This window comes from Azoarcus sp. PA01, assembly GCA_001274695.2.
GTDB lineage: Bacteria > Pseudomonadota > Gammaproteobacteria > Burkholderiales > Rhodocyclaceae > Aromatoleum.
In genome coordinates this window covers 1,022,436-1,136,877 of record LARU01000004.1, presented here as the reverse complement: position 1 = coordinate 1,136,877, position 114,442 = coordinate 1,022,436, and the positions used below count along the sequence as shown (strand labels likewise).

At 64.8% G+C, this 114,442-nt stretch carries 108 protein-coding genes, 7 tRNA genes and 2 pseudogenes (1 of these 117 running past the window's edge); 92 read left to right on the top strand and 25 right to left on the bottom strand.

What is annotated here, in order from left to right; genetic code table 11:
* Positions 1-171 carry the start of a LuxR C-terminal-related transcriptional regulator gene (locus tag PA01_19180; GenBank protein KAI5912365.1) on the bottom strand. Its footprint begins 621 nt before the window's first position, so only the first 171 of its 792 coding nucleotides appear in the window; the start codon lies at positions 169-171; its stop codon lies off the left edge, out of view.
* Positions 172-342: 171 nt separating this feature from the next.
* On the opposite strand from PA01_19180, the gene PA01_17480 reads away from it, so the two are divergent.
* From PA01_17480 to PA01_17470, 3 genes are all read left to right on the top strand, one after another.
* Positions 343-1,521 carry an ABC transporter substrate-binding protein gene (locus PA01_17480; GenBank protein KON80423.2) on the top strand — a complete coding sequence of 393 codons (1,179 nt, stop codon included), beginning with the start codon at positions 343-345 and terminating at the stop codon, positions 1,519-1,521.
* 2 nt (positions 1,522-1,523) lie between these two features.
* A complete protein-coding gene (locus tag PA01_17475; GenBank protein KON80191.1) occupies positions 1,524-3,353 on the top strand; it encodes an acyl-CoA synthetase in 1,830 nt (609 codons plus the stop codon).
* Between the two features lie 66 nt (positions 3,354-3,419).
* Positions 3,420-4,229, top strand: a complete 810-nt coding sequence (locus PA01_17470; protein ID KON80190.1) for an enoyl-CoA hydratase-related protein — start codon at positions 3,420-3,422, stop codon at positions 4,227-4,229.
* Positions 4,230-4,262: 33 nt separating this feature from the next.
* Here the strand turns inward: PA01_17470 and PA01_17465 are convergent, their stop codons facing one another.
* The 3 genes from PA01_17465 to PA01_17455 form a co-directional block, all read right to left on the bottom strand.
* The gene (locus tag PA01_17465; GenBank protein ID KON80189.1) at positions 4,263-4,814 is read right to left on the bottom strand and encodes a chromate transporter; all 552 of its coding nucleotides are present in this window, start codon (positions 4,812-4,814) and stop codon (positions 4,263-4,265) included.
* Positions 4,811-5,416, bottom strand: coding sequence for a chromate transporter (locus PA01_17460; GenBank protein ID KON80188.1), 606 nt, complete (start codon positions 5,414-5,416; stop codon positions 4,811-4,813). The genes PA01_17465 and PA01_17460 overlap by 4 nt, the downstream gene beginning before the upstream one ends.
* 105 nt (positions 5,417-5,521) lie before the next feature.
* A complete protein-coding gene (locus PA01_17455; GenBank protein KON80187.1) occupies positions 5,522-6,169 on the bottom strand; it encodes a phosphoribosyltransferase family protein in 648 nt (215 codons plus the stop codon).
* Between the two features lie 224 nt (positions 6,170-6,393).
* On the opposite strand from PA01_17455, the gene PA01_17450 reads away from it, so the two are divergent.
* The 3 genes from PA01_17450 to PA01_17440 all read left to right on the top strand — a co-directional run bounded on the left by PA01_17450 (position 6,394) and on the right by PA01_17440 (position 8,022).
* Positions 6,394-6,705 carry a hypothetical protein gene (locus PA01_17450; protein ID KON80186.1) on the top strand — a complete coding sequence of 104 codons (312 nt, stop codon included), beginning with the start codon at positions 6,394-6,396 and terminating at the stop codon, positions 6,703-6,705.
* Positions 6,706-6,812: 107 nt separating this feature from the next.
* Positions 6,813-7,505: a hypothetical protein gene (locus tag PA01_17445; GenBank protein ID KON80422.2), complete on the top strand. Its 693-nt coding sequence runs from the start codon at positions 6,813-6,815 to the stop codon at positions 7,503-7,505.
* Between the two features lie 28 nt (positions 7,506-7,533).
* The gene (locus PA01_17440; protein ID KON80185.1) at positions 7,534-8,022 is read left to right on the top strand and encodes an SRPBCC family protein; all 489 of its coding nucleotides are present in this window, start codon (positions 7,534-7,536) and stop codon (positions 8,020-8,022) included.
* Here PA01_17440 and PA01_17435 read toward each other — a convergent pair.
* On the bottom strand, positions 7,977-9,056 hold the full coding sequence (locus PA01_17435; GenBank protein ID KON80184.1) for an AraC family transcriptional regulator: 1,080 nt from the start codon (positions 9,054-9,056) through the stop codon (positions 7,977-7,979). The genes PA01_17440 and PA01_17435 overlap by 46 nt on opposite strands.
* A gap of 163 nt (positions 9,057-9,219) precedes the next feature.
* Here PA01_17435 and PA01_17430 point away from each other — a divergent pair, with 163 nt between their 5' ends.
* From PA01_17430 to PA01_17400, 8 genes are all read left to right on the top strand, one after another.
* Positions 9,220-10,392 (top strand): isovaleryl-CoA dehydrogenase, encoded by a 1,173-nt coding sequence (locus PA01_17430; protein KON80183.1) that lies wholly within the window; start codon positions 9,220-9,222, stop codon positions 10,390-10,392.
* Positions 10,392-11,999: a methylcrotonoyl-CoA carboxylase gene (locus PA01_17425; GenBank protein KON80182.1), complete on the top strand. Its 1,608-nt coding sequence runs from the start codon at positions 10,392-10,394 to the stop codon at positions 11,997-11,999. Before PA01_17430 ends, PA01_17425 begins: the two co-directional genes overlap by 1 nt.
* A gap of 16 nt (positions 12,000-12,015) precedes the next feature.
* Positions 12,016-12,141, top strand: coding sequence for a hypothetical protein (locus tag PA01_19175; protein KAI5912364.1), 126 nt, complete (start codon positions 12,016-12,018; stop codon positions 12,139-12,141).
* Entirely contained in the window at positions 12,134-14,137 is a 2,004-nt protein-coding gene (locus tag PA01_17420) for an acetyl/propionyl/methylcrotonyl-CoA carboxylase subunit alpha (GenBank protein KON80181.1), read from the top strand. The genes PA01_19175 and PA01_17420 overlap by 8 nt, the downstream gene beginning before the upstream one ends.
* A 17-nt stretch (positions 14,138-14,154) precedes the next feature.
* A complete protein-coding gene (locus PA01_17415; protein ID KON80180.1) occupies positions 14,155-15,843 on the top strand; it encodes an AMP-binding protein in 1,689 nt (562 codons plus the stop codon).
* Between the two features lie 21 nt (positions 15,844-15,864).
* The gene (locus tag PA01_17410; GenBank protein KON80179.1) at positions 15,865-16,779 is read left to right on the top strand and encodes a hydroxymethylglutaryl-CoA lyase; all 915 of its coding nucleotides are present in this window, start codon (positions 15,865-15,867) and stop codon (positions 16,777-16,779) included.
* Positions 16,780-16,936: 157 nt separating this feature from the next.
* The gene (locus PA01_17405) at positions 16,937-17,614 is read left to right on the top strand and encodes a glutathione S-transferase family protein (protein ID KON80178.1); all 678 of its coding nucleotides are present in this window, start codon (positions 16,937-16,939) and stop codon (positions 17,612-17,614) included.
* 19 nt (positions 17,615-17,633) lie between these two features.
* A complete protein-coding gene (locus PA01_17400; GenBank protein ID KON80177.1) occupies positions 17,634-19,622 on the top strand; it encodes an acetoacetate--CoA ligase in 1,989 nt (662 codons plus the stop codon).
* Between the two features lie 182 nt (positions 19,623-19,804).
* Here the strand turns inward: PA01_17400 and guaD are convergent, their stop codons facing one another.
* From guaD to PA01_17385, 3 genes are all read right to left on the bottom strand, one after another.
* Positions 19,805-21,106 carry a guanine deaminase gene (guaD, locus tag PA01_17395; GenBank protein KON80176.1) on the bottom strand — a complete coding sequence of 434 codons (1,302 nt, stop codon included), beginning with the start codon at positions 21,104-21,106 and terminating at the stop codon, positions 19,805-19,807.
* Positions 21,107-21,194: 88 nt separating this feature from the next.
* Complete coding sequence (locus PA01_17390; protein KON80421.2) at positions 21,195-21,842, bottom strand: HNH endonuclease; 648 nt, start codon at positions 21,840-21,842, stop codon at positions 21,195-21,197.
* 96 nt (positions 21,843-21,938) lie between these two features.
* Positions 21,939-22,517 (bottom strand): NUDIX hydrolase, encoded by a 579-nt coding sequence (locus tag PA01_17385; GenBank protein KON80175.1) that lies wholly within the window; start codon positions 22,515-22,517, stop codon positions 21,939-21,941.
* Between the two features lie 257 nt (positions 22,518-22,774).
* Here PA01_17385 and flhD point away from each other — a divergent pair, with 257 nt between their 5' ends.
* The 12 genes from flhD to PA01_17325 all read left to right on the top strand — a co-directional run bounded on the left by flhD (position 22,775) and on the right by PA01_17325 (position 33,135).
* Entirely contained in the window at positions 22,775-23,095 is a 321-nt protein-coding gene (gene flhD / locus PA01_17380; GenBank protein KON80174.1) for a flagellar transcriptional regulator FlhD, read from the top strand.
* Positions 23,096-23,115: 20 nt separating this feature from the next.
* Positions 23,116-23,661, top strand: coding sequence for a flagellar transcriptional regulator FlhC (gene flhC, locus PA01_17375; protein ID KON80173.1), 546 nt, complete (start codon positions 23,116-23,118; stop codon positions 23,659-23,661).
* 151 nt (positions 23,662-23,812) lie between these two features.
* Positions 23,813-24,667, top strand: a complete 855-nt coding sequence (gene motA, locus PA01_17370) for a flagellar motor stator protein MotA (GenBank protein ID KON80172.1) — start codon at positions 23,813-23,815, stop codon at positions 24,665-24,667.
* Between the two features lie 70 nt (positions 24,668-24,737).
* Entirely contained in the window at positions 24,738-25,748 is a 1,011-nt protein-coding gene (gene motB / locus PA01_17365; protein KON80171.1) for a flagellar motor protein MotB, read from the top strand.
* A gap of 16 nt (positions 25,749-25,764) precedes the next feature.
* Positions 25,765-26,592 carry a chemotaxis protein CheR gene (locus tag PA01_17360; GenBank protein ID KON80420.1) on the top strand — a complete coding sequence of 276 codons (828 nt, stop codon included), beginning with the start codon at positions 25,765-25,767 and terminating at the stop codon, positions 26,590-26,592.
* Complete coding sequence (locus PA01_17355) at positions 26,576-27,208, top strand: chemotaxis protein CheB (protein KON80170.1); 633 nt, start codon at positions 26,576-26,578, stop codon at positions 27,206-27,208. The genes PA01_17360 and PA01_17355 overlap by 17 nt, the downstream gene beginning before the upstream one ends.
* Before the next feature lie 234 nt (positions 27,209-27,442).
* Positions 27,443-28,411 carry a chemotaxis protein gene (locus tag PA01_17350; GenBank protein KON80169.1) on the top strand — a complete coding sequence of 323 codons (969 nt, stop codon included), beginning with the start codon at positions 27,443-27,445 and terminating at the stop codon, positions 28,409-28,411.
* A 14-nt stretch (positions 28,412-28,425) separates the two neighbouring features.
* Positions 28,426-29,376 carry a chemotaxis protein gene (locus tag PA01_17345; protein ID KON80168.1) on the top strand — a complete coding sequence of 317 codons (951 nt, stop codon included), beginning with the start codon at positions 28,426-28,428 and terminating at the stop codon, positions 29,374-29,376.
* A gap of 35 nt (positions 29,377-29,411) precedes the next feature.
* A complete protein-coding gene (gene cheY / locus PA01_17340; protein KON80167.1) occupies positions 29,412-29,813 on the top strand; it encodes a chemotaxis response regulator CheY in 402 nt (133 codons plus the stop codon).
* A gap of 33 nt (positions 29,814-29,846) precedes the next feature.
* Positions 29,847-30,695 carry a protein phosphatase CheZ gene (gene cheZ, locus PA01_17335; protein KON80166.1) on the top strand — a complete coding sequence of 283 codons (849 nt, stop codon included), beginning with the start codon at positions 29,847-29,849 and terminating at the stop codon, positions 30,693-30,695.
* Between the two features lie 97 nt (positions 30,696-30,792).
* A complete protein-coding gene (locus PA01_17330) occupies positions 30,793-32,676 on the top strand; it encodes a chemotaxis protein CheA (GenBank protein ID KON80165.2) in 1,884 nt (627 codons plus the stop codon).
* A 126-nt stretch (positions 32,677-32,802) separates the two neighbouring features.
* On the top strand, positions 32,803-33,135 hold the full coding sequence (locus PA01_17325; GenBank protein ID KAI5912363.1) for a DUF3135 domain-containing protein: 333 nt from the start codon (positions 32,803-32,805) through the stop codon (positions 33,133-33,135).
* Here PA01_17325 and tal read toward each other — a convergent pair.
* Both tal and cysK read right to left on the bottom strand, forming a co-directional pair.
* Positions 33,125-34,204, bottom strand: a complete 1,080-nt coding sequence (gene tal / locus PA01_17320) for a transaldolase (GenBank protein ID KON80164.1) — start codon at positions 34,202-34,204, stop codon at positions 33,125-33,127. The two genes, PA01_17325 and tal, sit on opposite strands and share 11 nt — an antisense overlap.
* A 186-nt stretch (positions 34,205-34,390) precedes the next feature.
* Positions 34,391-35,368, bottom strand: coding sequence for a cysteine synthase A (gene cysK, locus PA01_17315; GenBank protein KON80163.1), 978 nt, complete (start codon positions 35,366-35,368; stop codon positions 34,391-34,393).
* A 447-nt stretch (positions 35,369-35,815) separates the two neighbouring features.
* Between cysK and PA01_17310 the strand changes: the two genes are divergently transcribed.
* Positions 35,816-37,261, top strand: a complete 1,446-nt coding sequence (locus PA01_17310; protein KON80162.1) for a mannose-1-phosphate guanylyltransferase/mannose-6-phosphate isomerase — start codon at positions 35,816-35,818, stop codon at positions 37,259-37,261.
* Between the two features lie 67 nt (positions 37,262-37,328).
* Here PA01_17310 and PA01_17305 read toward each other — a convergent pair whose 3' ends face one another.
* Complete coding sequence (locus PA01_17305; protein ID KON80161.1) at positions 37,329-38,126, bottom strand: outer membrane protein assembly factor BamD; 798 nt, start codon at positions 38,124-38,126, stop codon at positions 37,329-37,331.
* Positions 38,127-38,139: 13 nt separating this feature from the next.
* Between PA01_17305 and rluD the strand changes: the two genes are divergently transcribed.
* Positions 38,140-39,102, top strand: coding sequence for a 23S rRNA pseudouridine(1911/1915/1917) synthase RluD (gene rluD, locus PA01_17300; GenBank protein ID KON80160.2), 963 nt, complete (start codon positions 38,140-38,142; stop codon positions 39,100-39,102).
* A complete protein-coding gene (gene pgeF / locus PA01_17295) occupies positions 39,099-39,833 on the top strand; it encodes a peptidoglycan editing factor PgeF (protein ID KON80159.1) in 735 nt (244 codons plus the stop codon). The genes rluD and pgeF overlap by 4 nt, the downstream gene beginning before the upstream one ends.
* A 19-nt stretch (positions 39,834-39,852) precedes the next feature.
* Here pgeF and PA01_17290 read toward each other — a convergent pair whose 3' ends face one another.
* Complete coding sequence (locus PA01_17290; GenBank protein KON80419.1) at positions 39,853-40,074, bottom strand: hypothetical protein; 222 nt, start codon at positions 40,072-40,074, stop codon at positions 39,853-39,855.
* Between the two features lie 128 nt (positions 40,075-40,202).
* Here PA01_17290 and phaC point away from each other — a divergent pair, with 128 nt between their 5' ends.
* The 14 genes from phaC (at position 40,203) to PA01_17220 (ending at position 50,177) form a co-directional block, all read left to right on the top strand.
* On the top strand, positions 40,203-41,945 hold the full coding sequence (gene phaC / locus PA01_17285) for a class I poly(R)-hydroxyalkanoic acid synthase (GenBank protein KON80158.1): 1,743 nt from the start codon (positions 40,203-40,205) through the stop codon (positions 41,943-41,945).
* A gap of 108 nt (positions 41,946-42,053) precedes the next feature.
* On the top strand, positions 42,054-42,794 hold the full coding sequence (phbB, locus tag PA01_17280; protein KON80157.1) for an acetoacetyl-CoA reductase: 741 nt from the start codon (positions 42,054-42,056) through the stop codon (positions 42,792-42,794).
* Between the two features lie 221 nt (positions 42,795-43,015).
* Positions 43,016-43,756: a beta-ketoacyl-ACP reductase gene (locus PA01_17275; GenBank protein ID KON80156.1), complete on the top strand. Its 741-nt coding sequence runs from the start codon at positions 43,016-43,018 to the stop codon at positions 43,754-43,756.
* Positions 43,757-43,877: 121 nt separating this feature from the next.
* Entirely contained in the window at positions 43,878-44,510 is a 633-nt protein-coding gene (gene phaR, locus PA01_17270) for a polyhydroxyalkanoate synthesis repressor PhaR (GenBank protein KON80155.1), read from the top strand.
* A gap of 52 nt (positions 44,511-44,562) precedes the next feature.
* A complete protein-coding gene (rimO, locus tag PA01_17265) occupies positions 44,563-45,894 on the top strand; it encodes a 30S ribosomal protein S12 methylthiotransferase RimO (GenBank protein ID KON80154.1) in 1,332 nt (443 codons plus the stop codon).
* A gap of 15 nt (positions 45,895-45,909) precedes the next feature.
* A complete protein-coding gene (gene rssA, locus PA01_17260; protein ID KON80153.1) occupies positions 45,910-46,854 on the top strand; it encodes a patatin-like phospholipase RssA in 945 nt (314 codons plus the stop codon).
* 16 nt (positions 46,855-46,870) lie between these two features.
* Positions 46,871-48,277, top strand: coding sequence for an FAD-binding oxidoreductase (locus tag PA01_17255; protein KON80152.1), 1,407 nt, complete (start codon positions 46,871-46,873; stop codon positions 48,275-48,277).
* A gap of 73 nt (positions 48,278-48,350) precedes the next feature.
* Positions 48,351-48,426: transfer RNA gene (locus tag PA01_17250), tRNA-Ala, on the top strand.
* 18 nt (positions 48,427-48,444) lie between these two features.
* Positions 48,445-48,520, top strand: a tRNA-Glu gene (locus PA01_17245).
* Positions 48,521-48,586: 66 nt separating this feature from the next.
* Positions 48,587-48,663 (top strand) — tRNA-Asp (locus PA01_17240).
* 112 nt (positions 48,664-48,775) lie between these two features.
* Positions 48,776-48,851, top strand: a tRNA-Ala gene (locus PA01_17235).
* Positions 48,852-48,869: 18 nt separating this feature from the next.
* Positions 48,870-48,945: transfer RNA gene (locus PA01_17230), tRNA-Glu, on the top strand.
* A gap of 66 nt (positions 48,946-49,011) precedes the next feature.
* Positions 49,012-49,088 (top strand) — tRNA-Asp (locus tag PA01_17225).
* Positions 49,089-49,325: 237 nt separating this feature from the next.
* The gene (locus PA01_17220) at positions 49,326-50,177 is read left to right on the top strand and encodes a 3-hydroxybutyryl-CoA dehydrogenase (GenBank protein KON80151.1); all 852 of its coding nucleotides are present in this window, start codon (positions 49,326-49,328) and stop codon (positions 50,175-50,177) included.
* Positions 50,178-50,285: 108 nt separating this feature from the next.
* Here PA01_17220 and rho read toward each other — a convergent pair whose 3' ends face one another.
* Positions 50,286-51,545 (bottom strand): transcription termination factor Rho, encoded by a 1,260-nt coding sequence (gene rho, locus PA01_17215; protein ID KON80150.1) that lies wholly within the window; start codon positions 51,543-51,545, stop codon positions 50,286-50,288.
* A gap of 132 nt (positions 51,546-51,677) precedes the next feature.
* Positions 51,678-52,004 (bottom strand): thioredoxin TrxA, encoded by a 327-nt coding sequence (trxA, locus tag PA01_17210; GenBank protein ID KON80149.1) that lies wholly within the window; start codon positions 52,002-52,004, stop codon positions 51,678-51,680.
* Between the two features lie 275 nt (positions 52,005-52,279).
* On the opposite strand from trxA, the gene PA01_17205 reads away from it, so the two are divergent.
* The 24 genes and pseudogenes from PA01_17205 to PA01_17090 all read left to right on the top strand — a co-directional run bounded on the left by PA01_17205 (position 52,280) and on the right by PA01_17090 (position 78,464).
* A complete protein-coding gene (locus PA01_17205; GenBank protein KON80148.1) occupies positions 52,280-52,603 on the top strand; it encodes a ferredoxin family protein in 324 nt (107 codons plus the stop codon).
* Positions 52,604-52,753: 150 nt separating this feature from the next.
* On the top strand, positions 52,754-53,212 hold the full coding sequence (locus tag PA01_17200; protein KON80147.1) for a CBS domain-containing protein: 459 nt from the start codon (positions 52,754-52,756) through the stop codon (positions 53,210-53,212).
* A 174-nt stretch (positions 53,213-53,386) separates the two neighbouring features.
* Positions 53,387-55,057 carry a long-chain-fatty-acid--CoA ligase gene (locus tag PA01_17195; GenBank protein ID KON80146.2) on the top strand — a complete coding sequence of 557 codons (1,671 nt, stop codon included), beginning with the start codon at positions 53,387-53,389 and terminating at the stop codon, positions 55,055-55,057.
* A gap of 280 nt (positions 55,058-55,337) precedes the next feature.
* On the top strand, positions 55,338-57,005 hold the full coding sequence (gene ilvB / locus PA01_17190) for an acetolactate synthase large subunit (protein KON80418.1): 1,668 nt from the start codon (positions 55,338-55,340) through the stop codon (positions 57,003-57,005).
* A gap of 1 nt (position 57,006) precedes the next feature.
* Entirely contained in the window at positions 57,007-57,321 is a 315-nt protein-coding gene (gene ilvN, locus PA01_17185; GenBank protein KON80145.1) for an acetolactate synthase small subunit, read from the top strand.
* A 122-nt stretch (positions 57,322-57,443) separates the two neighbouring features.
* The gene (gene aroC / locus PA01_17180; protein KON80144.1) at positions 57,444-58,577 is read left to right on the top strand and encodes a chorismate synthase; all 1,134 of its coding nucleotides are present in this window, start codon (positions 57,444-57,446) and stop codon (positions 58,575-58,577) included.
* Positions 58,578-58,659: 82 nt separating this feature from the next.
* Positions 58,660-59,819 (top strand): annotated as a pseudogene (locus tag PA01_17175) (MFS transporter).
* Positions 59,816-60,631: a M48 family metallopeptidase gene (locus tag PA01_17170; protein ID KON80143.1), complete on the top strand. Its 816-nt coding sequence runs from the start codon at positions 59,816-59,818 to the stop codon at positions 60,629-60,631. Before PA01_17175 ends, PA01_17170 begins: the two are co-directional and overlap by 4 nt.
* Before the next feature lie 82 nt (positions 60,632-60,713).
* Positions 60,714-62,123, top strand: a complete 1,410-nt coding sequence (gene leuC / locus PA01_17165) for a 3-isopropylmalate dehydratase large subunit (GenBank protein ID KON80142.1) — start codon at positions 60,714-60,716, stop codon at positions 62,121-62,123.
* Positions 62,124-62,192: 69 nt separating this feature from the next.
* Positions 62,193-62,834, top strand: a complete 642-nt coding sequence (gene leuD, locus PA01_17160; protein ID KON80141.1) for a 3-isopropylmalate dehydratase small subunit — start codon at positions 62,193-62,195, stop codon at positions 62,832-62,834.
* Between the two features lie 36 nt (positions 62,835-62,870).
* Complete coding sequence (leuB, locus tag PA01_17155; GenBank protein KON80140.1) at positions 62,871-63,923, top strand: 3-isopropylmalate dehydrogenase; 1,053 nt, start codon at positions 62,871-62,873, stop codon at positions 63,921-63,923.
* A 27-nt stretch (positions 63,924-63,950) separates the two neighbouring features.
* Positions 63,951-65,084: an aspartate-semialdehyde dehydrogenase gene (asd, locus tag PA01_17150; protein ID KON80139.1), complete on the top strand. Its 1,134-nt coding sequence runs from the start codon at positions 63,951-63,953 to the stop codon at positions 65,082-65,084.
* 458 nt (positions 65,085-65,542) lie between these two features.
* Positions 65,543-68,245: a hypothetical protein gene (locus tag PA01_17145; GenBank protein ID KON80138.2), complete on the top strand. Its 2,703-nt coding sequence runs from the start codon at positions 65,543-65,545 to the stop codon at positions 68,243-68,245.
* Between the two features lie 58 nt (positions 68,246-68,303).
* Positions 68,304-68,903, top strand: coding sequence for an energy-coupling factor transporter transmembrane protein EcfT (locus tag PA01_17140; protein KON80137.1), 600 nt, complete (start codon positions 68,304-68,306; stop codon positions 68,901-68,903).
* The gene (truA, locus tag PA01_17135; protein KON80136.1) at positions 68,900-69,694 is read left to right on the top strand and encodes a tRNA pseudouridine(38-40) synthase TruA; all 795 of its coding nucleotides are present in this window, start codon (positions 68,900-68,902) and stop codon (positions 69,692-69,694) included. Before PA01_17140 ends, truA begins: the two co-directional genes overlap by 4 nt.
* Positions 69,695-70,318, top strand: coding sequence for a phosphoribosylanthranilate isomerase (locus PA01_17130; protein KON80135.1), 624 nt, complete (start codon positions 69,695-69,697; stop codon positions 70,316-70,318).
* Positions 70,305-71,516 carry a tryptophan synthase subunit beta gene (gene trpB / locus PA01_17125; protein KON80134.1) on the top strand — a complete coding sequence of 404 codons (1,212 nt, stop codon included), beginning with the start codon at positions 70,305-70,307 and terminating at the stop codon, positions 71,514-71,516. The genes PA01_17130 and trpB overlap by 14 nt, the downstream gene beginning before the upstream one ends.
* 42 nt (positions 71,517-71,558) lie before the next feature.
* Complete coding sequence (gene trpA / locus PA01_17120) at positions 71,559-72,374, top strand: tryptophan synthase subunit alpha (protein KON80133.1); 816 nt, start codon at positions 71,559-71,561, stop codon at positions 72,372-72,374.
* Entirely contained in the window at positions 72,371-73,240 is an 870-nt protein-coding gene (accD, locus tag PA01_17115) for an acetyl-CoA carboxylase, carboxyltransferase subunit beta (GenBank protein KON80132.1), read from the top strand. Before trpA ends, accD begins: the two co-directional genes overlap by 4 nt.
* A gap of 20 nt (positions 73,241-73,260) precedes the next feature.
* A complete protein-coding gene (gene folC, locus PA01_17110) occupies positions 73,261-74,538 on the top strand; it encodes a bifunctional tetrahydrofolate synthase/dihydrofolate synthase (protein KON80131.1) in 1,278 nt (425 codons plus the stop codon).
* A gap of 8 nt (positions 74,539-74,546) precedes the next feature.
* Positions 74,547-75,233: an SPOR domain-containing protein gene (locus PA01_17105; protein ID KON80130.1), complete on the top strand. Its 687-nt coding sequence runs from the start codon at positions 74,547-74,549 to the stop codon at positions 75,231-75,233.
* 24 nt (positions 75,234-75,257) lie between these two features.
* Positions 75,258-75,748: pseudogene (locus PA01_17100) on the top strand (CvpA family protein).
* An 11-nt stretch (positions 75,749-75,759) separates the two neighbouring features.
* Complete coding sequence (gene purF, locus PA01_17095) at positions 75,760-77,286, top strand: amidophosphoribosyltransferase (protein ID KON80129.1); 1,527 nt, start codon at positions 75,760-75,762, stop codon at positions 77,284-77,286.
* Positions 77,287-77,294: 8 nt separating this feature from the next.
* A complete protein-coding gene (locus tag PA01_17090; protein KON80128.2) occupies positions 77,295-78,464 on the top strand; it encodes an O-succinylhomoserine sulfhydrylase in 1,170 nt (389 codons plus the stop codon).
* Between the two features lie 28 nt (positions 78,465-78,492).
* Here PA01_17090 and PA01_17085 read toward each other — a convergent pair whose 3' ends face one another.
* The 3 genes from PA01_17085 to PA01_17075 are packed head-to-tail and all read right to left on the bottom strand — an operon-like array spanning position 78,493 to position 80,360.
* A complete protein-coding gene (locus tag PA01_17085; GenBank protein ID KON80417.2) occupies positions 78,493-79,230 on the bottom strand; it encodes a UDP-2,3-diacylglucosamine diphosphatase in 738 nt (245 codons plus the stop codon).
* Positions 79,231-79,261: 31 nt separating this feature from the next.
* A complete protein-coding gene (locus tag PA01_17080; protein KON80127.1) occupies positions 79,262-79,756 on the bottom strand; it encodes a peptidylprolyl isomerase in 495 nt (164 codons plus the stop codon).
* Positions 79,757-79,778: 22 nt separating this feature from the next.
* Positions 79,779-80,360, bottom strand: coding sequence for a peptidylprolyl isomerase (locus PA01_17075; GenBank protein ID KON80126.1), 582 nt, complete (start codon positions 80,358-80,360; stop codon positions 79,779-79,781).
* Between the two features lie 380 nt (positions 80,361-80,740).
* Between PA01_17075 and cysS the strand changes: the two genes are divergently transcribed.
* A complete protein-coding gene (gene cysS, locus PA01_17070) occupies positions 80,741-82,126 on the top strand; it encodes a cysteine--tRNA ligase (GenBank protein ID KON80125.1) in 1,386 nt (461 codons plus the stop codon).
* Between the two features lie 70 nt (positions 82,127-82,196).
* On the opposite strand, the gene dnaJ is transcribed toward cysS, so the two are convergent.
* From dnaJ to grpE, 3 genes are all read right to left on the bottom strand, one after another.
* A complete protein-coding gene (gene dnaJ / locus PA01_17065) occupies positions 82,197-83,327 on the bottom strand; it encodes a molecular chaperone DnaJ (GenBank protein KON80124.1) in 1,131 nt (376 codons plus the stop codon).
* Positions 83,328-83,444: 117 nt separating this feature from the next.
* A complete protein-coding gene (dnaK, locus tag PA01_17060) occupies positions 83,445-85,385 on the bottom strand; it encodes a molecular chaperone DnaK (GenBank protein KON80123.1) in 1,941 nt (646 codons plus the stop codon).
* A 135-nt stretch (positions 85,386-85,520) separates the two neighbouring features.
* The gene (gene grpE, locus PA01_17055) at positions 85,521-86,099 is read right to left on the bottom strand and encodes a nucleotide exchange factor GrpE (GenBank protein KON80416.2); all 579 of its coding nucleotides are present in this window, start codon (positions 86,097-86,099) and stop codon (positions 85,521-85,523) included.
* Between the two features lie 180 nt (positions 86,100-86,279).
* Here grpE and PA01_17050 point away from each other — a divergent pair, with 180 nt between their 5' ends.
* A complete protein-coding gene (locus tag PA01_17050) occupies positions 86,280-87,644 on the top strand; it encodes a serine/threonine-protein kinase (GenBank protein KON80122.1) in 1,365 nt (454 codons plus the stop codon).
* Positions 87,645-87,686: 42 nt separating this feature from the next.
* Here PA01_17050 and PA01_17045 read toward each other — a convergent pair whose 3' ends face one another.
* From PA01_17045 to hrcA, 3 genes are read right to left on the bottom strand one after another with little or no spacing between them, the layout of a single operon-like run.
* Entirely contained in the window at positions 87,687-88,085 is a 399-nt protein-coding gene (locus PA01_17045) for a phage holin family protein (protein KON80121.1), read from the bottom strand.
* A complete protein-coding gene (gene hemH, locus PA01_17040; GenBank protein ID KON80120.1) occupies positions 88,086-89,183 on the bottom strand; it encodes a ferrochelatase in 1,098 nt (365 codons plus the stop codon).
* 31 nt (positions 89,184-89,214) lie between these two features.
* Positions 89,215-90,243 carry a heat-inducible transcriptional repressor HrcA gene (hrcA, locus tag PA01_17035; protein ID KON80119.1) on the bottom strand — a complete coding sequence of 343 codons (1,029 nt, stop codon included), beginning with the start codon at positions 90,241-90,243 and terminating at the stop codon, positions 89,215-89,217.
* A 91-nt stretch (positions 90,244-90,334) separates the two neighbouring features.
* On the opposite strand from hrcA, the gene PA01_17030 reads away from it, so the two are divergent.
* Both PA01_17030 and recN read left to right on the top strand, forming a co-directional pair.
* The gene (locus PA01_17030) at positions 90,335-91,219 is read left to right on the top strand and encodes an NAD kinase (GenBank protein ID KON80415.1); all 885 of its coding nucleotides are present in this window, start codon (positions 90,335-90,337) and stop codon (positions 91,217-91,219) included.
* Between the two features lie 38 nt (positions 91,220-91,257).
* On the top strand, positions 91,258-92,928 hold the full coding sequence (recN, locus tag PA01_17025) for a DNA repair protein RecN (protein ID KON80118.1): 1,671 nt from the start codon (positions 91,258-91,260) through the stop codon (positions 92,926-92,928).
* A gap of 55 nt (positions 92,929-92,983) precedes the next feature.
* Here the strand turns inward: recN and fur are convergent, their stop codons facing one another.
* Positions 92,984-93,427 carry a ferric iron uptake transcriptional regulator gene (fur, locus tag PA01_17020; protein ID KON80117.1) on the bottom strand — a complete coding sequence of 148 codons (444 nt, stop codon included), beginning with the start codon at positions 93,425-93,427 and terminating at the stop codon, positions 92,984-92,986.
* Between the two features lie 120 nt (positions 93,428-93,547).
* On the opposite strand from fur, the gene PA01_17015 reads away from it, so the two are divergent.
* The 6 genes from PA01_17015 to PA01_16990 all read left to right on the top strand — a co-directional run bounded on the left by PA01_17015 (position 93,548) and on the right by PA01_16990 (position 100,428).
* Positions 93,548-93,964: an outer membrane protein assembly factor BamE gene (locus PA01_17015; GenBank protein KON80116.1), complete on the top strand. Its 417-nt coding sequence runs from the start codon at positions 93,548-93,550 to the stop codon at positions 93,962-93,964.
* A 70-nt stretch (positions 93,965-94,034) separates the two neighbouring features.
* Positions 94,035-94,841, top strand: a complete 807-nt coding sequence (dapB, locus tag PA01_17010) for a 4-hydroxy-tetrahydrodipicolinate reductase (GenBank protein ID KON80115.1) — start codon at positions 94,035-94,037, stop codon at positions 94,839-94,841.
* Between the two features lie 166 nt (positions 94,842-95,007).
* A complete protein-coding gene (gene carA, locus PA01_17005; GenBank protein KON80114.1) occupies positions 95,008-96,153 on the top strand; it encodes a glutamine-hydrolyzing carbamoyl-phosphate synthase small subunit in 1,146 nt (381 codons plus the stop codon).
* A gap of 54 nt (positions 96,154-96,207) precedes the next feature.
* Complete coding sequence (gene carB / locus PA01_17000; GenBank protein KON80113.1) at positions 96,208-99,435, top strand: carbamoyl-phosphate synthase large subunit; 3,228 nt, start codon at positions 96,208-96,210, stop codon at positions 99,433-99,435.
* Positions 99,432-99,908: a transcription elongation factor GreA gene (gene greA / locus PA01_16995; protein KON80112.1), complete on the top strand. Its 477-nt coding sequence runs from the start codon at positions 99,432-99,434 to the stop codon at positions 99,906-99,908. Before carB ends, greA begins: the two co-directional genes overlap by 4 nt.
* Before the next feature lie 55 nt (positions 99,909-99,963).
* Entirely contained in the window at positions 99,964-100,428 is a 465-nt protein-coding gene (locus PA01_16990) for a DUF4149 domain-containing protein (GenBank protein KON80111.1), read from the top strand.
* 20 nt (positions 100,429-100,448) lie between these two features.
* Here the strand turns inward: PA01_16990 and PA01_16985 are convergent, their stop codons facing one another.
* Complete coding sequence (locus PA01_16985) at positions 100,449-100,919, bottom strand: YhbY family RNA-binding protein (protein ID KON80110.1); 471 nt, start codon at positions 100,917-100,919, stop codon at positions 100,449-100,451.
* Between the two features lie 39 nt (positions 100,920-100,958).
* Here PA01_16985 and rlmE point away from each other — a divergent pair, with 39 nt between their 5' ends.
* The 15 genes from rlmE to PA01_16910 all read left to right on the top strand — a co-directional run bounded on the left by rlmE (position 100,959) and on the right by PA01_16910 (position 114,430).
* Positions 100,959-101,582: a 23S rRNA (uridine(2552)-2'-O)-methyltransferase RlmE gene (rlmE, locus tag PA01_16980; protein ID KON80109.1), complete on the top strand. Its 624-nt coding sequence runs from the start codon at positions 100,959-100,961 to the stop codon at positions 101,580-101,582.
* 253 nt (positions 101,583-101,835) lie between these two features.
* On the top strand, positions 101,836-103,728 hold the full coding sequence (gene ftsH, locus PA01_16975) for an ATP-dependent zinc metalloprotease FtsH (protein KON80108.1): 1,893 nt from the start codon (positions 101,836-101,838) through the stop codon (positions 103,726-103,728).
* A gap of 73 nt (positions 103,729-103,801) precedes the next feature.
* Positions 103,802-104,635, top strand: a complete 834-nt coding sequence (gene folP / locus PA01_16970) for a dihydropteroate synthase (GenBank protein KON80107.1) — start codon at positions 103,802-103,804, stop codon at positions 104,633-104,635.
* A 70-nt stretch (positions 104,636-104,705) separates the two neighbouring features.
* A complete protein-coding gene (gene glmM, locus PA01_16965) occupies positions 104,706-106,058 on the top strand; it encodes a phosphoglucosamine mutase (GenBank protein ID KON80106.1) in 1,353 nt (450 codons plus the stop codon).
* Positions 106,059-106,378: 320 nt separating this feature from the next.
* Entirely contained in the window at positions 106,379-107,371 is a 993-nt protein-coding gene (locus PA01_16960; GenBank protein ID KON80105.1) for a PstS family phosphate ABC transporter substrate-binding protein, read from the top strand.
* Positions 107,372-107,426: 55 nt separating this feature from the next.
* A complete protein-coding gene (pstC, locus tag PA01_16955; protein ID KON80104.1) occupies positions 107,427-108,386 on the top strand; it encodes a phosphate ABC transporter permease subunit PstC in 960 nt (319 codons plus the stop codon).
* A 10-nt stretch (positions 108,387-108,396) separates the two neighbouring features.
* Positions 108,397-109,320 (top strand): phosphate ABC transporter permease PstA, encoded by a 924-nt coding sequence (gene pstA / locus PA01_16950; GenBank protein ID KON80103.1) that lies wholly within the window; start codon positions 108,397-108,399, stop codon positions 109,318-109,320.
* An 11-nt stretch (positions 109,321-109,331) separates the two neighbouring features.
* Positions 109,332-110,201: a phosphate ABC transporter ATP-binding protein PstB gene (gene pstB, locus PA01_16945; GenBank protein KON80102.2), complete on the top strand. Its 870-nt coding sequence runs from the start codon at positions 109,332-109,334 to the stop codon at positions 110,199-110,201.
* Positions 110,202-110,328: 127 nt separating this feature from the next.
* On the top strand, positions 110,329-111,117 hold the full coding sequence (tpiA, locus tag PA01_16940) for a triose-phosphate isomerase (GenBank protein ID KON80101.1): 789 nt from the start codon (positions 110,329-110,331) through the stop codon (positions 111,115-111,117).
* Entirely contained in the window at positions 111,114-111,473 is a 360-nt protein-coding gene (secG, locus tag PA01_16935) for a preprotein translocase subunit SecG (GenBank protein KON80100.1), read from the top strand. The genes tpiA and secG overlap by 4 nt, the downstream gene beginning before the upstream one ends.
* Before the next feature lie 61 nt (positions 111,474-111,534).
* A tRNA-Leu gene (locus tag PA01_16930) sits at positions 111,535-111,619 on the top strand.
* 90 nt (positions 111,620-111,709) lie between these two features.
* Positions 111,710-112,084 (top strand): NADH-quinone oxidoreductase subunit A, encoded by a 375-nt coding sequence (ndhC, locus tag PA01_16925; GenBank protein KON80099.1) that lies wholly within the window; start codon positions 111,710-111,712, stop codon positions 112,082-112,084.
* Positions 112,085-112,087: 3 nt separating this feature from the next.
* Positions 112,088-112,564 (top strand): NADH-quinone oxidoreductase subunit B, encoded by a 477-nt coding sequence (locus PA01_16920; protein KON80098.1) that lies wholly within the window; start codon positions 112,088-112,090, stop codon positions 112,562-112,564.
* Positions 112,565-112,578: 14 nt separating this feature from the next.
* Complete coding sequence (locus PA01_16915) at positions 112,579-113,184, top strand: NADH-quinone oxidoreductase subunit C (GenBank protein KON80097.1); 606 nt, start codon at positions 112,579-112,581, stop codon at positions 113,182-113,184.
* Positions 113,177-114,430, top strand: a complete 1,254-nt coding sequence (locus tag PA01_16910) for an NADH-quinone oxidoreductase subunit D (protein ID KON80096.1) — start codon at positions 113,177-113,179, stop codon at positions 114,428-114,430. Before PA01_16915 ends, PA01_16910 begins: the two co-directional genes overlap by 8 nt.
* Positions 114,431-114,442 lie beyond the last annotated feature (12 nt).

Genomic DNA, 114,442 nt, shown 5'->3' with positions numbered 1-114,442 from the left:
ATAAACAGACCACCAGCAAAGGGGCATCCACCGGTTGAGCTGCGCCAGTGCCTCCTTGCCGAACGTCGCGTCCCCGATCGAACCGATGACACCTATGAGCGCTTCCTGCGCCCCGCTTTCGTCGGGGCGGCAACTGGAAGTCACTGATTTCTGAAGCGAGATCAATTGCATAAGGGGAAGGACCCGCGAAACGTGTCCCCATCGCAGGGGACAGACAAACCTCTGTGCCCGGCCTAGTCTTGCCCTGTGAGACCGCTTCATGTCGCTACTGCGGCACGGTCGGCGACTGCGCCGACGAATGCGCTCTCATGACTGCCATTCCGATAATAGTGGGAGACAAGGATGAAGAAAACAGTTCCAGGCTGGGCCGTTGTTGCTACGGCCATCACCGTTCTGGGTCTATCGTTCGCCGGTTCGGCGGCGGCTCAGCTCAAAGTCGGGATCACCTTGTCGACGACGGGGCCGGCGGCGTCCCTCGGCATCCCGGAGAAAAATACGGTAACGCTGTTCCCGAAGGAAATTGCCGGGCAGAACGTCGAGTACATCGTGCTGGACGATGCGTCCGACCCGACGACGGCGAGCAAGAATGTGCGGCGCTTCGTCGATGAGGGCAAGGTCGATGTGATCATCGGTTCGACGATTTCCCCGAACTCGCTCGCGATGATCGACGTGGCCGCCGACACGGGAACGCCGATGATCAGCATCGCCGGCGCGTCGCGGATCGTCGAACCGATGGATGACAAGCGCAAGTGGGTATTCAAGACGCCGCAGCACGATTCGCTGATGGCCGAAGGGATCATCGAGCATTTCGCGGCGGCCGGGGGCAAGGCATTGGCGGTGATTGCCCAGTCGGACGCGTACGGCGATGGATGGCTCGCTGAACTGCAGAAGTTCGCCGCCGCGCGCGACGTGAAAATCGTCGCGCTCGAACGGTACAACCGTGCCGACACGAGCGTCACGGCGCAGGCGTTGAAAGTGATGGCGGCCAAGCCGGACGCCGTCGCGGTCGTCGGCGCGGGTACTCCCGCGGCGCTGCCGCAAAAGACTTTGCGTGAGCGCGGCTACGACGGACCCATCTACCAGACCCACGGCGTTGCCAACAACGACTTTCTGCGGGTCGGCGGCAAGGACGTGGAGGGGACGATTCTCCCCGCGGGACCGGTACTCGTTGCAGCGCAACTGCCGGCCTCGGAAATCAAGACCGTCGCGACGGACTATGTGCAGCGATACGAGGAGGCCTTCGGCAAGGACACCGTAACCACTTTCGGTGCCCATGCGTGGGATGCGATGTTGCTGCTGCGCAATGCAGTTCCGGGCGCGCTGGCGAAGGCGGCGCCCGGTACGCCCGAGTTTCGCGCTGCGCTGCGGGATGCCCTCGAAGGCACGAAGAACCTGACCGTTTCGCACGGCATCATGACCATGACTCCCGACGATCACAACGGGATGGACGCGCGCTCACGCGTGATGGTGACGATCGAGAACGGCCGGTGGACGCTCATTTCCGCAAGCAAGGCGCAGTAAGCATGAGGACGTCCCACATCTCAACGGCGCGCGACGTGGCGCGCATCGCGGCCGAGCCGTATGAGCATTTCATGCGTCACGGCAGCGTGTTCGAGGCGCTGGCGGACGCGGCGAAGCAGCATTCGGAGCGCAACGCGCTGACCTTCATCAGCGTCGCGGATCCCGCTGTTCCGGCCCGCAGCTGGACCTATGCGCAATTCGTGACCGAGATCACGCGGACCGCGAACCTCTTCCACAAGCTCGCCGCGGGGGAGGAGCCGCGCATCGCGATGCTGCTCCCCCCCATTCCGGAGGCGTACTTCACGCTGTGGGGAGGCGAGACGGCCGGCGTCGTCTGCCCGATCAACTACCTGCTCAATGCCGAGCACATCGGCGAACTGATCCGTGCCGCGCGGGCGAACATCCTCGTGACGCTCGGACCCGATCCCGATCTCGACATCTGGTCGCGCGTGCCGCGACTGCTGGCGGAGTGCCCGGGGTTGCGCCACGTGCTGGCGGTGGGAGGAGCCGCAGGCGCGGCCGATCTTGCCAGCGAAGTCGCGGCGATGCCGGGCGAGGCGCTCACGTTCGAACGGCAGGTCGGGCCGACGACGCTCGCGGCCCTGTTTCATACCGGTGGCACCACCGGCGCGCCGAAGCTGGCCCAGCACACGCATCGCAACCAGCTTCATGCGGCCTGGGGCGCGGCGCAGATGTATGCCACGAGCGAGCGCGACGTCATGCTCAACGGCTTCCCGCTGTTCCATGTCGCCGGAGCGTTCGTGTACGGCCTGTCCACGCTGCTGTCCGGCGGCGAAGTCGTGCTGCCGACGCTGCTCGGCATGCGCAACGCCGGCTTCGTCGAGCGCTACTGGACTTTTGTCGAGCGCCACCGCGTCAGTTTGCTCGCGGCGGTGCCGACCGTCATCGCGTCGCTGATGAACACCGATCCGGGCCCGGCTCGCCTCGACAGCGTCCGTGCGCTGCTCACCGGCGGCTCACCGCTGCCGACCGAACTCGCCACGGCTTTCGAGCGTCGCTTCGGCATACCCGTCAGAAACATTCTCGGCATGACCGAGTGCGCCGGCGTCATCAGCATCGAGCCGTTTCACGCCCCGCGTACGCCCGGATCCTGCGGGCTGCCGTTGCCTTTCACCGAAGTCAGGGCGGTCGCCGACGACGGGCGAACCTGTGCGGCAGAAGAGACGGGCATTCTTCGCGTGCGCGGGCCGAACGTCGGTCCCGGCTACACCGATATGCGGCGCAACACCGGGACGTTCACCGCGGACGGCTGGCTGATCACCGGCGATATCGGTCATGTCGATGCCGAAGGGCGCGTCTTCGTCACCGGCCGGGCCAAGGATGTGATCATCCGCAGCAGCCACAACATCGACCCGCGGGTGATCGAGGATGCGCTGCTGAAGCACCCCGACGTGCTGATGGCCGCCGCGGTCGGCGAACCCGACGAATATGCGGGAGAACTGCCGGTGGCTTTCGTGTCACTCAAGCCGGGGGCGAAAGTCGACCCAGCGGCGCTGGCCGCTTTCATCGCACCGCACATCCCCGAGCGGCCGGCTTTTCCGCGGCGGATCGACATCATTCCCTCGATCCCGGTCACCGCGATCGGCAAGGTGTACAAGCCGGCGCTGCGCGCGCTGGCGACGCAACGGGTGATCCAGGATCGGCTGGCGGAGGCAGGACTCGCCGGCAAGGTCGAGGCGACGGCCGTGGAAACCGCGTCGGGGCCCGCCTTACGATTCGTGATTGCGGACAAGGCGTTGCGACCCGAGCTCGAAGCGCGCATACGCGAGCTCATGGGGCGCTATGCAGTTTCTTTTGATTTCCAGGATTAACGATTTCCGGGATCAGCGCACAGGGCGCGAGGGATACGCCTGTGCCTCCAACGAATGGACGGCCAAATGACTCTTCCGATCACGTTTCACTGCCAAGGCGCGATTGCCACGATCACCCTGAACGCGCCGCAAACGCGTAACGCGCTCACGCCCGAGATGCTGTGTCGCTTGGGTGATGCAGTGAAGGCATTCGCCGGCGATCCCGCGTTGCGGGTCGCAATCGTCACCGGCAGCGGCGACCGCGCTTTCTGTGCCGGAGGCGACCTGGCACGGACGATTCCGCTTTTGAGCGGCGATCGCGCTCCCGAGGACGAGTGGGACCATCGGCTGCTGGCGGATCCCGAGATCCTTGCCGCGTCAGGCTTGCGCGAGTACCCGTTGCACAAACCGGTGATCGCCGCGATCAACGGCGCATGCATGGCAGCGGGATTCGAGCTGATGCTCGGCACGGATTTGCGCATCGCCGCCGAACACGCCGTGTTTGCGCTGCCCGAAGTCAAGCGGGCGGTGATTCCGTTCGCGGGATCGATGGTGCGTTTGCCGCGGCAGGTGTCGTACTGCCATGCGATGGAGATCATGCTCACCGGCGAGGCGCTCGCAGCGGACGAGGCCTGGCGCATGGGGCTGGTGAATCGAGTCGTGCCCGCCTCGCAGGTCATGCCGGAAGCGCTTGCGCTGGCCGAGCGAATCGCGAAAAACGGGCCTCTCGCGGTGCAGGCGGTCAAGCGCACGGTGGTCGCGTCGAGCGGGCTGCCGCTCAGCGAGGGGTATCGCCTCGAGGACGAGAGCAAGCGAAGCGTATTGTCGAGCGAAGATGCGCGCGAAGGCCCGCGCGCGTTCATGCAAAAGCGCGAGCCGCATTTCCACGGACGTTGAGAGGTCGAACGGAGTCGGCGGTGAACGCCGCGCCTAGGCCCAGCCGAGCGCGCCGGCGACGCCGCCGAGGGCGATCAGCCAGATCGGCGCGAGGCGCGTGCGCAGCATCGCGACCACTGTCGCCGCGATCAGCACGATGCCGCCGACGCGGTGGGCCGGTTCGCGCACGAAAGGCAGCGCGAGCACCCAGCCGGACGAGAACATCAGCCCGACGGTGACCGGCGCGAGGCCCGCGGTGAACGCGCGCACCGCCGGGGTGTCGCGGCGCCGGCTGCCCCAGCGGCTGACGCCGAGCGACAGCAGCGTCGATGGCAGCAGGATGCCGACGAACGCGGCGGCGGCCCCGAGCAGGCCGGCGACCTGGAAGCCGAGCACCGGCACGAACAGCACGTTCGGCCCGGGCGCGGCCTGCGCGAGCGCGATCGCAGTCGTGAAGTCCGCGTCGGTGAGCCAGCCGCGATCGTGCACCAGCAGGCGATGCATCTCCGGCGCCGTCGACATCGCGCCGCCGATCGACAGCAGCGACAGCGTCAGAAAGTGCAGGAAGAATTCCGGCAGGTCGGACAGCATGAAGGCGGTCGTCATGGCTGCCGCTCCTGCCGCGCGATGCACCAGCGGGCGAGCCCCCATGCGAAGACGCCGAACCCGATGACGACCCACGCCAGCGGCACGCGCAACACCGCGACGGCGACGAGCGTCGCCAGGCCGAGCAGTGCGCACAGCACGAGCCCCATCGGGTTGCGCCGTAACGTGCCGAGCATCTTGAAGCCCATCGCCAGCATCAGCCCGGCGGCGACGGCGCCCATGCCGCGCAATGCGCCGGCGACGACCGGGTAATCGGAAAGCCGGTTGTAGCTCGCCGCGAGCACCAGCACGAGCACGAGCGGCGCGAACAGCATGCCGGCGATCGCCGCGAATGCGCCGCGCCAGCCGAAGAAGCGGTCGCCGAGCATCAGCGACAGATTGACGACGTTCGGGCCCGGCAGCAGCTGCGCGAGCGAATACGCGGCGATGAATTCCTCGCGCGTCAGCCAGGCGCGGCGATCGACGAGTTCGCGCTGGGCGACTGCCAGCACGCCGCCGAAGCCCTGCAGCGCGAGCATGGTGAAAGCGATGAACAGATCGAGCGGCGAGCGCGGACCGGGACCGGCTGCGAGGGTCGCGATCGCGGGTTGCGGGGAAGTCAGTTTGGGCTCCGGCAGTTGGGGGTCGGCAAACGAAGGCGCGAGCTTATCGCAAACGATGCTCCTGGCGCGCCCCCGCCGCGCGATCCTCCCGCTGCGGCGCCTCTTTCAGTCCGCCGGCTGCGCGCCCGGTTTGGCGCGAAACCGCTCGAGGCAGGCCACGACTTCGTCATCCTCGACCTGATCGAAGTTGCGATAGAACTGGCCGACGGCCATGAAATTCGGCGGCGTATACAGGCACACGACTTCGTCCGCGTACGGCTTCACTTTTTCCACGCTTGCCGGGGCGCCGACCGGCACCGCGCAGATCAGCCGCTGCGGCCCTTTGCTGCGGACCGCGTGCAGCGCGCCGATCATCGTCGCCCCGGTCGCGAGCCCGTCATCGACGACGATGACGATGCGCCCGGCGGGATCGACCGGGGGATGGTGGGGCGAATACGAGCGGCGCCGTTCCTTCAACCGCTCGAGCTGCCGCGCGCGCTCGCCTTCCAGGTACTCCTCGCTCGCGGCATCGGGATCGGAGATGAACGACCAGCCGCTCTCGTCGATCGCCCCGACTGCGTATTCCGGCTGCCACGGCGCGCCGAGCTTGCGCACCAGCACGACGTCGAGCTCGGCCTGCAGCGCTTCGGCCAGGGCGGCGCCCATCGGCACCGCGCCGCGGGGAATTGCGAGGATCAGCGCGTGCTTCCCGCGCCACGCATCGAGTGCGGCGGCGAGCTGGGCAGCCGCGTCCATTCGGTCTGCGAACTGCATGATGTCTCCTTCGCGGCGCGCATCCAGGCTCTCGGCCCTTGCCGGCGGAGTCCGGGCGCGGCGATCTCATGCAGGCGTCGACGCGCACGCGGCGGGGAAGTTCGGCGATGAAGGAGAGGGTTTCGCTCGCCCGTGCCGGCGCGAAATTTCGCCAGGTGCCTCGCGCGAGACAGCCGCGCACGGCCTGTTGTACCTTCGGAGTTCACCGCTGTCGGAGCCCCGCGATGCATCTCGTCCAGATCCTGATCCCCGTCACCGACAACGACGGCCGGCGCTTCGAGCGGCGCACGTTCGAGGGCGTGCGGCGCGAGCTGATCGCGCGCTTCGGCGGGCTCACCGCATTCGTGCAGGCGCCCGCGCTCGGGCTATGGAAGGATGCGCAAAGCGGCACGACGGCGAAGGACGACATGATCCTCGTCGAAGTGATGGTCGAGGCGTTCGACCGCGACTGGTGGGCGGCCTACCGCGCGGAACTCGAGTGCACGTTCCGTCAGGACGAGATCGTCGTGCGCGCGATCGTCTGCGAGCGGATCTGACGCAAAGTCAAAGGAGAGAGCGATGAAAGGAAGATGCAGCGCGGTTTCCGGCCCCGGCATTGCCGCCGCGACGCTGATGATCGGCGGACGCCTATGCAGGCGTCGGCGTGCAGATCATCGCCGCGCGTGCGGGGGGCGACCTGCGGGCGTACCGGGATCTGCGCGGCCCGGCTGCGCGCCGCACGACCAGTGAAGTGATGGCCGACCTGCTCGACGAAGCCGAAGCGCGCTTTCGCGCGCTGCAAAGCTATCGCGCGACGCTGCACTCGATCGGACCCGACGGCGACCGGCAGGTGATGCAGTACTTCTATCGCAAACCGGGCTGGGTGCGGATCGACTGCATCGAGCCGCATCGGGGCGCGGTGCTGATCTACGACCCCGGCGCGCGGAAAGTGCGGGTGTGGACGTTCGGCCTCGGCTTCGTGTGGGGCTTCGGATTCGCGCCCGCGCTGAGCCTCGCACCCGACAATCCGCTGGTCCGCAGCCCACGCGGGCACACGGTCGATCGCTCCGACGTCGGCGCGCTTTTCGAGAATCTGCAGGCACTGCGCACCAACGGAAGCTTGACGCCGCTCGGCGCGGGAACGATCGCCGGCGAGTCCGCGATCGGTTTCGAGGTCGCCGGCGCCGGCGGCGTCACCGTCGGCGGCGTGCATCGCAACCGGGTATGGCTCGCACAGGACACGCTGTTTCCGCGACGAGTCGAAAGTTTCGACGAGGCGGACGATCCCGTCGAAACCGTCGATCTCGTCGACGTCGACCTCGACGTCGGTTTCCCTGAACGGTTCTTTGCGCCGTGAGAGCCGATCCGCGACGCCCGCACGCGACATGACCGTCCGATACGATGTGACCACGCTATGGCGATTCGACGCGCCGATCGATGCAGTGTGGGACGCGATCGTCGACGCCGAGAACTGGCCCGTCTGGTGGCCGGGCATCGAGGGGGTTGTCACGCTCGCGTCCGGCGACGCGAGCGGAGTCGGCGCGCGGCGCCGCTGCACCTGCCGCAGCATGCTGCCGTTTCGCCTGACGATCGTCACCCGCGTCACGCGGATCGAACCCTTTCGTCTGATCGAAGGCCGAGTCGACGGCGACCTTGAAGGCGTCGGCCGCTGCCATCTCGGTCGCGACGCGCCTTTCACCACGGTGCGTTACGAGTGGCAGGTGCACACCGTGCGCCGCTGGATGAATCGGCTCGGCCTGCTGGCGAAACCGCTCTTCCGTTGGAACCACGTCGCGATGATGCACGCCGGCGGCGTCGGCCTCGCGCGTCACCTCGGCAGCCGCGCCGTCCCGCAGGCCGGCGGCTCCGCGTGACCCCGACGACTGCGGAAGGCGGTCGGCGTGTCGCCGGTCCATTGCCGGAATGCGCGCGAAAAGCTCTTCTCGTTGCGAAAACCGGTCGCGAGCGCGATCTGCTTGATCGAGCGGTTCGTGCGGTTCAGCAGGTCGACGGCGTGCTCGCGGCGGGCTTCGTCCTTCAACTGCTGCACCGACGCGCCTTCCTCTTCCAACTGGCGGTGCAGCGTGCGCGGCGACAGGTGCAGCCGTTCGGCGAGCGTCTCCGCGGTCGCGCCTTCGTCGAGGCGTTCGCGCAGCAGATGGCGCACGCGCTGCACGAGCAGGCGGTCGCGGCGGTACTGCAGCACCGTCAGCGGCAACGCGCGGCGCAGCATCTGCTGCAGCGCCGCCTCGTCGCGCCGCAGCGGCAGGCGCAGGTACTGCGCGTCGAAGCTGATCCCGGCCTGCTCGGCGTCGAATTGGACCGGGCCCTGGAACAGCAGCGGATAGACCGAACGGTGCGGCGGCGGCGGAAACGGGAAGCGCGCGCCGAGCAGCGGGATGCGCGAGTCGACGACCCAGCACGCGTAGCCGAGCAGGTAGCGCAGGATCGTCACGAGGCAGAACTCGTGCATCTCGCCGAGGTAGCGGCGTACGTCGATCCGCACGTGCGCGACGTCGCGCTGCGCGCCGAGGTGCAGCAGGAGGTCGTCGGTGAGCAGCCGATGGTGGCGGCACCAGCGCTTGATCGCGATGCCGAGGTCGGGTGACGTGATCGACGCGCGACACAGCATCCCGTACGAGCCCCACGGCAGCCGGCGCGAAAACCACCCGAGCGCTTCGTCGTCGAGCTCCTGCATTGCGATCGCCGAGATCAGCTCCATCTGCGCGGCCGTCACCCGCGCGTCGGAGTTGTCGAGCGCCGCCGGTGCAATCTGTGCCTGCCGCAGCGCATTGGCGGGATTGATGCCGTAGCGGCGGTATGCCGCGACGATCGCGCGAATGAACGCAATCGGTGTAGCCGCCGGGCCGTGCGTGGGATCGGGAATCGGAGGAAGGGTCGCAGCCATGCGGCGATATTAGGGGGTGTGGCAGGATTTGCAACCACCTTGGCGCCTGCTGCCTCGTCGCGCGGCCTACTCTTACGGGCTACGACGTTTCGCCGCGAGCCGTCCATACTGATTCGCGCGACGTCCCGAAACAACGCCATCGACAAGGAACGAGGAGACCCCCATGAACATTCCGAGCCTCAACTTCAACCTCGGCGAAACGATCGAGATGCTGCGCGACACCGTCCAGGCTTTCGCCGCAGACCAGATCGCGCCGCGCGCGGCCGAGATCGACCGGGTGAATGAATTCCCGGCCGATCTGTGGAAGAAGCTCGGCGAGCTCGGCCTGCACGGCATGACCGTCGAGGAGGAATACGGCGGCACGAACATGGGTTACCTCGCGCACATCATCGCGCTCGAGGAAGTCTCGCGCGCGTCGGCGTCGGTCGGCCTGTCGTACGGCGCACACTCGAACCTGTGCGTGAACCAGATCCGCCGCAACGGCAACGCCGCGCAGAAGAAGAGATACCTGCCGAAGCTGATTTCCGGCGAGCACGTCGGCGCGCTGGCGATGAGCGAACCGAACGCCGGGTCGGACGTCGTGTCGATGAAGCTGCGCGCCGACAGGAAAGGCGACCGCTTTGTCCTCAACGGCGCGAAGATGTGGATCACGAACGGCGGCGACGCCGACACGCTCGTCGTCTATGCGAAGACCGACCTCGACGCGGGGCCGAAGGGAGTCACTGCGTTCATCGTCGAGAAAGGCATGAAAGGCTTCACGCACGGCACGCACCTCGACAAGCTCGGCATGCGCGGCTCGAATACTTTCCCGCTGTTCTTCGACGACGTCGAAGTGCCGGAAGAGAACGTGCTCGGCCAGGTCGGCGGCGGCGTGAAGGTGCTGATGAGCGGCCTCGACTACGAGCGCGCGGTGCTGTGCGGCGGGCCGCTCGGCATCATGGCCGCGTGCATGGACGCGGTCGTCCCGTACCTGCACGACCGCAAGCAGTTCAATCAGCCGATCGGCGAATTCCAGCTGATGCAGGGCAAGCTCGCCGACATGTACTCGACGTGGATGGCGACGCGCGCGTACGTCTATGCGGTCGGCCAGGCCTGCGACCGCACCGACCACTCGCGCACGCTCAGGAAGGATGCGGCCGGCGCGATCCTGTATTCGGCCGAGAAGGCGACGTGGATGGCCGGTGAGGCGATCCAGGCCCTCGGCGGCGTCGGCTACACGAACGAGTACCCGGTCGGCCGCCTGTGGCGCGACGCGAAGCTGTACGAAATCGGCGCCGGCACGAGCGAGATCCGCCGCATGCTGATCGGGCGCGAACTGTTCGCGGAGACGCTGTGATGAGCGTCATCAAGTCGAACATCAACCCCCGCAGCGACGAGTTCCGGGCGAACGCCGCGGCGCTCAAAAGGCTCGTCGCGGACTTGCGCGAAAAAGCCGCCGAAGTCGCGCTCGGCGGCGGCCCGGCGCCATGCGACAAGCACACTGCGCGCGGCAAGCTGCTGCCGCGCGACCGCGTCAACCATCTGCTCGACCCCGGCACGTCGTTCCTCGAGATCGGCCAGCTCGCCGCATACGGCATGTACGACGGGGACGCCCCGTCGGCCGGCGTGATCGCCGGCATCGGTCGCGTCAAAGGGCTCGAATGCATGATCGTCGCGAACGACGCGACGGTGAAAGGCGGCAGCTACTTCCCGATGACGGTGAAGAAGCACCTGCGCGCGCAGGAGATCGCGCAGATGAACAATCTGCCGTGCATCTATCTCGTCGACTCGGGTGGGGCGAACCTGCCGACGCAGGACGAAGTGTTCCCGGACCGCGAGCACTTCGGCCGCATCTTCTACAACCAGGCGAACATGTCCGCGCTCGGCATCCCGCAGATCGCAGTCGTGATGGGCTCGTGCACCGCGGGCGGCGCGTACATGCCGGCGATGAGCGACGAGACAGTCATCGTCAAGAACCAGGGCACGATCTTCCTCGGCGGGCCGCCGCTCGTGAAAGCGGCGACCGGCGAAGTCGTCAGCGCCGAGGATCTCGGCGGCGGCGACGTGCATACGCGGATTTCCGGCGTCGCGGACCACCTCGCCGAGAACGACGCGCATGCGCTCTACATCGCACGGCGCATCGTCGCGAACCTGAACCGCGTCAAAGAAGTCGGCATGAACCTCGGCGGCGGCGACGAGCCGCTGTACGACCCCGAGGAGATCTACGGCATCATCCCGAGCGACACGCGCAAACCCTACGACGTGCGCGAAGTGATCGCACGCATCGTCGACGGCTCGCGCTTCGACGAATTCAAGTCGCGCTACGGCACGACGCTCGTGACCGGCTTCGCGCAGCTCTACGGCTATCCGGTCGGCATCGTCGCGAACAACGGCATCCTGTTCGGCGAATCGGCGCAGAAAGGCGCGCATTTCGTCGAGCTGTGCGCGCAGCGCGGCATCCCGCTGATCTTCCTGCAGAACATCACCGGCTTCATGGTCGGGCGCAAGTACGAGAACGCCGGCATCGCGAAGGATGGCGCGAAGATGGTCACCGCGGTCGCGACCGCGCAGGTGCCCAAGCTGACGATGATCATCGGCGGCAGCTTCGGCGCCGGCAACTACGGCATGTGCGGCCGCGCGTACAGTCCGCGCTTCCTGTGGATGTGGCCGAACAGCCGTATCTCGGTGATGGGCGGCGAACAGGCGGCGAGCGTGCTCGCGACCGTGCGCCGCGACGGCATCGAAGCGAAAGGCGGCACGTGGAGCAAGGAAGACGAGGAAGCTTTTCGGGCGCCGATCCGCGAGCAGTACGAAGTCCAGGGCCACCCGTACTACGCGACCGCGCGCCTGTGGGACGACGGCGTCATCGACCCGGCGCAGAGCCGGCGCGTGCTCGGGCTGAGTCTTTCGGCGACGCTGAACGCGCCGATCCCGCAGACGAAGTTCGGCCTGTTCCGGATGTAAGGGGAGGAGAAAAACAATGTTCGAAAAGATCCTCATCGCAAACCGCGGCGACCAGGCGCGCAGCGCCGCAGCGGCGAAGCCACTTTGCCTCGCATGCGAAGCATGCTCAGGCGATTTCATCGCGGAGCGCACCCATGTTTGAAAAGATCCTGATCGCGAACCGCGGGGAAATCGCCTGCCGCGTAATAAAAACAGCGCGTCGCATGGGCATCCGCACCGTCGCCGTCTATTCCGAAGCCGACGCGAACGCGCGCCACGTGCGCCTCGCCGACGAGGCGGTGCTGATCGGCCCGGCGCCGGCGAAGGAAAGCTATCTCGTCATCGACCGCATCATCGCCGCCGCGCAGCAGACCGGCGCGCAGGCGATCCATCCCGGCTACGGCTTCCTGTCCGAGAACGAGGACTTCTGCGATGCGTGCGAACGGGCCGGCATCGTCTTCATCGGCCCGCCGGTGTCGGCGATCCGCGCGATGGGCTCGAAGTCCGAAGCGAAGAAGCTGATGGAAGCGGCCGGCGTGCCGTTGACGCCCGGCTACCACGGCGACAACCAGGAGCCCGGCTTCCTGCACGAGCAGGCCGATCGCATCGGCTACCCGGTGCTGATCAAGGCCGCGGCCGGTGGCGGCGGCAAAGGCATGCGCCTCGTCGAGCGCTCCGACGACTTCGAAGCGGCGCTCGCATCGTGCAAGCGCGAAGCGGCATCCAGCTTCGGCGACGAGCACGTGCTCGTCGAGAAATACGTCACGCGCCCGCGCCACATCGAGATCCAGGTGTTCGGCGACACGCACGGCAACTGCGTGTATCTGTTCGAGCGCGACTGCTCGGTGCAGCGCCGCCACCAGAAAGTGCTCGAGGAAGCGCCCGCGCCCGGCATGACGCCGGAGCGGCGCGCGGCGATGGGACGCACGGCCGTCGAAGCCGCGAAAGCGGTCCGGTATGTGGGCGCCGGCACCGTCGAGTTCATCGCCCACCAGGACGGCTCGTTCTATTTCATGGAGATGAACACGCGGCTGCAGGTCGAGCATCCGGTCACCGAGATGATCACCGGGCTCGATCTCGTCGAGTGGCAGCTGCGCGTGGCAAGCGGTGAGCCGCTGCCGCTCGCGCAGGAGCAACTCGAGATCCGCGGGCACGCCCTGGAAGCGCGGATCTACGCCGAAGACCCGGCGAAAGGTTTTCTGCCCTCGACCGGCAAGCTGCTGCACCTCGCGCCACCCGCCGAAGGGCTGCACGTGCGCGTCGATACCGGCGTCGAGGAAGGCGACGAGATCAGCCCGTTCTACGACCCGATGATCGCGAAGCTGATCGTCTGGGACGACAGCCGCGAGCAGGCGTTGGCACGCATGCTGCAGGCGCTCGCCGACTATCGCGTCGTCGGCGTCGCGAACAACATCGAGTTCCTCTCAAGGCTGACCGCGTGCCCGGCGTTCGCCGGCGCCGATCTCGACACCGGGCTCATCGAGCGCGAGAAAGCGTATCTGTTCCCCGAGAGCGAGACGACGCCGGAAGAAGTCTGGCTCGTCGCCGCGCTCGGCGAACTGTTGCGCGAGGCGACGTGGGCCGAAGAGGCTGCGCGTCGCGGCGCCGATCCCGTTTCGCCGTGGCACGCCCGCGACGGCTGGCGGCTCAACGCGACGGCGAAGCGCGCACTGATCTACCGCGTCGGCGAGACGCAGAAGACCGTGCACGTCGCATATCGCGGCGACCGCTACACGCTGACCGTCGACGGCAGGTCGGCCGACGCGCGCGGCCGCGTCAACGAGCGTGGCCGGCTGCGCGTCGAGCTCGACGGCACGCGCATGGATGCAACCGTCATCACTGCGGGGCGGATGCGCCACGTGTTCCTGCACGGGCGCAGCTGGCAGCTCGCGAACGTCGACCCGCTGCATTTCTCCGGTGAAGGCGGCGGCGCCGAAGGCGGGTTGCTCGCGCCGATGCCGGGCAAAGTCATCGCGCTATTGGCGGAGCCGGGCGCGACAGTCGCGAAAGGCGCGCCGCTCCTGATCCTCGAAGCGATGAAGATGGAGCACACGATCAACGCGCCGGCCGCCGGCACGGTCAAGGCTTACCGTTACGCCGTCGGCGACCAGGTCGGCGACGGCGCGGAGCTCGTCGAATTCGAGCCCGCGAAAGGCTGATTGGAGGGGAGAGACACATGACGCAGTTGAGCTACGTTCACGGCGCATCCGCCAAACCGCTGATCGGCCAGACGATCGGCCGCTTCTTCGACGAGGCGTGCCAGCGCCACGCGCAGCGCGAGGCGCTCGTCGTGCGCCACCAGAATGTGCGGCTGACCTATGCCGAGCTGAAAATCAAGGTCGATGCGCTCGCGTGCGCGCTGCGGCGCCTCGGGCTCGCGACGGGGGATCGCGTCGGCATCTGGTCGCAGAACAATCTCGAATGGGCGCTGACGCAGTTCGCGACCGCGAAAGCCGGCCTCGTGCTCGTCAATATCAACCCGGCGTACCGGCGCAGCGAACTCGAATACGCGGTGAACAAGGTCGGCTGTCGCGCGCTGGTGCTGTCGCCGTCGTTCAAGGGCAGCGATTATCTCGGGATGCTCGCCGACCTCGCGCCGGAGCTTGCCGACTGCGAGCCGGGCGCGCTCGAAGCCGCGCGGCTGCCGTCGCTGAACTGGGTCATCCGCATGGGCGCGGAGAAGAGCGCCGGGATGCTGAACTTCGACGAGCTCCTCGCAGCGCCGTCGCGCGAAGAGCTCGTCGCACTCGCGGCGTGCGGCGAAACGCTGCAGTTCGATGACCCGATCAACATCCAGTTCACGTCCGGCACGACGGGCCAGCCGAAAGGCGCGACGCTGTCGCACCACAACATCCTCAACAACGGCTTCTTCGTCGCCGAAGCGATCCGCCTCGTCGAAGGCGACCGCCTGTGCATCCCGGTGCCGCTGTACCACTGCTTCGGCATGGTCATGGGCAACCTCGGCTGCGTGACGCACGGGGCGACGATGGTCTACCCGTGCGAAGCGTTCGAGCCGCTCGCGGTGCTCGAGACGCTCGCCGAGGAGCGCTGCACCGCCGCTTATGGCGTGCCGACGATGTTCATCGCGATGCTCGACCACCCGCGCTTTGCCGACTTCGACCTCACGCGCCTGCGGACCGGCATCATGGCCGGCAGCCCATGCCCGGTCGAAGTCATGAAGCGCGTCATCGACAGGATGAACATGCGCGAAGTGACGATCGCGTACGGCATGACCGAGACGTCGCCGGTGAGCTTCCAGAGCGGCACCGACGATCCCGTAGAGCGACGCGTATCGACGGTCGGCCGTGTCCAGCCGCACCTCGAAGTCAAGATCGTCGACAACAACGGACGCATCGTGCCGCGCGGCGTCGCCGGAGAACTATGCACGCGCGGCTACTCGGTGATGCTCGGCTACTGGAACGACGTCGATCGCACCCGCGACGCGATCGACGCGGCCGGCTGGATGCACACCGGGGACCTCGCGACGATCGACGACGAGGGCTACTGCAACATCGTCGGCCGCATCAAGGACATGGTGATCCGCGGCGGCGAGAACCTGTATCCGCGCGAGATCGAAGAGTTCCTGTATCGCCATCCGAAAATCCTCGACGTGCAGGTCGTCGGCGTGCCGGACGCGAAGTACGGCGAGGAGCTGTGCGCGTGGATCATCGTGCGCGACGGCGAAGAGCTTTCCGCCGACGACGTCAGAGCGTTCTGCCAGGGCCAGATCGCACATTACAAAGTGCCGCGCTACATCAAGTTCGTCGACGCGTTCCCGATGACGGTCACGGGCAAGATCCAGAAGTTCCAGATTCGCGAGCAGATGAAGCGCGAGCTCGGGCTCGACGAGGCGAAGACCGCCTGACGAAGAGAATGGGGGACGAGGATGAAGCTGCCGAAAACGGTGAAGATCGTCGAAGTCGGCCCGCGTGACGGCCTGCAGAACGAGAAGGCGGTCGTCGCGACGGACACCAAAGTCGAGCTGATCGCGCGCCTCGCCGACGCCGGCCTCCCGGCGATCGAGGCGACGTCGTTCGTGTCGCCGAAATGGGTGCCGCAGATGGCGGACAGCGCGGCCGTCATGGCGCGGATCGAGCGCCGGCCGGGCGTCGGCTACCCGGTGCTGACGCCGAACCTCAAAGGCTTCGAAGCGGCGCTCGCCGCTGGTGCCGGCGAGGTCGCGGTGTTCGGCGCGGCGTCCGAGTCTTTCAGCCAGAAGAACATCAACTGCTCGATCGCCGAATCGCTCGCGCGCTTCGAGCCGGTGATGGACGCGGCGAAGGCGGCCGGCGTGCGCGTGCGCGGTTACGTGTCGTGCGTGCTCGGCTGCCCGTACGAAGGGGAGGTCCGGCCGGAAGCGGTCGCGCTGGTCGCCGGCACGCTGTTCGAGATGGGCTGCTTTGAAGTGAGCCTCGGCGACACGATCGGCACCGGCACGCCGCTGAAGGCGCAGCGGATGATCGACGCGGTCGCGCGACGCGTGCCGGTCGCGCGGCTCGCCGGCCACTACCACGACACTTACGGCATGGCGATCGCGAACATCTACGCGTCGCTCGAACTGGGCGTCGCGGTGTTCGACGCTTCGGTCGCGGGCCTGGGCGGCTGCCCGTACGCGAAAGGCGCATCCGGCAACGTCGCGACCGAGGACGTCGTCTGGCTGCTGAACGGACTCGGCATCGAGAGCGGTGTTAATCTCGACCGGCTCGTCGCCGCCGGCGCGTGGATCAGCGGCGTGCTCGGGCGCGAGCCGGCGTCGCGCGTTTCGCGCGCGTTGCTCGCGGGGCGCATTTCGCGCCAATAACGCAGCGACGAATTACCGTTCGGGCTGAGCTTGTCGAAGCCCTGCCATCGCCCTTCGACAGGCTAAAGGCGAACGGTTGTACGTGAATGTCTGTTCGATAGGACCGCAAGCCGGCGACGCGCATCTGTCGCCCGAACCATGACTCAGGAGCCGCAAGATGACGATGACGTTGTACCACTGCGTGAACGCCCGTTCGTTCCGTCCGCTGTGGATGCTCGAAGAGCTTGGGCTGCCGTACGAGCTGAAGGTGCTGCCGTTTCCGCCGCGACGCGAGGGCGACCCCTATCTCGAAGTCAATCCCCTCGGCACGATCCCGGCGTTCTTCGACGGCGACACGCGCATGACCGAATCGGCGGCGATCTGCCAGTACCTCGCCGCGCGCCATTCGCCGCGCCAACTCGACGTTGCGACCGACGAGCGGGCGTTCGGCGCCTACCTGAACTTCCTGCATTTCGGCGAGGCGACGTTGACGTTCCCGCAGACGCTCATCCTGCGCTACAACCGTTTCGAGCCGCCGGAACGCCGGCTGCCGCAGGCGGCCGAAGACTACACCCGCTGGTTCCTGTCGCGGCTGCGCACGCTCGAGCCGCTGCTCGCACGTCAGGAATATCTGTGCGCCGGCCGCTTCACCGCGGCCGACGTGTCGGTCGGCTACGCGCTGCTGCTCGCCGACGACATCGGCCTCGGCGAGCGCTTCAAGCCGGCGACGCTCGCATACTGGCAGCGGCTGCAGGCGCGCGACGGATTTCGACGGGCGCTCGCGGCGCAACAGCGCGCCGCGGTCGAGCAGGGCGTCGCACCTCAACCGGTCGCCCAGGCGAGTGGTCCGTTCTGAACGAGGAGACAGAAAAGAGATGACCAACAACGAATCCGCCGCTCGGCCGCTGTGGACGCCGCGGCCCGAACAGATCGCGGCGACCGGCATCGCCGCCTTCACCGCACGCGCCCGCGCCGCGACCGGCCTGCCGCTCGCCGACTACGCCGCGCTCCATGCCTGGTCGATCCATTCGCCGGTCGCGTTCTGGCGCGAAGTGTGGGACTTCGGCGGCGTCATCGGCGAGCAGGGCGAGCGCGGCCTGATCGACGCCGAACGGATGCCCGGCGCGACCTGGTTTCCCGATGCGCGGCTGAACTTCGCCGAGAACCTGCTGCGCGAATCCCCGAACCCGCAGGCGCTCGTGTTCCGCGGCGAGGACCGGCTCGAGCGGCGCATGACGCGCGCCGAACTGCGCATCGAGGTCGCCCGCTTCGCCGCCGCGCTGCGCGCGCTCGGCATCAAGGAGGGCGACCGCGTCGCCGCGTTCATGCCGAACATGCCCGAGACGATCGTCGCGATGCTCGCGGCGTCCTCGATCGGCGCGGTGTTCACGAGCGCGTCGCCGGACTTCGGCGGGCAGGGCGTGCTCGACCGCTTCGGCCAGACCGAGCCGAAGCTGATGATCGCGTGCGACGGCTACTGGTATGGCGGCAAGGCGATTGACGTGCGCCCGAAACTCGCCGAGCTGGCCGCGCAGCTGCCGAGCGTCAAACGCGTCGTCGTCGTGCCGTATCTCGCCGCCGGCGCCGCGCTCGATCTTTCGCGCGTGCCCGGCGCGGTGTCGTATGACGACTTCGTCGCGCCGCACCGCGCGGCGACCGAACCGCAGTACGTCCGCCTGCCGTTCAACCATCCGCTGTACGTGATGTATTCGTCCGGCACGACCGGCGTGCCCAAATGCATCGTCCACGGCGCCGGCGGGACCTTGCTGCAGCACCTGAAGGAACACAGACTGCATACCGACGTGCGCGAAGGCGACCGGCTCTTTTACTTCACGACCTGCGGCTGGATGATGTGGAACTGGCTCGTGTCGGGCCTGGCCGCCGGCGCGACGCTGATGCTGTACGACGGCAACCCGTTCGTCAACGAGGGCCGCATCCTGTGGGATTACGCGCAGGCCGAGCGCTTCACGCATTTCGGCACGTCGGCGAAATACATCGAGACGCTCGCGAAAGGCGACGTGCGCCCGGCGCAGTCGCACGACCTGTCGGCGCTGCGCGCGATGCTGTCGACCGGCAGTCCGCTCGCGCCGCAAAGCTTCGACTTCGTCTATGAATCGATCAAGCATGACGTGCAACTCGCGTCGATCTCCGGCGGCACGGACATCATCTCGTGCTTCGTGCTCGGCAACCCGACGCTGCCGGTATGGCGCGGCGAGATCCAGTGCATCGGCCTCGGCCTCGCGGTCGAGGTGTGGGACGACGACGGCCGCCCCGTCGTCGGCGAGAAAGGCGAGCTCGTCTGCCGCAAGCCGTTCCCGAGCATGCCACTCGGCTTCTGGAACGACCCCGACGGCGCGAAGTACCGCGCCGCGTACTTCGAACGTTTTCCGGGCGTGTGGTGTCACGGCGACTTCTGCGAAATCACCGCGCACGGTGGCCTGGTCATCCACGGTCGCTCGGATGCGACGCTGAATCCGGGCGGCGTGCGCATCGGCACTGCCGAGATTTACCGCCAGGTCGAGAAGCTGCCCGAGGTGCTCGAATCGATCGTCATCGGCCAGGACTGGCCGCCTGAAGCGCCGACCGACGTGCGCGTCGTGCTGTTCGTGCGGCTCGCCGCAGGTGTCGTGCTCGACGACGCGCTCGTCGCGCGCATCCGCCAGGCGATCCGCGACAACGCGACGCCTCGCCACGTGCCGGCGAAGATCGTCCAGGTCGCCGACATCCCGCGCACGAAAAGCGGCAAGCTCGTCGAGCTCGCGGTGCGCAACGTCGTGCATCGGCAGCCGGTGAAGAACATCGAGGCGCTCGCGAACCCCGACGCGCTGGCACTGTTCGCGAATCGCCCCGAACTGGGAGCGTGAGGGGCCGCGGAGAAGGCGGAAGGCTGCGCCTGCGCCGAAGCTTCGTTTGCCGCCCTTGTTGATCCGGCAGCCCGATACCGTTCGGGCTGAACCTTTCGGCGGTGTTCAGGACCGGCCGGTCGAAGCTCCGTGGCCGTCCTTCGACAAGCTCGGGGCGAACGGGGAGGTATTCGATCGGTTCGTCACGGCCGGCGCCAGGCGGGTTCGCCGAGGATGTGGGTCGCCACGACGGCGCGGTCATCGCCGAGCAGCATCAGCGCGAACAGCCGCTCGGCGAGCGTCGTCGCGACGGCCGTGCGCCGGGCGAGCAACGGCGTCGCGGCCGGGTCGAGCACGACCAGGTCGGCTTCGCATCCGGTATCGAAGCTGCCGATGCGGTCGTCGAGATACAGGCTGCGCGCGCCGCCACGGGTCGCGAGGTAGAAGCCGCGCTCGACCGGCAGCCGCTGTCCGCGGAGTTGCTGCACCTTGTAGGCTTCGTTGAGCGTCTGCAGCATCGAGAAGCTGGTCCCGCCGCCAACGTCGGTGCCGAGTCCGACCCGCACGCCCGCAGCCTGCGCGCGGTCGAGATCGAACAGGCCAGAGCCGAGGAACAGGTTCGAAGTCGGGCAGAAGCTGATCGCCGCGCCCGTCGCCGCCATGCGGGCGCGATCGGTGTCGTCGATCCACACGCAGTGCGCGAACACGCTGCGCGCGCCGAGCTGGCCGTGCCGTTCATAGACATCGAGGTAGCTTCGCGCTTCGGGGTAGAGCTTCGCGACCCACGCCACTTCGTGCTCGTTCTCGGCGAGGTGGGACTGCAGATAGATGCCGGGATGGTCGGCGAAAAGCCGCCCGGCGAGCGCCATCTGCGCCGGCGTCGAAGTCGGGGCGAAGCGCGGCGTCACCGCGTACAACAGGCGGTCGCGGCCGTGCCAGCGCTCGATCAGCGCTTTCGATTCCGCAGCGCCGCGGTCCGCGGCGTCGCGCAGGAAGTCCGGGCAGTTGCGGTCCATCAGCACTTTGCCGGCGATCATCCGCATGTGCCGTTTGCGCGCCGCGGCGAACAGCGCGTTGACGGACGCCGGATGCACCGTCGCAAACGCCATCGCGGTCGTCGTGCCGTTGCGCAACAGTTCGTCGCAGAAGAACTCCGCGACCGCTGCCGCGTGCGCCGGATCGGCGAAACGGCGTTCGGTCGGGTAAGTGTATTTCTCGAGCCACGCGAGCACCTGTTCGCCGTAGCTGGCGACGATGTCGGTCTGCGCGTAATGGATGTGCGTGTCAATGAAGCCGGGCAGGACCAGCTTGCCGCGGTAGTCGTCGATCGTCGTGCCGGCCGGCAGCCGCGGCAGCAGCTCGGCGGCGGGGCCGAGTTCGGCGACGAGGCCGTCGCGCACGATCAGCAAGCCGTCCGCAAAGTGCGCCAGCGCGTCGGCGCCGAGGTCCGCCGGGTCGCCGAGAAAGTGCACGATCTCGCCGCGGATCGCCCGCAAGCCGCTCATTGCCCGCCTCCGTCAGCGCGGTCCGACAGGCAAGAACGCGCCGCCTCGAGGAAGCCGGCGGGGAGATGCTGGAAAGGTGCGCTCACTGTCAGGGAACGTGCAGCCGGCTCTGGTGCGGCAGGTGGCGGGCGAGGAAATCCATCTGGTCGGCGAGAATGTTGCGGTTGCACAGGATCAGGTATTCGGCCTTGTTCGGCACGTACGGCGCGTACAACAACGGCATCCGCGCCTGTTCCGGGGTGCGCCCGCTCTTGCGCTGGTTGCAGGGCCGGCACGAGGTCACGACGTTCATCCACACGTCGCGCCCGCCCTGCGAAACCGGGACGATGTGCTCGCGCGTCAGGATGTGGCCGGAGTAACGGTCGCCGCAATAGGCGCAGATGTGCCGGTCGCGGTGAAACAGTTCGCGGTTGTTCAGCGGCGGAACCCGGCTGTGGCTTTCCGGACGGAAGTTGCGCCCCTTGATCGCGATGATGCTGTTCGCGGTGATTTCGGAACGCAGCCCGGTGGCGCGACAGATTCCCCCGACGAAACGGAACTGCCGGTTTCCGACGACCCACGCGACCATGTCGAGGGCATAGTAGTGGCACGCCGCCTGCCAGCTGATCCAGCGGTGCGGCAGGCCGCGGCTGTCGAGCGTGAGGATCCAGGGGTGCTGTACGACAGCAGGCCCCGCGCGCGACCGGGCCGGTCGTCGTTCGGATTCGATTACTTTGTCATGAGCCGCTGTCGGCACGATACCTCCTGCGCTTCGATTCTGTCGGCGCGGGCGGCGCCGGCACGGTCCTGCCGGACCGGTGATGCGGACCGCCAACATCGGCCGGCCTCATTGTCATTCGATCGGGGGCGGCCGCAGTGGTTCAGGCAGGAGGGTCCGGCGGGGCAGCGCGAGATCGCTGGTGCGGAACCGGAAAGTGCCGCGACGCCGGTCGTCGAAATAATGCCGCAAGGTCAGCGCGATCGTCCGGAAGGCGATCTCGTCCCACGGGATTTCATGTTCCGCAAACAGTCCGACCTCGAGCGATTCCTCGCCCGGTGCGAAGTCGAGGTCGACCAGGCGCGCACGATAGACGATGTGGACCTGGCTGATGTGCGGGACGTTGATCAGCGTGAACATTTCGCCGACCTCGATGCGCGCGCAGGCTTCCTCGAGCGTCTCGCGCGCAGCGGCCTGCGCCGTCGTCTCGGCGTTTTCCATGAACCCGGCCGGCAGCGTCCAGAAGCCGTGCCGCGGTTCGATCGCCCGCCGGCACAGCAGGATGCGGTCTTCCCATTCCGGGATCGCGCCGACGACGATCTTCGGATTCACGTAATGAATGCTGCCGCAGGCCGCGCACATATGGCGCGGCAGCGAATCTCCGGGAGGAATGCGCAACTCGACGGTCGCGCCGCAGTTCGAGCAGAACTTCATGGCAGTCGCTGAAGGCTTGGGGTCGCTCGATTCTAGCCCGGAACGCCGGCGCCTCGACGGGGGGCGCAAAAGGACTTTTCCGCCTGCGCAAAACCCATTCGTCGGGCATGCGGGAGTGCAGGTCGCACAGAGGTGGCGTCAATACAACAGATTGCTCGTGAAGTGTGGAATCCTGCCGCTCCGCTCGGGGATCTTGCTTGCAATTGCTAACAATTGATTCTAATTTCGGCTACCCTATCCACGGTAACGGCCAAGCGATGAAACGCCAAGATTTCCAGTCCGAGATCCAGGAACTCAACCTCGCTTACATGATGCTCGCGCAACAGATGCTGCGCGCCGACCGGGAAACCGCGATGCTCCGCCTCGGCATCGGGCATGGCGTCGCCGAGCTCATCGAGGGATTGTCCACGGCCAGGCTGGTGAAGATGGCGAGCAGCCAGATGGTGCTGCCGGGTTTCCGCTTCGACGATGCGTTGCTCGCGGGCCTGATCGCCGGCAATGGCCGCGATGCGGCGACTTCGAGCCTGCATGCCGCGATCATCGCTGCCGGCAAGCCCGTGCAGGACCTGGCCGGATAACCCGGCCGCAGGAGAGCAGAGTGAAGAACAAGAGCATCATCGGCGAAGCCGAAGACATCCAGCGCGCAGCGGAGATGGTCCGTCTCGGCGCCCGCATGCAGATGCTGGAAGCCGAGACGAAGCTGAGCCGCGAGCGCCTTCTGAAGATCTACAAGGAAGTGCGCGGCATGTCGCCGCCGAAGGGGATGCTGCCGTTCTCGACCGACTGGTTCATGACCTGGCAGCCGAACATGCACGCGTCGCTGTTCATGGCCTTCTTCAGCTTCTTCCAGGACAAGATCGGCCTCGGCGGACTCGATCCGATCATCAAGGCCTACCACCTGTACCTCGATCACGTCGAGGCCGAAGCGATGGAGCCGGTGCTCAGCCTGACGCGCGCCTGGACGCTGGTGCGGTTCTTCGACGCCGACCTGCTGCAGCTCGCCCCCTGCACGAGCTGCAGCGGGCGCTTCGTCGCGCACGCTTATGATCCGACCCACGACTTCGTCTGCGGCCTGTGCAACATGCCTTCGCGCGCCGGAAAGACGAAGCGGGCCGCCAAGGCGGCGCTCGCCGAAACGAACTGAACACGGGATCGCCGTGCGTGAGGCCGCCGCGCCCGCAGGCGGCCTTTTCGTTTGTCGGAGCTCAAGTCCGGCGCGCCGGAGTCGTTACAGTGGCCAGTATTTCTGCGAAGCGCGGGGGCGCTTTCGTACATGAATCGACAGAGGTTTCGCGGTGTTTCTGATCGTTGGCTATGTGATCATCCTTCTCGCGTCGATCGGGACCTACTCGTTTCACGGCAGCCTCATGGCCCTGTGGGTGCCGCTCGAATACCTCGCGATCGTCGGCCTGATGATCGGCGGTTTCGTCGCCGGCAACGGCAGCAAGGCGCTGAAGGCGACGCTGGCGGCGCTGCCGGGGATCGTGAAGGGGTCGCCGTACAACAAGGCGATGTACATGGACCTGCTGGGTCTGTTGTACGAGGTGCTCGCGAAAGTGCGCAAGGAAGGGCTGATGTCGATCGAGAACGACGTCGACAATGCCGAATCGAGCCCGATCTTCACGAAGTATCCGAGCGTGATGGCGGACCGTCACGCGATCGAGTTCCTCACCGATTATCTGCGCATGATGGTCGGCGGAAACCTCAACGCATTCGAGCTCGAAAGCCTGATGGACAAGGAAATCGCCACCCACCACCAGGAAACGCACACGGCACCGCATGTCGTGGCGAAGGTCGGCGATGCACTCCCTGCGTTCGGTATCGTCGTCGCCGTGATGGGCGTGGTGAATGTCATGGGTTCGGTCGGACAGCCGCCGGCAGTGCTGGGCAAGATGATCGGCGGCGCGCTGGTCGGCACGTTCCTCGGCATCCTCATTTCCTACGGCTTCGTCCAGCCCATCGCGAGCCAGCTGGAACAGCGCGTCGAAGAGGGCGGGAAAGTCTTCGAGTGCATCAAGGTGGTGCTGCTGGCGAGCATGAACGGCTACGCGCCACAGGTGGCGATCGAGTTCGGGCGCAAGGTGCTGCATTCGACGGAGCGTCCGGGCTTCGCCGAGCTCGAGCAGGACATCAAGAACCGCAAGGGCTGACCGCTGCGATGACGTGCCTGCCGCGCCTCGCCTCTCGCCCGGCTTCTGCACGACGTGGAGGCGCCCGGCCGTGAGCGACGACACCCAGCAGCCGATCGTCGTCAAGCGCGTCACCAAGGTCGCGGCGGGCGCGCACGGCGGCGCATGGAAAATCGCGTACGCGGACTTCGTCACCGCGATGATGGCTTTCTTCCTGCTGATGTGGCTCCTCGGCTCGACCGCGCAGGGCGACCTCGAGGGGATCGCCGACCATTTCCAGAATCCGCTGAAAATCGCGATGCAGGGCGGCAGCGGATCGGGCGACAGCTCGAGCGTCATCAAGGGCGGCGGCGAAGACCTGTCCCGTTCGCTCGGCCAACGCAAGCGCGGCGACGTCAATGAGCGCCGCTCGATCAACCTCGATGCGGCGAAGGGGCGCGAGATCCAGCGGCTGGAAGGCGATAACGAAGGGGCGGAAGCGATGCGCGAGCGGGCGCGGCTGATCGACCTGAAAGGCCGCATCGAGGCAATCGTCGAGGCCGACCCGAAACTACGCAGCTTTCGCAACCAGATCCTGATGGACATCACGTCCGAAGGGCTGCGCATCCAGCTCGTCGACGAGCAGAACCGGCCGATGTTCGACACTGCGAGCGATGCGCTGCAGCCTTACACCCGTGACCTGTTGCGGGCGATCGGGCGGGCGCTCAATGACGTGCAGAACCGGCTCAGCCTGTCCGGCCATACCGACGCCGCGAAATACGCCGGCGGCGAGCGTGGTTTCTCGAACTGGGAGCTGTCGAGCAATCGAGCCAACGCGTCGCGCCGGGAACTGATCGCCGGCGGGCTGGAGCCGGGGAAGGTGATCCGGGTCGTCGGCCTTGCCGAGACGGTGCCGTTGAAGGAAGACGCTCTGTTCGATCCCGCCAACCGTCGCATCAGCATCGTCGTCATGAACCGGAAGACCGAAGAGGCGGTGCGGGCGCAGCGCGGTTCGCTCGACGTCGGCGCGACGACGCCGCCAGACGACGAGAAGCTGCGGCGCGATATCGGGGCGACCTCCGCGATGCCGGCCGGAGGTGCGCGTGCCGCCCTGCAACGCTGAGCCCATCGACGTCGGCATGCGTGATCGCGAATTCCTGTTCACGAAGACGGATTTCGACCGCATCCGGGGACTGATCCACCGCCACGCCGGCATCGCGCTGTCACCGGCAAAGCAGGACATGGTGTACAGCCGCCTCGCCCGGCGTCTGCGCGCGTGCGGCGACCGGACTTTCGCCGACTACCTTGTCCGGCTCGAGCGCGATCGCGCGGAGTGGGAGGTCTTCGTCAATTCGCTGACGACGAACCTCACGTCGTTTTTCCGCGAGCCCCACCATTTCGAGCTGCTTGCCCAGCGGCTGCAGCGCATCGCGGAAAAGCGCCCGATCAGGATCTGGTGCAACGCCGCTTCGACCGGCGAGGAGCCGTATTCGCTCGCGATCACCGCCTGCGAGACGTTCGACACGCTGACCCCTCCGGTGCAGGTCCTTGCGAGCGACATCGACACCAGCGTGCTCGTGCACGCGCAGCGCGGGCGGTATCGACAGGATCGCCTCGAACGACTGTCGGCGGAGCGGTTGCGGCGCTACTTCGTCCGGCCGGCCGACGGGCTGTCGGGGGAGCTGCAGGTGAGACCGGAGTTGCAGCGGCTGCTGAGCTTCCGCCGCATCAACCTGCTCGAACCGAACTGGCTCGTGCACGGGCCGCTCGACGCGATTTTTTGCCGCAACGTCATGATCTATTTCGACAAGCCGACGCAGTACGCGATCCTCAAGCGCTTCGTGCCTTTGCTGCGCAAGGATGGAGCGCTCTTCGCCGGCCACTCGGAGAGTTTCCTGCACGCCGTCGATCTCTTCCGCCCGATGGGCCGTACGGTCTATCGGTGCGTCGATGCAGGTCCCGCCTGAAGCCGGCGCGGCGCTGCGCGGTCCGGCGGCGCGCATCGTCTTCATCGGCGCCTCGACGGGAGGCACCGAAGCGATCAAGAAGATTCTCGTCGGGCTGCCCGAACATTCGCCGCCGATCCTGATCGTGCAGCACATGCCGGAAGCCTTCACCCCTTCATTCGCCCGCCGGCTCGACGGGCTGTGCGCGCCGACCGTGAAGGAGGCCGAGGACGGCGAGCCGGTGCTGGCAGGAAACGTGTACCTGTCGCCGGGCCATTCCCATCTCGCTATCCGGCGTGTCGCCGGCAGCTTCCAGTGCGTGCTGTCGCGCAGCGAAGCCGTCAATCGCCACCGCCCTTCGGTCGACGTGCTGTTCCGCTCGGCAGCGGCGGAAGTCGGCACCGCGGCGATCGGAGTGCTACTCACCGGGATGGGCAAGGATGGCGCGCAGGGCTTGCTGCAGATGCGCCGCGCCGGGGCGTGGACGATCGCGCAGGATCACGATTCGTGTGTCGTGTACGGCATGCCGCGGGAGGCAGCGAGCATTGGCGCGGCACGCGAAATCGTCCCGCTCGAGGCCATCGCGCTGCACGTCCTGCAGCGTGCCGGGCTGGTCGCGGGAGCTCGGCCGGGGTGAGCGCCCGCGCGCGCGGTCGTCGTCGACTGGCGCCGGGCTGCGGCCGGCACGCGCGGCGCGCGGGTATGGCGGGATTGCCGGAGCCGTCCGGGCGACATCGCGCCGCTGAGCGCGGCGCAGTAATAAACCCCGCCCGTCAGCCCTCAAGAATCGCCTGCCGCTGACGTTATCCCTTCCAACCCTGCGGCAAGAACGCGTTGCCGGAACATCTACCCGCATCTTGCGGAGAGCCAAATGTCCGAACTATTCAGGAATATCGAAGCGCGCACACGGCTCGCCGGCACGAACAAGCTGGAGATCCTGCTGTTCACGCTCGGCGCCGACGCGCGCACCGGCCGCCGGGAGACTTTCGGCATCAACGTGTTCAAGGTGCGGGAAGTCATGCGCACGCCGGTCATCACCGCCGCGCCCGAGATGCCGGCGTCGGTCGAAGGGATGGTGAGCCTGCGCGGCGTGCTGGTGCCCGTCGTCGATCTCGCCCGCTACGCCGGCATAGGCGCCGAGGCGCGGCGCGACATCATGATCGTGACCGAATACAACGGCCACACCCAGGGTTTCCTCGTCGAGGCCGTCGACACGATCCTGCGGCTCGACTGGGCGCAGATGAGAGTTCCGCCGGACATGCTGACCGCGAACCTCGGCGGCCTGGTGACTGCCGTGACCGAGCTGCCCGGCGAGCGGCTCGTGATGATGCTCGATGTCGAGAAAGTGCTGTCGGAAACGACGACCCAGGACGATCCGTTGTTGTTCCGCGGGATCGAACCGCTCGACGACGTGGCGCAGACAGTCTATTTCGCCGACGACTCGTCGGTCGCGCGCAAGCAGATCGAACGCACGCTCGAAGCGCTCGGCGTGCCCTATGTCGGATCGATCAACGGCCGGGCGGCGTGGCAGGAACTCCAGAAAATCGCGATGCATGCCGAAGCGACGGGACGCAAGGTCAGGGAACTGGTCGGTCTCGTGCTCACCGATGTCGAAATGCCCGAAATGGACGGCTACATCCTGACGAAGATGATCAAATCCGATTCGCGCTTCGAGGGGGTCCCGGTTCTCATGCATTCGTCGTTGTCCGGGATGTCCAACCAGCAACTCGGGAAGTCCGTTGGGGTGGATGAATACGTCGCCAAATTCGAACCCCGTCGTCTCGCGCAGACCCTGCGCCGCCTGCTGATCGAGACCGGCGCCTCGTCCCCGGCATGCTGAGAGGGAGCACCGATATGTCGAGCTTCAATCGCGACGAGAGCGGCCTGCTGAACGTCGTCGATGGGCGCACCAGCCTCGCCGGTTCGAATCGCATGGAAATTCTGCTGTTTTCGCTCGGAACCGGCGAAACTTTCGGCATCAACGTGTTCAAGGTGCGCGAAGTCTGCACCGCGCCGTTCATCACGCGCACGCCGAACATGCCGGTTGGCGTCGAAGGGCTGATCTCGCTGCGCGGCAACGTGATCCCGGTCCTGTCGCTGGCGAAGATCCTCGGCCTTGCCCGGCCCGGCGCGCCGCTCGGCGGATCGATGATGGTGACCGAATACAGCAAGCGCACGCTCGGATTCCTCGTCGACAGCGTGGATCGCATCATTCGCGTCGAATGGGACAAGGTCCGCGCCCCGGACAACATTTCGAGCAATGTGCAAAGCTACATCACCGCGATCACCGAGTTGCCCGATGGCAAGCTCGTTTCGATCGTCGACGTCGAGACGGTGCTCGCGACGACGTTCGGCGACGCCGTGGTCGGGAACATCGCGCCGATCGCCGGCGGCCACGAATACGACATTTTCTTCGTCGACGACTCGGGTGTCGCGCGGCGCAAGATCGCCGAGGTACTCGACAAGCTCGGCGTCAAGCACAAGCATGCGGTCAATGGGCTCGAGGCCTGGACACGGCTGCAGGGCATCGCGGGGCACGCGCAGCAGTGCGGGCGCCAGGTCGGGGAAGAGCTCGACCTGATACTGGTCGATGCCGAAATGCCGCAGATGGACGGCTACGTGCTGACGCGCAACATCAAGGCCGATCCGCGCTTCAACGGCATCCCCGTCGTCATGCACTCGTCGTTGTCGTCGGAAGCGAACCGTGCTATGGGAAAACAGGTAGGCGTCGATGCATACGTGGCAAAATTCGACGCTGACGCGCTGGCCGATACGCTGCGCCCGCTGTTGTCGAAGGGGCGCTAGGTCGGGCCGGCTGCGAGACGAATACGGAGAACAGGATGTCCGACCCCAAGATGAAATTTCTCGTCGTCGACGATTTTTCGACCATGCGTCGCATCGTGCGCAACCTCCTCAAGGAACTCGGCTTCACGAACGTGGACGAGGCCGAGGACGGTGCAGTCGCGCTGCAGAAGCTCAACAGTTCGTCGTTCGACTTCGTCGTCACCGACTGGAACATGCCCAACATGGACGGCCTGACGCTGCTGCAGACGATCCGTCAGACACCTCAGCTGCGGCACCTGCCGGTGCTGATGGTCACTGCCGAAGCGAAAAAGGAAAACATCATCGCCGCGGCACAGGCGGGCGCGAGCGGCTACATCGTCAAACCGTTCACCGCGGCGACGATGGCCGAAAAGCTCGAGAAGATCTTCGAAAAAATTGGCAAGAAAGCGGTCGCCTGAATGGCGCCGGCTGAACGAATAGGGAATCCGATAATGGCGAAAAAGCTGAAGCTCGACGAGAGCGGTGATTCTGACGATCTGCAAGCCTTGTTCGACAGCATCGCTTCCGGTCCCGCGAAATCGGAGTTCAAGGTCGTTGCCGAGGCCGGTGGATCGAGCGGCGACGACGACGAACTGCAGTCCCTGTTCGATGCGGTCGCCGCGCAGTTCGAGGCTGCTGCGAGCTGCGCGCCGGCCCCGGAAAAAATCGACCCGCCGCCGGCACTCCCCGAACACAGCTGCGATGCGGTGTTCACGCGGATCGGCCAGATGACGCGCCAGGTGCACAACACGCTGCGCGGGCTCGGTTCGGACGGCCTGCTCCAGGATGCGGTGCAAGCGATTCCGGATGCCCGCGAGCGGCTCAGCTATATCGCGCAGATGACCGAACAGGCGGCAAGCCGGGTGCTGAACGCGACCGACATCGCCCAGCCGATACAGAACAGAATGCATGCCGATGCGCGAACCCTCGAGGCGCAGTGGGATCGACTGTTCGCGAACGAACTGTCGGTCGACGAGTTCAAGGCGCTGTCGGGCAGCACGCGGGATTTTCTCGGCGAAGTCATCAGGAGCAGCCGGGCGACGAACGAGCAGCTGATGGAAATCATGATGGCCCAGGATTTCCAGGACCTGACCGGGCAGGTCATCAAGAAGGTCGTCGATCTTGCACAGAAACTCGAAACCGAACTGCTCCAGGTGTTGCTCGAGGTGACGCCGCCGCAGATGCGGGGCGACCGGCACGGCAATCTCCTCAACGGCCCGGTGATCAGTTCCGCGGGGCGTGACGACATCGTGACGACCCAGGAGCAGGTCGACGACTTGCTCGACAGCCTCGGCTTCTGAACACCAAAGGGGACGGCGGGCACCCGCCGTTTGATACGGCGACAGGCCGCGCCGCGGCTTTCGTCCCGGCAGTCTGCAACGATAATGCGAGAACGTCATGAGTGACTTCGCGGGAATGGAAGATCTCCTGCAGGATTTCCTGATCGAGGCCGGGGACCTGCTGTCCGGCGTCGATAACAAGCTCGTCGACCTGGAGCGGGCTCCTGACGACCGCAGCTTGCTGAACGAGATATTCCGCGGCTTCCACACGATCAAGGGCGGAGCGGGTTTCCTCAATGCTGCCGAACTGGTGACGCTGTGCCACCTGACCGAGAACCTGTTCGACAATCTTCGCACCGGCGCAGTGCAGGTCACGCCCGAAGTCATGGACGTGATCCTCGAAGCCACGGGAACCGTGCGGACGATGTTTTCGCAGCTCGAACATAGCACCCGGCCCGCTGCGGCGGAACCGGCGCTGATTGCGCGCTTGAAGCACGCGATCGCAGGAGAACTCTCGGCGATGCCGCAGCCTCCCGTCGAGTCAGTGCCGGCGGGGCGTGCCGACGGCGCGCAGCGCGGGGAGCCGGACTGGGAAGCGCTGCACGGCGCGCTCACCGGTTCGCCGGCCCGCACGTCCGCAACGGTCGAACCCGCGGTGAATGTTGCCGCGCAGCCGGCCCGGCCGCCGGAGGAAGTCATCCACGCCGCGATCGGCCGGCGCGGGAACGACAGGCCCGACGCTGCTGCAGCGCCGGGCGGGCGCCGCGACATCGAGAGGCAGCGCGACAACTCGATTCGCGTCGACACGACGCGGCTCGACCAAGTGCTGAACCTGTCGGGCGAGATCGGTCTGACGAAGAACAGGCTCAACGCGCTGCGCAGCGACATCCTGAGCGGGCGCAACGATACCGAGACGCTGCATTCGCTCGATCTCGCAGTCAGCCAGCTCGATCTCCTCGTTTCGGACCTGCAGAACGCGGTGATGAAAACCCGCATGCAGCCGGTCGGCCGGCTGTTCCAGAAATACCCGCGGATCGCGCGCGACCTTGCACGGAACCTCGGCAAGGACGTCGAACTGGTGCTCGACGGCGAGGAAACCGAAATCGACAAGACGATGATCGAGGATCTGGCCGATCCGATCATCCATCTGATCCGCAACGCCGTCGACCATGGCGTCGAGGATCGGGCCGAACGCATCGCGAACGGCAAGCCGGAAAAGTCGGTCGTGCGTCTCGAGGCGCGCCAGGAAGGCGATCACATCATCCTGCTCGTCGCCGACGACGGGCGCGGCATGAGCCCCGAGCGACTGCGCGCGAAGGCGCTGGAGAAAGGTCTCATCACCGATGAGGAATCGAACGCGATGGACGAGCGCCAGAGTTTCAACCTGGTGTTTCTGCCCGGGTTCTCGATGGCGTCGCAGGTGTCGGACGTTTCGGGCCGCGGAGTCGGGATGGACGTCGTGCGGACGAACATCCAGAAGCTCAACGGCAGCATCGAGATCAAGTCGCAACTCGGCAAAGGCACCACTTTCGTCATCAGTCTGCCGCTGACGCTGGCGATCCTGCCGGTCCTGCTGGTGCGGCTGGGCGAGCAGCCGTTCGCGGTGCCGTTGTCGATGGTCCGGGAAATCCTGCCGATCGACATGCGCGAAGTCCAGGAAGTGGGCGGGCGCGCGACGATGGTGGTGCGCGGCGAAGTGCTGCCGATCCTGCCGTTGGCCGGCATGCTGGGCTGGCCGCTCGAGCGCCCGCCCGGTTACGGCGTGCTCATGCAGGCCGCGGAACTGTCGTTCATCCTCGCGATCGACAGCTTCGCCGGCCGCGAAGACGCTGTCATCAAGTCGCTCGACGATTTCAGGCCGAAAGGCGTCGCCGGCGTGACGACGCTTTCGAACGGCCAGATCGTGCTGATCCTCGACATGAAGGAACTGCTCGGCGGTTCCGGGGATTTCCGCGGCATGGCCCGTCTGGCGCTGAGCCCGGAGCACGCCGCCGCGGCCTGAGCCGGGCCCGCTGGTCGCCCCCCGCGGCTGCACGTGCAGGCCGGTCGCCGCTGGGCTTGCGTCGCCTCCTGCTGCTGCCTAGGATGAAACACGCATGGCCGTCGCCGTGCCGCGGGGAGGGGCGTCATGGCCGGCTTCGATTTCGGGTACTGGAGCAGTCTCGCGAAGCGGGATCCGGAGGCGTTCTTTCGCGCGCGCTCCGAAGCCATCGAACAGTTCATCGCGGCCCATCCGCCGGCCGAACGCGGCCGGCTACGCGAGCTGCAGCGCAGGATCGACTGCATTCGGGCGAGCGCCGGCAGCCCGCTGCTGGCCACTCGCGTGCTGGGCGCGATGATGACGAAGCGGCTGGAATTGCTCCAGCTGCAATGCGAGCGGCTGCGGGCGCTCGGCGAAGTACCGCAAGCGGTGCAGCCGCACTGCGGGACGAACGGCCCACGCCCGAAGCTCAGGCAGTGAGCTCGAGAAGTTCGGCAAAAGCTTCTTCGAACTGGCGCAGTCCTTCGTCCTGCAGACGCTTTCCCACCGCCGTCATGTCGATGCCGAGCCTTTCCAGTGCAGCGAGCTGCACTTCCGCTGCCTCGACATCCCGGTCGAGCGTGCGCGCGACCGTGCCGTGGTCGCGCAGCGCTGCGAGCGTCGCGTCGGGGAGCGTATTGACCGTCTCCGGCCCGATCAGCGGTTCGACGTACAGGAGGTCGCTGTACGCGGGATTCTTCGTCCCGGTGCTCGCCCAAAGCATGAACTGCGGCCGCGCGCCCGCGTTGCGCAGGGTAGCGAACGCGGCACCGTGGAAGCGCTCGCGATAACGCCGATACGCGAGCTTCGCCATCGCGACGGCGGATTTTCCGCGCAGCGCAAGCGCCGCGTCGCTGCCGATCTCGTCGAGCTGCCGGTCGAGCAGCGTGTCCACGCGGCTCAGGAACAGGCTCGCGACCGACATCACGCGTCCGACGTCGCCTCCCGCCTGCTGCCAGGCAGCGAGGCCGCGCAAATAAGCTTCGGCGACCGCGTCGACATGCGCCAGCGAGAACATCAGCGTCACGTTCACGCTCACGCCGCGCCCGGTGAGCTGTTCGATCGCTTCGAGGCCGGCGGCGGTCGCGGGCACCTTGATCAGCACGTTGTCACGCCCGACCGCGTGCTTCAGCCGCAGCCCGGCAGCGACGGTGCGCGCCGCGTCGTGCGCGAGCGCCGGGGACACTTCGAGACTCACGTAGCCGGCGTTGCCGCAGCTGTCGTCGAACACCGGGCGCAGCAGGTCGCAGGCGCGCTGCACGTCCGGGATCACGAGTCGCTCGTAGCGGGTTTCAGCGTCGATCGTTTCGCCCTTGAGGCGGGCGAGGTCTTCTTCGTAGTAGTGCCCGCCTGCGATCGCCTTGTGGAAGATCGCCGGATTGGTCGTGACGCCCGCGAGGCCGTCGGCGGCGACGAGCCGCGCGAGGTGCCCTTTGTTGAGAAGCGTGCGGGAAAGATTGTCGAGCCAGACCTGCTGGCCTTCGGCGCGTACGCGGAGCAAAGGATTCATGGAGGGCTGCGGAGAGGGGTTGTTCGAAGGTTCATTGTGCTATGAATCGTCGGTCGCCGAAAGCTCGCGCGACCCGTGCGGGACTCGTCTGACGGCCCCGGCGCCGGCGCGTGATCGCGTGGTCCCGCGGCAGCCGACCGCCGCCACTCACCCTGTTCCGGGCGAGGGCGGCTGCGCAGGGGTCGTTCAGATTGCCACGCCCGAAGCGTCGAAAAGGCCTTCGAACAGGATCGAACTGAGGTAGCGCTCGCCCGAGTCCGGCAGCACCACGACGATCGTCTTGCCGGCGTTCTCCGGTCGCTGGGCGACGCGGGCAGCCACTGCCACTGCGGCGCCGCACGAGATGCCGGAGAGGATCCCTTCCTCGCGTGCGAGCCGGCGTGCGTAGAGAACCGCGTCGTCGTTGCTGACCGTCTCGACCGCATCGATCAGCGACAGGTCGAGCACTTTCGGCACGAAGCCGGCGCCGAGTCCCTGGATCTTGTGCGGCCCCGGCTTGAGCGGTTCTCCGGCGCGCGTCTGCGTCAGCACCGGGCTCGCTTCGGGTTCGACGGCGACCGAGACGATCGGTTTGCCGCGCGTCTCCTTGAAGTAACGCGACACGCCGGTGATCGTCCCGCCGGTGCCGACGCCGGAAATGAAGATATCGACGTTGCCGTCGGTGTCGTTCCAGATCTCCGGACCTGTCGTCGACGCATGGATCGCTGGATTCGCGGGGTTGTTGAACTGTTGCAGCAGCACGTAGCGACCCGGGTCGGACGCGGCGATCTCCTCGGCTTTCGCGATCGCGCCGTTCATGCCCTGGGCCCCTTCGGTCAGCACCAGCTTCGCGCCGTACGCGACAAGGAGCTTGCGTCGCTCGACGCTCATCGTCTCGGGCATCGTCAGCGTGATCGGGATGCCGCGCGCGGCGGCGACGAACGCCAGCGCAATGCCGGTGTTGCCGCTCGTCGGCTCGACGATTTCCTTGCCGGGACCGAGCAGGCCGCGTTGTTCGGCGTCCCAGATCATCGCGGCGCCGATACGGCACTTCACCGAATAGGCCGGGTTGCGGCCTTCGATTTTCGCGAGGACGGTCGCCGCGGCGCCGTCGGTGACGCGGTTCAGTTTGACCAGGGGCGTCTTGCCGATCGACAAGGCGTTGTCGGAATACCAGTTCGACATGATCGGGCTCCATGAAAGAGTGGAATGAACGTTCTCGGTAACGGCCCATCCGGGGCGCGAGAGCCGGGACACGGTTCGACGAATGAATGAAAGCAGCTACGGACAGGAAGATTACGATAGTCGACGCCGGTTTAGCGAAGAACCTTTTCGATGACTCGTGAGTGCGAGGCAGGTGCGCCGGAAGCGGCTGGAGGGCGAATCCCCTGCTTTAGGGACCGCAACTCGCGCGATGCGCTTGCGCTCGGTGACCGCTGCCGGGGCCGGAACTGTGGGGGATGTCGAGCAGCGGCGCGAACGGGCCCTTTTCAGTGTCCGCGATCACACTCTCTTGCAGTCGGTCGAAATGGCAGACGGGTTTTTATCGTATCCTCGCGGCAGCCGGGCGGCACTTGCCCGACTCCGGCGTGCACGCACGCCGATCCCTACCGCATCTCGATGGATCCCGCAATGAAACTTCACCCCGTTATCCTGTCCGGCGGCTCCGGCACGCGTCTGTGGCCGCTGTCCCGCGAACAATATCCGAAACAGCTGCTGGCGCTGATCGGCGACGACACGATGCTGCAGCAGACGGCGCTTCGCCTCGCAGGGTTTTCCGGACGTCTGCCGGTGGCCGAACAGCCGCTCGTCGTGTGCAACGAGGAATACCGCTTCATCACGGCCGAGCAGATGCGGGCGGCAGGCTGCCCGACGAACCACATCCTGCTCGAACCCGTCGGACGCAACACTGCGCCGGCGCTGACGCTTGCCGCGCTGACGGTACGGCGCGACAGCGACGATGGGGTCTTGCTCGTGATGCCGGCCGATCACGTCATTCGTGACCGTGAGGCTTTCCACCGGGCGATCGACATCGGCATCGAAGCGGCGCTGGCCGGCGCGATGGTGACGTTCGGCATCGTGCCGGAGCGCGCCGAAACAGGCTACGGCTACATCCGCGTCGGTGACGAAGCGGGCTCCGGCATTCATGCGGTCGCGTCCTTCGTCGAGAAACCTGACGCCGAGACTGCGGCCGAGTACGTCGCGAGCGGCGCGTACCTGTGGAACAGCGGCCTGTTCATGGTCAAGGCCAGTGTCTGGCTGAAGGCGCTCCGGCATTTCAATCCGGAAATGCTGGCAGCATGCGAAGCGGCGCTCGGGACGGCCGGCTTCGATGCCGACTTCGTCAGGGTCGGCCGCGAGGCGTTCCAGGCCTGTCCATCGGATTCGATCGACTACGCAGTCATGGAGAAGCTCGCGGCGACGCCGGAACTGGGCATTGCCCCGCAGGTCGTGCCGATGTCGGTCGGGTGGTCGGATGTCGGTGCGTGGGATGCGCTGTGGACGCTCGCCGACAAGGACGACGACGGCAATTCCGGCCGCGGCGACGTGATGTTCGAAGCCACGACCGGGAGCCTTGTCCATGCGACGAGCCGGATGGTCGTGTGCCTCGGCGTCGAGGGACTGGTGATCGTCGAAACGCCCGATGCGGTGATGGTCGCGCGCAAGGACCAGACGCAGGATGTCAAGAAGATCGTCGCGCGGCTCAAGTCCGCCAGCCGCCCGCAGGCGCTGGCGCATCGCAAGATACATCGGCCGTGGGGCTGTTACGATTCGATCGACACCGGCGGCCGTTTCCAGGTCAAGCACATCGAGGTCAAGCCGGGGGCGTCGCTGAGCCTGCAGATGCACCATCATCGGGCGGAACACTGGATCGTCGTGCGCGGCACCGCCAGAGTCACGCGCGGCGACGAAACTTTCCTGCTGTCCGAGAACCAGTCGACCTACATTCCGCTGGGCGTCATGCATCGCCTCGAAAACCCGGGGAAGATGCTGCTGGAGATGATCGAGGTGCAGTCGGGCAGTTACCTGGGCGAAGACGACATCGTGCGCTTCGAGGATACGTACGGCCGGAGCTGACGAGGGGAAGGTCGATTGGCGGCGGAACGAACCTGTCCCCGCCTGCGGCTCCCGGCTGCCGCGGCGCTTACCAGAGCTGCCACCACGGCCGGGTGTCCTTCGGCCCGCCGGCGAAATAGACGCTGTTCGGGAAGTTCTTGCGCATCACGCGGTCGGCGTCGTCGCGCAGCTCGGTCATGCCGAGCGTGTCGTAGCTTTTCACCAGCACGAACAGCGCCTCTTCGGCAGCGGGTGCCTGGGGGTACGTCTCGATTGCCGTCCTGGCGCGGTTGACCGCGGCGACGTAGGCGCCGCGGCGGTAGTAGTAGCGCGCGACATGGACTTCGTGGGCGGCGAGCGAATTGACGAGGTATTGCATCCGCTGGCTCGCGTCTTCGGCATAGCGGCTTTCCGGGAAACGCTTGACGAGCTGGCCGAACGTGTCGAACGACTCCTGCGCGCCTTTCGGGTCGCGCTCGGAAAGATCCTGGTTGGACAGTCCCGCGAGCAGTCCGAGGTCTTCGTTGAACGTCGCGAGGCCTTTCAGATAGTAGGCGTAATCGGCATTCGGGTGATTCGGATGCAGCTTGATGAAGCGGTCCGCGGCGGCGATCGCCAGCGCCGGTTCGCCCGATTTGTACTGGGCGTAGGCGACCTCGATCTGGGCCTGCTGCGCATAGCGCCCGTACGGATAGCGCGCTTCGAGCTTTTCGAAGAGCTTGATCGCCTGCTCGTATGCCCCTTCGTTCATGAAGGTCTTGGCTTCGGAGTAGAGACGCTGCGCGTTCCAGCCCGCCGTCATGTCGATCTGTTCGGGCATCGAACCGCAACCACCAAGCAGCAGCGCGGCGATAACCGCTAAACTTCGAAAGGTGACCCTGGCCATCAAAAAGACTCGCGTGAATGAACCGGACGATTATAGCCCACAGGATGCGGCGCCTTTGCACCACCGATTGACGATTCCGGCCGAGTGCGCCGGGTTGCGCCTCGATCAGGCGCTCGCGCGGCTGTTTCCGTCCCATTCGCGCAGCCGCCTGCAGGGGTGGCTGAAGTCCGGCCGGGTGAGTCTCGACGGCGATCAGCCCGATGCCAAGTTCAAGGTCTGGGGCGGAGAGTCGCTCGAGGTCGATACAGCTCCGCCCCCTGAAGCCGCTGCCGAAGTGCCCGAAGACATTCCGCTCGTGGTCGTGCACGAAGACGAGGAAATCCTCGTCATCGACAAGCCGGTCGGGCTGGTGGTCCATCCCGGCAGCGGAAACTGGAGCGGCACGCTCCTGAACGCGCTGCTGCATCACGCGCCGCAACTGGCGGCCGTGCCACGGGCTGGGATCGTCCACCGGCTCGACAAGGACACCAGCGGCCTGCTGGTCGTCGCGAAGACGCTGGAAAGCCAGACCGCCCTCGTGCGCCAGCTGCAGGCGCGCACCGTCAGGCGGCACTACCTTGCGCTGGTGCACCGCTTCGTCGCGGGGCCGGGCGTCGTCGATGCGCCGATCGGCCGCCACCCGACCCAGCGGACGCGGATGGCGGTCGTGCAGCCGGGCCGATCCGCCGCGACCCGCTATCGCCCGCGCGAGCGCTTTGCCCGCGCGACGCTCGTCGAGTGCCAGCTCGAGACCGGCCGCACGCACCAGATCCGCGTCCACATGGCGCACATCGGCCATCCGCTCGTCGGCGACGCGACCTATGGATTGCGCCGCAGCGGCAGTCCGGTGCTCGACGCGTTCGGGCGGCAGGCGTTGCACGCTTTCCGGCTCGGCCTGCTGCATCCGGCAAGTGGCGCGGAGATGACTTGGGAATCGCCGCTGCCGGACGATTTCGAAGCGCTGCTCGCGAGTCTGCGCGAGGAATCCGCGTCGTGACGGCGGACTGGATCGAGCCGGACTGGCCGGCCCCGCCGCATGTCCGCGGGCTCGTGACGACGCGCAACGGCGGGGTCAGCACGGGACCGTACGCGAGCATGAACCTCGCCCTGCACGTCGGGGATTCGGTCGCGGACGTGCAACGCAATCGGGCCCTGCTTCGGAAGTGCCTGCCCGACGAGCCGGCGTGGCTCGAGCAGGTGCATGGCATCGCGGTTACCGACGCCGACGGCATCGGCGCCCCGGCCCGCGCCGATGCGTCGGTCGCGACGCGGTCCGGCGCGGTGTGCGCGGTGATGACGGCCGATTGTCTCCCGGTGCTTTTCTGCAATGACGAAGGCAGCGTTGTCGCAGCAGCCCATGCGGGATGGCGCGGTCTTGCCGCAGGGGGGCTGGATGCGACGCTGGCACGCATGGGCGTACCGGCTGCGACCGTGATGGCATGGCTGGGGCCGGCGATCGGGCCAGCCGCTTTCGAAGTTGGCGAGGAAGTTCGCGAGGCATTCGTCGCGGCCGATCCAGCCACCGCGATCGCCTTTCGGCCCGCCGCCGGGGCCGGCAAGTGGATGGCGGATCTGTTTTTGCTCGCGCGCCTGCGTCTGGCCCGGCTAGGGGTGTCGCGGACGTACGGCGGGGGCATCTGCACCTATGCCGAACGGGATCGTTTTTTTTCCTACCGGAGGGAGGGTATCACGGGGCGCTTTGTGTCAATGGTATGGTTGGCACCTTAGCCCGGACGCATGATCGGTACTATTGATCGGGGGTGGAGTCGGCATCGTCGGCGCGTGTTTCTTCGGCGCTGCGGCTCTTGCGTGCGTTGCGGCGCCGTGCCGGCGTCCCGAACAGCCAGAGAAAAAGGGCTAGCGGTCCGACCCCCCAGAATATGAAAGTGAGCACGCCGCCAATCACCGTGGTGTCGGAAATGGCAGCAAGCAGAACCACGTATGACCACGCGATGGCGACAATGTACATGATTGCCGATTCTACCCGGCTTGTGCCCGCGGCCCCATGCCCGGCAAGCAGCGTGGAAGGACGGCACACCACCAGGGTCACCGGGACATGCCCGCAAGCAGCCCGGACCCCTGCCTCAGGAGGGGCGGATGTCTGATTCGGAAGACAAGCAGGCGAACGCAGCGGTTCAGGGAATGCTGCAGTTCGGCCAGGCCATGATGCAGAACTTCTTCGACGCCGTGGGGCGTCAGCAGGCTGCGATGCAGGACAACTCGGGCGCAACGGTGCAGCGTCTTCCGTTGCCCGAAGCGGAGGAACTCGGCCGCATGCAACAGCAGTTCGCGGAGCGGCACGCGGCCTTGTGGTCGACGCTGCTGCAGCGCAAGCCCGGCGAGCAGGCGGCGCCGATCGTCGAACCGCCGCCTGGCGACCGCCGGTTTTCGTCGCCGGAATGGGCATCGAGTCCGGTGTTCGATTACGTCCGGCAGGCATACCTGTTGAACTCCGAATTCCTCAAGGAGGTGTCCGACGCGCTGCCGATGGCCGACGGACGGGCCAAGTCGAGAGTGCAGTTCCTCACGCGGCAGTATATCGATGCGCTGGCGCCGTCGAACTTCGCGGCAACCAATCCCGAATTCATCAAAACGGCCGTCGAGACCAAGGGTGAAAGCATCACGAAAGGGCTGAAGAACCTGATCGCGGATCTCGAAAAAGGGCGCATTTCGATGACCGACGAGGCGGCATTCGAAGTCGGCCGCAATCTGGCCGTCACGCCGGGCGCGGTCATCCACGAGAACGAGCTCGTTCAACTGATCCAGTATGCGCCGCTCACCGACAAGGTCGCGCAGGTCCCGCTGCTGATCGTTCCGCCGAGCATCAACAAGTATTACGTGCTGGATCTGCAGCCGGAAAATTCGCTCGTGCGCTTCGCCGTCGAGCAGGGTTTCACGGTGTTCCTCGTGTCGTGGAAGAACGTCGGGCCGGAGGGCGGGCATTTCACGTGGGACGATTACGTCGACAAAGGCGTGCTGACCTCGCTCGACGTCGTGCGCGCGGTGACGCGCGTCAAAAAGCCCAACGCGCTCGGCTTCTGCGTCGGCGGCACGATCCTGTCGGCAGCGCTGGCGGTCGCGCGCGGCCGCGGCGAGGAGCCGGTCGAGAGCGTCACCTTGATGACGACGCTGCTCGATTTCGCCGATGCGGGGGAACTCGCCTGCCTCGTCGACGAAGCGAGCGTCGCGGCGCGCGAAGCGGCGATCGGCAAAGGCGGGCTGCTCAAGGGGCAGGAGCTCGCCAACGTCTTTTCCTCGCTGCGCGCCAACGACCTGATCTGGCAGTACGTCGTCGGCAACTATCTGAAAGGCAGCACGCCGCCGCCGTTCGACCTGCTGTACTGGAACTCGGACAGCACGAACCTGCCGGGACCGTTCCTGACGTGGTACTTGCGCAACATGTACCTCGAAAACAACCTCCGCGTGCCGGGCAAGCTCAAAGTGCTCGGGGTCAAGGTCGATCTCGGCAGGGTCGATGTGCCGGCCTACCTGCTCGCGACTCGCGAGGACCACATCGTGCCGTGGAAAGGCGCCTACCTGTCGCGCGGTCTGCTCGGAGGCGAGACGACTTTCGTGCTCGGGGCGAGCGGGCATATCGCCGGAGCGATCAATCCCGCGTCCAAGAATCGCCGCAGCTTCTGGGTCAATCCTTCCACCGCAGCCGACCCCGACGAATGGCTGGAGGGTGCCGCCGAACGCAAGGGCAGCTGGTGGCTGCACTGGATCGAGTGGCTGAAGCTGCGCGGCGGCAAGCAGGTGGCGGCGCGCGCGCGCCTCGGCAATGCGACGTACAAGCCGACCGAACCGGCGCCGGGCCGATACGTCAAGGAAAAAGCCTGAACACGCGATAGCGGACAAGAAGAATCAGCCCGCGGCAGCGGTTACGGGGGGCGTTGCCGGGCATTGTTACAGACCCTTCGAGAGACGAAACGGGAGAGGAGTTAGAAGATGGCAAGAGTTGCACTGGTAACGGGAGGCATGGGTGGCCTGGGCGAAGCGGTGTGCATCAAGCTCGCGGCGCTGGGCTACCGGGTGGTGACCACACATTCGCCGGGTAACGCGAAAGCCGGCGAATGGCTGCAGACGATGAACAACATGGGTTACGGCTTCCGTGCCTTTCCCTGCGACGTGTCGGATTTCGATTCGGCGCGGAGCTGCGTCGAAATCGTGACGAAGGAGGTCGGCCCGGTGGACGTGCTGGTCAATAACGCCGGCATCACCCGCGACATGACGTTCCGCAAGATGACCAAGGCGGACTGGGATGCGGTGATCTCGACCAACCTCGACAGCGTGTTCAACATGACCAAGCAGGTCATGGACGGAATGGTCGAGCGCAAGTGGGGGCGGGTCATCAACGTGTCGTCGGTGAATGGCCAGAAGGGCGCGTTCGGCCAGACCAACTACTCCGCGGCCAAGGCGGGGATGCACGGCTTCACGAAAGCGCTGGCACTGGAAGTGGCTCGTTCCGGCGTCACCGTCAACACGATCTCGCCGGGCTATATCGGCACCAAGATGGTGATGGCGATCCCGCAGGAGATTCTCGATACCAAGATCCTGCCGCAGATTCCGGTGGCGCGCCTGGGCAAGCCGGAAGAAATCGCGGGGCTGGTGGCCTACCTGTCGTCCGAGGAAGCGGCGTTCGTCACGGGCGCCAATATCTCGATCAACGGCGGCCAGCACATGTTCTGAGCCACGCGCGCAAGGCTCGCTGACGGCGTGTTCCGGCACAAGGAGCACGCCGTTTTTACTTATTGCATTGCAGCATCATGCAGCGAATGTGCTTATAATCTTCCCGCTCGTGGTACCCGCCTCCCGGGTGCCGCCTGTCAGCCAACCGAAGAGCGGGGCAGCCGACGAAGGCGCGACTGCCTGTGATTCCTCATCACCCAATAGCAGCAAGAGGATTGCAAATGAATCAGAAAGTCGCACTCGTCACCGGCGCCATGGGCGGTCTGGGTACCGCGATCTGCCAGGCGCTGGCAAAGGACGGAATGAAGGTCGTGGCCAATTGTCTCCCCGGCTTCCCGCAGAAGGATGAGTGGCTGGGACGGCAGAAGGAGCTCGGCTTCGATTTCATCGCTGCCGAAGGCGACGTGTCCGACTATGACTCCTGTCGAGCTATGGTGGCGAAGATCGAGGCCGACGTCGGCGCGATCGACGTGCTGGTGAACAACGCCGGCATCACCCGCGACAAGTTCTTCCCGAAGATGGAAAAGGCGCAGTGGGATGCGGTCATCAACACCAATCTCAACAGCCTCTTCAACGTCACCCACCACATCTCGCCGAAGATGGCAGAGCGGGGCTACGGGCGGATCATCAATATTTCTTCGGTGAACGGCGTCAAGGGCCAGGCCGGCCAGGCGAACTACTCGACCGCGAAGGCGGGCGTGCTGGGGTTCACCAAAGCGCTTGCCGCGGAACTTGCGACGAAAGGCGTGACCGTCAATGCGATCGCGCCGGGCTACATCGGCACCGAGATGGTGATGGCGATCCGCGAAGACATCCGCCAGGGCATCATCGACAGCGTCCCGATGAAGCGCCTGGGCAAGCCGGAAGAAATCGGCGCCCTGTGCTCCTACCTGTCTTCCGACCTGGCCGGTTACGTTACCGGGGCGACGATCAACATCAACGGCGGCCTCCACATGTGCTGATGCAGCATCCGAAGTCTGCGGATGATTGCGAACCCCGCCGAATGGCGGGGTTTTTCTTTCGGCAGCGCGGTATAATTTTTTTACAGAGCGGAATCGACCGCCGTCGAGGAGAAAAGCGAATATGGCCGAGCAAGGGCGCCTGATCAAGAAGTATCCGAATCGCCGTTTGTACGATACCCGGACCAGTTCGTACATCACGCTGGCCGACGTCAAGGAACTGGTGCTCAGCCGCGAAGAATTTCAGGTGGTCGATGCAAAAACCACCGAGGATCTGACGCGCAGCATCCTGCTCCAGATCATCCTCGAAGAAGAAGCCGGCGGCGCGCCGATGTTCACCAGCGATCTTCTCGCCCACATGATCCGCTTCTACGGCAACGCCACGCAGGGAATGATGGGGAAGTACCTCGAGAACAACATCAAGGCCTTTACCGAAATGCAGGGAAAGCTGCAGGAACAGGCGCAGGCGATCTATGGCGAGAACAGCCCGATCAGCCAGGACCTGTGGGCGCAGTTCCTGAATTTCCAGGGCCCTGCGCTGCAAAGCGTGATGGGCACCTACGTCGAGCAGAGCAAGAAGATGTTCTCCCAGATGCAGGAACAGATCGAGAGCCAGACCCGCAACATCTTCACCGGATTCCCGTTCCCCAGCTACGCTCCTGCGGGCAAGGACGAGACGGCTGCGAAAACGGCCACCGAAACCGAGACGCCGGCAGAAAAACCCACGGCGAAGGGCGGCCGCGCCGCCCAGAAATAAGGCGAACCCGCCCGCGGCCATTCGTGGGCCGCACAGGGATTCGACAGAGAGCATGAACCAGCACAAATCCCAGCGCGTACCGCGCGTCGGCTTCGTATCCCTCGGTTGCCCCAAGGCCACGGTCGATTCCGAACATATCCTGACGCGCCTGCGTGCAGAAGGCTACGACCTTTCCGGCAGCTACGATGACGCGGACCTCGTCGTCGTCAATACCTGCGGCTTCATTGATGCCGCAGTCGAGGAGTCCCTCGACGCCATCGGTGAGGCGCTCGCCGAAAACGGCAAGGTGATCGTCACGGGGTGCCTCGGAGCCAAGGACGACGTCATCCTTGCGGCCCACCCCCAGGTGCTGGCGGTGACAGGCCCGCACGCGACCGACGCGGTGATGAAGGCCGTACACCAGCATCTGCCGAAACCGCACGATCCGTTTACCGATCTCATCCCGCCCCAGGGAATCCGGCTGACTCCCGCGCATTACGCATACCTCAAGATATCGGAGGGCTGCAACCACCGCTGCAGCTTCTGCATCATTCCGTCGATGCGCGGCGACCTCGTCAGCCGTCCGATCCATGAAGTCATGCGCGAGGCCGAATCGCTCGTCGATTCGGGAGTGAAGGAACTCCTCGTGATCTCGCAGGACACCAGCGCGTATGGTGTCGACGTGAAATATCGTACCGGCTTCTGGAACGGCCGTCCGCTCAAGACTCGGCTGATCGACCTGGCGAATGCGCTCGGCGAACTCGGGGTATGGGTGCGGATGCACTACGTCTATCCGTATCCGAGCGTCGATGAACTGATTCCGCTGATGGCCGAGGGCAAGATCCTGCCGTATCTGGATGTGCCCTTCCAGCATGCCAGTCCGCGCATCCTCAAGGCGATGAAGCGTCCCGGGAATGTCGAAAACGTCCTCGAACGGATCCGCAAGTGGCGCAGCATTTGCCCGGACCTGACGATCCGCTCGACCTTCATCACCGGCTTCCCCGGTGAAACCGATGAAGATTTCGAGCAGCTGCTCCGTTTCCTCGAAGAGGCGCAGCTCGATCGCGTCGGTGCCTTCGCCTATTCGCCTGTCGAAGGTGCTGCCGCGAATCTGCTGGCCGATCCGGTGCCCGACGAGATTCGCGAGGAACGGCGGATGCGCCTGATGGAGTTCCAGGAAGACATCTCGACGCAGCGCCTCGAACGCTGGATCGGGCGCGACATCACCGTGCTCGTCGAGGAAGTCGACGATGAAGGCGCGGTTGCCCGCTCGGGCAGTGATGCCCCCGAAGTGGACGGGCTCGTCATCATCCCGGATGGCGACGGTCTCGTTCCCGGCGAATTCGCCCAAGTGCGCGTCACCGACTGCGACGTGCACGATCTTTACGCCGCGCCGCTCCCGTGATGTCCTGTTAGCGTCATGTACGAAACAGCGCTCCCGTGCGCGCCCGGCAGCAGCCCGGTCATCGGTCTGGCGCTGGGGAGCGGTGCGGCGCGAGGCTGGGCGCACCTGGGCGTCCTGCAAGCGCTGGCGCGCGAAGGAATCGAGCCGCAGGTGATCTGCGGATGTTCGATCGGCGCGTTTGTCGGCGCCGCGATGGCGGCGGGGGATCTCACGAAGCTCACCGAATGGGCGCAGTCGCTGAAATGGCAGGATGTCGTTTCGCTGCTCGACGTCAGCCTGAGGGGCGGACTGATCCGCGGACAGAAGCTCATCCAGTTTTTCGAGCGCAAGTTCGTCGATCGGGATTTTTCCGAACTCCAGCGCTCCTTTGCGTGCGTCGCCACCGAACTGGAAACCGGACGGGAGATCTGGCTGCGGGAAGGAAGCGTTTCGGCCGCCGTGCGTGCCTCGATCGCGCTTCCCGGGCTGTTCACGCCGGTCATCCACAACGGCCGCCTGCTCGTCGACGGCGGCCTCGTCAACCCGGTGCCGGTTTCGCTGTGCCGCGCGATGGGCGCCGATGTCGTGATCGCAGTCGATCTGGGGTCGGACATGATCGGAAAATCCTGGCGTCCGGCGCCGGCCGAGGCCGAAACCGGTATCGGCTGGACGGAGCGCCTGTTCGGACGCCTGGGCTTTTTCGGCAGCGGCGGGAACGGTGAGCCGGGAAACGGTCAGAATCCGTTGCGTGAGGCCAACCTGCCCTCGCTGCTGACCGTCCTCACGAGCAGCATCAACATCATGCAGGTGCGTATCGCGCGCAGCCGGCTTGCCGGCGAGCCGGCCGATGTGCAGATCTCTCCGCGCCTGGGCCACTTGGGGCCGATGGATTTTCATCGGGCTGCGGAGGCCATTGCCGAAGGAGAGGCGGCCGTCGAACGGATGCTGCCGACGTTGCGATACTGCCTGGGGCCTCGCTGAACGGGAGTTGCCGGATATGAACGAGTTGCTACGCACGCTCGCGGCTGTCGTCGGGGCGCCGCATGTGCTCACCGACCCCGCGTCGATGGCGCCTCACCTGACCGACTGGCGCGGGCGCTACACGGGAGCCGCGCTGGCGGTCGTCAAGCCCGCCGCGACCGCCGAAGTCGCGGCAGTGATGCGCGCGTGTGCGGCGGCCGACGTCGCGATGGTCCCGCAAGGCGGAAATACCGGCCTGTGCGGTGGCGCGACCCCACTGCCGGACGGGCAGACGGTGGTCATCAACCTGTCACGCATGAATCGCATCCGCGCCGTCGATCCCGCCAACAATGCGTTGATCGCCGAAGCGGGCTGCACCCTTGCCGCCGTTCAGCAGGAAGCGGCAGCGGTCGATCGGCTTTTCCCGCTGTCGCTCGCTTCGGAGGGGAGTTGCGAGATCGGCGGGAATTTATCGACGAACGCCGGCGGCGTCCAGGTGCTGCGTTACGGCAACATGCGAGACCTGGTGCTCGGCGTCGAAGTCGTCCTGCCTGACGGCCGCGTATGGGACGGGCTGAGGACCTTGCGCAAGGACAACACCGGCTATGACCTGAAGCAGCTGTTCATCGGCGCGGAAGGCACTCTCGGCATCGTCACCGCGGCGGCGCTCAAGCTCTTTCCGCGCATGCGCAGCCGTGCGACGGCCTGGGTCGCGGTACCCGACCCTGCGGCAGCCGTGACGCTTCTCGCCCGGCTGAGGAACGCCGGGGGCGACCGGGTGACGGCGTTCGAAATCGTCGGCCGCCCGGCGCTCGATCTGGTGTTGAAGCACTTCCCCGGCGCGCGGTCGCCGCTTGCCGACCCGGGGGCATGGGCGGTGCTCGTGGAGTTGTCGGACGCTTTCGTCGATGCCCCGCTCGGGGCAATGCTCGAGCGGGCGCTCGCCGAAGCGCTGGACGAGGGGCTCGTGCTCGATGCGGCGGTCGCCTCGAGCCTGGCGCAGGCCGAAACCCTGTGGGCATTGCGCGAAAACGTCTCGGAAGCGCAACGGCTCGAAGGTGTCAGCATCAAGCACGACATCTCGGTTCCGGTAAGCAGGATTCCGGAGTTTCTCGAACGGGCAGACGCCGCCCTCTTCGCCGTATGGCCGGATGCGCGCATCGTTGCCTTCGGCCATATTGGCGACGGGAACCTGCACTACAACCTGTCGAAGCCGGACGCCCAGGAAAACGCCCATTTCGTCGCGAGAACCGAGGAAGTCAATCGCCTCGTTCACGATGTCGTCGACCAGCTCGGGGGCTCGATATCCGCCGAGCACGGTCTCGGCCAGCTCAAGCGCGTCGAGGTCCGGCGCTACAAATCTGAAGTCGAGCTGGACTTGATGCGGGCGGTAAAGGAAAGCCTCGATCCACGCGGTTTGATGAATCCCGGCAAGGTTTTGTGAGATGCAAAGATAATCGCAATTCGGGGTTTACAGTGTCATTGGGTGGCCCTATAATGCGCGCTCTTTCGGGTCAGGGGGTATAGCTCAGCTGGGAGAGCGCTTGCATGGCATGCAAGAGGTCAGCGGTTCGATCCCGCTTACCTCCACCAACCGAAGAAAGCGACGATGTCCCCATCGTCTAGAGGCCTAGGACATCGCCCTTTCACGGCGGTAACCGGGGTTCGAATCCCCGTGGGGACGCCAGAACAAGGCGGGCCGCCATCAGGCGGCGCGCAAATCGGCAGAAAACTGCCGGTAGCAGGTCAGCGCGGAGTGGTAGTTCAGTTGGTTAGAATACCGGCCTGTCACGCCGGGGGTCGCGGGTTCGAGTCCCGTCCACTCCGCCAGTTTCATAGCAGCAGTGTTGGTGTGTCGTTCCGGTACATGTTCATCCGGATCGGCGAACAAGCTGTGCTTGCAGTGCGTTCATTCAAGCGCTATAGTCTCGCGCTCTGTCGTGGGGGTATAGCTCAGCTGGGAGAGCGCTTGCATGGCATGCAAGAGGTCAGCGGTTCGATCCCGCTTACCTCCACCAACCGAAGAAAGCGACGATGTCCCCATCGTCTAGAGGCCTAGGACATCGCCCTTTCACGGCGGTAACCGGGGTTCGAATCCCCGTGGGGACGCCAGAACAAGGCGGGTCGCCATCAGGCGGCGCGCAAATCGGCACAAAACTGCCGGTAGCAGGTCAGCGCGGAGTGGTAGTTCAGTTGGTTAGAATACCGGCCTGTCACGCCGGGGGTCGCGGGTTCGAGTCCCGTCCACTCCGCCAACAGACAAGGGAGCCTTCGGGCTCCCTTTTTTTCGCCCGTCAAGCGCGTGTCATTGGAAGGCGATCATCCAGAGTTGGGTACGGGCCGCCGTGAGTGACGGATGGCTGCGATGGCGGGCATTCGCGGCGCTGGCATCATCAAGGTAAATTGCACTAGAGTTTTCTCGATACGCTTCGGTACGGGATCCTCGATGGCATTGCCGATGTGTTCGTTAAACGACAGGAGCGGGACATACAATGAATATGAAGAAAATCGGGATCGTTGGTGCCGGAACGATGGGAAACGGGATAACCCAGGCGTTCGCGGTGGCAGGGTTCGACGTCGTGATGAGCGACGTCGCGGAAGCGGCGTTGCAGCGCGGCCTGGCGACCCTGAACGGCAGCCTCGATCGGCTCGTCAAGAAAGACAAGATGAGCGAAGCGCAGAAGGCCGAGGCGCTTGCGCGGGTGAGCGGATCGACCGAGCTCGGCGCGATGAGCGACTGCGACCTCATCATCGAGGCGGCAACTGAAAACCTCGCGCTGAAGCTGAAAATCTTCGAACAGCTCGACGCCATTGCAAAACCCGAGGCGATCATCGCGAGCAATACGTCTTCGATCTCGATCACGAAGCTCGCTGCGTCGACGCGCCGCGCCGACCGGATCATCGGCATGCATTTCTTCAATCCCGTCCCGGTGATGGCGCTGGTGGAGCTCATTCGCGGCCTGCAGACGTCCGACGCCACTTACGCGGCTGTCGAGACGCTTGCCGCCGCAGTCGGCAAGACGTCGGTGCAAGTGCGCAACAGCCCGGGTTTCGTCGTCAACCGGCTGCTGTGCCCGATGATCAACGAGGCGATTTTTGCCCTCGGCGAAGGCCTCGCGAGCGCGGCCGAGATCGACGAGGCAATGAAGCTGGGCTGCAACCATCCGATCGGCCCGCTCGCGCTGGGCGACATGATCGGCCTCGACGTGGAACTCGCGGTGATGCAGGTGCTCTTCGAAGGTTTCAAGGACCCGAAGTATCGCCCCGCGCCGCTTCTCGTCGAGATGGTCGAAGCGGGCTACCTCGGCCGCAAGTCGGGCAAAGGCTTCTTCGAGTACAAGTAAGCTGCTTCGGGAAGGTGGCCGGCTGTAGCGGCCGCTATAAAGCCTCCTCGCCCGCAACCCGATAAAAAACGCCACCCGCGGGTGGCGTTATCGCTTGAGCATCCTGTTTCAGCCGCGGCGCATTGCGTCGAAGAACTCGCCGTTGCTCTTGGTGGCCTTGATCTTGTCGAGCAGGAATTCCATCGCGTCGATGTCGTCCATGCCGTACAGCAATTTGCGCAGGATCCACACTTTCTGCAGTACGTCGGGCTTGAGGAGGAGTTCCTCGCGCCGCGTGCCGGACCGATTGACGTTGATCGCCGGGTAAACCCGCTTCTCGGCCATGCGGCGATCGAGGTGCAACTCCATGTTGCCCGTGCCCTTGAACTCTTCGTAGATCACGTCGTCCATGCGGCTGCCGGTGTCGATCAGCGCAGTCGCGATGATCGTCAGCGACCCGCCTTCCTCGATGTTGCGGGCGGCGCCGAAGAAGCGCTTGGGTTTTTGCAGCGCGTTCGCGTCGACGCCGCCGGTGAGCACCTTGCCGGATGCGGGCACGACGGTGTTGTAGGCGCGTGCGAGGCGCGTCAGCGAGTCGAGCAGAATTACGACATCCTTCTTGTGCTCGGTCAGGCGCTTGGCCTTCTCGATCACCATCTCGGCGACCTGCACGTGGCGAGACGCGGGTTCATCGAAGGTGGAAGCGACCACTTCACCTTTGACCGATCGCTGCATCTCGGTCACTTCCTCGGGGCGCTCGTCGATGAGCAGCACGATGACGACGACGTCGGGATGATTGGCGACGATCGAGTGCGCGATGTGCTGCAGCATCACGGTCTTGCCGCTCTTCGGCGGGGAGACGATCAGACCGCGCTGGCCTTTGCCGATCGGCGCGATCATGTCGATCACCCGGCTCGTAATGTTTTCTTCCCCGCGGATGTCCCGTTCGAGCTTGAGGCATTCGTTCGGGTGCAGCGGCGTGAGGTTCTCGAAGAGGATCTTGTGCTTGCAGGCCTCGGGAGCTTCGCCGTTGATCTTGTCCAGCTTGACCAGCGCGAAATATCGCTCTCCGTCTTTGGGCGTGCGGATTTCGCCCTCGATCGTGTCGCCGGTGTGAAGGTTGAAGCGCCGGATCTGCGACGGGGAAACATAGATGTCGTCGGTTCCGGCAAGATAGGAAATGTCCGGGGAACGCAGGAATCCGAATCCGTCGGGCAGGACTTCGAGCGCTCCGTCGCCATAAATCGGTTCGCCCTTTTTCGCCCGGTTCTTGAGCAGGGCGAACACGAGTTCCTGTTTGCGCAGCCGGTTGGCACCATCGATTTCATTCGCGATGGCCATTTCCAGCAGTTCGCTTACGTGGAGGGACTTCAGCTCCGATAATTGCATGGCGAGAGGGCGCAACAAGGCGCTATTGGATGAAGCAGGTGAAGGGATCTGGGAGAGAGGCAATCGCGGCGCCGGGAATTTCGGCACGGGGCGCGAAAGGCGCCGCGGAAACGACCTGGACTGTAGCGCCGGTCAGAGGTTGCTGTCAATGAAGGCGGTGAGCTGGGACTTCGACAACGCGCCGACTTTGGTGGCTTCGACGTTGCCGCCCTTGAACAGCATCAGCGTCGGAATGCCGCGTACGCCGAATTTGGCTGGCGTCTCCTGGTTTTCGTCGATGTTGAGCTTCGCCACTTTCAGCTTGCCGGCGTATTCCTTGGCGACGTCGTCGAGGATCGGCGCGATCATCTTGCACGGACCGCACCATTCGGCCCAGTAGTCGACCAGCACGGGGGTCTGCGACTGAAGCACCTCGGCTTCGAAATTGCCGTCGGTGACGTAATGGATATGCTCGCTCATGTTTCCTCGCATCAGGGGTAACGGTAGTGCTTCGGGTAGGGGGACGGGCCCCGACGGGCCCGGTCGACAAAGGCGGAATCGAACCGCCTCGTGCTGGGAGTTTTCGAAAAGTTATGCGAAGCCGGCCCGCGCGTCAAGAAGTTCTCCGGGCCGCGGGCTATGCCGGAGGACGTGGGGGAGGCGGCAATGGCACCAAGCGGGCTCTCTCGGCTATATTGTGAGCACTGGGAGTGTTGCCCATTTTGACCGAGTATCGAACTGATGGAGTTCAAATAATGACTTATGTTGTAACTGAAGCCTGCATCCGCTGCAAGTACACCGACTGTGTTGACGTCTGTCCGGTGGACTGCTTCAGGGAAGGGGAAAATTTCCTGGTTATCGACCCGACCGAATGCATCGACTGCACGCTGTGTGTCGCCGAGTGCCCGGTGGAAGCGATTTTTGCCGAGGATGACGTCCCCGAGGGGCAGCGGCATTTCATCGCGCTCAATGCGGAACTCGCGCAGCAGTGGAAGCCGATCGTCGAACGCAAGGATCCCTTGCCGGATGCCGACGAGTGGGCGAAGCGAACGGGCAAGCTCGACGAACTGACCAAATAAAGAACTCGAATAACGAAGTGGAGAGCCGCAGTCGAGGTCTGCGAACGCCGCGACGACGAGCGCGGCGATTTGTCCAGGCTCTGTTCGCGCTCACGACATTCCACTAACATCGCCCAAGGTGAATTACATGACAATGGTGGGGGAACACAAATGCTGGTGAGCGAGATTCTTGCGATCAAGGGCAAGGTGCTCTATACGATTGCCCCCAGCAGGAGCATGGCTGAAGCGGTAGCCATCATGACCGAGCAGGACGTCGGCTCGCTCGTGGTTTTTTCGCAGGGCCAGATGACCGGCATGCTGACTTTTCGTGAAGTGCTGCAGGCGGTGCACAAGGGCGGCGGAGCCTGGGCCGAGATGCCCGTCGAAGCGGCGATGCTTCCCGGGCCGATGGTCGCCTCTCCCGACATGGAAATGGATGCGCTGCGTCGCCTGATGGTCGATCATCACCAGCGTTATCTGCCGGTGATGGACGGTAATACGCTGATGGGCGTGGTGTCCTTCCATGACGTGGCGAAGGCAGTGCTTGAAGAGCAGAGTTTTGAGAACCGGATGCTGAAAAACTACATTCGCAACTGGCCGCGCGAGCCAGGCGAAGAGGACGAAAAATAACGCAGCAGCTTGTTGTTGCGGCGGAGGCGCGAGTCCGGGGAGGAGGCGTGACGATCATCGCTGCGGCTCCCAATGATAGCGGGAACCCACCGCCGCCGTCTCAGGCGTCGAGCGGGTTCCGGACGGCCTGACCGGATCACGCTTGCCGGCAGCGGTTTCCGGCTGAAGGAGTCGATGATGGAAAAGATCTGGCTGCAGAGCTATCCCCCGGGCGTTCCCGCAGAAATCGATCCGACCGAGTTCAGCTCCATCGGCGACCTGTTCAGCCGCAGCGTGCGGCAGTTTGGCGACCGGATCGCCTACATCAACATGGGCAAGGGCGTCAGCTATGCCGAGCTCGACCGCTTGTCCGCCGGGTTCGCAGGCTACCTGCAAGGCGCGCTGAAGCTTCCGAAGGGGGCGCGCGTCGCGCTGATGATGCCGAACATGCTGCAGTACCCGATCGCAATGTTCGGAGTGCTCAGGGCCGGCTACGTCGTCGTCAACGTCAACCCGCTTTACACCGCTCGTGAACTGGAGCATCAGCTCCGCGACTCCGGCGCCGACACGATCGTCATCGTCGAGAATTTCGCCAGCACGCTCGAACAGGTGCTGCCGAAGGTCAGGATGACTCATATCGTCGTCACGAGCCTCGGCGAAATGCTCGGCTTTCCGAAAAGCCTGGTCGTCAATCTGGTCGTCCGGCACGTCAAGAAGCTGGTGCCGTCATGGAATCTCCCGGGCCATGTGAGCTTTTCGGCGGCATTATCCAGGGGCGCCGCATTCCCGCTCGAGCCGGTGAGCGTCGGGCATGACGACATCGCCTTTCTCCAATACACCGGCGGCACGACCGGCGTGGCGAAAGGGGCGGTGCTGACCCATGGCAACATCATCGCGAACCTGCAGCAGGCACACGCCTGGATTGGGCCCTTCGTCCATGAAGGCGAGGAAATCATCATCACGGCCCTTCCGCTCTATCATATTTTTTCGCTCACTGCGAACTGCCTGACGTTCTTCAAGCTCGGCGCGACGAACGTGCTGATCACCAATCCTCGCGACATTCCCGGCTTCATCAAGGAACTCGCCAAGTACAAATTCACCGCGATCACCGGGGTCAATACGCTGTTCAATGCGTTGCTGAACAATCCGGATTTTGCGAAGCTCGATTTCTCCCGGCTCCACATCGCGCTCGGCGGGGGAATGGCAGTGCAGCAGCAGGTGGCGGACCGCTGGCGGAGGGTCACCGGAAAGCCGCTCATCGAGGCCTACGGGCTGACCGAAACTTCGCCGGCGGTGACGATAAACCCGCTCGACCTGCCCGCGTTCAATCATTCGATCGGCCTGCCCGTATCGTCGACGGAAGTGAGCATTCGCGGCGATGACGGCAGCGAAATGCCGCTAGGGCAGCCCGGCGAGCTGTGCGTGCGCGGGCCGCAGGTGATGCGCGAGTACTGGAATCGGCCGGAGGACACGGCTAACGTCTTTACGCCCGATGGTTTTCTGCGCACCGGTGACATCGCGACGATCGACGAAAAAGGCTTTGTGCGCATCGTCGACCGCAAGAAGGACATGATCCTGGTATCGGGTTTCAACGTCTTTCCGAATGAGATCGAGGATGTCGTCGCAAGCCATCCGGGCGTGCTGGAAGTCGCCGCGGTCGGCGTGCCCGACGAGCGCACCGGCGAAGCAGTCAAAGTGTTTGTCGTGCGCAAGGATCCCTCGCTGACCCGCGAGACGATCATTGCGCACTGTCGCGAAAGCCTGACCGCCTACAAGGTTCCTCGCCTCGTCGAGTTTCGCGACGAATTGCCGAAGACGAATGTCGGGAAGATCCTGCGGCGGCTGTTGCGCGACGGGAAAGCCTGAACGGACGGGCTGCTGTGGCAGTGCTTGTTTTTCCGTGCGATCCGTGGTTAGAATCCGGAGCACTGACCCCGATATTTGTAATGCCATGACGCATCTGGTTCTCTCCCTCGCCGTAGTACTGCCGGTACGCGTAGTAGCAAGCGTAGGCAGGCGCGCGTCTTAAGGGCAAGGGACAACCAGGTAGCACTGATTCCAACCCCCGCCGGCGCGCAAGCCCGGCGGGGGTTTGTTTTTTGCGCCGCCGGTTCCTGCCGCCGAACACGAACCGAAGGAGATCATCATGATCCAGATGACCGGCGCCGAACTGATCCTGCGCTTGCTTGAACGGCAGGGCATACGCACCGTTGCCGGCATTCCGGGCGGAGCGATCCTGCCGCTCTACGACGCGCTGTCGGGGAGCAAGCTGATTCGCCACGTGCTCGCCCGTCATGAACAGGGGGCCGGGTTCATCGCCCAGGGGATGGCCAGGGTGTCGGGCCGTCCGGAAGTGTGCTTCGCATCGAGCGGCCCCGGTGCGACGAACCTCGTCACGGCGATTGCCGACGCGCATCTGGATTCGATTCCGATGGTGGCGATCACCGGGCAGGTGCCGCTCTCGATGATTGGTACCGACGCGTTCCAGGAAGCCGACGTCTACGGCATGACGGTGCCGATCACGAAGCACAATTTCCTCGTGCGTTCGGCTGCCGAATTGTTGCAGGTCATTCCCGACGCGTTTCGCCTCGCGATGTCCGGGCGGCCGGGACCGGTGCTCGTCGACATCCCGAAGGATGTGCAGACCCAGCTCGTGAGTTTCGACGCGTTTCCGCTGCCCGCCATTCCCGATGCCGCGCCCGCGAGCGATCCGGAGGCGATCGAAGAGGCGGCCCGACTCATCAATGCTGCGGAACGACCGGTGCTGTATGTCGGCGGCGGCGCGGTTCATTCCGGCGCGGCGCAGCAAATCGTCATGCTCGCCGAGCGCGCCGGTTTGCCGACGACGACGACACTGATGGCGTTGGGCGTCATGCCGAGCGACCACCCGCTTTCGCTCGGCATGCTGGGGATGCATGGGGCACGCTACACGAATTTCATCCTCGAGGAATCGGACCTGCTGGTCTGCGTCGGCGCGCGCTTCGACGACCGGGCGATCGGCAAGGCGGCGCAATTCTGCCCGCGCGCGAAGATCGTGCATATCGACATCGATCCGTCCGAGCTGCACAAGATCAAGAACGCGCATGTCGCGATCAATGGGGATGTCGGCGTGGTTCTCGAGGCGCTGTTGCCGCGGGTGAACGTCAGGCTGCGCAAGCGCTGGCTGTCACACGTCGCCAGCCTCAAAAGCCGCTTTCCGCTGCACCTGCCGGGACTCGAGGACCCGCGCAGCCATTATGGTCTCGTCCAGGCGGTCGCCTCCGTGGTGGGCGATGAGGCGGTGGTGACGACCGACGTCGGACAGCACCAGATGTGGGTCGCGCAGGCTTATCCGTTGCGCCGGCCCCGTCAGTGGCTGACCTCGGGCGGATTCGGGACGATGGGATTCGGCTTGCCGGTGGCGGTCGGGGCGGCGCTCGCGGCGCCCGCGCGGACGGTCGTGTGCTTCACCGGCGATGGCAGCTTCAAGATGAACATCCAGGAGCTCGCGACGCTCGCCGAAGAAGGGCTCAACGTCAAGATCGTGCTGATGAACAACAACGCGCTGGGGCTGGTGTATCAGCAGCAGAGCCTGTTCTACGGCAAGCGGGTGTTCGCGTCGAAGTACCGGGGCGCCCCGGATTTTCTGAAAATCGCCGAGGGCTTCGGCATCGACGGCGTCGACCTCGATACGGCCCCGAACCCGCGCGCGGCGCTGGTCCAGGCACTGAACGCCCCCGGGCCGTGCCTGATCCATGCATCGATCGACCGCGAGGAATTCGTCTATCCGATGGTGCCTCCGGGCGCTGCGAACACCGAAATGATCGGAGGCTGACATGATCGAACAAGTTGCCGAACCCTTGCAGCAATCCGGCTTCGCCAAAGTCGTGCTGGAGCTCGAAGTCAACAATCACCCCGGCGTGATGAGCCACATCTGCAATCTGTTCGCGCGGCGCGCGTTCAACGTCGAAGGCATCTTGTGCATGCCGATGTCCGACCCGCGCCGCAGCCGCATCTGGCTGCTGGTGTTCGAGGACCAGCGGCTCGAGCAGATGGTGCTGCAGCTGGAGAAGCTCGTCGATGTACTGTCGGTGCGCCGCCACGCAGCGGAGCACGAAGTGTTCGAGCGGCTGGAGAAATTTTTCCACTGAGTGTCGAGCGATGTTGCGAACGGGGCGGCGCAGCGAGGACAGCGGCCCGAGACCCGCAGGGCGTCTTGAAGCGCTGTGCTAAACTCGGGGCGTCTCCACCCCTCGGCTGAAATCGGGATTCGATGTCCGGCAATAGCGTAGGCAAACTCTTTTGCGTCACTTCCTTCGGTGAATCCCACGGTCCGGCGATCGGCTGTGTCGTGGATGGCTGTCCGCCGGGGATGCCGATTTCGACGCAGGAGATCCAGGTCGAGCTCGATCGGCGCAAACCCGGCACGTCGCGACATGTCACGCAGCGGCGCGAACCGGACGAAGTGGAGATCCTTTCGGGCGTGTTCGAGGGGGTTACGACCGGCACTCCGATTGCGCTGCTGATCCGCAACCAGGACCAGCGCTCACGCGATTACGGCAACATCGCCGAGACGTTTCGCCCCGGCCATGCCGATTATGCGTACTGGCAGAAATACGGGATTCGCGATCACCGCGGCGGCGGCCGTTCATCGGCGCGCGAGACGGCAGTGCGGGTCGCGGCGGGCGCGATCGCACGCAAATGGCTGAGCCAGCAGTACGGAATCGTCATCCGCGGCTTCATGTCGCAGCTCGGACCGATCGAGATCCCGTTCGTCGACTGGGATGAAGTCGGGCGCAACCCGTTCTTCGCCCCCAACGCGTCGATCGTGCCGGCGCTCGAAGACTACATGGACGAACTGCGCAAGTCCGGCGACTCGGTCGGCGCGCGCATCGATGTCGTCGCCAGCGGCGTGCCGGTGGGCTGGGGGGAGCCGGTGTACGACCGGCTCGATGCGGACATCGCCTACGCGATGATGGGCATCAACGCGGTGAAAGGCGTCGAGATCGGCGCCGGTTTTTCCAGTGTTGCGCAGCGTGGCACCGAACATTCCGACGAAATGGCTCCCGAAGGCTTCCTCTCGAACAATGCCGGCGGAGTCCTCGGCGGCATTTCGACGGGCCAGGACATTCTCGTGAGCATGGCGGTGAAGCCGACTTCGAGCATTCGGCTCGATCGCCGCTCGATAGACAAGCAGGGCGACGCCGTCGTCATCAACACCCATGGTCGCCACGACCCGTGTGTCGGTATCCGCGCGACGCCGATCGCCGAAGCGATGCTGGCGATCGTGCTGATGGACCACGCGCTGCGTCATCGCGCCCAGTGCGGCGACGTTTCCTGCGCGACGCCGAAGCTCGCCCGGCTCGCGCCGTCCGGCGTACAGCGCGTTCCCGCGCCCCCGCGCTGACGGCTTTGCCGTTCGTTCGGGCGCCGGCTGTGCGTCAGGCATCGTCTGTCGCCGGTCGCCGGCGCCGCGGCTAAGGCGCTCCGTGCTGCCGTACTGGCGCCTGTCCGCCTACTATTTTTTCTATTTCGCGTTCGTCGGCGCGTTCTCGCCGTACTTCACGCTCTACCTCCAGTCGATCTCGCTGTCTGCGGCCGATATCGCGATCCTGATGTCGCTGATGCAGGTGATGCGCGTGATCGCGCCGAACGTCTGGGGCTGGCTCGCCGAGCATGCCGGACGGCGCCTGTTCATCATCAGGCTGTCGGCAATCGCCAGCCTGGCCGGATTCTGCATGTTCTTCGTGACGACGCGCTTCGACGGGCTGCTGATCGCGATGGCGCTGATGGCCTTTTTCTGGAGCGCGGCGTTGCCGTTGGTCGAGAGCCTGACGTTCGCGCATCTCGGGGCTCAGGCAAGCCGTTACGGCAGCGTCAGGGTGTGGGGATCGATCGGGTTCATCGTCGCGGTGCTCGGTATCGGCTACCTGCTCGATTTCCTGCCGCTCGATTCGCTGCTGTGGATGACGGCGCTGGTGTTGGGAGGCATCGCGCTGTGCGCGCTCACGCTGCCCGAAGCCCGCGTGGCGGTGCCGCACTGCGAGACCGCACGCTTGCGCGACATGCTGCGCCGGGCCGAAGTGCAGGCCCTTTTCGGCGCCTGCTTCTTCATGTCGGCCGCGCATGGCGCGCTGTATGTGTTCTATTCGATCTATCTTGTCGATCACGGCTACAGCAAGGCTCTCGTCGGCTGGATGTGGACGCTCGGGGTGCTCGCCGAGATCGGGGTGTTCATGCTGATGCCCGCATCGCACGGGCGTTTTCGATGCGCACCATCCTGGTTTTCGCTTTCGCCTGCGCAGTGCTGCGCTTCGCGCTGATCGGTTGGGGAGTCGACGCGCTGCCCGCCCTCGTGTTCGCGCAGCTGCTCCACGGCGCGACCTTCGGCGCCTATCATGCCGCAGCCATCGCGACGGTGAACCTCTGGTTCCCCGGCAAGCTCCAATCGAAGGGCCAGGCGTTGTACGGGAGCATTTCCTTCGGTGCCGGCGGCATGCTCGGCGGGTTGCTGAGCGGGTTTACATGGGAAACGATCGGGCCGGCCTGGACCTATACTTTCGGCTCCGGCTTTGCGCTGGGCGGTCTGCTGTGGTTGCTGCGGGGGTGGCGCCCGGGCGTGGAAACGATCAAAGGAGAGGCAGCGTGAAAAACGGATTGAGGCATTGCATCGCGGCGCTGATCGCCGGCGTTATCGCAGTGGGATGTCAGACGGTGCAAACCACGCGCGGCGGGACGGTCGGCGTGGAGCGCGGTCAGATGATGATGGTGTCGGCCGAGGAGGTCGAGCAGGCGTCGAGCAAGCAATACGACCAGGTGCTGGCCGAGGCGCGCAAGAAGAACGCGCTCAATCGCGATCCGCGGCAGGTGGCCAGAGTCCGTGCGATCGCCAGTCGGCTGATTTCGCAGGCGGCGGCGTTTCGTCCGGATACCGGCGACTGGCAGTGGGAGGTCAATGTGCTCAGCTCCGACCAGCTCAATGCATGGTGCATGGCCGGAGGCAAGATGGCGATCTACTCCGGGCTGATCGAGCAGCTTCAGCTGAGCGACGATGAAATCGCGGCGGTGATGGGGCACGAGATCGCGCACGCGCTGCGCGAGCATTCGCGCGAGCAGGTTTCGAAAGCGATGGCGACCGGTCTGGGCATTTCCGTCGCGGGAGCGTTGCTGGGCGTCGGCGAAGTCGGACAGGACCTGATGGGCATGGTGGCGAAGGTGACGTTCGAACTACCCAATTCGCGCCTGCACGAAGTCGAGGCGGATCGCATCGGCGTCGAACTCGCTGCCCGGGCCGGCTACGATCCGCGCGCGGCAGTGGGGCTGTGGGACAAGATGGCGTCGCGCGCGAGCGGCTCGCCTCCGCAATGGCTGTCCACTCACCCCGCCCACGCCAACCGCCAGAAGGATCTGGCCGAGTACGCAGCGCGCGTGATGCCGCTGTACGAAGCGGCGAAACGATGAGGAAGGCCTTGCGGGCCGCGGCTATTCACGCTGTCGCCCGTGTGAAATAATCAATCCCTTTTCTCTCCACGGAATGCATGGGATGGAAGCCCAAACGCTGTACGAAAAGCTCTGGTCCAGTCACGTCGTTCATCAGGAGGCGGACGGCACGGCGCTGATCTATATCGATCGCCACCTGATCCACGAGGTGACCAGCCCGCAGGCCTTCGAAGGCCTGAAGCTTGCCGGGCGCAAGCCGTGGCGCGTCAGCTCGATCGTCGCGACGGCCGACCACAACACGCCGACCGACCACTGGGAACGCGGCATTCTCGACCCCGTCTCGCGCCAACAGGTCGAAACGCTGGACGCGAACATCCGCGAGGTCGGGGCGCTGGCCTACTTTCCTTTCCGGGACGCGCGCCAGGGCATCGTCCATGTGATCGGGCCCGAGAACGGGGCAACGCTCCCCGGCATGACCGTCGTGTGCGGCGACTCCCACACGTCGACGCACGGTGCTTTCGCCTGTCTCGCCCACGGCATCGGAACTTCGGAAGTCGAGCACGTGCTCGCGACGCAGTGCCTGTTGCAGAAGCGTTCGAAGACGATGCTGGTCCGGGTGGACGGCGAACTGGGCCGCGGCGTGTCCGCGAAAGACATCGCGCTCGCGATCATCGGCCGCATCGGCACCGCGGGCGGAACCGGCTACGCGATCGAGTTCGGTGGCAGCGCGATCCGCGCGCTGTCGATGGAAGGGCGGATGACAATCTGCAACATGGCGATCGAAGCGGGCGCGCGCGCCGGTCTGGTCGCGGTCGACCAGACGACGATCGACTACCTGCGCGACAAGCCGCTCGCGCCGAAAGGCGAGGCGTGGGATCAGGCGGTCGCTTACTGGCGCACGCTGAAAACGGAGGAGGGCGCGAAATTCGACAAGACCGTCGAACTCGACGCTGCGCAGATCCAGCCGCAAGTCACGTGGGGGACTTCGCCGGAGATGGTCGAGACGGTTTCGGGGCGCGTCCCCGATCCGGCCAGCGTCGGCGATCCGGTCAGGCGCGAGGGAATCGAGCGCGCGCTCAAATACATGGGCCTCGCGCCGAACACGCCGATCAGCGAGATTCCGGTCGATCAGGTGTTCATCGGTTCCTGCACCAATTCCCGCATCGAGGACCTGCGTGAAGCGGCGTCGATCGCCAAGGGGCGCAGCAAGGCGCCGAGCGTCAAGCGCGTGCTGGTGGTGCCCGGTTCGGGGCTGGTCAAGCGTCAGGCCGAAGCCGAAGGGCTGCACGAAGTGTTCCTCGCCGCCGGATTCGAGTGGCGCGAGCCGGGGTGTTCGATGTGCCTCGCGATGAATGCCGACCGGCTCGAGCCCGGCGACCACTGCGCGTCGACGTCGAACCGCAACTTCGAGGGCCGGCAAGGCGCCGGCGGCCGCACGCATCTCGTCAGCCCGGCGATGGCTGCCGCGGCAGCGGTCACCGGGCATTTCATCGACGTGCGCGAGCTCGCGTGATCGCGGCGCAACGTATGAATATTTCGAAAGGATGGCGAGACCATCCAGAGGTGCAGAGGTAGTGAGATCATGAAGCCGTTTACCGAACTCAACGGGCGCGTTGCCCCGATCGATCGCGCGAACGTCGACACCGACGCGATCATCCCGAAGCAGTTCCTGAAGTCGATCAAGCGCAGCGGCTTCGGTCCGAACCTGTTCGACGAATGGCGCTATACGGATCACGGAGAGCCCGGCCAGGATTGTGCGAACCGGCCGAAAAATCCGGACTTCGTGTTGAACCAGCCGCGCTACGAAGGAGCGCAGATACTGCTGACGCGCGACAACTTCGGCTGCGGCAGTTCGCGCGAGCACGCCCCGTGGGCGCTCGAAGACTACGGCTTCCGGGTGTTGATCGGCCCGAGCTTCGCCGACATCTTCTTCAATAACTGCTTCAAGAACGGTCTGCTGCCGATCGTGCTGCCCGCGCCGGAAGTCGATGAGCTGTTCCGCCAGTGCGAGGCCACCGAGGGCTACCGGCTCAAGGTCGATCTCGCCGCGCAGACGATCACCCGTCCCGACGGCACGACGATCGCGTTCGAAGTCGATCCGTTCCGCAAGGAATGCCTGCTCAACGGCTGGGACGACATCGGCCTGACGCTGCGGCATGCGGACAAGATCCGCGCTTTCGAAGAGAAGCGGCGCGCCGCTCACCCCTATTATTTTGTCGCCTGAGCCGGACCGGCCAGGCATAGCAGGAGACGTTTGCCGATGAAGATTTGCATTCTGCCGGGCGACGGCATCGGGCCGGAGATCACCGCCGAGGCGGTGCGCGTGCTCGAAGCGCTGGACCTGAAGTTCGAGATGGAAGAGGCCCTGCTGGGCGGTGCGGCAGTCGATGCGACCGGCGAACCGTACCCGGAAGCGACGCGCAAGCTCGCGCGCGACGCCGACGCGGTGCTGCTCGGCGCGGTCGGCGGACCGAAGTGGGACACGTTGCCGCGCGAACAGCGCCCGGAACGCGGTCTGCTCGGCATCCGCAAGGATCTCGGCCTGTTCGCGAACCTGCGCCCGGCGATCCTGTACCCCGAACTCGCGAATGCATCGTCGCTGAAGCCCGAGGTGGTGGCCGGGCTCGACATCCTGATCGTGCGCGAACTCACCGGTGACATCTATTTCGGCCAGCCGCGCGGCATCGAAGTGCGTGACAGCGAGCGTTTCGGCTTCAATACGATGCACTACACCGAGTCCGAGATCCGCCGCATCGGCCGGGTCGCGTTCGAGGCGGCACGCAAGCGCAACAAGCGGCTGTGTTCGGTGGACAAGATGAACGTGCTCGAGACGACGCAGCTGTGGCGCGACGTGATGATCGAACTGGCTCCCGAGTACCCCGACGTCGAGCTCAGCCACATGCTCGTCGACAACGCTGCGATGCAGCTCGTGCGCGCGCCGAAGCAGTTCGACGTGATGGTCACCGGCAACATGTTCGGCGACATCCTGTCCGACGAAGCATCGATGCTGACCGGCTCGATCGGCATGCTGCCGTCGGCCTCGCTGGACGCGAACAACAAGGGGTTGTACGAGCCGTCGCACGGCTCCGCGCCCGACATCGCCGGCCAGGGCATCGCCAATCCGCTCGCGACGATCCTTTCCGCGGCGATGATGCTGCGCTACACCTTCGGCCAGGAAGGCGCGGCGGTTCGCATCGAGAATGCGGTGAAGAAGGTGCTGGCGCAGGGCCTGCGCACCGGCGACATTTTCGAGCCGGGCACGACGAAAGTGGGTACGAAGCAAATGGGCGACGCCGTGTTGGCGGCGCTCTGAGATTTCTGGCAATTCGAGGTGAAGGCAATGAACAAGGTAGGTCTGGTCGGTTGGCGTGGCATGGTCGGTTCCGTGCTGATGCAGCGGATGGTCGAGGAGGGGGATTTCGCCCATATCGAGCCGGTGTATTTCTCGACGTCCGCGGCCGGCGGCAAAGCGCCGGCTTTCGGCGGCCGGGAAGCGCCGCTGGCGCTGCAGGACGCGATGAACGTCGACATGCTGCGGCAGATGGACATCGTCATCACCTGCCAGGGCGGCGACTACACGAAAGCCGTGTATCCGAAGCTGCGGGCGGCAGGCTGGAACGGCCACTGGATCGACGCGGCGAGTGCGCTGCGGATGGAAGACAACGCAGTGATCGTCCTCGATCCGGTCAACCTCGACGTCATCAAGGATGCGCTCGCAAAGGGCGGCCGCGACTGGATCGGCGGCAACTGCACCGTGTCGCTGATGCTGATGGGTCTTGGGGGATTGTTCCGTCATGGCCTCGTCGAGTGGGTGTCGGCGATGACCTATCAGGCCGCGTCCGGCGCGGGTGCGCAGAACATGCGTGAACTCCTCAGCCAGATGGGCGTGCTGCACGATGCGGTGCGGGCCGAACTGGCCGACCCTGCCTCGGCAATCCTCGACATCGACCGCAAAGTCGCCGAAACGATGCGCTCGGCCGACTTTCCGGTGAAGAACTTCCGCGGCGTGCCGCTGGCGGGCAGCCTGATCCCGTGGATCGACGTGCCGGTCGAAAATGGCCAGTCGAAGGAGGAATGGAAGGGCGGCGCCGAATGCAACAAGATCCTCGGCAACCCGCCGTTCCGTAGCGCCGGCAGCGTGCCGATCGACGGGCTGTGCGTGCGCATCGGTGCGATGCGCTGTCATTCGCAAGGATTGACGATCAAGTTGCGCAAGGATGTGCCGCTGGATGAGCTCGGCGAGATCATCGGCACGGCCAACGACTGGGTCAAAGTCGTTCCCAACGAGCGCGAGATCAGCGAACGGGAACTGACGCCGACCGCCGTGACGGGGACCTTGAGCGTGCCGGTCGGGCGGTTGCACAAGATGGCGATGGGGCCCGAATACCTGGGTGCCTTCACCGTCGGTGACCAGCTCCTCTGGGGCGCGGCCGAACCCCTGCGGCGCATGCTGCGAATCCTGCTGTCGCAGTGAAGTCGCCGGCCGGAATCGCGCCTGACGCGGTTCCGGCCAGTTCTCTCCTGCATGTCACGAACGCCGTTCGAGGGAGGCGTTCGTCCGTGAAGCGGCTTCCGCAATCAGAGAATTGCTGCCAGCATTGAAACAAAATGTTAGATTGCGCGGAGCGCGGCGAATGTTCGCTCGCGTCCACGACGCCATCTTCCACGCAGCTTGGTGCCCTTGCAGGGTGCGGATGATATACAGTTATGAAGACCTCGCTCAAGGCTACCCTGGTCGCCGCCGCGATCGCCACGCTTCCGTCCGCCAGTCAGGCTGCCGGACTTGGTCCGATCAATGTTTTTAGTGCCATTGGCCAGCCGCTCAGGGCAGAGGTCGAACTCAACGCGACGCCGCAGGAAATGCAGTCGCTGACGGCCAGGATTGCGTCGGCAGAAGCATTTCGGCAAGCGAGTCTGGCCTATTCCCCTCTCATGAGCGCGCTGAAGCTCGCGGTCGAGCGCCACGGAAACCGCGCCGTGGTGCGCATTTCAAGCGACCGCCCGCTCAGCGACCCTTTCGTCGATCTGCTAATCGAGCTCGACTGGACGTCCGGGCGGGTCATCCGCGAATACACTTTCCTGCTCGATCCGGCTCCCGCCGGAACGCTGCCTGCACCCGTTGCCGCGCCGGTGGCAGTCCCGCCGGTTGCCGCGGCGGCCGGGACGCCGCGCACGGCGCCGCCATCGCATCCGTCGCTTTCCGGCGCCTCGGCACTCCCGGACCGGCACGAGGTGCGGCGTGGCGATACGCTGCACGGAATCGCCGAAGCGCATCGCCCCCGCGGTGCGACTCTCGAGCAGATGCTGGTCGCACTATTACGGGAAAATCCGGACGCGTTCGACGGCGAGAACATAAACCGGATGCGCGCGGGCGCAATTCTCAAGGTTCCGTCGGGGACGACCGTGAGTGCCGTCGAACCGGCGCAGGCGCACCGGGAAGTCGTCGCCCAGGCAGCCGATTTCGAGGCCTATCGAAAACGGTTGGCCGGAAGCGTTGCCGCGCGCGCCGCAGCAAGCGAAGCGTCGGCGTCGCGAGCCGGGGCCGGCGCGATCGTCGCAAGAGTCGACGAACCTGCGGGCCAGGCGGCAGGCGGCGATCAGGTAAAAGTGTCCGCTCCCCCGAATCCGGCCGCAGCCGACGCGCTGACCGACGAGTCTTCGCGCCTCGCCCGGCTTCAGTCGCTCGAGGAAGAATTAGTCGTCCGCGACAAGGCTCTGGAGGAAGCGAACAGCCGGCTCGCCGCGCTCGAGGCCAGCATCCAGGAAATGCAGAAACTGCTGGCAATTCGAAACGAGGGCCTCGCAGCGTTGCAGCAGCGAGCTGGGGCCAGTGTCCCGGATAGCGCCGGTGCGCAGGCGAATGGACCGGGGGCAGCGGCGCTGATCGAAGTTGCAAGTGTACAACAGCCGACTGTCGAGACTCAGGCTTCGCGAGCGCTCGCAGAGGAGGTGAAAGCGGGAGCTGCGGTGCCGGACGTGGAATCCGAGTTTTTCCAGAGCCTCGCCGGCGATCCGAAGATGGTCGCGGCCGGCGGCGGCATTCTTGTACTGCTTCTCGGCTATGCCGGCATCAAGGTGCGCGAACGGCGCAAGGGCGAACAGGACAGCCGCGATGCGCTGGGAATCATGAGCGAGCTGCCCCTGGCTGCGGATGCCGGCTTCGGCGCAGCCGGCGGGCAGAACGTGAACACCGGCGACGGCAGCATCCTCGCCACCGACTTCAGCCAGTCCGGCCTCTCCGCAATCGATACCGACGAGGGCGTCGATCCTGTTGCCGAGGCCGATGTGTATATGGCGTACGGACGGGACGCCCAGGCCGAGGAAATACTCCTCGATGCCCTGAAGGCAGACACTTCGCGCCTTGCGATACCGCTGAAACTGCTCGAAATTTATGCGCAGCGCAACAGTCCGAAGCAGTTCGAAGCCACTGCGTCGGCGCTCCGTTCGCGTACCGGCGGTGTCGGACAGGACTGGGAGAAAGCGGCCGAGATGGGCCGGAGGATCGATCCGGACAACCCGCTCTACGGCGCTTCGACCGCAGCTTCCCGCGCCTCCGGCATCGCCCTCCACGAAAGTTCGAGCGCGATCGACCCCGTTGCGTCGGCTGCGGCAGGTGGCGGGCTGAGTGTCGTCGTTGCCGAAGCTCGCGCCGCTTCGACGAATTTCAACGAGGCCGGCGCGTCGTCGCCCGCGTCCGACACGGTCGAGCGAGCAGTCGGGGACCTCGATTTCACTACCGATTCGGAAGGCGCTGGCGATCTTTCGTCAGCAGCTCCGCGGTCTGCCGACACGGAATCGGTGCTGTCGAAGAACCCGTGGGAGCTCCCGGCCGGCAAAACCGAGGACAAAACGGGCGCTGACGCGGGCGACATCACGCTGGACGCGACCGAGCTCGATCAGGTCGTCTTCGATGCGTTGCCGGAAATCGATGCCGCAGCACTCGATTTCGACCTGGACGTCAGCCTCCCGTGGGGAGACGAAGCGGCGCCTGCGGGCGGCCACCAGGCGGCCGCGGCAGTCGACGCCCCGTTGCCGAGCGGCGCGGTTCAGGATCTCGAGTTTTCCGACGAAACCGGCGCTCCGCCGGCCGCTGAAGCGCTTCCGAGCGCACCCCTCGTCAGCGACAGCGACGCGGATCTGCCGGCGCTGACCTCCGACATCGGCTTCGATCTTTCGCCGGATTTCGAGGAGCTGATGCCGGATGCCGAAGTCACCGATTTCAACCTCGATGCACCGTCGCTGATTTCCGGTGAAGTTTCCGGCGACGCGAGTCTTGCCGGCACGGATTCGGAAGAAACGACATTCGACAGCAACCTTCTCGACTTCGACTTCGATTTCGACGACGCGACTCCGGAGTCCTCGGCCTTTGTTCCGGCGCTGGACCCGTCAAGCATCACTCTCGAGGAACCCGGGCACGATGAAGGCGGGATTGTCGCGCCACTGCTGGAGGTTCCGACGGACGACGCATTGAGCGACGAAGTGATCGAGGAAGTCGACACCAAGCTCGAACTCGCCCGCGCTTATGAGGAGATGGGCGACAAGGAAGGCGCGCGCGAACTGATCGACGAGGTGCTGCGCGAAGGCTCGCTCGCCCAGCGCGAAGCGGGAAAGCGCCTGCTGGAGCAGCTTGTCTGACTGCGACGCGCGTCGAGTTTCCGCGGTTGCCCGGCGTCCTTTGCAAAGCGGCTTTGGCATGCACGCTGGATTGCTGATACTGATGTGGGCCGCCGGCGTCGTGGTCATCCAGGCGGTCTCCGGCGTGTGGCTCCTCGCCGCGGTAATCGGGAGCGGGCTCGTTGCATCGCTGCTCGCCCCGGCGCGCAGCGGGCGCCTGGTGCGGCGGGTGCGCTTCCTGCTGCTCGCTATCGTCGTTTTTTTTGCCTGGTTTACGCCGGGTGAGGCGCTGGTCGCGGACTGGCCCGCGCTGAGTCCGACTGCGGAAGGCATGCTGCTGGCCGCACAGCATGGCGGGCGGCTCGTCGCAGTCGTGTTTTGCGTCGCCATCCTGCTCCAGCGGCTTTCCGTCGATCGCCTCGTCAGCGGCCTGTATGCGCTGTTACGCCCGCTCGAGTTTGCCGGCTTGCCGGCGAGCCGGCTCGCGGTTCGCCTGCTGCTCGTGCTGCGCTACGTCGAAGCCGGGGCCGAGCATGGCTGGACGCACTGGCTCGACGAGGCCGACGATGCGTCGGATGAGACGATCAGCGTCGTCCGGGAGCGCTTCGGCTTGCGCGAGATCGCGGTGTCGGCGTTGTGCATCGCGATCGGCATGGCCCTGCTGGGGATCGTGAAGTGAGAATCGCGCTCGGCGTGGAATACGCCGGAAATGCGTTCGAGGGATTCCAGAGCCAGGCTCATGGGCGGACGGTACAGGATCACCTGGAGGCCGCGATCGGACATATTGCAGCACATCCGGTGCGCCTCCACTGTGCCGGCCGTACCGATGCCGGCGTTCATGCGACAGCGCAAGTCGTGCATTTCGATACCGAAGCGGTCAGACCGAACTCCGGCTGGGTGCGCGGCGTCAATAGCCGCCTGTCGTCGCCGGTCGTCGTGCGCTGGGCGATCGAGGCCGGCGACAGCTTCCATGCGCGTTTCTGCGCAGTGTCGCGCCGCTACCGGTACATCCTGCACAATTCGCCCGTCCGGCCCGCGCTTCTCGCCGGCCGTGTCGGATGGTTCCATCCGCCGCTCGACGACATCGCGATGGCCGAAGCGGCGCGCTGCCTCGAAGGGTGGCACGATTTTTCCGCATTTCGCGCCGCGGGCTGCCAAGCCAAGTCGCCGGTCAAGCTGATGCACGAAGTCCGGGTGCAGCGCACCGGGGACTACATCGTGTTCGATTTCTGGGCCAATGCCTTTCTCCATCACATGGTGCGCAACCTCGTCGGCGCCCTGGTGTACGTCGGCAAGGGACGCCACTCGGCCGCCTGGCTCGCAGAAGTGCTCGCTGCGCGTGACCGCAGCCTCGCCGCGCTGACGTTTCCTGCTGACGGCCTTTACCTGTGCGGCGTCGAGTATGCCCCGCACTGGTCTCTGCCAAGTGAAGGGCGTATCATCGCCGTTCCTCGTATTCCTTTCGTCTGAGTGGCCCGAACCCGTATCAAGATCTGCGGCCTGACCCGCGCCGAGGATGTCCGGTCTGCGGTCGAGGCTGGCGCCGATGCGATCGGGCTGGTGTTTTATCCGCCCAGTCCGCGCTTCGTGTCATTCGAGACGGCTGCAGAACTTGCGGCGCTTGTCCCCCCGTTCGTCACCACCGTTGGACTTTTCGTCAACCCCGAGCCGGCTTTCGTCGCCGAGGCGCTGCGCCGTGTCCCGCTGCAGCTGCTCCAGTTCCACGGAGACGAAGACGAGCGTGCGTGCGCCCGGCACGGGCGGGCATGGGTCAAGGCCGCACGAGTGCGTCCCGGGGTCGATCTGGTAGAATTCTCGGCTTGCCATCCGGGTGCCTCGGGGCTGCTGCTCGACGCGTTCGTCGAAGGCTACGGTGGCGGTGGCAAAGTATTCGACTGGACCCTGATTCCTGCAGGCCTGGACAAACCTTTGATCCTTTCCGGCGGACTCGATCCCGACAATGTCGGCGAGGCCATCCGTCGCGTCAGGCCGTGGGCCGTCGACGTGTCGAGCGGCGTGGAATCGGGCAAGGGGATCAAGGACGCGGCGCGCATCGCTGCGTTCATCGCTGGAGTTCGACATGCAGATGGCTGACGCGCCTTACCGTTTTCCCGACCCGAGCGGTCACTTTGGTCCTTACGGCGGCGTCTTCGTTGCCGAGACGCTGATTCCGGCGCTGGACGAACTGCGTGCGGCATACGAAGCCTGCCGCGACGACCCGACGTTCGTCGCCGAGTTCGAATACGAGCTCAAGCATTATGTCGGCCGGCCAAGCCCGATCTATCACGTCCGCCGCTGGTCCGACCTGCTCGGGGGCGCACAAATCTATCTCAAGCGCGAGGACCTCAACCACACCGGCGCGCACAAGGTGAACAACTGCATCGGCCAGGCGATGGTCGCGCGGCGCATGGGCAAGCCGCGGGTGATCGCCGAAACCGGCGCGGGACAGCACGGCGTCGCCACGGCGACGGTCGCCGCGCGTTACGGCATGGAATGCGTCGTCTACATGGGGTCGGAAGATGTCAGGCGGCAGGCTGCCAATGTCTATCGCATGAAGCTGCTCGGCGCCACGGTGGTGCCGGTCGAATCCGGATCGAAAACCCTGAAGGACGCGCTCAACGAGGCGATGCGCGACTGGGTCACGAACGTCCATAACACCTTCTACATCATCGGCACCGTCGCCGGGCCGCATCCGTATCCGCTGATGGTGCGCGACTTCCAGAGCGTCATCGGGAAGGAATGCCTGCTGCAGATGCCGGAGATGACGGGGCGGCAGCCCGACTGCGTGATCGCCTGCGTCGGCGGCGGGTCGAACGCGATGGGCATCTTCCATCCGTACATCGACGTGCCGGACGTGCGCCTGATCGGCGTCGAGGCGGCCGGCGAGGGGATGGAATCGGGCCGGCACGCAGCCAGCCTCACCGCAGGCAAACCCGGGGTCCTGCACGGCAACCGGACTTATCTGCTGCAGGATGACGACGGCCAGATCATCGAGACGCATTCGATTTCCGCCGGCCTCGATTATCCGGGCGTCGGACCCGAGCATGCGTGGCTCAAGGACAGCGGCCGGGCGGAATACGTGACCATCACCGACCAGGAAGCGCTGCAGGCGTTCCATGACCTGTGCCGGCTCGAGGGCATCATTCCCGCGCTCGAGTCGTCGCACGCGCTCGCGTACGCGGCACGGCTCGCGCCGACGTTGCCGAAGGACAAGATCCTGCTGGTCAATCTCTCCGGGCGCGGGGACAAGGACATGCACACCGTCGCCGAGAAATCCGGCATCCAGTTCTGAGCCTGTCGGGTCGCCTCGCGGCCCGCATTCCTGACACCGAATATGTCCAAAATCCAATCGACTTTTCAGCGCCTGCAAGCCACCGGGCGGCGGGCGCTGATTCCCTTCATCACTGCCGGCGATCCGGCACCGGAACTGACGGTGCCGTTGATGAACGCGCTGGTCGAAGGGGGCGCCGACATCATCGAACTGGGCGTTCCGTTCTCCGACCCGATGGCCGATGGCCCGACGATACAGCGCGCCTCGGAACGCGCTCTGGCCAACGGCATGACTTTGCGCAGGGTGCTCGATACCGTTCGCGAGTTCCGCGCCGGCAACGCCGAGACCCCGGTGGTCCTGATGGGCTACGCGAATCCGGTCGAGGCGATGGGCGTCGAGCGCTTCGTGTCGGCCGCGCGCGAAGCGCAGGTCGATGGCGTGCTGATCGTCGACTACCCGCCGGAGGAGTGCGAGAGCTTCGCGCGGGCGGCAAAAGACGCCGGACTCGATCCGATCTTCCTCCTCGCCCCGACTTCGACCGAGCAGCGCTTTCGCGACGTCGCGCGAATCGGCAGCGGCTACATCTACTACGTCTCGCTGAAAGGCGTCACCGGCGCCGCAACGCTCGATTTCGACGAAGTGGCGGCGCGCATTCCGCGGATTCGCGCGCAGGTCGGCATGCCGGTCGGCGTCGGCTTCGGCATCCGCGATGCCGAGTCCGCGCGGCGCATCGGTGAAATGGCCGACGCGGTCGTGATCGGCAGCCGCATCATCGAGGAGATCGAGCGCAGCCCGCGGGATCGGCTCGCCGCCAATGTCACCGCCTTCCTCAGGGAAGTCCGCACGGCGCTCGACCAGATCGAAGGGGCCGCGCGATGAGCTGGCTGCAGAAACTGTTGCCGCCCAAGATCAAGCGGGCGGAATCGGCGGCGCGCAAGTCGATCCCCGAAGGGCTGTGGAGCAAGTGTTCCGCATGCGAAGCGGTGCTGTACCGATCGGATCTCGAAACCAACCAGATGGTGTGCCCGAAATGCGGACACCATCAGCGGCTGCGGGCGCGGGCGCGGCTGGACTTGCTGCTCGATGCGGAAGGACGGTTCGAGATCGGCGCCGAGGTGGTTCCGGTCGACCCGCTGAAATTCAAGGACTCGCGCCGCTATACCGAACGTCTGTCGGCGGCGGGCGCAGATACCGCCGAAGCCGACGCGATGGTGGTGATGCAGGGCGCGATCCTGACCGTTCCGGTCGTCGTCGCGTGCTTCGAGTTCGAATTTCTGGGCGGTTCGATGGGATCGGTCGTCGGCGAGCGCTTCGTCCGCGGCGCCAAGGCTGCGCTCGACCAACGTCTGCCGTTCATCTGCATCACGGCAACGGGCGGAGCGCGGATGCAGGAAGGTTTGTTCTCGCTGATGCAGATGGCGAAGACGACTGCGGCGATCACGCAGCTGGCCCAGCGCAAGCTGCCGTTCATCACGTTGCTGACGGATCCGACGATGGGCGGGGTATCGGCGAGCTTCGCGTTCATCGGCGACGTCGTGATCGCCGAACCCGGCGCGCTGATCGGTTTCGCCGGTCCGCGGGTGATCGAGCAGACGGTACGCGAAACCCTCCCCGAGGGGTTTCAGCGCTCCGAGTTCCTGCTCGAAAAAGGCGCGATCGACCTGATCATCGATCGGCGCGAAATGCGGCCCAAGCTCGCCGAACTGCTGACGCTGTTGACGCGCCAGCCGGCGATCGGCGTGTAGACGAAGCGGAACAGCTCCCGATGCAATCCCCCGAATCCCTGAAAGGCTGGCTGGAACTGCTGGAGCGCCGTCCGGGACTGCCGATCCGGCTCGGCCTCGAGCGGGTTGCCCAAGTCCGGGACGCGCTCGACAGCCGCAGCGACGCGGTCGTGATAACGGTCGGAGGCACGAACGGCAAGGGATCGACATGCGCGATGCTCGAAGCCATTCTGATCGCCGCCGGTTATCGCGTCGGGTGTTACACGTCGCCCCATTTGCTGCGCTATAACGAACGCGTGCGCATCGACGGGCGCGAGGTTGGCGACGAAGCGCTCGTCGCGGCGTTCAACGCGGTCGAACGGGCCCGCGGCGACGTGCCGCTGACGTATTTCGAACAGGGTACGCTCGCAGCCTGGCATGCATTCTGCCGTGAGCCGCTCGACGTGATCATTCTCGAAGTCGGGTTGGGCGGTCGCCTCGATGCGGTCAATGTGTTCGAGCCCGACTGCGCCATCGTCGCGAGCGTCGCGATGGATCACATGGATTATCTCGGGGATAGCCGCGAGAAAATCGGCTTCGAGAAAGCGGGAATCTTCCGCTCCGGCCGCCCGGCGATCTGTTCAGATCCGCTGCCACCGGAGTCGCTCGTCGCGCATGCGCGGCAGATCGGCGCCGATCTTCGCCTGTCAGGCCGGGACTTCGGATTTTCGGGCGATCGCACGCAGTGGAGCTGGTGGAGCCGGGATGGCCGCCGTCGAGGCGGGCTCGCGTACCCGTCGCTACGCGGCGCGAACCAGCTGCTCAATGCGGCGGCAGTCCTGATGGCGCTCGAAACCTTGCGCGAGCGTATCCCGGTATCGATGCAGGCGGTCCGCGAGGGCTTGATGCTGGTCGAACTGCCCGGGCGTTTCCAGGTGCTCGCGGGGAAGCCTTCCGTGGTGCTCGACGTCGCGCATAACCCCCAGGCGGCCGGGGTGCTCGCCGAGAATCTTTCGAACATGGGCTACTTTCCGGAGACGTGGGCAGTGTTCGGCATGCTCGTCGACAAGGACGTCGAAGGCGTCGTCGGCCTGATTCGCGACAAGATCGACCACTGGCTGCTCGCCACTCTGCCCGGCCCGCGCGGCCTGTCGGCCGCCGCACTCGCCGAGCGCCTCGCCGCCTGCGGGGTCGGCGCAGACGTGCGCTGCTTCGATCGGCCCTCGGACGCGTTCGACGTCGCCCGAACGAGCGCCGGGGAGGGTGATAGAATTGCCGTCTTTGGTTCATTTCTCACGGTGGCGGACGTGCTCGAAGCGGAGCGTGCTGCTCGCCACTGAGGTTTCGCGTGACAGATAACGACAACCTCGACCTCAAGAAACGGTCGCGACGCCGTTTGGTAGGGGCCGCGGCCATTGCCTTGCTCGCGGCAATCGTGCTCCCGATGGTCATGGACCAGGAGCCCGGTCCGCCTGCCGAGGACATCCAGATCACGATTCCCGACCGGGAAGCCGACACTACACTTTCGCTGCCGATCGCCGGTCGCCCTCCGGCACCCGTCGAGTCCCCGCTCGTGCAATCGCCCGAGGAACAGCCGCCATCGGCCGACAAGACCGCCGAAGCGGACCCTGTGCCGGTTGCGCCGCTTGCCGAGCCGAAGCCGCCGTCGGCGACGCGCTCGAGCGGTGCTGTCGCGAAACCGGTCGAGCCGGATGTCCGTCCTGCGCCCGATCGCGCCGCGGCAGTGCCCGCCGGCGACGAAGCCGCGCGGGCGCTGGCGCTGCTGGAGGGCAAGAAGCCGGCTGCCGTTTCGACCGACGAATCTTTCGTGGTGCAGATCGGCGCGTTCGGCGAAGCATCGAAAGCGAATGCGCTGGGCGCAGATCTCAAGAAGCGCGGATTTGCCGCTTATACGGAGAAAGCCGGTGCTGTCACGCGGGTACGCATCGGACCTTTCAGCAGTCGCGAAGACGCGGACAAGGTGGCCGAAAGGCTGAGGTTGAGCGGCATGAGCGGCGTCGTGGTGCAGCGATGAGGCTGCGGCGGGCCCGCGCGCTTGATGACCGCGTTTGACTACATTTTTCTCGGCGTGCTGGGGTTTTCGGCACTTATCGGCCTGTGGCGAGGTCTGGCAAGCGAAGTGATTTCGCTTTTGGCGTGGGCGCTGGCGCTGCTTGCGACCTGGCGTTACGGCAGTGATACGGCAGCATTGCTGGCCGGAATCGTCGCCGAACCCGCGGGCGATACGTAGCGTCGTTTGTGCTGATCTTCGTCGCGGTCCTGTTGCTGGCCGCGCTGCTGCGGTTTTTGCTTCGGGAATTGTTGAAAGCTGCCGGACTGGGCACTGCCGATCATTTTTTTGGCGCGATTTATGGGCTGGCACGAGGTTTGGCGATAGTGTTCTCGGCAGTGCTGCTCGGAGGAATGGTCGGTGTCGCGCAGGAGCCCTGGTGGGCGAACGCGAAGTTTGCGCCTCCGATGGAAGTGGCGGTGATTTCCGTCAAACCGTGGCTGCCGGATGTGGTGGCCGACAGGATTCGTTTCAGATAGGTGTTTATTCCATGTGCGGAATTTTAGGGGTCGTCGCGACTTCCCCGGTCAACCAGTTGCTCTACGATGGCCTCCAGGTCCTGCAGCACCGCGGTCAGGATGCTGCCGGGATCGCGACTTCCGAAGGCGGACGCTTCTTGATGCACAAGGGGCCGGGCCTCGTGCGCGACGTGTTTCGTACGCGAAACATGCGCAACCTCGTCGGCAACTGGGGTATCGGCCATGTCCGCTATCCCACTGCGGGGTCTGCGTACAATCCCGCCGAAGCGCAGCCGTTCTACGTCAATTCCCCGTTCGGCCTGCTGCTTGCGCACAATGGCAACCTGACGAACTCGGAGGAACTCAAGCGGGAAATGTTCCTTTCCGACCTGCGGCACATCAACACGAATTCCGATTCCGAAGTGCTGCTGAACGTGCTGGCCCATGAACTGCAGGCTGCGGCGAAGGGTTTCAAGCTCGATGAGGACGCGATCTTCCGCGCCGTCTCCGGCGTCCATCGGCGCTGTCGCGGGGCGTATGCGGTCGTCGTGATGATTGCCGGCTACGGCCTGCTCGCGTTCCGCGACCCGTACGGGATCCGCCCGCTCGTGGTCGGGCGCAATGACGTCGAGGCGGGACAGGAGTGGCTCGTCGCGTCGGAGTCCGTCGCGATGGATGTCCTCGGATTCAGGATGCTGCGTGATGTCGCCCCGGGCGAGGCGATCCTCATCGATACGCAGGGGAATTTCCGGAGCCGGCAGTGCGCGGACAAGACTGTCGAAGCGCCCTGCATGTTCGAGTTTGTCTATCTCGCGCGGCCGGATTCGATCATCGACGGGGTGTCGGTGTACGAGTCGCGCGTCAAGATGGGCGAGTTCCTCGCCGACAAACTCACGCGCGTGATGCCGCACGTCGAGATCGACGTCGTGATCCCGATTCCCGATTCGAGCCGCCCTTCGGCGATGGAAATGGCCCACCGGCTGAACCTTCCTTATCGCGAAGGCTTCGTGAAGAACCGTTATATCGGACGCACTTTCATCATGCCGGGCCAGGCGATCCGGCGTAAGTCGGTGCGCCAGAAGCTGAACACGATTCCGCAGGAATTCCGGGGCAAGAGAGTGCTCCTCGTCGACGATTCGATCGTGCGGGGAACGACCAGTCGCGAAATCGTGACGATGGCGCGTGAAGCCGGTGCCGAGAAAGTCTACATGGCGTCGGCGGCGCCGCCGGTCAGGCATGCCAACGTGTATGGCATCGACATGCCGACGCGCGGCGAACTGATCGCCGCCAGCCGCGACGAGGCGCAGATCTGCCGGGAGATCGGTGCGGACGGGCTGATCTACCAGGATCTCGCCGACCTGAAGGCTGCGGTGAGAGCCGTGAATCCGGCGATCAACTTCTTCGAGACTTCGTGCTTCGACGGATGCTACGTGACCGGAGACATCACGTCGGAGTATCTCGACGGAATCGAGAACCGGCGCGACACCGGCAACTCCTCGGCGGATGAGAGCGAAGGCGGACAGCTCGACCTCAATCTGGTCGGCAGCCACGACAACTGATCATGCCCATGAATCCCTACGAATTCGACACCCTTGCCGTGCGGGCAGGCACTGCGCGCAGCCAGTTCAACGAGCACAGCGAAGCGCTCTACCTGACATCGAGCTTCGTGTTCGGCAGTGCGGCGCAGGCGGCCGCGCGCTTTTCGGGCGAGGAGCCGGGCAACGTCTATGCGCGTTTCTCGAACCCGACGGTCACGGCACTGCAGGAGCGGCTCGCGGCGCTCGAAGGCGCCGAGGCGTGCGTCGCGACTGCATCGGGGATGTCGGCGATTCTGTCGCTGGCGATGGCGACGCTGAAAGCCGGCGATCACGTGGTCGCTTCGACGGGGCTGTTCGGTGCGACGCAGCAACTGTTCGGCACGATCCTGTCGAAATTCGGCATCGAGACCAGCTTTGTCACCGCCACCGAACTCGATGCGTACCGTGCTGCGGTGACGCCGCGCACGCGCCTTTTCTTCGTCGAAACGCCGTCGAATCCGCTCACCGAAGTCATCGACATCGCCGCAGTCGCGGAGATTGCGCACGCCGCGGGTGCGCTGTTCGCGGTCGACAACTGTTTCTGCACGCCTGCGTTGCAGCGCCCGCTGGAACTGGGCGCCGACGTCGTCGTGCATTCGGCGACGAAATACCTTGACGGGCAGGGAAGAGTGCTCGGCGGCGCGGTGGCCGGCGCGAAAGTCGTCGTCGATGAGGTGCTCAAGTTCCTGCGCACCGCCGGACCGAGCATTTCGCCGTTCAACGCGTGGGTGATTCTGAAAGGGTTGGAGACGCTGCGCATCCGCATGGAAGCGCAGTCGGCGACCAGCCTGGATCTGGCGCGCTGGCTGGAGCAGCAGCCGGGAGTGGTGCGCGTGTTTTACCCCGGTCTCGCCTCGCACCCGCAGCACGCACTGGCGATGCGCCAGCAGAAATCAGGCGGCGCGATCGTCAGCTTCGAAGTCGCGGGAGGGCGCGAACGCGCCTGGCAGGTTGTTGACGCGACCCGGATGATCTCGATCACTGCGAATCTCGGCGACACGAAAACGACGATCACTCATCCGGCGTCGACGACGCACGGCCGCATCAGCGCCGAAGCGCGTGCCGCTGCGGGAATCGGAGAAGGGTTGCTGCGTATCGCCGTCGGTCTCGAATCGATCGAAGACCTGCGCGCCGACCTTGCCCGGGGCCTGGAGGCCTGATCCTTCAGCCTCGACGGCAACGGGGCCGTCAGCCGTCCGGGTTTGGCCGCAACCGCAGCGCCACCGGCGGGTCGGACCCGTCCCAGCGCAGATAGGGCGCGTCGTCGTGCCAGTCGGCGAGAACCCATCGTTCGCATGACCGGCCGTCCACGACGTGCACGTGATGCGCCGGACGATGCGTATGGCCGTGGATGAGCGTCGGATAACCGTGCTCGCGCAGCAGCGTGTCGATGGCCGACGCATTCACGTCCATGATCTCCATCGTCTTTTCCTGCTTGGCGGTTTCGCTTTGGGAGCGCATGCCCTCGATGACCTGTTTGCGCTGCGCCAGCGGCCGTTCCAGAAAGGCCCGTTGCCAGGCGGGGTCGCGAACCAGGCGGCGAAACGACTGGTAATGCTCGTCGTCGGTGCACAGGATATCGCCGTGGCTCAGCAGCACCGCTTCGCCGCCGAGATCGATCAGCGCCGGATCGGCAAGCATCCGCATGCGGGCTTTGCGGGCGAACGATTCGCCAAGCAGGAAATCGCGGTTGCCCGGCAGGAAGAAGATCGCCGAGCCCGTCTCGGCGAGCGCCGCCAGCGCGTCGCTGACCGCGTTGCCGAGCGGCGTCGCATCGTCGTCTCCGGCCCAGTATTCGAAAAGGTCGCCGAGGATGTAGAGGGCCTGGACGCCGCGCGCCGGGCCCTGAAGGAACGCGAAAAAAGCCCGGAGCGTGCCGGGCCGTTGCTCGCACAGGTGGAGGTCGGAAATGAACAGGGCCGACATCGAGGCCTGTGCCGGCAAGGTGCGCTGCAAATCAGACGATTTCGGTGCGCTCGATGACGACGTCCTCGACGGGGACATCCTGATGAAAGCCGCTGGACCCGGTCTTGACCGAGCGGATCGCATTGACGACATCCATGCCTTCGGTAACCCGGCCGAACACGCAATAGCCCCAGCCCTGGGTGTCCGCCGAGCGGAAATCGAGGAAGTCGTTATCGGCGACGTTGATGAAAAACTGCGCCGTCGCCGAGTGCGGAGCCTGGGTGCGCGCCATCGCGACCGTGCCGGTGACGTTCTTCAGGCCGTTGTCGGCTTCGTTCTTGATCGGTTCGCGAGTCGGTTTCTGCACCATGCCGGGTTCGAAACCTCCACCCTGGATCATGAAACCCTTGATCACGCGATGAAAGATCGTGTTGTCGTAATGGCCGGCCCTGACGTAGGCGAGAAAATTCTCGACCGTTTCCGGAGCCTTCTCCGCATCCAGTTCGAGGGTGATCGTGCCGTGGTTGGTGTGAAGCTTGACTGCCATGGAAAGCTCCTGGTTGGGCTTGCTACTTGGTGGTGGATTTTGCCGGCGCCGCGTCCACGATGCGGACCGATTCGATCGTGACCGGCTGCTCGGGAACGTTCTGCATGCCATTCACGGTGTGCGTCGGAAGCCGGCCGATTTTCTGCACGACGTCGAACCCTTCGGTGACTTTGCCGAAAACCGCATACCCCCAGCCATCGCGGGACGGGTAGTCGAGAAAGCGGTTGTCGACGAGGTTGATGAAAAATTGCGCGCTCGCCGAATGAGGATCGGCAGTGCGGGCCATCGCGAGCGTGCCGGCTTCGTTGCGCAGGCCGTTCTTCGCTTCGTTCTCGATCGGGGCACGAGTAGGCTTCTGTCGCATCGCCGCGTCGAAGCCCCCGCCCTGAATCATGAATCCGTCGATGACGCGATGGAAAATCGTGCCGTTGAAGTGACCGCTCTTCACGTACTCGATGAAGTTCGCGACCGACTTGGGCGCCTTGTCGGCGAAAAGTTCGATCACCACCGGACCTTCGCTGGTCCGCATCTCGACAAGCGGGTTGGCTGCGCCGGCGGAAATGAACCAGCCGAACAGAAAGAGAGAGGCGAGCAGGCGCTTCATTGTCGGTTTTCCAGGAGTGAGGAATGGAGGAGGGGAGAAGAAATCTTGTCGGGCGAGGCCTTCGCAGTGATCGTCGAACGCTGCGCCGGGGCGTGCCGAAACCCGCACGGGTGAGTCGTGCAACGAAAGCGATTCGGATCGGCTCCGGCTCGGAACATGTCGTCGCTGTGCTAGAATCACCGCGACTTTCCGCGAAATCCGCGCGGATCGAAGCACATTCTATCAAAGAAAACTGCGCCGCATCGCAATCGAGTGATGGAGGCGAAACGGCTGGGGCGGACCGACGGGTACCGCCTTTTTTGTTGTATCGGTGGAGGTTGCCGATTCCATTCGCGAAGCAGCGAATCGGCTGACCAGAGCCCCGAGCAGGCGGAAGAAACATGCTGCACATTCACAATACGTTGACACGAAGAAAGGAAACCTTCGTTCCGATCGATTCGGGCAAGGTGCGGATGTACGTCTGCGGCATGACGGTCTACGACTATTGCCACCTCGGGCATGCGCGCGTGATGGTGATCTTCGACATGGTGGCGCGCTGGTTGCGCGCGAGCGGTTTCGAACTCACGTATGTGCGGAACATCACCGACATCGACGACAAGATCATCAGGCGGGCGGGCGAGAAAGGCGAATCGATCCGCACGCTGACGGACCGGTTCATCGCCGCGATGCACGAGGATGCGGATGCCCTCGGCGTGCTGCGGCCCGACCACGAGCCGCGCGCGACCGAATATGTGACGCAGATGCAGTCGCTGATCGGCCGCTTGCGGGACAAAGGGCTCGCCTATGTAGCCGGCAACCACGACGTGTGCTACTCGGTCCGCAAATTCGACCGCTATGGGCGGCTTTCCGGCAAGTCGCTCGACGAGCTGCGCGCCGGCGAGCGCGTCGAAGTCGCAGGCGACAAGCAGGACCCGCTCGATTTCGTGCTGTGGAAACACGCCCGCACCGACGAGCCCGACGAAGTGAAGTGGGCGTCCCCGTGGGGAGCGGGGCGCCCGGGCTGGCACATCGAGTGCTCGGCGATGAGTTCGGACCTGCTCGGCGAGCAGTTCGACATCCACGGCGGCGGCCAGGACCTGCAGTTTCCTCATCACGAGAACGAGATCGCGCAATCGGAGGGCGCGCACGGCCATACGTTCGTCAATTACTGGATGCACAACGGGTTCGTCCGCGTCGACGACGAAAAGATGTCGAAATCGCTCGGCAACTTCTTCACGATCCGCGACGTCCTCAAGCGCTTCGACCCCGAAGTCGTGCGTTTTTTCATCCTGCGCGCGCACTACCGCAGTCCGCTGAATTATTCCGACGCGCACCTCGAAGACGCTCGCCAGGCGCTGACCCGCCTCTACACTGCGTTGCGCAACGTCGAACCGTGCGATGCGGGGGTCGATTGGGACGAACCGCACGCGGTGCGATTCCGTGCTGCGATGGACGACGATTTCAACACGGCCGAGGCGGTGGCGGTGCTTTTCGAACTCGCGAACGAAGCGAACCGTACCGGATCCGCCGCGACCGCAGCGCAACTCAAGAGTCTGGGAGGCGTGCTCGGACTGCTCGCGCGCGCGCCGGCGAGCTTCCTCCAGCACAAGATCGCCGGCGCACCGGACGAGGACGGCGATATCGCGATCGAGACGATGATCGAGCGCCGCGCGCTGGCGAAGAAATCGAAGGACTATGCCGAGGCTGACCGGATCCGCGCCGAACTGCTCGCGTCGGGAATCGTCCTCGAGGACACGCCGCAAGGCACCGTCTGGCGCCGCGCCTGAACGGGCTGCCCGGAGACTCGCGAAGCGAGCCTGCGGGGCAGGTTAACGGTTGCGACGATGAGCCCGGCGCTCACGCGCCGAAGAAGTCCTTGACTTTGTCCATCCAGGATTTTGCCTTGGGGTTGTGGCGGTCCGCGTCCGAACTGGACACTTCCTCGAATTCGCGCAACAGCTCTTTCTGACGTTCGGTGAGATTGACCGGGGTCTCGACGACGACATGGCACATCAGGTCGCCGTGGCCCTGCGAGCGGACGTTGCGAATTCCCTTCCCGCGCAGCCGGAACACTTTGCCGCTCTGCGTCTCGGCGGGAATTTTCAGCCGCGCCATGCCTTCGAGCGTCGGGATTTCGATCTCGCCGCCGAGCGCGGCGGTCGTGATGCTGATCGGCATCTCGCAGTGCAGGTCGTCGTGGTCGCGCTGGAACACCGGGTGGGCGCGGATATGGATCTCGACATACAGGTCTCCCGGCGGCCCGCCGTTGACACCCGGTTCGCCGTGACCGGCATGGCGCAGGCGCATTCCTTCGTCGATTCCCGCCGGGATTTTCACTTCCAGCGTCTTCTGCCGCTTCACCCGGCCGGCGCCGCCGCAGTCGCGGCATGGGTCGGGAATGATCCGCCCCGTGCCGTGGCACTTCGGACAGGTCTGCTGGATCGAGAAGAAACCTTGCTGGATGCGCACCTGGCCGGCGCCGCCGCAGGTGGGGCAGGGCTTTGGCTGCGTGCCGGGTTTCGCGCCGCTGCCGTGGCAGGTTTCGCATTCCTCGACGGTCGGGATGCGGATTGTCTTGTCGGCGCCGCGGGCCGCTTCTTCGAGAGAGATTTCGAGGTTGTAGCGAAGATCGGCGCCGCGATACACGTTCGAGCGCCCGCGTCCGGCGCCGCCTGCGCCGCCGAAGATGTCGCCGAAGATGTCCGAGAACGCGTCGGCGAACCCATCGAAACCCTGCCCGCCCGGCCCGGCCCCGGCAGACGAATCCACGCCGGCATGGCCGTAGCGGTCGTAGGCGGCGCGCTTTTGCGCATCGGACAGGATCTCGTACGCGTTTTTGGCTTCCTTGAAGTGGTCCTCGGAGTCCTTGTTGTCCGGATTACGGTCCGGGTGATGCTTCATGGCCAGCTTGCGGTAGGCCTTCTTGATTTCGTCATCCGAGGCGTCGCGGTTGACACCCAGCACCTCGTAGTAATCCCGTTTTGCCATCTTGGTCCGCTCAGGCTGTGAGACCGGGAGGGTCTCCAGATCATGCAAAAGGCCGAGCCGGCCGGTGCGAGGGGCACCGGCAGGGGCTCGGCCGACATCTCGCCTTCCGGCGAGCGATTACTTCTTGTCTTTGACTTCGGTGAACTCGGCGTCGACGACGTCGGCATCCGCAGCCTTCGAGCCGCCCGCGGTGCCGCCGCCGCCGGCTGCCTCGCCCGTGGGACCGCTTTCGGCGCCCTGCGACTGCGCGTACATCTGCTCGCCGAGTTTCTGACTGGCCGTCGCCAAAGCCTGCATCCGGGCTTCGATCGTGTCCTTGTCGTTGCTCTTCAGCGCCTCTTCCGCGTCCTTGATCGCCTGTTCGATCTTTTCCTTCTCGTCGGCGCTGATCTTGTCGCCGTATTCGGTCAGCGATTTCTTCACCGAATGCACGAGTGCGTCGCACTGATTGCGCGTGTCGACCAGCTCGTGGGCTTTCTTGTCTTCCTCGGCGTGCGCCGCAGCGTCCTGCACCATGCGCTGGATCTCGTCCTCGGACAGGCCCGAGTTCGCCTGGATCTTGATCTTGTTCTCCTTGCCGGTCGCCTTGTCCTTCGCCGACACGTGCAGGATGCCGTTCGCGTCGATGTCGAACGTGACTTCGATCTGCGGCATGCCGCGCGGCGCCGGCGGGATGTCGGACAGGTTGAACTGGCCGAGGCTCTTGTTGCCGGAGGCCATTTCGCGCTCGCCCTGCAGCACGTGGATCGTCACCGCGTTCTGGTTGTCGTCCGCAGTCGAGAACACCTGGCTCGCCTTGGTCGGCACCGTGGTGTTCTTCTGGATCAGCTTCGTCATCACGCCGCCGAGCGTCTCGATGCCGAGCGACAGCGGCGTCACGTCGAGCAGCAGCACGTCCTTGACTTCGCCTTGCAGCACGCCGCCCTGGATCGCCGCGCCGACCGCGACCGCCTCGTCCGGGTTCACGTCGCGCCGCGCTTCCTTGCCGAAGAACTCCTTGACCTTCTCCTGCACTTTCGGCATCCGGGTCTGGCCGCCGACGAGGATCACGTCGTCGATGTCGGTGATCTTGAGGCCCGCGTCCTTGAGCGCGATGCGGCACGGCTCGATCGTGCGCTGGACGAGCTCCTCGACGAGGGACTCGAACTTCGCGCGCGTGATCTTCACCGCGAGGTGCTTCGGACCGGACGCGTCAGCCGTGATGTACGGCAGGTTCACTTCGGTCTGCTGGCCCGACGACAGCTCGATCTTCGCCTTCTCGGCCGCTTCCTTGAGGCGCTGCAGCGCGAGCACGTCCTTCTTCAGGTCGACGCCCTGTTCCTTCTTGAACTCGGTGACGATGTAGTCGATCAGGCGCTGGTCGAAGTCCTCGCCGCCGAGGAAGGTGTCGCCGTTCGTCGCGAGCACTTCGAACTGGTGTTCGCCGTCGATGTCCGCGATCTCGATGATCGAGATGTCGAACGTGCCGCCGCCGAGGTCATACACTGCGATCTTCGAGTCGCCCGGCTTCTTGTCCATGCCGAACGCGAGCGCCGCGGCGGTCGGCTCGTTGATGATGCGCTTGACTTCGAGGCCGGCGATGCGGCCGGCGTCCTTCGTCGCCTGGCGCTGGCTGTCGTTGAAGTACGCCGGGACAGTGATGACGGCTTCGGTGACTTCCTCGCCGAGGTAGTCCTCGGCGGTCTTCTTCATCTTGCGCAGCACTTCGGCGGAGACCTGCGGCGGCGCGATCTTCTTGCCGCGCACTTCGACCCACGCGTCACCGTTGTCGGCCTTGACGATGCTGTACGGCATCAGGTCGATGTCCTTCTGCACTTCCTTTTCTTCGAAGCGACGGCCGATCAGGCGCTTGACCGCGAACAGCGTGTTCTTCGCGTTCGTGACTGCCTGGCGCTTGGCCGGCGCGCCGGTCAGGATCTCGCCGTCTTCGGCGTACGCGACGACCGACGGCGTGGTGCGTGCGCCTTCGGAGTTTTCGATGACCTTCGGCTTGCCGCCTTCCATCACCGCGACACAGCTATTCGTCGTGCCGAGGTCGATACCGATGATTTTTCCCATTGCCGTTCCTTTTGAGTGAGGGGCGAAGGATGGGCGGAGGACGCCTGGCGTCGCTGCCGTAACCACACTTCACCGGATTTTCGTTGTTCAGTAGATCGGGGCGCCGCGCCGGATTTCAAGCATCCGTGGCGAGGCTCATGCGCCCTTGGCTTTCGAAACCATGACCATTGCCGGGCGGATCACGCGCCCGTGCAGCAAGTAGCCTTTCTGCAGCACGTTGAGGACCGTGTTCGGCTCGCCTTCGGCTTCGATCGCGCTGATCGCCTGGTGCTTGTTCGGATCGAACTTTTGCCCCGCCGGGTCTTCTTCGGCAAGGCCCGCGTTCTGGAACGCAGCGTTCAGCTGCTTGAGCGTCAGTTCGACACCTTCGCGCAGGCTCTCAAGAGTCTGCTTCTCGCTCGCGAGCGCGGCTTCGAGGCTGTCCTTGACCGGAAGCATGCCGGCAGCGAATTTCTCGGCGGCAAACTTCGACGCCTTGGCGATGTCTTCCTGCGCCCGACGGCGGACGTTCTCGGTTTCGGCGCGCGCGCGCAGCCACGCGTCGTGGTGTTCGGCGGCTTTCAGTTCGGCCTGGCGCAGGGTTTCCTCGAGGCGCGGCATCGTGTCCATTTCCGGCTGCGCCTGTTCATTCGTCGGCTGCGGCGGCACGGACTCGCCCTCGGAACGCTCGGGCAGTTCGCCCTGGATTTCGGAAGGCTGCTTGTTTTCCTGCATGGGTGGAATCTCCCTTTGTTCTTCGACCGTGCCCAATTGGGGGCATGATTCCATTTTTCAAGGGAGGTCGAGCGATTTTTCGAAGGTTGCCGGTTCGCCGGTGGGTGTGTCACGATTCGGTCCCTCTCGGCGTGAATGGCGGGGCAGGGCTTACTGCGGGCGGGAAGGCATGGAACGAGGATGAGCGAGATTCCGCACAGCATCGGAAAATACCGAGTCCTCGAGGAGGTCGGGCGTGGTGCGACTGCCACTGTTTACAAGGTGGAGTCCCCGGATGACCCTGAGCCGCTGGCCGTCAAGCTCGTCCGCTTCCAGGACAAGGCCAGGGACGAGGCGAAGTGGAACCGTCGCCTGCTCAAGCTGTTGAAGGCCGAGCAGGCGGTCGTCAGCCGGCTGGACCATCCGAACATCGTCCGCATCCATGAAGTCGTCACCGAGCCCGACCAGGCTTACGTGGTGATGGAGTATTTCCCCGGCGAGTCGCTCGAACGGTACTGCAGCTTCGAATGCCTGCTGCCGATTCATCGCACGATCGGCATCGTCTTCAAGTGCTGCATGGCGCTCGATCACGCCTACCGGCAAGGCGTTGTCCACCGCGACATCAAGCCGGCCAACATCCTTGTCGACGAGAACGACAACGTGAAGATCACCGACTTCGGCCTGGCGTTGAACATCAACAAGAAGGTCGAAACCGACTCGACGTTCATCATGGGCGTCGGTTCGCCCGCCTATATGAGCCCCGAGCAGATCAAGGGCTACCCGCTGAACCAGAAAACCGATCTGTATTCGCTCGGCGTCGTGCTGTTCCACTTACTGACGGGTCGCTTGCCGTTTCGGGCCGCCAATCCGGCACAGCTGATCTACAAGATCATCAATGCGGACCCGCCGCTGGTGTCGCAGCTGAACCCTGACATGCCGGAGTTGATGAATATGGTGCTGCGGAAGGCGCTGGAGAAGGATCTTTACTCGCGCTACCGCAACGGCGCCGAGTTTGCGAAGGATCTGTCCGCGGTGCGCTACAAGATCGTCGTCGACGAGGACGTGCCTCAGGACACGACGCGGTTCACGACGCTGCGCAAGCTCGCGTTCTTCACCGAGTTCGACGATGTGGAACTGTGGGAGGTGCTGCGCACTTCGACCTGGCGCAGCGTCGGGGCTCGGACGACGCTGATTCGCGAGCGCGACGCCGACCAGCGCTTCGGCGTAGTGATTGCCGGCGAGGTGGAGCTGTCCGTCGAAGGGCGCCGGGTGCAACGGCTCGGCCCGGGCGAGGTCTTCGGCGAGCTGGCGTGGCTCGATACGATCGACCACCGCCATCCGCTCACCGTGGTGGCGGTGGCGCCGACGACTTATATCGAGATCAACCCGGCCGCGCTGGCCCTGGCGACCGAAGAGGTCCTGGAACTTTTCCGCCGGCTGCTCGCGACGACGGTTGCGCGGCGACTCGCGGGGGTCGCGCGGGAAGTCGCCCGGCATTGCGAGCCGGCCGTTATTGGTGATCTGACCGCCACGGGCGGGCTCGACCTGCAGATCCTCGACGACTGAGTCGCGAAAAACGCGGCGCCGGCGAGACGGGGGCGATTATTGTCAATGATTCCGCCGCCGCCCGGCGACAATGCGGACCTGTCTGCCGTCGCGCCCGTTCAGCGCGACGCTTGCGAGCCAGGTGAGCAGGCTGTAAAGCAGCGCGGCCCAGAAGGCCGTCCAGAAGTCCGGGACGTATACGCCGCCGACCAGACTCGCGACTGCCCAGAACAGCAAGGCGTTGATCACCAGCGTGAACAGCCCGAGTGTCAGCAAGGTGATCGGCAGCGTGATGAAGATCAGGATTGGCCGGATCAGCGTATTGATCAGCGCGAGCAGCAACGCGGTGACGAGCGCGGCGGCATAGCTATCGACGCGCAGGTCGGTGATGACTTCCGGGAGCAGCATCAGCGCGATCGCGTTGAGCAGCCACTGCAAGGCGAGTCTGAAACGGGGATCCATTTAGCGCTCCGCTCCTGCGGCCCGTGCCCGTTGGGCTGTCGCCGCGAGGCGCTCCGCCGCTGGCGCCGGTTCTTCCAGCCAGTCGCCGATTCGGCTGCGGACGATGTCGGTCAGTGCGGCAATCCAGTCATGTCGCTCGTTGAGGCAGGGAATGTAATGAAAGGCCTTGCCGCCGGCACCGAGGAACGCCGTCCTGCATTCGAGGGCGATTTCCTCGAGGGTTTCGAGGCAGTCCGAAGCGAACCCCGGGCAGATCACGTCGACGCGCCCGGTCCCTTTGCGGCCGAGCGCTTCGAGGATCGGCTGGGTGTAGGGTTTCAGCCATTCCGCTTTGCCGAAGCGGGACTGGAACGTGAGCTGCCAGCGCTCGGGCGGCAGGTCGAGCTTCGCGGCGAGCAGGCGCGCGGTGACATGGCACTCGCAGTGGTAAGGATCACCCAGATCGAGCGAACGCTTCGGTATGCCGTGAAAGCTCATCACGAGCTGGTCGGGCTCGCCGTGCTTTGCCCAGTGGTCGCGTACGCTCTTCGCGAGCGCTCCGACGTAGCCGGGGTGATCGTGAAAGTTCCGCACATAGCGGATCTCGGGCAGGTTGCGCCAGCGGGTCAGGCAGCGCGCGACTTCGTCGATGACGCTCGCGGTGGTGCTCGCCGCATACTGCGGATACAGCGGCACGACGAGAATTCGGCTGCAGCGGTCGGCTTTCATGCGGCCGAGCACGTCGGATATCGAAGGTGCTCCGTAGCGCATCGCCCAGTCGACGACGAGGCCGGTGACTCCCGCGTGGCCGAGATAGCCGGCAACGAGTTTTGCCTGTCGTTCGGTGTGGACTTTGAGCGGGGAGCCGGCGTCGCTCCAGATGGCCGCATATTTCTCGGCCGATTTCTTCGGACGCAGGTTGAGAATGATCCCGTTCAGAATCGGCCACCAGATCACCCGCGGGATCTCGACGACGCGCGGGTCGGAGAGGAATTCCTTGAGATAAGGGCGAACCGCTGCGGCTGTCGGCGCCGCGGGGGTGCCGAGATTGACGAGCAGGACGCCGGTGCGCTCGGGGGTGCCGTGGGTGTGCTCGGGTTCGGGCCAGTAACGGGCCATGCAAGTCCTTTGGGGGGGCGCGCCGCAGCGTTCAGCCAGGGTTCGACAGCGCGTTCGACAGCAGGCGGGCCGTGATGTCGACGATCGGGATGACTCGATCGTAGGCCATGCGCGTCGGGCCGATGACGCCGACCGAGCCAACCACTTTGCCGTTGACTTCGTAGCCCGCGGTGACGACGCTGCAGCCGTCGAGTTGCGTGAGCCCGGATTCGTCGCCGATGAAGATCTGCACGCCCTGCGCGCGGTTCGACAGGTCGAGCAGCTGCATCAGGCCGGTCTTCTGCTCGAAGAGCTTGAACAGTTCGCGCAGGCGCGCCATGTTCGACGACAGGTCCTCGACGTCGAGCAGGTTGGTTTCGCCCGACAGCACGTAGCTCGCACTGTCCTCTTCGGCGGCCGCATTGCCGGCCTCGACGGCGGCGGTCATCAGTTCGCTCATGTCGCTGCGCAGCTGCTTGAGTTCGTCGCGGATGCGCGCGCGGATGTCGTCGAATCCGAGTCCGGCGAAGTGCTCGGTGAGATAGCTTGCCGCTTCGGCGAGTTCGGCGGGCGAATAGGCGCGGCGCGTGATCAGGATGCGGTTCTGCACGTCTCCGGCCGTGGTCACGATGATCAGCAGGATGCGGTTCTCGGCGAGGCTGATGAACTCGATCTGCCGGATCTTGACGGTATCGCGGCGCGGCGACACGACCACGCCGGCGAATTGGGTGAGTTCGGACAGCAGGTGCGACGCCGAATTCATCAGGCGCTGCGGCTGGTCGGGCTGCAGCTGGCCCTTGAGTTCGCGCACGCGCGCCTGTTCGAGCGGCTGCACGGTCAGCAGCGAATCGACGAAGAAACGGTAGCCCAGCGCAGTCGGGATGCGCCCGGACGACGTGTGCGGGCTGGTGATGAACCCCATCTCCTCGAGGTCGCTCATCACGTTGCGCACCGTCGCCGGCGACAGCTCGAGGCCGGAATAGCGTGAAAGCGCACGCGAGCCGACCGGCTGACCTTCGACGATGTATCGTTCGATCAGGGTCTTCAGCAAGATCTGTGAGCGGGGGTCTAGCAGCTTCATGGTCCGTTACGCACTGTTGCGGTGATTCTAACAGCCTGAGGACAAGCGCTGTCGTCTGCCAAGGCATTACGCGATGTGGTTTAATCCGCGCATGAGCAAGAACTTCCGCGTCGTTGCACTGATCGGCAAGTACCAGAGCCCCGACGTGGCGGAGGCGGTGCTGCGCATCGCCGAATTCCTGCGAGTGCGCGGACTTGACGTGTGGATCGAGCAGGGCACCGCAAGTTCCATTGGCATGGCCGGTCAGTTCGCCGTCGCGAGCTACGACGAGATCGGCGCCCAAGCGGACCTCGCGGTCGTGCTCGGCGGCGACGGCACGATGCTCAACACCGCGCGCCGGCTGTCCCAGCACGGTGTGCCGCTGGTCGGAATCAACCAGGGCAGGCTCGGTTTCCTCACCGACATCTCGCGCGACGAAGCGCTGCCGAAACTCGCCGAGATTCTCGACGGACGCTACACCGAGGAATCGCGCGCGATGCTCGACGCCGAAGTGTTGCGCGCGGGCCACCGCGTATTCCAGACGCTCGCGCTCAACGACGTCGTGATCAACAAGGGCGATCTGGGCCGGATGATCGAGTTCGATCTGTCGATCGACGGGGAATTTGTCTACACACAGCGCTCGGACGGGATGATCCTGACGACCCCGACGGGTTCGACGGCATACGCGTTGTCGGCGAACGGGCCGATCCTCCATCCGAACGTCGGCGGGATCGCCCTGGTGCCGCTGTGCCCTCACGCGCTCACCGCGCGTCCGGTCACGTTGCCGGACACTTCCCATATCGAGATCGTGCTGTTGCCCCAGCATGATGCGCGGGTGCATTTCGATGGCCAGGCCCGCTTCGACGCCCGTGCAGGCGACCGGCTGCGGGTCACCCGGTCGCCCGATGTCGTCCGCCTGCTGCATCCGCAGGGCTACAGCTATTTCGCGATGCTGCGCGAGAAGCTCCACTGGAGCGCGACGCCGCGTCGTCCCTGACCGACTTACCACGAACCTTTTCCAACCCTGCACCGCTCATGCTCCGTCGCCTGACCATTCGGGATTTCGTGATCGTCGACCGCCTCGAGCTCGAGTTCGACGCGGGGTTCGGCGCGCTGACCGGGGAAACCGGGGCGGGCAAGTCGATCCTGCTCGATGCGCTCGGCCTTGCCCTGGGCGGGCGTGCCGATGCGGCCGCAGTGCGCACGGGATGCGGCAAGGCGGATATCGCGGCCGAGTTCGACCTGCCGCCGTCGAGCCCGCTCGGCGACTGGCTCGCGGAGCAGGATCTGGCGGCCGATGACGCAGTGGTGATCCTGCGGCGGGTGGTCGAGGCCGGCGGGCGCTCGCGGGCATGGCTCAACGGCGTGCCGGTCACGCAAGGGCAGTTGCGTGAAGCCGGTGACTGGCTGGCCGACATTCACGGCCAGCACGCCCATCACGCGCTGCTCAAACCCGACGCGCAGCGCGCGCTGCTCGACATGCACGCGGGAGCTGCGCCGCTCGCCGCGGAAGTCAGCGCTCGTTTTCACGCGTGGCAGCGTCTCGTCGAACTGCGCCGCGCGGCGGACCACGATTCGGCGGCGTCCGAGCGTGAGCGGGAACTCCTCGCGTGGCAGATACGCGAACTCGACGAGCTCGCGTTCAACGCCGAGGAGTGGGACCGGATCAATGTCGAACACGCACGTCTTGCCCACGCGGCGGGGCTGATCGAGGGTGCGGACGAAGTGCTCGCGACGCTTGGCGAAGGCGATCTCGCGGTCGCTTCGCAGCTGCGCCACGTCAGCGTCCGGGTCGACGGGATGGCCGAGATCGATTCCGAGCTCGCCGATGTCCGTGACCTCGTCGCCGGCGCGGCGATTCAGGCCGACGAGGCGCTGCACGCGCTGCGGCGCTACCGCGAGCGGCTCGACCTCGATCCTCAGCGTCTTGCCGAGATCGAGCGGCGCATCGAGAACGTCATGACGCTGGCGCGCAAGCACCGCGTGGCCCCCGACGAGTTGCCGGACCTTCGCGCCGACTGGGCGCGAAAGCTCGACGATCTCGTCTCGCGCGCGGATCCGGTCCGCCTTGCCGAAGAGGAAAAGCGCCTCCACGGCGAATACGATGCAGCGGCACGGCGTCTTTCCGCGGCACGTGTGCCGGCAGCCGAAGCGTTGTCGCGCGGCATCAGCGACGCGATGCAGACGCTGGCGATGGCGGGCGGAAAGTTCGAAGTGGCGCTCGACGCCTGTGCGTCACCGATGGCCTACGGCCTCGAGTCGGTCGAATTTCGCGTCGCCGCGAATCCGAACCAGTCGCTGCGCCCGCTCGCGAAAGTTGCGTCGGGGGGCGAGCTGTCGCGCATCGGACTCGCAATCCAGGTCATCACCAGCCGCGACTCGGCAACGCCGACGCTGATATTCGACGAAGTCGATGTCGGGATCGGCGGGCGGGTCGCCGAGATCGTCGGCCAGTTGCTGCACCGGCTCGGGCAGGAGCGCCAGGTGCTGTGCGTGACGCATCTGCCGCAAGTGGCCGCGTGCGCCGACTGGCAATGGAGTATTGCCAAGGCGCGACGCGGCCCGGAAGTGCTGAGCACGGTGTGTGTGCTCGACAGGGAAGCGCGAGTCGAGGAGATTGCCCGCATGCTCGGCGGCGTGAACATCACCGAGACGACCCGCCGTCACGCCGCGGAAATGCTCGGGACGGACTCGTCCGGACGTTGATCGCAAGGTCCGCCTGCCGCGACCGCAAAAACGGTCGGGAAAGGGATCTTGCTGCTCAGTCTTCCTCTTCCAGCTTGCGGTTCGGGCAGTCCTTTCTCAGGCAGTCCGCGTACAGATAAAGCGCGTGTTCGCGGACGATGAAACCGCGCTCTTCGGCGATCCTGTTTTGCCGTCGCTCGATTTCCGCATCGAAAAACTCTTCCACCTTGCCGCACTGCACGCACACGAGGTGATCGTGGTGGCCGCCTTTCTTGAGTTCGAACACTGCCTTGCCCGACTCGAAATAGTGCCGTTCGAGCAGTCCCGCCTGCTCGAACTGGGTGAGCACGCGGTAAACCGTCGCCAGCCCGATATCCATTCCCTCCGCAATCAGGAGACGGTAGACGTCTTCGGCGGTCAGGTGGCGCAGATCGGATGTCTGGAACAGATCAAGGATCTTCAGGCGCGGATAAGTGGCCTTGAGGCCGATGTTTTTCAGGTTTTCCGAATTTTCTGACATGGTCGCCCCGCTGGCTGGCCCCGGAGCCAAGAAGTCATGGCTGGTGCCCGCATATGATATATTTTTTCGCCTTTGCCTGAACGATACGCCGTCTGGCACCACCGACCAAGAACTCCATCCATGCGCTTCGTGACTCTCCTGGCGGCTGTTGCCGCCGTCGGCCTGTTGGCCGGTTGTTCCATCAGTCCGCTCACCAACCAGATCACTCCCTATCGTATCGACGTGCGGCAGGGCAACTACGTGGATCAGGAAATGGTGGCCAAGCTGAAAAAGGGCATGACGCGCGAGCAGGTGCGGTTCGCGCTCGGCACGCCGCTGATCGTCGACGTGTTCCATCCCGATCGCTGGGACTACGTTTACCGCTTCCAGCCCGGCAGAGGCGAGCCGCAGCAGCGCACGCTGAGCGTTTTTTTCGTCAGCGACCGCCTCGATCACGTCGAAGGGGACATCGAGTCCGGCGATGCGCAAGCTGCAACGGCGGCGCCCCAGGCCGAGCGCAGCCGCGTCGTCGAGATCGCGCCGGCCGTCGAGGATTGAACCGGGTGGCCGGGAAGCGGCCGCGCATCGCGCGAGGCTTCCGATCCTATCGAGCAAGAGGAATTCATTGATGTCGCCATTGCGCATTGCCATAGCGGGTGCGTCCGGCCGGATGGGCCGGATGCTGATCGAGGCCACGCTGCAGGATGAGGAAGCCGCGCTCGCTTCGGCCTTCGACCGTCCCGGCGCGACCTTCATCGGACGCGACGCGGGCGAACTGTCCGGAAGCGCGACCGGGGTTCTCATCACCGACGATCCGCGCGCCGCGGTCGCGGCGGCCGATTGCGTCATCGATTTCACGCGCCCGGAAGGCACCCTCGCGCACCTTGCGATCGCGCGCGAACTGGGCAAGGCGATGGTCATCGGCACGACGGGCTTCTCGACGACCGAGAAGGAAGCGATCGCCGCTGCAGCACTAACCATTCCGATCGTGTTCGCGCCGAACATGGCAGTCGGCGTGAACGCGGTGTTCAAGCTGCTCGAAGTGGCTGCCCGCATTCTCGACGACGGCTACGACGTCGAAGTGATCGAGGCGCATCACCGCTTCAAGGTCGATGCCCCGTCGGGGACCGCCCTGCGCATGGGCGAAGTGGTCGCACGCGAACTGGGGCGCGATCTGGAAACCTGCGCGATTTACGGGCGCGAAGGGGTGACCGGGGAGCGCAAGGCCGAGACGATCGGTTTTTCGACGATCCGCGGCGGCGACATCGTCGGCGATCACACGGTTCTGTTTGCCGGTATCGGCGAGCGTATCGAGATCAGCCACAAGTCCGGCAGCCGCATGCCGTATGCGTCCGGCTCGCTGCGCGCGGCGCGTTTCCTCGCGGGGCGTTCGAGTGGCCTGTTCGACATGCAGGACGTGCTCGGCCTGCGCTGATTCGGCCACGGCTGCGCGGGGCGCGATTGCCTCGGCAGGCGTGCAACGCTATAATCAGCGGCTTCTTGAAAGCGGGATTGGCCAGTCGGCTCGTCCCGTTTTTTTCACGTTCGGGGTGGCTCGATGGCTTTTCCCGTGTCTTTTCGGCTGAACTCAGGAGTTTGTCGTGACTGCTTCCCCGCCCGCCCTACTAGCGCTTGCCGACGGGACGGTATTTTTTGGCAAGGGAATCGGTGCGGCTGGCAGCACGGTCGGTGAGGTGGTGTTCAACACCTCGATGTCCGGTTATCAGGAAATCCTCACCGACCCGAGCTACTGTCGCCAGATCGTAACGCTGACTTATCCCCACATCGGCAACACCGGCATCAATCGGGAAGACGTCGAAGCGGGACGTGTTCATGCCGCAGGTCTGGTGATCCGCGACCTGCCGATACTGCCGTCGAACTTCCGCATGGACCAGCCTCTCGATGCCTATCTCAAGGCCGAGAACGTCGTCGCGATTGCGGGGCTCGACACCCGCAAACTGACCCGCGTGTTGCGTGAAAAAGGCGCGCAAGGCGGCTGCATCGTCACTGCCGCCGACGGTGCCACGTTGAACCCCGAGGCTGCGATCGCCGAAGCGCGCGCGTTCCCCGGGCTTGCCGGCATGGACTTGGCCCAGGCGGTCTGCGTCGAAAGCCCGTATCAATGGACCGAGGGCGAGTGGGCGCTCGGCAGCGGCTACGGCGAGCGGCGAGACGGGCGCTTCCACGTCGTCGCGTACGATTACGGCGTCAAGCGCAACATCCTGCGGATGCTCGCGAGCCGGGGCTGCAGGCTCACTGTCGTGCCGGCGCAGACCCCCGCTGCGGAAGTCTTCGCGCTCAATCCGGATGGCGTTTTTCTGTCGAACGGTCCGGGCGACCCGGGCGCCTGCGACTATGCGATTGCGGCAGTGCGCAAGTTCCTCGAGCGCGGCATCCCGACGTTCGGCATCTGCCTCGGCCACCAGTTGATGGCGCTCGCGGCCGGCGCCAGGACGGTCAAGATGAAGTTCGGCCACCATGGTGCGAACCATCCGGTCAAGGATCTCGAATCCGGGCAGGTCCTGATCACGAGCCAGAACCATGGCTTCGCGGTCGATCCCGATACGCTTCCGGCGAATGTGCGCGCGACGCACGTGTCGCTGTTCGACGGCAGCCTGCAGGGGCTCGCGTGGAACGACGTGCCGGCGTTCTGCTTTCAGGGCCATCCCGAAGCGAGTCCGGGCCCGCATGACGTCTCTTACCTGTTCGACCGTTTCATCAGGATGCTCGAGACGCGCGTCAAGTAATTCGCCAGCGGCAGCCGGAGCTGCCGCTCATCAACGCAAGACCGAGGTTAGGCAATGCCTAAGCGTACAGACATTCAAAGCATACTCATCATCGGCGCCGGCCCGATCATCATCGGCCAGGCGTGCGAGTTCGACTATTCCGGCGCACAGGCGTGCAAGGCGCTGCGCGAGGAAGGCTACAAGGTCATTCTCGTCAATTCGAATCCGGCGACGATCATGACCGATCCGGAAACGGCCGACGTCACGTACATCGAGCCGATCACCTGGCAGGTCGTCGAAAGTATCATCGAGAAGGAGCGGCCGGACGCACTGCTCCCGACGATGGGCGGGCAGACGGCGCTGAACTGCGCGCTCGACCTCGCGAAGAACGGCGTGCTCGAAAAGCACGGCGTCGAACTGATCGGCGCGTCGCGCGAAGCGATCGACAAGGCCGAGGACCGGCTCAAGTTCAAGGACGCGATGACGAAGATCGGGCTGGGTTCGGCCCGTTCGGCGATCGCGCACAGCATGGAAGAGGCGCTGCAGGTGCAAGGCGGCATCGGCTTCCCGGTGATCATCCGCCCGAGCTTCACGCTCGGCGGCACCGGCGGCGGCATCGCGTACAACATGGAAGAGTTCGACGAGATCTGCAAGCGCGGGCTCGAGGCGAGCCCGACCAGCGAGCTGCTGATCGAGGAATCGTTGATCGGCTGGAAGGAATACGAGATGGAAGTCGTCCGTGACCGTGCGGACAACTGCATCATCGTCTGCTCGATCGAGAACCTCGACCCGATGGGCGTGCATACCGGCGACTCGATCACCGTCGCGCCGAGCCAGACGCTGACCGACAAGGAATACCAGATCCTCCGGAACGCCTCGATCGCGGTGTTGCGCGAGATCGGCGTCGACACCGGCGGCTCGAACGTGCAGTTCGCGATCAACCCCAAGGACGGTCGCATGATCGTCATCGAGATGAACCCGCGCGTGTCGCGTTCGTCGGCACTCGCGTCGAAAGCGACCGGTTTCCCGATCGCGAAAGTCGCGGCGAAGCTCGCCGTCGGCTACACGCTCGACGAATTGAAGAACGACATCACCGGCGGTGCCACGCCGGCGTCGTTCGAGCCGTCGATCGACTACGTCGTCACGAAGATCCCGCGTTTCGCGTTCGAGAAGTTCCCGATGGCGAACGACCGCCTGACGACGCAGATGAAGTCGGTCGGCGAAGTCATGGCGATGGGCCGCACCTTCCAGGAATCGTTCCAGAAGGCGCTGCGTGGGCTCGAAGTCGGCGCCTACGGCCTCGACGAGGTCGAAGCCGACCGCGAGGACCTCGAGCACGAGCTCGCGAACCCCGGCGCGCAGCGCATCTGGTACGTCGGCCAGGCGTTTCGCGAAGGTTACACGCAGGAGCAGGTCTTCAACCTGACGAAGATCGACCCGTGGTTCCTCGCGCAGATCGAGGACATCGTGCTCACCGAGAAGGCGCTCACCGGCCGGTCGCTGAAAGCGCTCCAGGCGGCGGAGCTGCGCGAACTGAAGCGCAAGGGCTTTTCCGATCGGCGCCTCGCGAAACTGCTCGGTGTCGACGAGACTGCAGTGCGCCTGCACCGTCACGCGAGCGGCGTGCGGCCGGTGTACAAGCGCGTCGATACCTGCGCGGCCGAGTTCGCGACCTCGACTGCGTACATGTACTCGTCGTACGAGGACGAGTGCGAGGCACGCCCGACCGACAAGAAGAAGATCATGGTGCTCGGCGGCGGGCCGAACCGGATCGGGCAGGGGATCGAGTTCGACTACTGCTGCGTTCATGCCGCCCTCGCGCTGCGCGAAGACGGCTACGAGACGATCATGGTCAACTGCAATCCGGAAACCGTCTCGACCGACTACGACACGTCCGACCGCCTGTATTTCGAGCCGATCACGCTCGAAGACATTCTCGAAATCGTGCATATCGAGAAACCTGTCGGCGTCATCGTCCAGTTCGGCGGCCAGACGCCGTTGAAGCGCGCGAAGGCGCTCGAAGACAACGGCGTGCCGATCATCGGCACGACCCCGGACATGATCGATGCTGCCGAGGACCGCGAGCGCTTTCAGAAGCTGCTCAACGATCTCGGCCTCAAACAGCCGCCAAACCGCACGGCCCGCACGCCCGAAGCCGCAGTGCGGCTCGCGGCGGAGATCGGCTATCCGCTCGTCGTGCGTCCGAGCTACGTGCTCGGCGGGCGCGCGATGGAGATCGTGCACGAACAGAAGGATCTCGAGCGCTACATGCGCGAGGCGGTCAAAGTCTCGAACGAATCGCCGGTGCTGCTCGACCGCTTCCTAAACGACGCGACCGAAGTCGACGTCGATGCGCTGTCCGACGGCAGGCAGGTCATCATCGGCGGCATCATGGAGCACATCGAGCAGGCCGGCGTCCACTCCGGCGACTCGGCGTGCTCGCTGCCGCCTTACACGCTGTCTTTGAGCCTCCAGGACGAGCTGCGTCGTCAGACCGAAGCGATGGCGCGGGCGCTGAACGTCTGCGGCCTGATGAACGTGCAGTTCGCGATCCAGGGCGACGGCGACGAGGCGACCGTCTACGTGCTGGAAGTCAATCCGCGCGCGTCGCGCACCGTGCCGTTCGTGTCGAAGGCGTGCGGCCTGCAACTGGCGAAGATTGCCGCGCGCTGCATGGCCGGACAAAGCCTGGCCAGCCAGGGCGTGACGACCGAGATCGTGCCGCCCTACTACGCGGTCAAGGAAGCCGTCTTCCCGTTCGTCAAGTTCCCGGGCGTGGATACGATTCTCGGACCGGAAATGAAGTCCACCGGCGAAGTGATGGGCGTGGGGCGCAGCTTCGCCGAAGCATTCGTCAAATCGCAGCTCGCCGCCGGGGTACGCCTGCCGCAGTCCGGCACGGCCTTCATCAGCGTCAAGCCGACCGACCGGGGCGTCGCGGTCGAAGTCGCGCGCGAGCTCCACGAGCTCGGCTTCGGACTGGCCGCGACCCGCGGCACGGGCTCGGCGATCGAGGCAGCCGGCCTTCCCGTCACGATGGTCAACAAGGTCAACGAAGGCCGTCCGCATATCGTGGACATGATCAAGAACAACGAAATCAGCCTCGTGATCAACACCGTCGAGGAAAAGCGCCAGGCGATCATCGATTCGCGCTCGATCCGCACCAGCGCGCTCGCGGCGAAGCTCACGGTATTCACCACCATCGAAGGGGCACGCGCCGCGTGCATGGGGATGCGCCATCTCGAGGGGCTGCAGGTGTACGGGTTGCAGTCCCTGCATGCCGAACTGAACAATAAATCATGATCAAGACTCCTCTTACCGTCGCGGGTGCGGAAAAACTTCGCAACGAACTGCACCGGCTGAAAACCGTCGAGCGTCCCAACGTGATCGCGGCGATCGCTGAAGCGCGCTCCCATGGCGATCTGTCGGAAAACGCCGAGTACGACGCCGCCAAGGAACGCCAGGGATTCGTCGAGGGCAGGATCAAGGAGATCGAAGGCAAGATTTCGAGCGCCCAGATCATCGATCCGAAACTGCTCGATGCGGACGGTCGATGCGTATTCGGCGCTACCGTCGATCTCGAGGATATGGACACCGGACAGACGGTGACCTATCAGATCGTTGGCGATGACGAAGCGGACCTGAAGGAAAACAAGATCTCGATCAGCTCGCCGATCGCTCGCGCGTTGATCGGCAAGTTTGCCGGAGACATCGCCGAAGTCCAGGCGCCGGGCGGCGTGAGGGAATACGAGATCATCGACGTCCGCTACGTGTGAGCGGAGTGCCCGTTCCGCCCTGGGAGCTTCGTTCGGGCATCAGCCGGGAAACATCGTGAGCCGCCTCTCCGAGCATCTGCTGGTCGTGTTGATCACGCTGTGGGCCGGTGCGCTGTGGTCGATCGGTTACATCGTCGCGCCGACGCTGTTCGGCATGCTGTCCGACCGCGCCCTGGCCGGCAACGTCGCCGGCCGCCTCTTTGCGCTGCTGGGGTGGATCGGGCTCGGCTGTGCGGTCTACGTGCTCGGTTTCATGCTCGCACGCTGGCGATGGCGGGCGTTCCGGAACGGCCTGTTCTGGCTGGTCGTGGCGATGCTGCTGGCGACCCTCGCGAGCCAGTTCGGCATCCAGCCGCTGATGGCGCAGATGAAAGCGGATGCGTGGCCGCGCGAGGTGATGGACACCGTGATGCGGGACCGCTTCGCCACTTGGCACGGCGTCTCGAGCGTGCTCTATCTCATCCAGAGCGTGCTCGCGTTGCCGCTGGTGCTGGGTGTCCGCAAATTGCTCGGCCGCTGACGGGTGTCCCGTCAGGCGGACTATTTGCGGCCGGTCGGTTCGGTTTTGCGGGTATAGGTCCGGCTGCGCTTGGCCGCCAGACGCTTCTTGTCCGACGCGGCCTTGATCAGTGCGGTGCGACGCGCAGCGGCTGCAAAGGCGCGCGCGGATTTCGCCCTCGCGACGCCCGTGTTCGCGCTGGAGGTGGCGGGCTTCGCCTGCACGGATTTTTCGGTTTCTTCCCGGCGCTGGCGCCAGATGACGAGAATCGTGCCGATGTGCTGGACCGGGGACGCATCGAGAGCCTCACAGACGGCTTTCATCAGGGCTTCGCGTGCAGCGCGTTCGGCCCCGTGGACCTTGATCTTGATCAGCTCGTGAGCCTGCAGGGAGCGATCGATTTCGCCCAGCACGGCTGGCGTCAAGCCGTTTCCGGCAATGCTGACGACGGGGTTCAGGTGATGGGCGCCGGCGCGCAGTTCGCGCCGCCGGACAGGGGTGAGCTCGCTCATACTTTTCTCAAATCTTTCAGGGGCATGGATTCTACTCCGATGAAGCGAACCAAGACCAGCAAGGCGTGGATGCAGGAGCATGTCAACGACCCGTACGTGCAGCGCGCAAAAAGCGAAGGTTACCGGTCACGGGCGGCGTTCAAGCTCATCGAGCTCGATGAGCGCGATCGCCTGATGCAAAGCGGAATGGTCGTTGTGGATCTCGGCGCTGCCCCGGGATCGTGGAGCCAGGTCGCGCTACGGCGGGTCGGACGCGACGGGCGAGTCTTCGCGCTGGACCTGCTGCCGCTGGAGCCGCTCGGCGGCGTCGAGTTCATCCAGGGCGACTTTCAGGAAGAGCCGGTGCTTGCCGAGCTCGAGTCGAAGCTCGGCGGGCTTCCCGTCGACGTCGTGCTGTCGGACATGGCACCGAACATGTCCGGCATCGACACGACCGACCAGGCCCGCTCGATCTATCTCGGGGAACTCGCGCTGGAGTTCGCCGCGCGCCATCTCAAGGCCGGCGGGAGTTTCGTCGTGAAAGTGTTTCAGGGACAGGGGTTCACCGAGTATCGGAACGAGGTCGCGCAGCATTTCAACGCGCTGCACGTGCGAAAACCGAAGGCATCGCGCGACCGCAGTGCGGAAGTGTATCTGGTGGGCGTCGGGCACCGTGCCAGTTAGACTTCTTGTCATAGCGTCGAAACTGCGGAACTCCGCAGGCGGGCTTCGAGTCTTCCAGTGGAGATGCCGGACGCGACAAACTTTTGCTTGGTCATATTGCAATTGGGGTCGACGGCCCCATATCGGAACCGTTGCGGCGTGCCAAACAGGTGATTGAAACAGCGCATCGGGCCTATTGGTTTACGCCGCGGAACGTTCGCCACTAGAATGAGTCCATCTGTCGCTGCCCCCGTTGGGCTTTCAAGGAAAGAAGTTGAATAATCTCTTCAAGAATCTCGCGATCTGGATGGTTATCGGCGTCGTGCTGATGACGGTATTCAACCAGTTCAATACGCGACAGGTTTCGGCCAGTACGATGGAGTACTCCCAGTTTCTGGAGGAAGCCAGGGCCGGGCGCATCGCGAAAGCGACCATCGACGGCCGCCTGGTGCGTGCAACGACGCAGGAAGGCCGGCAGATCACCGTATATACGCCGGGCGTGCAGGATATCTGGATGGTGTCGGACCTGATCCGCGCCGGCGTCGCCGTGAACGCATCTAAGCCCGAAGAAGAGCAGTCCTTCCTGATGAGCATCTTCGTTTCCTGGTTCCCGATGTTGCTGCTGATCGGGGTGTGGGTGTTCTTCATGCGCCAGATGCAGGGAGGCGGACGGGGCGGAGCGTTTTCGTTCGGCAAGTCGAAAGCCAGAATGCTCGATGAGAGCGCCAATTCGATCACTTTCGCGGATGTCGCAGGCTGCGACGAAGCGAAGGAAGAAGTGTCCGAACTCGTCGATTTCCTGCGCGACCCTTCCAAGTTCCAGAAACTGGGCGGCCACATCCCGAAAGGGGTGCTGATGGTCGGTTCGCCCGGTACCGGCAAGACTTTGCTCGCGAAGGCGATCGCCGGCGAGGCGAAAGTGCCGTTCTTCTCGATTTCCGGCTCCGATTTCGTCGAGATGTTCGTCGGGGTCGGCGCGGCGCGCGTGCGCGACATGTTCGAGCAGGCGAAGAAACACGCGCCGTGCATCATCTTCATCGACGAGATCGATGCGGTCGGCCGCCAGCGTGGCGCAGGCATGGGCGGCGGCAACGACGAACGCGAACAGACGCTCAACCAGTTGCTCGTCGAGATGGACGGCTTCGAAGGGCAAACGGGGGTCATCGTGATCGCCGCGACGAACCGCCCTGACGTGCTCGATCCGGCGCTGCTGCGCCCGGGACGGTTCGACCGGCAGGTCGTCGTCCCGCTGCCCGACATTCGTGGCCGGGAGCAGATCCTCAAAGTCCATATGCGCAAGGTGCCGATCGCGCCTGACGTCGAACCTGTCGTCCTCGCCCGCGGCACGCCCGGATTTTCCGGCGCCGACCTCGCGAACCTCGTTAACGAAGCGGCGTTGTTCGCCGCGCGGGGCGGCAAGCGACTCGTCGATATGGAAGACTTCGAGCGCGCCAAGGACAAGATCATGATGGGGTCCGAACGTCGTTCGATGGTGATGCCGGAAGAGGAGCGCCGCAACACCGCGTACCACGAATCCGGGCACGCGCTGGTCGCGAAGTTGCTCGACAAGACCGATCCGGTGCACAAGGTGACGATCATCCCGCGCGGTCGTGCGCTGGGCGTGACGATGCAGTTGCCGGAGCAGGATCGTTACAGCCAGGACCGCGAACGGCTGCTGCAGACGATCGCCGTGCTGTTCGGCGGCCGGATCTGCGAAGAGATCTTCATGAATCAGATGACGACCGGCGCGTCGAACGACTTTCAGCGGGCGACCGACCTCGCACGCCGAATGGTGACGCAATGGGGCATGTCGGACAACCTCGGGCCGATGGTGTATGGCGAAGAAGAGGGAGAGATCTTTCTCGGACGCCAGGTGACGACACACCGGAACGTTTCCGAGGCCACGATGCAGAAAGTCGATGCCGAGATACGCCGCATCATCGATCAGCAGTACGCGCTGGCGCGGCGCCTCATCGAAGACAACCGCGACAAGATCGAGGCGATGACGCGCGCATTGCTCGAATGGGAAACGCTGGATGCGGAACAGCTGAACGACATCATGGCGGGACGTGCTCCGCGCGCACCCAAGCCGATCCCGCCGGCGCCAAGCCGTCCGAAGGACGACGCGCCGGGAGCCGAGCCGACGGCGCCTGCGCCGGCAGCGTAAATACGCGGCCGACAAGAGTTCGACTTTCCCTCGGGCCGGCATTTAGCCGGCCCGAGTTCATTTGAGGACTGATATGCAGGTTTTGAGATGCGGTCGATTCCGCCTGGAACTCGACCGCCCCCACATCATGGCGATCGTCAATGTCACGCCCGACTCGTTTTCGGGGGACGGTCTCGGTCGGGATCTGGATGCGGCAGTGCGACGGGCCGAGGCGGCGGTCGAGGCGGGAGCGGATCTCCTCGACATAGGGGGCGAATCGACACGCCCCGGCTCCGAGCCCGTCTGCGAGCAGGAGGAACTCGATCGCGTCATCCCGCTCGTCGAGCGTCTGGCTGGCTGGGCCGTGCCGGTTTCGGTCGACACCGTGAAGCCCGCGGTGATGCGGGAATCGCTGCGGGCGGGGGCGAGCCTGATCAACGACATCAACGCGTTCCGCGCCGCGGGCGCGATCGACGCGGTGCGGGATAGCGAAGCGGCGCTGTGCGTGATGCACATGCAGGGCGAGCCCCGCGGCATGCAGTCCGATCCCCGCTACGATGATGTCGTTGCGGAGGTGCTCGAGTTCCTGAACGGCCGTGTTCGGACGCTTGCGGACGAGGGTGTGGGCAGGGACCGGATCCTCCTCGATCCCGGGTTCGGATTCGGCAAGACCCTCGCGCACAATGCCGCGCTGTTTCGCGCCCTCGACCGCTTCGTCGCGCAAGACTATCCGGTGCTCGTCGGGGTGTCGCGAAAGTCCATGATCGGGGCGATCACGGGACGAGCCGTCGCCGAGCGCGTGCATGGCAGCGTCGCCGCCGCGCTGATCGCTGTCGAGCGGGGAGCACGGATCGTCCGAGTCCATGACGTCGCCGCGACCCGCGATGCACTGAAAGTGTGGCAGGCGGTAACCGACGTCCCGGTATAAGCAGGAGCGCACGAAGTCTCCCCGTCGTTGATGCGATAATTCGCTTTTCGACGAATGTCGCGAGGGAAAAATGGGGAGAAAGTATTTCGGCACCGACGGCGTACGGGGGCGGGTCGGCGATTCGACGATCACGCCCGAATTCGTCATGCGCCTCGGTTACGCGGCCGGGGTGACGCTGGTGGGGCGAGAGCAGTTGCCTGCCGGAGAGCGGCCCGCGATTCTCATTGGCAAGGACACCCGCATTTCCGGCTACATGCTCGAAGCCGCTCTCGAAGCCGGCTTTGCAGCGGCGGGCGTCGATGTGATGCTTGCCGGCCCGGTGCCGACGCCCGCGGTGGCCTATCTCACCCGTGCCCTCCGACTGCAGGCCGGAGTCGTCATCTCCGCCTCGCACAACCCGTACGACGATAACGGCATCAAGTTCTTTTCGGCGAACGGCACCAAGTTGCCCGATGCGCTGGAGGAAGAAATCGAGTTACGTGTCGACCAGCCGATGGTCTGCGCCGAAGCGTCGCGCCTGGGCAAGGCACGCCGTATCGCCGATGCGGCGGGGCGTTACGTCGAGTTCTGCAAGAGTGCGTTTCCGAACGAGTTCGACCTGCGAGGTTACCGCATCGTCCTCGACTGTGCCCACGGCGCGGCCTACCACATCGGACCGAGCGTATTTCACGAACTGGGCGCGGAAGTGATCCCGCTCGGAGTCGAGCCGAACGGATTGAACATCAACGACCAGGTCGGCGCGACGCATCCGCAGACGCTGCGTTCGGCAGTACTCGCGAACAAGGCCGACTTCGGCATCGCCCTCGACGGCGATGGCGATCGCGTCGTGATGGTCGATGGAGAGGGCGAACTTTACGATGGCGACAAGCTCCTGTACGTGATCGCCGCGGCACGGCAGGCGGAAGGGCGCGTCGAGGGCGTCGTCGGCACGCTGATGAGCAATCTCGGCCTCGAGCGCGCGATCGGCCGTCTCGGTCTTGCCTTCGCGCGGGCAAAAGTCGGCGACCGCTACGTGCTCGAAACCATGCACGAGCGGGGCTGGAAGCTCGGCGGGGAAAACTCCGGCCATATCATCTGCCTCGACCGTCATACCACGGGCGACGGCATCGTCTCCGCGCTCCAGGTGATCGCGGCGCTGATCAAGGGCCGGTGCACGCTGGCGGCTGCCTGTGCGGACCTCGTCTTCTATCCGCAGAAACTGATCAACGTGCCGCTCGCCGCAGGATTCGACTGGCGATCCGACAAGCGCATCGAGCAGGCGCGCAGCGACGCCGAAGTGGAACTCGGCGAGCAGGGCCGGGTGCTGCTGCGCCCTTCGGGAACCGAGCCGCTGCTTCGCGTCATGGTCGAAGGGAAGGACGGCGCGCAAGTCGAGCGACTGGCGGAGCATATCGCCGACTGCATCCGGCACGCGAGCGCCTGACGGGGGCATCCAGGCTTTGAGGCCTTCGGCGATGAGGGCTTCGACGGCTTCGCTGTCGCCGATTCTCCTGATTGCGGCGAAGCGCGGAGCCTCCCCTGTAACACTGCTGAAATATTGCGTACCTACACTTCGCCCGCCGGAGCTGCATCGGAGCCCGATCTTTTTCTGCGAGGGAAATCGGCGCTTCGCGACGGACGCAGCGGCTCGGTGCTCGCCAATGTCATATTTCTGACATTTTTGGCGAGGATGATTCGAGGCGCCCGAAGCCGCGGCAACATCGCAGCGGCACCGGGCATCGTTCATTTACCAGGAGATTCCGTATGTCGGGTTTCAAGCCGGTCGCCTTGGCGGCCGCTCTCGTCCTGTTCGGTTCGAACGCTGCTTACGCCCAGTCCATCGTGAAGGTGGATGGTTCCAGCACCGTGTTCCCGATCACGGAGGCCGTCGCCGAGGATATTCAGAAGGCCAGGAAAGGCTCGGTGAAGGTCACGGTCGGTATCTCGGGCACAGGCGGCGGTTTCAAGAAATTCTGCCGCGGCGAGATCGATGTTGCGGGGGCTTCGCGTCCGATCCTGAAAAAGGAGATGGAAGCATGCGCGAGCGCCGGCATCAGGTATTACGAACTGCCCGTTGCGTTCGACGCCTTGACGGTCATCGTCAACCCGAAGAACACCTTCGTCAAACAGCTGACCGTCGAGCAACTGAAGAAAATGTGGGAGCCTGACGCGCAGGGCCAGGTCACCAGCTGGAAGCAGATCGACTCGTCGTTCCCGGATGTGCCGCTGAACCTTTTCGGCGCGGGCTCGGATTCCGGCACCTTCGATTATTTCACTGAAGCCGTCGTTGGCAAGGCGAAAGCGTCGCGGGGTGACTTCACGGCGTCGGAAGACGACAACGTCCTCGTTCAGGGGGTGTCGCGCGACCAGAACGCGATCGGCTACTTCGGTTATGCCTACTACGCGGAGAACCAGGGCAAGTTGAAGGCCGTGCCGATCGTGAACAAGGAAGGCAAGGCGGTTTCCCCCGGCCCCGACTCGGTGATCAGCGGCGCCTACAATCCGCTGTCGCGCCCGATCTTCATTTATGTCAGCGAAAAGTCGCTGGAGAAGCCGGAAGTGCGCGACTTCGTGACTTATTACATGAAGAACGCCTCCGATCTTGCGACCGAAGTGAAATACGTTCCGCTGCCGCCGAAGGCGTATGAAATCGCGATGGAGAATATGAACAAGAAGAAGGTCGGCACCGTTTTTGGCGGAGAGGCTGAAGTCGGCGTCACCATCGAGGCGCTTCTGAGCCGCGAAGCAAAGCTCTGACGTCCGGGTGCGCGGGCAATGCTCGCGCACCTTTTACCCTGTCAACGGGCCAAGAATGCAAGACGCAAACAGCATCGAATCGCTCGAAGGCGCATCCTTCGAGCCACTGCGGGTCAGCGACCGGCTGGCCAGGAAGGCGCTGCGCCACACGAAGGAACGCGTCATCGAGGCGCTGCTTTTCGCCGCAGCCGGTGTCTCGGTGCTGACGACCGTCGGTATCGTGTGGGTGCTGGTAAGCGAGTCCTACCACTTCTTCACGGTCGTGCCAATCTGGTCCTTCCTGACCGACACGATGTGGACGCCGCTTTTCGCCGACGCGCATTACGGCATCCTGCCGCTGCTTGCCGGCACGCTTACGACTTCACTGGTCGCGCTCGTGGTCGCGATTCCGCTCGGGACGACGATCGCGATCTACCTCTCGGAGTTTGCACGACCCGCCGTGCGGGAAGCCGTGAAGCCGTTCCTCGAGCTCCTCGGCGGCATCCCGTCGATCGTCTACGGCTACTTCGCGCTGGTCGTCGTCATTCCGCTGTTGCAGCTGTTCATCCCGGGCTTGCCCGGGTTCAACATGCTCGGAGCGGGCATCGTGATGGGCATCGCGATCATTCCCTACGTCAGTTCGCTTGCGGAGGACGCGATGCGAGCCGTGCCGATGAGCATGCGCGAAGGTTCCTACGCGATGGGCGGCACGAAATTCCAGACCGCCGTCCGGGTCGTGATCCCGGCGGCGCTTTCGGGCATTTTGTCGGCCTACATCCTCGGGGTTTCGCGCGCCGTCGGCGAGACGATGATCGTCGCGGTCGCCGCGGGAATGCAGCCGAACTTCACGATGAATCCGATGGAGCCGGCGCAAACGATTTCGGCGTACATCGTGCAGGTCGCACTCGGCGACCTGCCTCACGGTTCGATCGGCTACCAATCCATTTTCGCCGCAGGGCTGAGCCTCATGGTGATGACGCTGCTCCTCAATGTCGCCGGTCACTTCGTGCGGCGCCGCTATCGTGAAGCCTATTGAGAGGATGAGCATGATTCCCGCGGATCTCTCCGGCATCCAGCGCATCATCCGGCGCAACAAGCGCCGCGACCTGGTTTTTGCGATTTTCGGTTTCGTTGCGCTGCTGATTGGCGTGCTGACCTTTCTCGCCCTGTTCCTGCAGATGGCCTTCGCGGGGTGGGAGCGCCTGACTCCGGACTTCTTCACTTCTTTCCCGTCACGACGTGCCGGCCAGGCCGGGATCCTCTCCGCGTGGGTCGGCTCGGTGCTCGTGATGCTGGTGACGGCGGTGTCGGCAGTCCCGCTGGGCGTCGCTGCCGGCGTGTACCTCGAGGAATACGCGACGAGGAGTTGGGTCACCGATCTCATAGAAATCAACGTGACCAATCTCGCGGGCGTCCCTTCGATCGTCTACGGACTGCTCGCGCTCGGTGTCTTCGTCTACGCTTTCGGCTTCGGCCAGAGCATCCTGTCGGCGGGCCTGACGCTGGGCCTGCTGATCCTTCCCGTCGTCATCGTTGCCACGCGCGAGGCGATACGCTCGATTCCGCAGCACATCCGGGAAGGGGCCTATGCGCTGGGCGCGACGCGCTGGCAGGTCACGCGCGACCACATTGTGCCCTATTCGATGCCCGGCATCCTTACCGGCGTCATCATCGGCATGTCCCGTGCGATCGGCGAAACCGCGCCGGTCATCACGATCGGCGCGCTGACCTTCATCGCCTTCCTGCCGGAGTCGCCGATCGGGCCGGAGTTTCCGTGGGTGAACTTCGATTGGCTGAAATCGGGTTTCACCGTCATGCCGATCCAGATGTTCAACTGGACTTCCCGTCCCGAGGAGGCTTTCCAGCAGAATGCCGCCGCCGCCGGTTTCGTGCTGGTTCTCATGACCCTGGCCATGAACGCGATTTCCATCTGGATTCGTTATCATCTGCGCAAGGACATCAAATGGTAGGCAACATCGCAATGCGTTCAATTGATCTACCTGACGGGCAGGCGGCAAGACCGGCGATCGGGAATGTCGCCGGCGCATCGGGCGCGCAGCCACGCGATGCCCGGGCCTTGCCCGACACGCCGCCCGTCAAGGCCGCGGCGGAAAACTTCAGTTTTTATTACGGCCAGTACCAGGCGCTGAAGTCCATCACGCTGCCGGTCTATGAGAAGCACGTTACGGCGCTCATCGGGCCGTCCGGATGCGGCAAGTCGACGCTGCTGCGGGCGTGCAACCGGATGCACGACCTCTATCCGGGCAACCGGTACGAAGGTGCGATCCGGCTGCTGCCGGACAACACCAATCTGCTCGACCCTGCCGTCGATCCGATCGAAGTGCGGATGCGGATCGGCATGGTGTTCCAGAAACCGAACCCGTTCCCGAAGTCGATCTACGAGAATGTCGCGTACGGACTGCGCATCCGCGGGGAAAAAAACCGTTCCGTCCTCGACGATCGGGTGGAGGAGGCTCTCAAGGGCGCGGCGCTGTGGGCGGAAGTCGCGCATCGCCTGAACGAGCCGGCATTTGCCCTGTCCGGCGGGCAACAACAGCGACTGTGCATCGCGCGTTGTCTCGCGACCGATCCCGAAGTGCTGCTGTTCGACGAGCCCACTTCGGCGCTCGACCCGATTGCCACCGCCAGCATCGAGGAACTCATCGACCAGCTGCGGCAGAAGGTCACGATTCTGATCGTCACGCACAACATGCAGCAGGCGGCGCGGGTGTCGGACTTCACCGCGTACATGTATCTCGGCGAGCTGATCGAGTTCGGCCCGACCCGCCAACTGTTCGTGAATCCTGTTCGACGGGAAACCGAGGACTACATCACGGGACGCTTCGGCTAGGGTTCAGGCGGCCCACCGGCTTTTCTGCGGTGCGCGCCTGTCCCGGTGGGACGGGTGGTCGAGAGCGTCGCCTTTACCCCGTAGGGCCGGGCACGATAGAATGGCTCGATTTGACGGGTTCGAGTGCATGGAACGCAAGCTTGTCGTCGGCAACTGGAAGATGAACGGCGATCTGGTAGGCAATCAGGCGCTCTTCGAACAGCTGGTCGACCGCAGTCCCTCCGGCGTCGATACTGCCGTGTGCGTTCCGTTTCCTTATCTGGCGCAGGGTCAGCGAGCGTTGTCGGGGAGTGCGATGATGCTCGGCGCACAGAATCTGTGCGAATTCGATGCCGGAGCGTATACGGGCGAAGTCAGCGGGCGGATGCTCGCGGACTTCGATTGCCGCTTCGTCATCGTCGGCCATTCCGAGCGGCGTACGCTCTTTCGGGAGGATGACCTGCTGGTGGCGCGAAAGGCACGTGCCGCGCTGGCGGCAGGTCTCGTGCCGATCGTGTGCGTCGGCGAGTCGCTTGCCGAACGGGACGCAGGCCAGGCAGAAAATGTCCTGTTGCGCCAGCTCGGTGCACTGGCCGAGCTGCTCGATGGCGCGTCGCTGGCACGGCTGGTAATCGCGTACGAGCCGGTGTGGGCGATCGGCACCGGACGGGCAGCTTCTCCCGAGCAGGTCCAGCTGATCCTGTCATTCGTGCGCGGCTGGCTGGCCCGTCGCGTGGGAAATTCTCGTGCGGTCAGGATCCTGTACGGGGGAAGCGTGAAGGCGGATACTGCCGCCGCATTGTTCAGTCTGCCGGATTCGGATGGCGGGCTGATCGGCGGCGCGTCGCTGGTCGCCGAGCAATTCCTGGACATCTGCGCAGCTGCTGCCACAGCTACGCAGGACGACGATGTGGGTGATTTCAAAGGTTCTCGATGAGTAACTATCTTTTTTCAATCGTTCTGACGATTCACGTGCTGGTCGGCCTGTTCATCATCGGACTGGTGCTGATGCAGCACGGCAAGGGGGCGGATGCCGGAGCGGCATTCGGCGGCGGCGCGTCCGGAAGCGTGTTCGGATCCTCCGGTTCTGCGAATTTTCTCAGTCGCACGACCGGCATCCTTGCCACGGTGTTTTTCATAACCAGTTTGGGTCTCAGTTACCTCGCGAGCAACAAACCGAGCCAGCCTTCGAGCGTGATGGAAGGCGCTTCGACCTTATCCGCGCCCGCGACGGACGCGAATCCTGCTGACGGCGACGCGGAGGATTCGAAGGCGAAGGCGATTCCAAAATAAGTTCATTTTGGGTTTGCGCACTGCGGAAAAAGTCGTATAATTTTTTGGCTGTAACAACGTGGCCGACGTGGTGAAATTGGTAGACACGCCATCTTGAGGGGGTGGTGGCGAAAGCCGTGTGAGTTCGAGTCTCACCGTCGGCACCAGGTTTTGAAGATCGCCCGCTAATGCGGGCGTTTTCATGCCGTGCAACAGCGAAGTCAGAGCAAATCTAATATTCAAAACGGGGTGTTTCGATGCTGGAAAACTACTTTCCTGTCCTGATGTTCATCCTCGTTGGTCTGGGATTCGGTCTGGTTCCCGTGATTCTCGGGCGTATTCTTGCTCCTTACCGGCCGGACGGCGAGAAGCTGTCGCCTTATGAGTGCGGCTTCGAGGCGTTCGAAGACGCTCGCATGAAATTCGATGTGCGCTATTACCTCATAGCCATTCTTTTCATTCTCTTCGATCTCGAAATCGCCTTTTTGTTTCCGTGGGCGACGGTATTTCAGGAATTCATTGCGGCCGGCGAAATTGCCTGGTTTGTATTCGGTTCGGTAATGGTTTTTCTTGCCGTGCTGGTTATCGGCTATGTCGTCGAGTGGAAGAACGGTGCACTCGACTGGGAGTGATGCATGAGCATTGAGGGCGTTTTTCGCGAGGGATTTGTTACCACCTCGCTCGATGCGGTGATCAACTGGACGCGCACCGGTTCTCTGTGGCCAATGACCTTCGGCCTGGCCTGCTGTGCCGTCGAAATGATCCACGCAGGCTGCGCACGATACGATCTCGACCGCTTCGGCGTGGTGTTTCGTCCCAGTCCCCGGCAGTCGGATCTCATGATCGTGGCGGGCACGCTTTGCAACAAAATGGCGCCGGCATTGCGCAAGGTTTATGACCAGATGGCCGAGCCTCGCTGGGTGATCTCGATGGGCTCGTGTGCCAATGGCGGCGGCTATTATCACTACTCGTATTCGGTCGTCAGAGGGTGCGATCGCATCGTGCCGGTCGACGTCTACGTGCCGGGCTGCCCCCCGACTGCCGAAGCGCTGCTGTACGGGATCATTCAGTTGCAGAACAAGATCAAGCGCACTAACACCATTGCGCGCTGACAGGTGGCCCATTTATGAGTTCGAAGCTGGAACGTCTGAGCAGTTCGCTGCAAAACATCCTGGGTGCGAAGGTGCGATCGGTCGTCGTTGATCGTGAGGAGGTCACGCTCGAAGTTGCGGCAGCCGATTACCTCGCCGCGGCACAAATGCTGCGGGATCACCGCGATCTGCGATTCGAGGAGCTGATCGACCTGACCGGTCTGGATTATTCGGCTTACGGAAACGGAGCCTGGGCGGGGAGGCGCTTCGCCGTTGCCGTGCATCTGCTTTCGATCACGCACAACTGGCGCATCCGGTTGCGTGCATTCGCCGATGACGATGCCTTTCCGATGTTCGAGTCGCTGGTCGGAGTGTGGGCGGGGGTCAACTGGTACGAGCGCGAGGCCTTCGATCTCTACGGCATCATGTTTGCCGGCCATCCGGACCTGCGCCGGATCCTGACAGATTACGGCTTCGTCGGTCATCCGTTCCGCAAGGACTTTCCTGTTTCCGGCTACGTCGAGATGCGTTACGACCCCGAGCAGGGAAGGGTGGTGTACCAGCCCGTGACCATCGAGCCGCGTGAGAACACGCCGCGCATCGTGCGCGAAGAGAACTACGGGGATGTCGGCAATGGCTGAGATTCGCAATTACACAATCAACTTCGGCCCGCAGCATCCTTCGGCCCACGGCGTGCTTCGCCTGGTGCTTGAGCTCGACGGCGAAGTCGTCGTGCGCGCCGATCCGCATATCGGCCTGCTCCATCGCGGAACGGAGAAGCTCGCGGAGACCCGCACCTGGGTGCAGTCGGTCCCCTATATGGACCGGCTCGACTATGTGTCGATGATGTGCAACGAGCACGCCTACTGCATGGCGATCGAGCGCCTGCTGGGCCTCGAAGTGCCGATTCGTGCCCAGTACATCCGGGTCATGTTCGACGAAATCACGCGGATTCTGAATCATCTCCTCGGCATCGGCACGCACGCGCTCGATATCGGCGCGATGACGATGGTGCTGTATACGTTCCGCGAGCGTGAAGATTTGATGGACGCCTACGAGGCGGTTTCGGGCGCGCGGATGCATGCCGCCTATTACCGCCCCGGCGGCGTCTATCGCGATCTGCCGGATCGCATGCCGCAGTATGCGGTTAACAAGTTCAAGAATGCGAATACCGTCCGGGAACTGAATGAGAACCGCCAGGGCTCGTTGCTCGATTTCCTGGAGGATTTCACCGAACGGTTCCGCGGCTACTGCGACGACTACGAAACGCTCCTCACTGACAACCGGATCTGGAAACAGCGTACGGTCGGTATCGGTGTCGTCACGCCGGAGCAGGCCAAGGCCTGGGGCTTCACCGGCCCGATGCTGCGCGGTTCCGGCGTCGCATGGGACCTGCGCAAAAAGCAGCCTTACGAAGTCTACGACCGCATGGACTTCGACATTCCGGTCGGGAAGAACGGCGACTGTTACGACCGTTATTTGTGCCGCATGGAAGAGATGCGCCAGTCGAACCGCATCATCAAGCAGTGCATCGAGTGGCTGCGCAAGAATCCGGGGCCGGTCATCGCGGACAATTACAAGGTCGCGCCGCCGCCGCGCGAGCGGATGAAGGGCAACATGGAGGAGTTGATCCACCATTTCAAGCTCTTCACCGAAGGTATGCATGTCCCGAGCGGCGAGGTATATGCGGCAATTGAACACCCGAAGGGCGAATTCGGCGTCTATGCCGTCTCGGACGGCGCGAACAAGCCTTACCGTCTGAAACTCAGGGCGCCGGGGTTCGCGCATCTCGCGGCGATGGACGAAATCGCCCGCGGCCACATGATCGCCGATGTGGTCGCGATCATCGGCACGATGGATGTGGTGTTCGGCGAAATCGACCGCTGAACGAACTGGCAT

What these genes read in the sequence shown, in the direction of transcription:
- PA01_17480 (KON80423.2), top strand. Translation starts at nt 343, where the DNA reads ATGAAGAAAACAGTTCCAGGCTGGGCCGTTGTTGCTACGGCCATCACC.
- PA01_17475 (KON80191.1), top strand. Translation starts at nt 1,524, where the DNA reads ATGAGGACGTCCCACATCTCAACGGCGCGCGACGTGGCGCGCATCGCG.
- PA01_17470 (KON80190.1), top strand. Translation starts at nt 3,420, where the DNA reads ATGACTCTTCCGATCACGTTTCACTGCCAAGGCGCGATTGCCACGATC.
- PA01_17465 (KON80189.1), bottom strand. Translation starts at nt 4,814, where the DNA reads ATGACGACCGCCTTCATGCTGTCCGACCTGCCGGAATTCTTCCTGCAC.
- PA01_17455 (KON80187.1), bottom strand. Translation starts at nt 6,169, where the DNA reads ATGCAGTTCGCAGACCGAATGGACGCGGCTGCCCAGCTCGCCGCCGCA.
- PA01_17450 (KON80186.1), top strand. Translation starts at nt 6,394, where the DNA reads ATGCATCTCGTCCAGATCCTGATCCCCGTCACCGACAACGACGGCCGG.
- PA01_17440 (KON80185.1), top strand. Translation starts at nt 7,534, where the DNA reads ATGACCGTCCGATACGATGTGACCACGCTATGGCGATTCGACGCGCCG.
- PA01_17435 (KON80184.1), bottom strand. Translation starts at nt 9,056, where the DNA reads ATGGCTGCGACCCTTCCTCCGATTCCCGATCCCACGCACGGCCCGGCG.
- PA01_17430 (KON80183.1), top strand. Translation starts at nt 9,220, where the DNA reads ATGAACATTCCGAGCCTCAACTTCAACCTCGGCGAAACGATCGAGATG.
- PA01_17425 (KON80182.1), top strand. Translation starts at nt 10,392, where the DNA reads ATGAGCGTCATCAAGTCGAACATCAACCCCCGCAGCGACGAGTTCCGG.
- PA01_19175 (KAI5912364.1), top strand. Translation starts at nt 12,016, where the DNA reads ATGTTCGAAAAGATCCTCATCGCAAACCGCGGCGACCAGGCGCGCAGC.
- PA01_17420 (KON80181.1), top strand. Translation starts at nt 12,134, where the DNA reads ATGTTTGAAAAGATCCTGATCGCGAACCGCGGGGAAATCGCCTGCCGC.
- PA01_17415 (KON80180.1), top strand. Translation starts at nt 14,155, where the DNA reads ATGACGCAGTTGAGCTACGTTCACGGCGCATCCGCCAAACCGCTGATC.
- PA01_17410 (KON80179.1), top strand. Translation starts at nt 15,865, where the DNA reads ATGAAGCTGCCGAAAACGGTGAAGATCGTCGAAGTCGGCCCGCGTGAC.
- PA01_17405 (KON80178.1), top strand. Translation starts at nt 16,937, where the DNA reads ATGACGATGACGTTGTACCACTGCGTGAACGCCCGTTCGTTCCGTCCG.
- PA01_17400 (KON80177.1), top strand. Translation starts at nt 17,634, where the DNA reads ATGACCAACAACGAATCCGCCGCTCGGCCGCTGTGGACGCCGCGGCCC.
- guaD (KON80176.1), bottom strand. Translation starts at nt 21,106, where the DNA reads ATGAGCGGCTTGCGGGCGATCCGCGGCGAGATCGTGCACTTTCTCGGC.
- PA01_17385 (KON80175.1), bottom strand. Translation starts at nt 22,517, where the DNA reads ATGAAGTTCTGCTCGAACTGCGGCGCGACCGTCGAGTTGCGCATTCCT.
- flhD (KON80174.1), top strand. Translation starts at nt 22,775, where the DNA reads ATGAAACGCCAAGATTTCCAGTCCGAGATCCAGGAACTCAACCTCGCT.
- PA01_17360 (KON80420.1), top strand. Translation starts at nt 25,765, where the DNA reads ATGCGTGATCGCGAATTCCTGTTCACGAAGACGGATTTCGACCGCATC.
- PA01_17355 (KON80170.1), top strand. Translation starts at nt 26,576, where the DNA reads ATGCAGGTCCCGCCTGAAGCCGGCGCGGCGCTGCGCGGTCCGGCGGCG.
- PA01_17350 (KON80169.1), top strand. Translation starts at nt 27,443, where the DNA reads ATGTCCGAACTATTCAGGAATATCGAAGCGCGCACACGGCTCGCCGGC.
- PA01_17345 (KON80168.1), top strand. Translation starts at nt 28,426, where the DNA reads ATGTCGAGCTTCAATCGCGACGAGAGCGGCCTGCTGAACGTCGTCGAT.
- cheY (KON80167.1), top strand. Translation starts at nt 29,412, where the DNA reads ATGTCCGACCCCAAGATGAAATTTCTCGTCGTCGACGATTTTTCGACC.
- cheZ (KON80166.1), top strand. Translation starts at nt 29,847, where the DNA reads ATGGCGAAAAAGCTGAAGCTCGACGAGAGCGGTGATTCTGACGATCTG.
- PA01_17330 (KON80165.2), top strand. Translation starts at nt 30,793, where the DNA reads ATGAGTGACTTCGCGGGAATGGAAGATCTCCTGCAGGATTTCCTGATC.
- PA01_17325 (KAI5912363.1), top strand. Translation starts at nt 32,803, where the DNA reads ATGGCCGGCTTCGATTTCGGGTACTGGAGCAGTCTCGCGAAGCGGGAT.
- tal (KON80164.1), bottom strand. Translation starts at nt 34,204, where the DNA reads ATGAATCCTTTGCTCCGCGTACGCGCCGAAGGCCAGCAGGTCTGGCTC.
- cysK (KON80163.1), bottom strand. Translation starts at nt 35,368, where the DNA reads ATGTCGAACTGGTATTCCGACAACGCCTTGTCGATCGGCAAGACGCCC.
- PA01_17310 (KON80162.1), top strand. Translation starts at nt 35,816, where the DNA reads ATGAAACTTCACCCCGTTATCCTGTCCGGCGGCTCCGGCACGCGTCTG.
- PA01_17305 (KON80161.1), bottom strand. Translation starts at nt 38,126, where the DNA reads ATGGCCAGGGTCACCTTTCGAAGTTTAGCGGTTATCGCCGCGCTGCTG.
- PA01_17290 (KON80419.1), bottom strand. Translation starts at nt 40,074, where the DNA reads ATGTACATTGTCGCCATCGCGTGGTCATACGTGGTTCTGCTTGCTGCC.
- phaC (KON80158.1), top strand. Translation starts at nt 40,203, where the DNA reads ATGTCTGATTCGGAAGACAAGCAGGCGAACGCAGCGGTTCAGGGAATG.
- phbB (KON80157.1), top strand. Translation starts at nt 42,054, where the DNA reads ATGGCAAGAGTTGCACTGGTAACGGGAGGCATGGGTGGCCTGGGCGAA.
- PA01_17275 (KON80156.1), top strand. Translation starts at nt 43,016, where the DNA reads ATGAATCAGAAAGTCGCACTCGTCACCGGCGCCATGGGCGGTCTGGGT.
- phaR (KON80155.1), top strand. Translation starts at nt 43,878, where the DNA reads ATGGCCGAGCAAGGGCGCCTGATCAAGAAGTATCCGAATCGCCGTTTG.
- rimO (KON80154.1), top strand. Translation starts at nt 44,563, where the DNA reads ATGAACCAGCACAAATCCCAGCGCGTACCGCGCGTCGGCTTCGTATCC.
- rssA (KON80153.1), top strand. Translation starts at nt 45,910, where the DNA reads ATGTACGAAACAGCGCTCCCGTGCGCGCCCGGCAGCAGCCCGGTCATC.
- PA01_17255 (KON80152.1), top strand. Translation starts at nt 46,871, where the DNA reads ATGAACGAGTTGCTACGCACGCTCGCGGCTGTCGTCGGGGCGCCGCAT.
- PA01_17220 (KON80151.1), top strand. Translation starts at nt 49,326, where the DNA reads ATGAATATGAAGAAAATCGGGATCGTTGGTGCCGGAACGATGGGAAAC.
- rho (KON80150.1), bottom strand. Translation starts at nt 51,545, where the DNA reads ATGCAATTATCGGAGCTGAAGTCCCTCCACGTAAGCGAACTGCTGGAA.
- trxA (KON80149.1), bottom strand. Translation starts at nt 52,004, where the DNA reads ATGAGCGAGCATATCCATTACGTCACCGACGGCAATTTCGAAGCCGAG.
- PA01_17205 (KON80148.1), top strand. Translation starts at nt 52,280, where the DNA reads ATGACTTATGTTGTAACTGAAGCCTGCATCCGCTGCAAGTACACCGAC.
- PA01_17200 (KON80147.1), top strand. Translation starts at nt 52,754, where the DNA reads ATGCTGGTGAGCGAGATTCTTGCGATCAAGGGCAAGGTGCTCTATACG.
- PA01_17195 (KON80146.2), top strand. Translation starts at nt 53,387, where the DNA reads ATGATGGAAAAGATCTGGCTGCAGAGCTATCCCCCGGGCGTTCCCGCA.
- ilvB (KON80418.1), top strand. Translation starts at nt 55,338, where the DNA reads ATGATCCAGATGACCGGCGCCGAACTGATCCTGCGCTTGCTTGAACGG.
- ilvN (KON80145.1), top strand. Translation starts at nt 57,007, where the DNA reads ATGATCGAACAAGTTGCCGAACCCTTGCAGCAATCCGGCTTCGCCAAA.
- aroC (KON80144.1), top strand. Translation starts at nt 57,444, where the DNA reads ATGTCCGGCAATAGCGTAGGCAAACTCTTTTGCGTCACTTCCTTCGGT.
- leuC (KON80142.1), top strand. Translation starts at nt 60,714, where the DNA reads ATGGAAGCCCAAACGCTGTACGAAAAGCTCTGGTCCAGTCACGTCGTT.
- leuD (KON80141.1), top strand. Translation starts at nt 62,193, where the DNA reads ATGAAGCCGTTTACCGAACTCAACGGGCGCGTTGCCCCGATCGATCGC.
- leuB (KON80140.1), top strand. Translation starts at nt 62,871, where the DNA reads ATGAAGATTTGCATTCTGCCGGGCGACGGCATCGGGCCGGAGATCACC.
- asd (KON80139.1), top strand. Translation starts at nt 63,951, where the DNA reads ATGAACAAGGTAGGTCTGGTCGGTTGGCGTGGCATGGTCGGTTCCGTG.
- PA01_17145 (KON80138.2), top strand. Translation starts at nt 65,543, where the DNA reads ATGAGCGCGCTGAAGCTCGCGGTCGAGCGCCACGGAAACCGCGCCGTG.
- PA01_17140 (KON80137.1), top strand. Translation starts at nt 68,304, where the DNA reads ATGCACGCTGGATTGCTGATACTGATGTGGGCCGCCGGCGTCGTGGTC.
- trpB (KON80134.1), top strand. Translation starts at nt 70,305, where the DNA reads ATGCAGATGGCTGACGCGCCTTACCGTTTTCCCGACCCGAGCGGTCAC.
- trpA (KON80133.1), top strand. Translation starts at nt 71,559, where the DNA reads ATGTCCAAAATCCAATCGACTTTTCAGCGCCTGCAAGCCACCGGGCGG.
- accD (KON80132.1), top strand. Translation starts at nt 72,371, where the DNA reads ATGAGCTGGCTGCAGAAACTGTTGCCGCCCAAGATCAAGCGGGCGGAA.
- folC (KON80131.1), top strand. Translation starts at nt 73,261, where the DNA reads ATGCAATCCCCCGAATCCCTGAAAGGCTGGCTGGAACTGCTGGAGCGC.
- purF (KON80129.1), top strand. Translation starts at nt 75,760, where the DNA reads ATGTGCGGAATTTTAGGGGTCGTCGCGACTTCCCCGGTCAACCAGTTG.
- PA01_17090 (KON80128.2), top strand. Translation starts at nt 77,295, where the DNA reads ATGAATCCCTACGAATTCGACACCCTTGCCGTGCGGGCAGGCACTGCG.
- PA01_17085 (KON80417.2), bottom strand. Translation starts at nt 79,230, where the DNA reads ATGTCGGCCCTGTTCATTTCCGACCTCCACCTGTGCGAGCAACGGCCC.
- PA01_17080 (KON80127.1), bottom strand. Translation starts at nt 79,756, where the DNA reads ATGGCAGTCAAGCTTCACACCAACCACGGCACGATCACCCTCGAACTG.
- PA01_17075 (KON80126.1), bottom strand. Translation starts at nt 80,360, where the DNA reads ATGAAGCGCCTGCTCGCCTCTCTCTTTCTGTTCGGCTGGTTCATTTCC.
- cysS (KON80125.1), top strand. Translation starts at nt 80,741, where the DNA reads ATGCTGCACATTCACAATACGTTGACACGAAGAAAGGAAACCTTCGTT.
- dnaJ (KON80124.1), bottom strand. Translation starts at nt 83,327, where the DNA reads ATGGCAAAACGGGATTACTACGAGGTGCTGGGTGTCAACCGCGACGCC.
- dnaK (KON80123.1), bottom strand. Translation starts at nt 85,385, where the DNA reads ATGGGAAAAATCATCGGTATCGACCTCGGCACGACGAATAGCTGTGTC.
- grpE (KON80416.2), bottom strand. Translation starts at nt 86,099, where the DNA reads ATGCAGGAAAACAAGCAGCCTTCCGAAATCCAGGGCGAACTGCCCGAG.
- PA01_17050 (KON80122.1), top strand. Translation starts at nt 86,280, where the DNA reads ATGAGCGAGATTCCGCACAGCATCGGAAAATACCGAGTCCTCGAGGAG.
- PA01_17045 (KON80121.1), bottom strand. Translation starts at nt 88,085, where the DNA reads ATGGATCCCCGTTTCAGACTCGCCTTGCAGTGGCTGCTCAACGCGATC.
- hemH (KON80120.1), bottom strand. Translation starts at nt 89,183, where the DNA reads ATGGCCCGTTACTGGCCCGAACCCGAGCACACCCACGGCACCCCCGAG.
- hrcA (KON80119.1), bottom strand. Translation starts at nt 90,243, where the DNA reads ATGAAGCTGCTAGACCCCCGCTCACAGATCTTGCTGAAGACCCTGATC.
- PA01_17030 (KON80415.1), top strand. Translation starts at nt 90,335, where the DNA reads ATGAGCAAGAACTTCCGCGTCGTTGCACTGATCGGCAAGTACCAGAGC.
- recN (KON80118.1), top strand. Translation starts at nt 91,258, where the DNA reads ATGCTCCGTCGCCTGACCATTCGGGATTTCGTGATCGTCGACCGCCTC.
- fur (KON80117.1), bottom strand. Translation starts at nt 93,427, where the DNA reads ATGTCAGAAAATTCGGAAAACCTGAAAAACATCGGCCTCAAGGCCACT.
- PA01_17015 (KON80116.1), top strand. Translation starts at nt 93,548, where the DNA reads ATGCGCTTCGTGACTCTCCTGGCGGCTGTTGCCGCCGTCGGCCTGTTG.
- dapB (KON80115.1), top strand. Translation starts at nt 94,035, where the DNA reads ATGTCGCCATTGCGCATTGCCATAGCGGGTGCGTCCGGCCGGATGGGC.
- carB (KON80113.1), top strand. Translation starts at nt 96,208, where the DNA reads ATGCCTAAGCGTACAGACATTCAAAGCATACTCATCATCGGCGCCGGC.
- greA (KON80112.1), top strand. Translation starts at nt 99,432, where the DNA reads ATGATCAAGACTCCTCTTACCGTCGCGGGTGCGGAAAAACTTCGCAAC.
- PA01_16985 (KON80110.1), bottom strand. Translation starts at nt 100,919, where the DNA reads ATGAGCGAGCTCACCCCTGTCCGGCGGCGCGAACTGCGCGCCGGCGCC.
- rlmE (KON80109.1), top strand. Translation starts at nt 100,959, where the DNA reads ATGAAGCGAACCAAGACCAGCAAGGCGTGGATGCAGGAGCATGTCAAC.
- folP (KON80107.1), top strand. Translation starts at nt 103,802, where the DNA reads ATGCAGGTTTTGAGATGCGGTCGATTCCGCCTGGAACTCGACCGCCCC.
- glmM (KON80106.1), top strand. Translation starts at nt 104,706, where the DNA reads ATGGGGAGAAAGTATTTCGGCACCGACGGCGTACGGGGGCGGGTCGGC.
- PA01_16960 (KON80105.1), top strand. Translation starts at nt 106,379, where the DNA reads ATGTCGGGTTTCAAGCCGGTCGCCTTGGCGGCCGCTCTCGTCCTGTTC.
- pstC (KON80104.1), top strand. Translation starts at nt 107,427, where the DNA reads ATGCAAGACGCAAACAGCATCGAATCGCTCGAAGGCGCATCCTTCGAG.
- pstA (KON80103.1), top strand. Translation starts at nt 108,397, where the DNA reads ATGATTCCCGCGGATCTCTCCGGCATCCAGCGCATCATCCGGCGCAAC.
- pstB (KON80102.2), top strand. Translation starts at nt 109,332, where the DNA reads ATGCGTTCAATTGATCTACCTGACGGGCAGGCGGCAAGACCGGCGATC.
- tpiA (KON80101.1), top strand. Translation starts at nt 110,329, where the DNA reads ATGGAACGCAAGCTTGTCGTCGGCAACTGGAAGATGAACGGCGATCTG.
- secG (KON80100.1), top strand. Translation starts at nt 111,114, where the DNA reads ATGAGTAACTATCTTTTTTCAATCGTTCTGACGATTCACGTGCTGGTC.
- ndhC (KON80099.1), top strand. Translation starts at nt 111,710, where the DNA reads ATGCTGGAAAACTACTTTCCTGTCCTGATGTTCATCCTCGTTGGTCTG.
- PA01_16920 (KON80098.1), top strand. Translation starts at nt 112,088, where the DNA reads ATGAGCATTGAGGGCGTTTTTCGCGAGGGATTTGTTACCACCTCGCTC.
- PA01_16915 (KON80097.1), top strand. Translation starts at nt 112,579, where the DNA reads ATGAGTTCGAAGCTGGAACGTCTGAGCAGTTCGCTGCAAAACATCCTG.
- PA01_16910 (KON80096.1), top strand. Translation starts at nt 113,177, where the DNA reads ATGGCTGAGATTCGCAATTACACAATCAACTTCGGCCCGCAGCATCCT.